Source organism: Pantoea sp. GABEPS69, from assembly GCF_045780835.1.
GTDB lineage: Bacteria > Pseudomonadota > Gammaproteobacteria > Enterobacterales > Enterobacteriaceae > Pantoea > Pantoea septica.
In genome coordinates this window covers 678,447-793,789 of sequence record NZ_CP118618.1, presented here as the reverse complement: position 1 = coordinate 793,789, position 115,343 = coordinate 678,447, and the positions used below count along the sequence as shown (strand labels likewise).

The 115,343-nt window shown below is 61.6% G+C and carries 80 protein-coding genes and 1 other RNA gene (2 of these 81 cut by a window edge); 29 read left to right on the top strand and 52 right to left on the bottom strand.

The genetic code is table 11. The features are described from left to right. Both relA and rlmD read right to left on the bottom strand, forming a co-directional pair. On the bottom strand, positions 1-2,215 hold the 5' portion of the coding sequence (gene relA, locus PVE98_RS03700) for a GTP diphosphokinase (protein WP_033752126.1). The gene continues 17 nt to the left of window position 1, outside the view; 2,215 of the gene's 2,232 nt are visible here — the first part of the coding sequence; it begins with the start codon at positions 2,213-2,215; its stop codon lies off the left edge, out of view. Between the two features lie 33 nt (positions 2,216-2,248). After that, positions 2,249-3,562 (bottom strand): 23S rRNA (uracil(1939)-C(5))-methyltransferase RlmD, encoded by a 1,314-nt coding sequence (rlmD, locus tag PVE98_RS03695; RefSeq protein ID WP_033752128.1) that lies wholly within the window; start codon positions 3,560-3,562, stop codon positions 2,249-2,251. A gap of 78 nt (positions 3,563-3,640) precedes the next feature. On the opposite strand from rlmD, the gene barA reads away from it, so the two are divergent. Both barA and PVE98_RS03685 read left to right on the top strand, forming a co-directional pair. Beyond that, a complete protein-coding gene (barA, locus tag PVE98_RS03690; protein WP_033752129.1) occupies positions 3,641-6,370 on the top strand; it encodes a two-component sensor histidine kinase BarA in 2,730 nt (909 codons plus the stop codon). Then, positions 6,360-6,527, top strand: coding sequence for a type II toxin-antitoxin system CcdA family antitoxin (locus PVE98_RS03685; protein ID WP_127908393.1), 168 nt, complete (start codon positions 6,360-6,362; stop codon positions 6,525-6,527). The genes barA and PVE98_RS03685 overlap by 11 nt, the downstream gene beginning before the upstream one ends. Here the strand turns inward: PVE98_RS03685 and lplT are convergent. From lplT to PVE98_RS03645, 8 genes are all read right to left on the bottom strand, one after another. Next, positions 6,524-7,726: a lysophospholipid transporter LplT gene (lplT, locus tag PVE98_RS03680; protein WP_096073736.1), complete on the bottom strand. Its 1,203-nt coding sequence runs from the start codon at positions 7,724-7,726 to the stop codon at positions 6,524-6,526. The two genes, PVE98_RS03685 and lplT, sit on opposite strands and share 4 nt — an antisense overlap. Next, positions 7,723-9,873 carry a bifunctional acyl-ACP--phospholipid O-acyltransferase/long-chain-fatty-acid--ACP ligase gene (aas, locus tag PVE98_RS03675; protein ID WP_333621359.1) on the bottom strand — a complete coding sequence of 717 codons (2,151 nt, stop codon included), beginning with the start codon at positions 9,871-9,873 and terminating at the stop codon, positions 7,723-7,725. The genes lplT and aas overlap by 4 nt, the downstream gene beginning before the upstream one ends. A gap of 77 nt (positions 9,874-9,950) precedes the next feature. Continuing rightward, entirely contained in the window at positions 9,951-11,339 is a 1,389-nt protein-coding gene (locus PVE98_RS03670) for an efflux transporter outer membrane subunit (protein WP_096073738.1), read from the bottom strand. Positions 11,340-11,342: 3 nt separating this feature from the next. After that, positions 11,343-14,444 (bottom strand): efflux RND transporter permease subunit, encoded by a 3,102-nt coding sequence (locus tag PVE98_RS03665; RefSeq protein ID WP_096073739.1) that lies wholly within the window; start codon positions 14,442-14,444, stop codon positions 11,343-11,345. Then, on the bottom strand, positions 14,441-17,644 hold the full coding sequence (locus PVE98_RS03660) for an efflux RND transporter permease subunit (RefSeq protein WP_333620478.1): 3,204 nt from the start codon (positions 17,642-17,644) through the stop codon (positions 14,441-14,443). Before PVE98_RS03660 ends, PVE98_RS03665 begins: the two co-directional genes overlap by 4 nt. Further along, positions 17,641-18,870: an MdtA/MuxA family multidrug efflux RND transporter periplasmic adaptor subunit gene (locus PVE98_RS03655; RefSeq protein WP_096073741.1), complete on the bottom strand. Its 1,230-nt coding sequence runs from the start codon at positions 18,868-18,870 to the stop codon at positions 17,641-17,643. The genes PVE98_RS03660 and PVE98_RS03655 overlap by 4 nt, the downstream gene beginning before the upstream one ends. Positions 18,871-19,322: 452 nt before the next feature. Beyond that, a complete protein-coding gene (locus PVE98_RS03650; RefSeq protein ID WP_033752143.1) occupies positions 19,323-21,050 on the bottom strand; it encodes a penicillin-binding transpeptidase domain-containing protein in 1,728 nt (575 codons plus the stop codon). Between the two features lie 273 nt (positions 21,051-21,323). Then, complete coding sequence (locus PVE98_RS03645) at positions 21,324-23,597, bottom strand: molybdopterin guanine dinucleotide-containing S/N-oxide reductase (protein WP_096073742.1); 2,274 nt, start codon at positions 23,595-23,597, stop codon at positions 21,324-21,326. A 178-nt stretch (positions 23,598-23,775) separates the two neighbouring features. Here PVE98_RS03645 and galR point away from each other — a divergent pair, with 178 nt between their 5' ends. After that, entirely contained in the window at positions 23,776-24,777 is a 1,002-nt protein-coding gene (galR, locus tag PVE98_RS03640) for an HTH-type transcriptional regulator GalR (protein ID WP_033752146.1), read from the top strand. On the opposite strand, the gene PVE98_RS03635 is transcribed toward galR, so the two are convergent. After that, positions 24,774-25,226: a GNAT family N-acetyltransferase gene (locus tag PVE98_RS03635; protein WP_096073743.1), complete on the bottom strand. Its 453-nt coding sequence runs from the start codon at positions 25,224-25,226 to the stop codon at positions 24,774-24,776. The two genes, galR and PVE98_RS03635, sit on opposite strands and share 4 nt — an antisense overlap. Before the next feature lie 10 nt (positions 25,227-25,236). Beyond that, positions 25,237-26,493: a diaminopimelate decarboxylase gene (gene lysA / locus PVE98_RS03630; protein ID WP_096073744.1), complete on the bottom strand. Its 1,257-nt coding sequence runs from the start codon at positions 26,491-26,493 to the stop codon at positions 25,237-25,239. Between the two features lie 98 nt (positions 26,494-26,591). Between lysA and PVE98_RS03625 the strand changes: the two genes are divergently transcribed. After that, positions 26,592-27,512 carry a LysR family transcriptional regulator gene (locus tag PVE98_RS03625; RefSeq protein WP_033752541.1) on the top strand — a complete coding sequence of 307 codons (921 nt, stop codon included), beginning with the start codon at positions 26,592-26,594 and terminating at the stop codon, positions 27,510-27,512. Here PVE98_RS03625 and PVE98_RS03620 read toward each other — a convergent pair. Continuing rightward, positions 27,509-28,672: an MFS transporter gene (locus PVE98_RS03620; RefSeq protein ID WP_033752155.1), complete on the bottom strand. Its 1,164-nt coding sequence runs from the start codon at positions 28,670-28,672 to the stop codon at positions 27,509-27,511. The two genes, PVE98_RS03625 and PVE98_RS03620, sit on opposite strands and share 4 nt — an antisense overlap. 355 nt (positions 28,673-29,027) lie before the next feature. On the opposite strand from PVE98_RS03620, the gene PVE98_RS03615 reads away from it, so the two are divergent. Next, positions 29,028-29,654 carry a hypothetical protein gene (locus PVE98_RS03615; protein ID WP_096073745.1) on the top strand — a complete coding sequence of 209 codons (627 nt, stop codon included), beginning with the start codon at positions 29,028-29,030 and terminating at the stop codon, positions 29,652-29,654. A 429-nt stretch (positions 29,655-30,083) separates the two neighbouring features. Here PVE98_RS03615 and lysS read toward each other — a convergent pair whose 3' ends face one another. Beyond that, the gene (gene lysS / locus PVE98_RS03610; RefSeq protein WP_096073746.1) at positions 30,084-31,604 is read right to left on the bottom strand and encodes a lysine--tRNA ligase; all 1,521 of its coding nucleotides are present in this window, start codon (positions 31,602-31,604) and stop codon (positions 30,084-30,086) included. A gap of 9 nt (positions 31,605-31,613) precedes the next feature. Continuing rightward, a protein-coding gene (gene prfB, locus PVE98_RS03605; RefSeq protein WP_096073747.1) for a peptide chain release factor 2 occupies positions 31,614-32,712 on the bottom strand; the annotation gives its coding sequence in 2 pieces (ribosomal slippage) (positions 31,614-32,636 and positions 32,638-32,712; 1,098 coding nt in all). 271 nt (positions 32,713-32,983) lie between these two features. On the opposite strand from prfB, the gene PVE98_RS03600 reads away from it, so the two are divergent. Continuing rightward, entirely contained in the window at positions 32,984-33,922 is a 939-nt protein-coding gene (locus PVE98_RS03600) for an Rpn family recombination-promoting nuclease/putative transposase (protein WP_096073748.1), read from the top strand. A gap of 5 nt (positions 33,923-33,927) precedes the next feature. On the opposite strand, the gene recJ is transcribed toward PVE98_RS03600, so the two are convergent. Genes recJ through xerD form a run of 3 tightly spaced genes read right to left on the bottom strand, consistent with a single transcriptional unit; the run spans position 33,928 to position 37,326 of the window. Further along, a complete protein-coding gene (recJ, locus tag PVE98_RS03595; RefSeq protein WP_096073938.1) occupies positions 33,928-35,661 on the bottom strand; it encodes a single-stranded-DNA-specific exonuclease RecJ in 1,734 nt (577 codons plus the stop codon). A gap of 6 nt (positions 35,662-35,667) precedes the next feature. Continuing rightward, entirely contained in the window at positions 35,668-36,378 is a 711-nt protein-coding gene (gene dsbC, locus PVE98_RS03590) for a bifunctional protein-disulfide isomerase/oxidoreductase DsbC (RefSeq protein ID WP_033752164.1), read from the bottom strand. A gap of 21 nt (positions 36,379-36,399) precedes the next feature. Beyond that, positions 36,400-37,326, bottom strand: coding sequence for a site-specific tyrosine recombinase XerD (xerD, locus tag PVE98_RS03585; RefSeq protein WP_161801252.1), 927 nt, complete (start codon positions 37,324-37,326; stop codon positions 36,400-36,402). Between the two features lie 68 nt (positions 37,327-37,394). On the opposite strand from xerD, the gene fldB reads away from it, so the two are divergent. Then, positions 37,395-37,913 (top strand): flavodoxin FldB, encoded by a 519-nt coding sequence (fldB, locus tag PVE98_RS03580; RefSeq protein WP_096073749.1) that lies wholly within the window; start codon positions 37,395-37,397, stop codon positions 37,911-37,913. Positions 37,914-37,921: 8 nt separating this feature from the next. Here fldB and PVE98_RS03575 read toward each other — a convergent pair whose 3' ends face one another. Together PVE98_RS03575 and sdhE are read right to left on the bottom strand one after the other, a co-directional pair. Then, positions 37,922-38,335 (bottom strand): protein YgfX, encoded by a 414-nt coding sequence (locus PVE98_RS03575; RefSeq protein WP_096073750.1) that lies wholly within the window; start codon positions 38,333-38,335, stop codon positions 37,922-37,924. Beyond that, complete coding sequence (sdhE, locus tag PVE98_RS03570; protein ID WP_033752174.1) at positions 38,310-38,576, bottom strand: FAD assembly factor SdhE; 267 nt, start codon at positions 38,574-38,576, stop codon at positions 38,310-38,312. The genes PVE98_RS03575 and sdhE overlap by 26 nt, the downstream gene beginning before the upstream one ends. Before the next feature lie 217 nt (positions 38,577-38,793). Between sdhE and ygfZ the strand changes: the two genes are divergently transcribed. Beyond that, positions 38,794-39,777 carry a tRNA-modifying protein YgfZ gene (gene ygfZ, locus PVE98_RS03565; protein ID WP_033752176.1) on the top strand — a complete coding sequence of 328 codons (984 nt, stop codon included), beginning with the start codon at positions 38,794-38,796 and terminating at the stop codon, positions 39,775-39,777. Positions 39,778-39,825: 48 nt separating this feature from the next. Here the strand turns inward: ygfZ and PVE98_RS03560 are convergent, their stop codons facing one another. After that, positions 39,826-40,476: a hemolysin III family protein gene (locus tag PVE98_RS03560; protein WP_369826193.1), complete on the bottom strand. Its 651-nt coding sequence runs from the start codon at positions 40,474-40,476 to the stop codon at positions 39,826-39,828. A gap of 177 nt (positions 40,477-40,653) precedes the next feature. On the opposite strand from PVE98_RS03560, the gene PVE98_RS03555 reads away from it, so the two are divergent. Both PVE98_RS03555 and PVE98_RS03550 read left to right on the top strand, forming a co-directional pair. Next, positions 40,654-41,373 carry a MurR/RpiR family transcriptional regulator gene (locus tag PVE98_RS03555; protein WP_096073751.1) on the top strand — a complete coding sequence of 240 codons (720 nt, stop codon included), beginning with the start codon at positions 40,654-40,656 and terminating at the stop codon, positions 41,371-41,373. 113 nt (positions 41,374-41,486) lie between these two features. Then, positions 41,487-42,926, top strand: a complete 1,440-nt coding sequence (locus PVE98_RS03550; RefSeq protein ID WP_313619142.1) for a 6-phospho-beta-glucosidase — start codon at positions 41,487-41,489, stop codon at positions 42,924-42,926. Positions 42,927-42,965: 39 nt separating this feature from the next. Here PVE98_RS03550 and PVE98_RS03545 read toward each other — a convergent pair whose 3' ends face one another. The 8 genes from PVE98_RS03545 to PVE98_RS03510 all read right to left on the bottom strand — a co-directional run bounded on the left by PVE98_RS03545 (position 42,966) and on the right by PVE98_RS03510 (position 53,021). Beyond that, positions 42,966-43,718, bottom strand: coding sequence for an SDR family oxidoreductase (locus PVE98_RS03545; protein ID WP_096073753.1), 753 nt, complete (start codon positions 43,716-43,718; stop codon positions 42,966-42,968). 58 nt (positions 43,719-43,776) lie between these two features. Further along, positions 43,777-46,650, bottom strand: coding sequence for an aminomethyl-transferring glycine dehydrogenase (gcvP, locus tag PVE98_RS03540; RefSeq protein WP_033752184.1), 2,874 nt, complete (start codon positions 46,648-46,650; stop codon positions 43,777-43,779). Positions 46,651-46,732: 82 nt separating this feature from the next. Further along, positions 46,733-47,119 carry a glycine cleavage system protein GcvH gene (gene gcvH, locus PVE98_RS03535; protein WP_096073754.1) on the bottom strand — a complete coding sequence of 129 codons (387 nt, stop codon included), beginning with the start codon at positions 47,117-47,119 and terminating at the stop codon, positions 46,733-46,735. A 22-nt stretch (positions 47,120-47,141) separates the two neighbouring features. Further along, on the bottom strand, positions 47,142-48,236 hold the full coding sequence (gcvT, locus tag PVE98_RS03530; protein ID WP_033752190.1) for a glycine cleavage system aminomethyltransferase GcvT: 1,095 nt from the start codon (positions 48,234-48,236) through the stop codon (positions 47,142-47,144). A 442-nt stretch (positions 48,237-48,678) separates the two neighbouring features. Further along, positions 48,679-49,881 (bottom strand): FAD-dependent 2-octaprenylphenol hydroxylase, encoded by a 1,203-nt coding sequence (gene ubiI / locus PVE98_RS03525; RefSeq protein WP_096073755.1) that lies wholly within the window; start codon positions 49,879-49,881, stop codon positions 48,679-48,681. Between the two features lie 13 nt (positions 49,882-49,894). Beyond that, on the bottom strand, positions 49,895-51,073 hold the full coding sequence (ubiH, locus tag PVE98_RS03520; RefSeq protein WP_033752195.1) for a 2-octaprenyl-6-methoxyphenyl hydroxylase: 1,179 nt from the start codon (positions 51,071-51,073) through the stop codon (positions 49,895-49,897). After that, the gene (gene pepP / locus PVE98_RS03515; protein WP_313619144.1) at positions 51,070-52,392 is read right to left on the bottom strand and encodes a Xaa-Pro aminopeptidase; all 1,323 of its coding nucleotides are present in this window, start codon (positions 52,390-52,392) and stop codon (positions 51,070-51,072) included. Before pepP ends, ubiH begins: the two co-directional genes overlap by 4 nt. Positions 52,393-52,442: 50 nt before the next feature. After that, on the bottom strand, positions 52,443-53,021 hold the full coding sequence (locus PVE98_RS03510) for a YecA family protein (RefSeq protein WP_033752199.1): 579 nt from the start codon (positions 53,019-53,021) through the stop codon (positions 52,443-52,445). Positions 53,022-53,191: 170 nt separating this feature from the next. Here PVE98_RS03510 and zapA point away from each other — a divergent pair, with 170 nt between their 5' ends. From zapA to PVE98_RS03495, 3 genes are all read left to right on the top strand, one after another. Next, a complete protein-coding gene (gene zapA, locus PVE98_RS03505) occupies positions 53,192-53,521 on the top strand; it encodes a cell division protein ZapA (protein WP_033752202.1) in 330 nt (109 codons plus the stop codon). Positions 53,522-53,560: 39 nt separating this feature from the next. Beyond that, a non-coding RNA gene (gene ssrS / locus PVE98_RS03500) (6S RNA) lies at positions 53,561-53,744 on the top strand. A 76-nt stretch (positions 53,745-53,820) separates the two neighbouring features. After that, positions 53,821-54,414 (top strand): 5-formyltetrahydrofolate cyclo-ligase, encoded by a 594-nt coding sequence (locus PVE98_RS03495; RefSeq protein ID WP_096073757.1) that lies wholly within the window; start codon positions 53,821-53,823, stop codon positions 54,412-54,414. Positions 54,415-54,489: 75 nt separating this feature from the next. On the opposite strand, the gene serA is transcribed toward PVE98_RS03495, so the two are convergent. Together serA and rpiA are read right to left on the bottom strand one after the other, a co-directional pair. Beyond that, positions 54,490-55,728, bottom strand: coding sequence for a phosphoglycerate dehydrogenase (gene serA, locus PVE98_RS03490; RefSeq protein WP_033752208.1), 1,239 nt, complete (start codon positions 55,726-55,728; stop codon positions 54,490-54,492). A gap of 280 nt (positions 55,729-56,008) precedes the next feature. Continuing rightward, positions 56,009-56,668, bottom strand: coding sequence for a ribose-5-phosphate isomerase RpiA (gene rpiA / locus PVE98_RS03485; protein WP_033752210.1), 660 nt, complete (start codon positions 56,666-56,668; stop codon positions 56,009-56,011). A gap of 207 nt (positions 56,669-56,875) precedes the next feature. Here rpiA and PVE98_RS03480 point away from each other — a divergent pair, with 207 nt between their 5' ends. Beyond that, positions 56,876-57,781, top strand: coding sequence for a LysR family transcriptional regulator ArgP (locus PVE98_RS03480; RefSeq protein WP_033752211.1), 906 nt, complete (start codon positions 56,876-56,878; stop codon positions 57,779-57,781). Between the two features lie 99 nt (positions 57,782-57,880). Here the strand turns inward: PVE98_RS03480 and PVE98_RS03475 are convergent, their stop codons facing one another. The 7 genes from PVE98_RS03475 to tkt all read right to left on the bottom strand — a co-directional run bounded on the left by PVE98_RS03475 (position 57,881) and on the right by tkt (position 66,309). After that, on the bottom strand, positions 57,881-58,621 hold the full coding sequence (locus PVE98_RS03475) for an oxidative stress defense protein (RefSeq protein ID WP_033752213.1): 741 nt from the start codon (positions 58,619-58,621) through the stop codon (positions 57,881-57,883). 142 nt (positions 58,622-58,763) lie between these two features. After that, positions 58,764-59,387, bottom strand: a complete 624-nt coding sequence (argO, locus tag PVE98_RS03470) for an arginine exporter ArgO (protein ID WP_033752216.1) — start codon at positions 59,385-59,387, stop codon at positions 58,764-58,766. Positions 59,388-59,513: 126 nt separating this feature from the next. After that, positions 59,514-60,386 carry a small-conductance mechanosensitive channel MscS gene (gene mscS, locus PVE98_RS03465; protein WP_048785549.1) on the bottom strand — a complete coding sequence of 291 codons (873 nt, stop codon included), beginning with the start codon at positions 60,384-60,386 and terminating at the stop codon, positions 59,514-59,516. A gap of 209 nt (positions 60,387-60,595) precedes the next feature. Further along, on the bottom strand, positions 60,596-61,675 hold the full coding sequence (gene fbaA / locus PVE98_RS03460) for a class II fructose-bisphosphate aldolase (RefSeq protein ID WP_048785547.1): 1,080 nt from the start codon (positions 61,673-61,675) through the stop codon (positions 60,596-60,598). Between the two features lie 104 nt (positions 61,676-61,779). Then, a complete protein-coding gene (pgk, locus tag PVE98_RS03455) occupies positions 61,780-62,943 on the bottom strand; it encodes a phosphoglycerate kinase (protein ID WP_033752224.1) in 1,164 nt (387 codons plus the stop codon). A 51-nt stretch (positions 62,944-62,994) separates the two neighbouring features. Next, entirely contained in the window at positions 62,995-64,014 is a 1,020-nt protein-coding gene (gene epd, locus PVE98_RS03450) for an erythrose-4-phosphate dehydrogenase (RefSeq protein WP_033752227.1), read from the bottom strand. 297 nt (positions 64,015-64,311) lie between these two features. Further along, a complete protein-coding gene (tkt, locus tag PVE98_RS03445; RefSeq protein WP_102990978.1) occupies positions 64,312-66,309 on the bottom strand; it encodes a transketolase in 1,998 nt (665 codons plus the stop codon). 273 nt (positions 66,310-66,582) lie between these two features. On the opposite strand from tkt, the gene PVE98_RS03440 reads away from it, so the two are divergent. Next, positions 66,583-67,341: a M48 family metallopeptidase gene (locus tag PVE98_RS03440; RefSeq protein ID WP_033752232.1), complete on the top strand. Its 759-nt coding sequence runs from the start codon at positions 66,583-66,585 to the stop codon at positions 67,339-67,341. Between the two features lie 37 nt (positions 67,342-67,378). Here PVE98_RS03440 and PVE98_RS03435 read toward each other — a convergent pair whose 3' ends face one another. The 8 genes from PVE98_RS03435 to speA form a co-directional block, all read right to left on the bottom strand. Continuing rightward, positions 67,379-67,786 (bottom strand): YidB family protein, encoded by a 408-nt coding sequence (locus PVE98_RS03435; RefSeq protein ID WP_033752234.1) that lies wholly within the window; start codon positions 67,784-67,786, stop codon positions 67,379-67,381. A gap of 54 nt (positions 67,787-67,840) precedes the next feature. Next, on the bottom strand, positions 67,841-68,764 hold the full coding sequence (gene speB / locus PVE98_RS03430) for an agmatinase (RefSeq protein ID WP_048785539.1): 924 nt from the start codon (positions 68,762-68,764) through the stop codon (positions 67,841-67,843). Positions 68,765-68,947: 183 nt separating this feature from the next. After that, complete coding sequence (locus tag PVE98_RS03425; RefSeq protein ID WP_407568544.1) at positions 68,948-70,168, bottom strand: HlyD family type I secretion periplasmic adaptor subunit; 1,221 nt, start codon at positions 70,166-70,168, stop codon at positions 68,948-68,950. Next, on the bottom strand, positions 70,165-72,345 hold the full coding sequence (locus PVE98_RS03420) for a type I secretion system permease/ATPase (protein ID WP_096073759.1): 2,181 nt from the start codon (positions 72,343-72,345) through the stop codon (positions 70,165-70,167). Before PVE98_RS03420 ends, PVE98_RS03425 begins: the two co-directional genes overlap by 4 nt. Further along, a complete protein-coding gene (locus tag PVE98_RS03415) occupies positions 72,342-73,682 on the bottom strand; it encodes a TolC family outer membrane protein (RefSeq protein WP_227741497.1) in 1,341 nt (446 codons plus the stop codon). Before PVE98_RS03415 ends, PVE98_RS03420 begins: the two co-directional genes overlap by 4 nt. A 190-nt stretch (positions 73,683-73,872) precedes the next feature. Further along, on the bottom strand, positions 73,873-91,740 hold the full coding sequence (locus PVE98_RS03410) for an Ig-like domain-containing protein (RefSeq protein WP_407568543.1): 17,868 nt from the start codon (positions 91,738-91,740) through the stop codon (positions 73,873-73,875). 236 nt (positions 91,741-91,976) lie between these two features. Then, positions 91,977-92,789 carry an EAL domain-containing protein gene (locus PVE98_RS03405; protein WP_227741498.1) on the bottom strand — a complete coding sequence of 271 codons (813 nt, stop codon included), beginning with the start codon at positions 92,787-92,789 and terminating at the stop codon, positions 91,977-91,979. Between the two features lie 669 nt (positions 92,790-93,458). Next, the gene (gene speA / locus PVE98_RS03400) at positions 93,459-95,435 is read right to left on the bottom strand and encodes a biosynthetic arginine decarboxylase (protein ID WP_072010440.1); all 1,977 of its coding nucleotides are present in this window, start codon (positions 95,433-95,435) and stop codon (positions 93,459-93,461) included. A 713-nt stretch (positions 95,436-96,148) separates the two neighbouring features. On the opposite strand from speA, the gene metK reads away from it, so the two are divergent. From metK to ruvX, 8 genes are all read left to right on the top strand, one after another. After that, positions 96,149-97,300, top strand: coding sequence for a methionine adenosyltransferase (gene metK / locus PVE98_RS03395; RefSeq protein ID WP_033752247.1), 1,152 nt, complete (start codon positions 96,149-96,151; stop codon positions 97,298-97,300). A gap of 433 nt (positions 97,301-97,733) precedes the next feature. Continuing rightward, on the top strand, positions 97,734-99,131 hold the full coding sequence (locus tag PVE98_RS03390) for a sugar porter family MFS transporter (protein WP_033752553.1): 1,398 nt from the start codon (positions 97,734-97,736) through the stop codon (positions 99,129-99,131). A 251-nt stretch (positions 99,132-99,382) separates the two neighbouring features. Next, positions 99,383-99,895 carry a SprT family zinc-dependent metalloprotease gene (locus PVE98_RS03385; RefSeq protein WP_033752556.1) on the top strand — a complete coding sequence of 171 codons (513 nt, stop codon included), beginning with the start codon at positions 99,383-99,385 and terminating at the stop codon, positions 99,893-99,895. A 77-nt stretch (positions 99,896-99,972) separates the two neighbouring features. Further along, positions 99,973-100,680, top strand: a complete 708-nt coding sequence (gene endA / locus PVE98_RS03380; RefSeq protein ID WP_048780887.1) for a deoxyribonuclease I — start codon at positions 99,973-99,975, stop codon at positions 100,678-100,680. A 73-nt stretch (positions 100,681-100,753) separates the two neighbouring features. Further along, a complete protein-coding gene (gene rsmE, locus PVE98_RS03375) occupies positions 100,754-101,485 on the top strand; it encodes a 16S rRNA (uracil(1498)-N(3))-methyltransferase (RefSeq protein WP_033752252.1) in 732 nt (243 codons plus the stop codon). Positions 101,486-101,601: 116 nt separating this feature from the next. Next, positions 101,602-102,546 carry a glutathione synthase gene (gene gshB, locus PVE98_RS03370; RefSeq protein WP_033752255.1) on the top strand — a complete coding sequence of 315 codons (945 nt, stop codon included), beginning with the start codon at positions 101,602-101,604 and terminating at the stop codon, positions 102,544-102,546. Between the two features lie 81 nt (positions 102,547-102,627). Then, complete coding sequence (locus tag PVE98_RS03365; RefSeq protein ID WP_033752258.1) at positions 102,628-103,191, top strand: YqgE/AlgH family protein; 564 nt, start codon at positions 102,628-102,630, stop codon at positions 103,189-103,191. After that, entirely contained in the window at positions 103,191-103,607 is a 417-nt protein-coding gene (ruvX, locus tag PVE98_RS03360) for a Holliday junction resolvase RuvX (protein WP_033752261.1), read from the top strand. Before PVE98_RS03365 ends, ruvX begins: the two co-directional genes overlap by 1 nt. Here ruvX and PVE98_RS03355 read toward each other — a convergent pair. After that, positions 103,576-104,628 carry a type IV pilus twitching motility protein PilT gene (locus tag PVE98_RS03355; RefSeq protein WP_407568542.1) on the bottom strand — a complete coding sequence of 351 codons (1,053 nt, stop codon included), beginning with the start codon at positions 104,626-104,628 and terminating at the stop codon, positions 103,576-103,578. The two genes, ruvX and PVE98_RS03355, sit on opposite strands and share 32 nt — an antisense overlap. Before the next feature lie 16 nt (positions 104,629-104,644). On the opposite strand from PVE98_RS03355, the gene PVE98_RS03350 reads away from it, so the two are divergent. Genes PVE98_RS03350 through hemW form a run of 4 tightly spaced genes read left to right on the top strand, consistent with a single transcriptional unit; the run spans position 104,645 to position 107,662 of the window. Then, entirely contained in the window at positions 104,645-105,352 is a 708-nt protein-coding gene (locus tag PVE98_RS03350; RefSeq protein WP_096073765.1) for a YggS family pyridoxal phosphate-dependent enzyme, read from the top strand. A gap of 12 nt (positions 105,353-105,364) precedes the next feature. Next, positions 105,365-105,919, top strand: coding sequence for a YggT family protein (locus PVE98_RS03345; RefSeq protein WP_033752264.1), 555 nt, complete (start codon positions 105,365-105,367; stop codon positions 105,917-105,919). 17 nt (positions 105,920-105,936) lie between these two features. Then, entirely contained in the window at positions 105,937-106,530 is a 594-nt protein-coding gene (locus PVE98_RS03340; protein WP_096073766.1) for an XTP/dITP diphosphatase, read from the top strand. After that, positions 106,523-107,662 carry a radical SAM family heme chaperone HemW gene (gene hemW, locus PVE98_RS03335; RefSeq protein ID WP_096073767.1) on the top strand — a complete coding sequence of 380 codons (1,140 nt, stop codon included), beginning with the start codon at positions 106,523-106,525 and terminating at the stop codon, positions 107,660-107,662. The genes PVE98_RS03340 and hemW overlap by 8 nt, the downstream gene beginning before the upstream one ends. A gap of 37 nt (positions 107,663-107,699) precedes the next feature. On the opposite strand, the gene PVE98_RS03330 is transcribed toward hemW, so the two are convergent. The 5 genes from PVE98_RS03330 to PVE98_RS03310 form a co-directional block, all read right to left on the bottom strand. Continuing rightward, positions 107,700-108,770, bottom strand: a complete 1,071-nt coding sequence (locus PVE98_RS03330) for an ABC transporter ATP-binding protein (RefSeq protein WP_096073768.1) — start codon at positions 108,768-108,770, stop codon at positions 107,700-107,702. Further along, positions 108,763-110,532, bottom strand: a complete 1,770-nt coding sequence (locus PVE98_RS03325) for an iron ABC transporter permease (RefSeq protein ID WP_033752272.1) — start codon at positions 110,530-110,532, stop codon at positions 108,763-108,765. The genes PVE98_RS03330 and PVE98_RS03325 overlap by 8 nt, the downstream gene beginning before the upstream one ends. Positions 110,533-110,603: 71 nt before the next feature. Further along, the gene (locus tag PVE98_RS03320; RefSeq protein WP_048780879.1) at positions 110,604-111,692 is read right to left on the bottom strand and encodes an ABC transporter substrate-binding protein; all 1,089 of its coding nucleotides are present in this window, start codon (positions 111,690-111,692) and stop codon (positions 110,604-110,606) included. A gap of 179 nt (positions 111,693-111,871) precedes the next feature. Continuing rightward, positions 111,872-112,570: a response regulator gene (locus PVE98_RS03315; RefSeq protein WP_096073769.1), complete on the bottom strand. Its 699-nt coding sequence runs from the start codon at positions 112,568-112,570 to the stop codon at positions 111,872-111,874. Beyond that, entirely contained in the window at positions 112,557-114,215 is a 1,659-nt protein-coding gene (locus tag PVE98_RS03310; RefSeq protein WP_096073770.1) for a sensor histidine kinase, read from the bottom strand. The genes PVE98_RS03315 and PVE98_RS03310 overlap by 14 nt, the downstream gene beginning before the upstream one ends. A gap of 406 nt (positions 114,216-114,621) precedes the next feature. On the opposite strand from PVE98_RS03310, the gene cspA reads away from it, so the two are divergent. Both cspA and PVE98_RS03300 read left to right on the top strand, forming a co-directional pair. Then, entirely contained in the window at positions 114,622-114,834 is a 213-nt protein-coding gene (gene cspA / locus PVE98_RS03305) for an RNA chaperone/antiterminator CspA (protein ID WP_023479762.1), read from the top strand. A 259-nt stretch (positions 114,835-115,093) separates the two neighbouring features. Beyond that, on the top strand, positions 115,094-115,343 hold the 5' portion of the coding sequence (locus tag PVE98_RS03300; protein ID WP_033752289.1) for a cold-shock protein. The gene runs 227 nt beyond the window's last position; only the first 250 of its 477 coding nucleotides appear in the window; the start codon lies at positions 115,094-115,096; its stop codon lies off the right edge, out of view.

Below are 115,343 nucleotides of genomic sequence, written 5' to 3'. Positions count from 1 at the left end.
CGTCAATGATATCAGGCACCTGATTCAGCCGCGACAGCACGCGGCCCAGCACCTGCTGATTGTAGATTTCAATATCCATATCGATGGTCGCCAGCTGTTTTTTGGTGTCGCTGCGGCTGGAGACGCCCAGCACGTTGACCTTCTCGTTGGCGAGAATGGTGGTGATGTCGCGCAGCAGACCGCTGCGATCGTTGGCGGTAACGCGCACTACCAGCGAATAGCCGCTGGAGTAGCTTTCGCCCCACACCGCGTCGACGATGCGTTCCGGCGCGTGAGCGGTCAGCTCGGCCAGCTGGTCGCAGTCGGCGCGGTGGATAGAGATGCCGCGGCCCTGAGTGATAAATCCGACAATATCGTCGCCCGGAATCGGCTGACAGCAGCGCGCGATATGGTGCATCAGGTTGCCGACCCCTTCCACCACCACGCGGCCGCTCTCTTTGCGCGACGGCGGCGAGTAGCTTTTCTGCGTCAGCTGGCGCAGCGCCTCGCGATCTTCCTCCTCCGCGCTCGGCTTGTTGAGCTTCGCCTGCAGGAAATTGACCATCTGATTGAGGCGAATATCACCGCCGCCGATCGCCGCCAGCAGCTCATCGAGCGAGGTAACGTTATAGCGCGGCAGCAGCAGCTTCTCCGCTTCGCGCAGGCTGATATCGAGCTGATTAAGCTCGTTGTCGAGGATCTGACGGCCCGCGGCGATGTTTTTGTCGCGGTCCTGCTTGCGGAACCAGTTATGGATCTTGGCGCGTCCGCGGCTGGTGGTGATATAGCCGAGGTTGGGGTTCAGCCAGTCGCGGCTCGGGTTCGGCTGTTTCTGAGTGATCACTTCAACCTGATCGCCCATCTGCAGCTGATAGGTAAAGGGCACGATGCGGCCGCCGATCTTGGCGCCGATGCAGCGGTGACCGATATCGCTGTGAATGTGATAGGCGAAGTCGAGCGGCGTCGATCCGGCGGGCAGATCCACCACATCGCCTTTGGGGGTAAAGACATAAACGCGATCGTCGAACACCTGACTGCGCACCTCTTCCAGCATCTCGCCGGAGTCGGCCATCTCTTCCTGCCAGGCGATCAGCTTGCGCAGCCAGGCGATACGCCCTTCGTGTCCGGAGGCGCCGCGCGCGCTGCCGGTGCTCGGCCCCTCTTTATATTTCCAGTGCGCGGCGACGCCCAGCTCGGCGTCTTCGTGCATCTGCCGGGTGCGGATCTGAATTTCCACGGTTTTGCCTTTCGGCCCGAGCACCACGGTATGAATCGACTGATAGCCGTTCGGTTTGGGGTTGGCGACATAGTCGTCGAACTCCGCCGGCAGATGACGATAGAGGGTATGCACGATGCCGAGCGCGCCGTAGCAGTCTTGCAGACGTTCGGCGACGATGCGCACCGCACGCACGTCGAAAAGCTCGTCGAACGCCAGCGACTTCTTCTGCATCTTGCGCCAGATGCTGTAGATATGTTTCGGACGACCGTAAACCTCGGCGCGCACGCCCTCTTTCACCATCTCTTTGCGCAGGGAATCGACGAAGTTCTCGATATACTGCTCGCGATCGATACGGCGCTCATGCAGCAGTTTGGCGATGCGTTTGTATTCATCGGGATGCAGGTAGCGGAAGCAGTAATCCTCCAGCTCCCATTTCAGCTGGCCGATGCCGAGCCGGTTGGCGAGCGGCGCATAGATATTGGTGCTCTCTTTGGCTGCCAGCACGCGCTCATCTTCCGGCGCGTCTTTCATCTCGCGCAGGTTCATGATGCGTTCCGCCAGCTTGATCACCACGCAGCGGAAATCTTCCACCATCGCCAGCAGCATGCGGCGCACGTTGTCCACCTGCTCGGACGCCATGGAGTCGTTGTGGATCGCTTTCAGCTGGCGAATGGCGTCCATATCGCGCACGCCGTGCACCAGCGTGACGATGCCGTTGCCGAAGGTTTCGCCCAGCTCCTCTTCGCTCACCACTTCCGCATTCGCCAGCGGGAAGATTAGCGCGGCGCAGGAGCTTTCGATATCCATGCTGAGCATCGACAGGATCTCAACCATCTCGATGCCGCGCCACAGCAGCAGCGACTGATCGGGGTGCCCCTGCGTCTGGGCTTCGCAATAGCGCCAGGTCTCGGCGATACGTTCACATGATTGCGGGTTGGCAATGCCAAGACTGGCGATCCACTGATCGAGAGCGAACTCTCCTGCCGTATTTAAATGCGCACTTCTGACCGCAACCATATCCTCTCCTGCCACAGCAGCATCAATTGCCGCTTATGTTTTGCTGAACAGCACCATGGATTCGAGATGACGGGTATGAGGGAACATATCCAGCATCGCGACCCTTTCCAGATGGTAGCCCGCCGACAGCAATGTCTGGCTGTCGCGAGCAAGCGTTGTGGGATTACACGAAACATAGACCACGCGCTCTGGCGCAAGTTTAACCACATGCGCCATCACGCCCGCGGCCCCGGCGCGCGCCGGATCGAGCAATACCTTGTTAAATCCCTGCGCCGCCCACGGCTGGCGCGCAACATCTTCCTCCAGGTTGTGCTGGAAAAAGCGGACATTTTTAAGATTATTCAGTTGCGCATTATACGCTGCCTGCCGCACTAATGCTGCAACGCCCTCCACACCCACAGCATTTTGTACGAATTTTCCTACAGGGATCGTAAAGTTTCCCATGCCGCAAAAGAGATCGAGAACGCGGTCTTCCGGCCGCAGATCGAGCCAGGCGATCGCCTGCGCCACCATCTGCTGATTGACCGCGTCGTTGACCTGAATAAAGTCTTGCGGACTAAAGGTCAACCGCACCTCGCCCGAATGGTAAAAAGGTTCCTCGCCGCGCACCTGCTCGAGCCGCTCGCCGTTGTCGAGAAACAGCATCAGCCTCTGCTCATGCGAAAAACGTTCCAGTTTTTCGCGATCGTCGGCGTGCAGCGCGTCGAGATGGCGCAATACCATCAGCGGCCCGTTGTCCGCCAGCACCAGCTCGAGGTGCCCCAGCCGGCTGGCCGCCTTCAGCGCGCTGAGGCAGTCGCGCAACGGCAGCAGCAGCGCTTCAAGTTCGGGCGCCAGAATGGGGCAGACGCGAATGGCCACCAGATCGTTGCTCGCCTCCTGGCGAAACCCCATCTGCAGCTCGCGGGTTTTCGGCTGCCACTGCAGGCCGAGGCGCGCGCGACGACGGTAGCCCCAGGCGGGCCCGGCAAGGATCTCGTCCACCGCGACGGCGCGCTGCGCCGCCTGGCCCAGCATGCGCGACAGCGCCGCCGCTTTGCTGCGCTGCTGCAGCGGCTCGGCGGCGTGCTGCTGCTGACAGCCGCCGCAGCGGGTAAAGTGCGGGCAGCGCGGCGTCACGCGCTCCGGGCTGAGGCTGAGCAGCCGCGTCGCTTTGCCGCGCGCATACTGACGTTTCTCCTCCACCAGCGTCACCTCCGCCTGCTCGCCGGGCAGCGCGCCGCTGATAAACAGGGTCTTGCCCTGATGCCGCGCCACGCCCTGGCCAAAGGGATCGAGCTCGTCCACGGTGACGGTGATGCGTTGCTTAGTCGTCACGCGCTGTTTTGCGGAGTAAAATTGCGCCATAGTGTTCTACATTCTCAATAAAATTCAGCGTGCGCGCGTTGTCGCGCACAGGGATAACAGGCTAAGCCAGCGACTATTATGACGAAATACAGCCTGCGGGCGCGAATGATGATTTTAATCCTGGCGCCGACGTTAATGATCGGGCTGCTGCTCAGCTCGTTTTTCGTGGTGCATCGCTACAACGAACTGCAGCGGCAGGTAGTGGACGCGGGCGCCAGCATCATCGAGCCGCTGGCGATCTCCAGCGAATACAGTATGAGCTGGCACGACCGCGACGCGCTGCGCGCGCTGGTCAGCCTGCTGCACCGCCGTCACTCCGATATTGTCCGCGCCATTTCCGTGTTCGACAACAATAACCGTCTCTACGTCACCTCGAATAACAATCAGAACCTGAGCCTGTTGCAGAAAGAGGATATCCACGCGCTGCCGGACGACGTCTCGATGGAGCGCCACGGCACGCTGCTGATCCTGCGCACGCCGATAACCTCTGAGCACTATGCGGTAGACGAACAGCCGAGCGAAGAGGCGAAACCGGCGGGCAATCCGCTCGGCTACGTGGCGATCGAGCTCGATCTCCAGTCGGTGCGTTTGCAGCAGTATAAAGAAGTGTTTGTCGCCACCCTGATGCTGCTGTTTTGTCTCTGCCTCGCCATGCTGTTCGCCTATCGCCTGATGCGCGACGTTACCGGTCCGATTCGCAATATGGTTACCACCGTCGACCGCATTCGTCGCGGTCAGCTCGACAGCCGCGTCGAGGGTTATATGCTGGGGGAGCTCAGCATTCTGAAAAACGGCATCAACGCCATGGCGATGTCGCTCACCGCCTACCATGAAGAGATGCAGCACAATATCGATCAGGCGACCTGGGATCTGCGGGAAACGCTGGAGCAGCTGGAAATTCAGAACGTCGAGCTGGACCTGGCGAAAAAGCGCGCCCAGGAAGCGGCGCGCATCAAGTCGGAGTTTCTCGCCAATATGTCTCACGAGCTGCGCACCCCGCTCAACGGCGTGATCGGCTTTACCCGTCAGATGCTGAAAACCGCCCTTGGCACCACCCAGCGCGACTACATGCACACCATTGAGCGCTCAGCCAATAATTTACTCAGCATTATCAATGACGTGCTCGACTTCTCCAAGCTGGAGGCGGGCAAGCTGGTGCTGGAGTCGATCCCTTTCCCGCTGCGCGCCACCCTGGATGAAACCATCGTGCTGCTGGCGCCGTCGGCGCACGAAAAAGGGCTGGAGCTGACGGTGCTGTGCGACAGCAGCGTGCCGGATAACGTTATCGGCGATCCGCTGCGCCTGCAGCAGATTCTGATCAATCTGCTGGGTAACGCCATTAAGTTTACCGAGCGCGGCACTATCGATCTGCGCGTCGAACAGCGCGCCGTCAGCGCCACGCGCGTCGAGCTGGAGATTCAGGTGCACGACTCCGGCATCGGCATTTCCGAGCAGCAGCAAACCCAGCTGTTTCAGGCGTTTCGCCAGGCGGACGCCAGTATTTCCCGCCGCCACGGCGGCACCGGGCTGGGGCTGGTGATCACCCAGAAGCTGGTCAGCGAGATGGGCGGCGAGATCGCCTTCCACAGCCGCGTCAACGAAGGCTCGACCTTCTGGGTGCGGATACAGCTCGATCTCAATCCCAACGCGCCGACGCTGCCGCGCGCGCTCGACGCCCTGTCGCGCTCGCGCATGGCCTATGTCGAAGCGCATGCCGCCTCGGCCGACGCGGCGCTGAAGATGCTGCGCGTTACGCCGCTGCAGGTCGAGCACAGCGAAACGCTGTCGGGCCTGCGTGAGCCGCACTATCCGCTGCTGCTGGTCGGGCTGCCGATCGACATCACGCAGCAGGAGCTGCTGGACGACGCCTTTATCGACGCCCTGCTCAACCGCGCCGACTGCGTGCTGCTGGCACTGCCGAGCGCCATGATGCTGCTGGCGGATCGGCTCAAGGTGCGCGGCATTCACGGCTGCATCACCAAACCGGTCTCCACCACGCGTCTGCTGCCGCTGCTGGCCGATCTGCATACCCGCCAGCGCAGCGAACTGCCCAACGGCGCGCGTCTGCCGCTGCGGGTCATGGCGGTGGACGATAATCCCGCCAACCTCAAGCTGATCGGCGCGCTGCTGGAGGAGCAGGTGCAGCATATTCTGTTATGCAACAACGCCGAGCAGGCGATCGCCGCAGCACGCGCGCAGCCGCTGGATATCATCCTGATGGATATCCAGATGCCGGAGATCGACGGCATTCGCGCCAGCGAAATTATTCGCAGCCTGCCGCTGCACGCCAGTACGCCGATTGTGGCGGTCACCGCGCACGCCATCGACGGCGAGCGCGAACATCTGATTAAAGCCGGGATGAACGACTATCTGGCGAAGCCGATCGACGAAACCCGGCTCAGCCAGCTGCTGGCGCGCTACAGTCCGGCGCTGCCTGCTGTGCTGCCGCCGGTGCCTGCCGTTTCGCCGTCGCTCGACTGGGAGCTGGCGCTGCGCCAGGCGGCGAACAAGCCCGATCTGGCGCGTGATATGCTGACAATGCTGCTCGACTTTCTACCTGAGGTGCATGAAAAACTCGACGCCTTTATGGCGGCGAAAGATGTGCAGGGACTGCGCGAGATCATTCATAAGCTGCACGGCAGCGCCAGCTACAGCGGCGTGCCGCGCATGAAGCAACTCTGTCGTCAGCTGGAGAAGAACCTGCGCCAGATCGGCGATATCGACGACCTGGAGCCAGAGCTGCTGGAGCTGCAGGACGAAATGGAAAACGTGGCGCGCGAGGCGCGGAGGTTGTTGGGTGAAAGCTAAAGAGAACAAAAAAGAGCGCGGCGGCCGGCAACGCAGAGAGCCTTCTGTCGCCGCATCGCCACAGCCGTGGCGACAGGTTAACGCGGCGGCGCTGGCCGAACTCAACCGAATAACGCAAGCGCACGGTTTACTCTCGGACCAGCACCTGCAGTTTTAACGCGCGGCGGCTTTCGGCCGCCACAGCCACAGCGCCGCAATCGCCAGCGCAAACAGCGCGCCGAAGCCGACGCCGGTCGCGACCGCAGGCGCGCCCGCTTTCACCGCCAGCGTATAGAGCCCCAGCATCACCAGCATGGCGATATTCTCGCCGAAGTTCTGCACCGCGATCGCATTGCCCGCGCCGACGCTCGCCTTGCCGCGCGCCTGCAGCACCGCGTTAAGCGGCACCACGAAAAAGCCGCCCAGCGCGCCGATCACCATCAGCAGCAGGTATGCGTTCACCAGCGAATGCTGCAGCGAGAAGATCGCCACCATTACGCCGATCAGCACGCCGGCGGGCATGCAGCGGCGCACCGTCTCCAGCGTCACCAGCTTCGCCGCAGCGCCGGCCCCGACCACGATGCCGATCGCCACCATGGCGTTGAGCGTCGTCGGCGTGGCGTTGTCGCTGATGCCGAGCGCCACCGGCACCCAGAGCACCAGCAGGAAGCGCAGCGTCACGCCCGCGCCCCAGAACAGGCTGGTGCCGAGAATGGAAAAGCGCGTCTCCGCGTTATGCCACAGCGTTGAACAGGCATGGAAAAAGCGGCGCAGCATCGCGCCAAGGTGCCAGCTCTGTCCCGGCCGCGCCGCGGCAAGCGCAGGAATAAACAGGTTTGCCGCCACCGCCACCGCGTACGTGGCCGCGCAGAGCGCCAGCGCCGCCGGCAGGCTCCAGTCGGCGAGCGCGCCGCCCGATACCGATCCGAGCAGGATCGCGGCGATGGTAGAACTCTCCATCATGCCGTTGGCCTTCACCAGCTTCTCGCCGGAGGTCAGCTCGGTAAGAATGCCGTACTTGGCAGGCGAATAAGCGGCCGCGCCGATGCCCACCAGCGTATAACCCACGAAAGGATTAAAGCCGAAGCAGATCAGCAGCGCCCCCAGCAGCTTCAGGCTGTTGGCGAACATCATGACGCGGCCTTTGGCGAAGCTGTCCGCCATCTGACCGACAAAGGGTGCCAGCAGAATATAGGCGGCGACGAACAACATCTGCATCACCGGCTGGCTCCAGTCGGGATAGAGCTGACTTTTCAGCAGCGCCAGCGTGGCGAAAAGCAGCGCATTATCGCCAAAGGCGGAGAAGAACTGCGCGCCCATCACCGCCAGCATGCCGCGCGACCTCAGCGACATCGCCTGCGTGTTTAGCCTGCTCATGCCTGCTCCTCATCCGCCAGTTTTTTCAGGCTGACATAGTCCGGTTTGCCGCTGCCCAGCATCGGCAGCTGTTTCATCACGCGAATGTCGCGCGGCACGGCGAGCTCCGGCGCGCCCAGTTCGCGCGCCGCCTTTTGCAGCCCGTCGCGCTTCAGCCCGGCGTCGGTGGTAAAGAGCACCAGCGCTTCGCCGCGGTTGCCGTCGGCGCGCAGCGACGCCGCGTGCTGTTTCTCCGGCGACGCCTTCAGGGCGATCTGCTCGACGCTCTCCAGCGATACCATCTCGCCGGCGATCTTGGCGAAGCGTTTGGCGCGCCCCTGAATCTGACAGAAACCGCCTTCGTCAAAGGAGACGATGTCGCCGGTATCGTACCAGCCCGCCTCCATCTGCCCTTCGCCGTTGTCGGCAGCGGGCGCTTCCAGCACGCCGGGATTCTCGACGCGCAGATAGCCGTTCATGATATTCGGCCCGCGCAGCTGCAGCCGTCCGCCCTGCTCGATGCCCTCTACCGACATCAGCCGCGAATCCATGCCCGGCAGGATGCGGCCGACGGTGTGCGTTTTTGCCGCCATCGGCACGTTGATCGCCACCACCGGCGCGCATTCGGTTACGCCGTAGCCTTCCAGAATGCGGATACCGTACTTCTCCATATAGATCTGGCGCGTCGCTTCCTGCAGCTTCTCCGCGCCCGCCACCACGTAGCGCAGGCGGGCGAAATCGTAAGGCGCGGCAAAGCGCGCGTAGTTGCCGAGAAAGGTCGAGGTGCCGAACAGCACGGTGCAGTTGCGGTCGTAGACCAGCTCCGGCACGATGCGATAGTGCAGCGGGCTGGGGTAGAGAAACACCTGCGCGCCGGTCATCAGCGGCGTGAACAGGCCCACCGTCAGGCCGAAGGCGTGGAACAGCGGCAGCGCCGACATAAATTTATCGCGCGGGGTGAAATCCGCCACGGTGCGGATCTGCTCCACGTTCGCCAGCAAGCTTTTATGCGAATGCACCACCCCTTTGGGGTTGCCTTCCGAGCCGGAGGTGAAGAGCACTATCGCCGCCTCTTCCGGCTGGCGCGCCACCTGCGCACGACGCGGCAGCAGCAGATGCGCGAGGATCCAGAGCTTGTCCTGCGTCGTCACGGTGTCGCGCAGATCCTCCAGATAGATCCACTCGACCTCGGTCAGCCCCTGCGGCAGATGCCAGAGGTTGCCCTTCTCCAGAAACTGGCGCGAGGTGAAGAGAGTTTTCACCTGCGACGCGGTGAGCGCCGCGCGCATGCCGTTGACGCCGGCGGTGTAGTTGAGCATCGCCGGCACGCGCCCGCGCATCGACGCACCGAGGATCGCCGCCGCGGTCACCGTCGCATTCGGCAGCAGCAGGCCGACGATCTCGCCCGGCTGGCTGTAGCGCTCAAGAATGCGTCCGACGCCGAGCGCCTTTTTCAGCAGGCCGGTATAGCTGTCGGGCTGCATATTGACGTCTTCGATACAGGGCTTGAAGGCGCCGTAGCGGGTGCGGGCGTTGAGGAAAGCGTCATAGAGCGTTTCGCGCGGGCGCACCGCCATGCGCGCTTCCATCATAATATGGTGCAGGTGCTCGCCGGCGAGCTGGCGTCGGTCGCGCGCGCGCTTCGCCTCCGGCATCGGAATGCGCGTGGCGGGCAGGATGGTCAGGGTGATACGCGGAAAAAGGCGGCGTTTAAAGACGCCCGCCAGGCGGCCGAAAGGGGTGTACTCCGCGCCTTCGATGCGCATCGGCACCACGTTGGCCTGCGATTTGGCGGCGACGAACCCCGCGCCGCTGTAGATTTTCATCAGCGAGCCGGTCACGGTAATGCGCCCTTCCGGGAAAATCACCACCGGACGGCCGCTGTCGATCAGCCGCACCAGCTGCTTGATCGACATCGGCCGGGTTGGATCGAGCGGAACGAAATCGATCAGCGGCTTCACCAGCCGCATATACCACCGATCGCTGACGGCGGAGTAAACCGCGAAAACCGGTCTGATCGGCAGGAACAGCGCCAGCAGCACGCCGTCGAGAAAAGAGATATGATTCGGCGCGATCAGCACTTTTCCCTGATGCAGCGCGGCGGCGTCGCCGCGCAGTTCCACCCGCCACAGCAGGCGGCAGACCAGACGTAAAAATGTAAACAACATGCCAGCTCCATAGCATCGCTAAAAAGGTTCCTAACGATGCAGGATCTGACGTCGTTCGACAAGCGTAAAGGCGCGATTTAGGGCGCGCTCTGCCAGCCGCCGCCGAGCGCGGCGATCAGCGCCACGCTGGCAACCCACTGCGTGCTTTGCAGCGTCAGCAGGCTCTGCTGCGCGCTCAGGCTGCTGGTTTCGGTAGTGGCGACGTCGAGATAGTCGATCATACCCGCCTCATACTGGTTGCGCGTGACGCGTGCCGACTCGCGCGCGGCATCGGTGGCGCGCTGCTGCGCCGCGAGCTCGCTGGTCAGGGTGTTCAGCTCCACCAGATCGTCCTCGACCTCCTGCATCGCCGTCAGCACCGCCAGGCGATAGCTGGCGACGCTGGCGTCCCAGGCGGCGCGCGCCTGATCCACCTTCGCCGAGGTAGCGCCGAAGTCGAGCAGCGTGCCGCTCAGATCGGGGCCGAGCGACCAGACGCGATAGGGCAGCGAGAAAAGATTATGCAGCGCCGAGGCGCTGGTGCCGCCGCTGGCGCTCAGCGTCAGATCGGGATAGTAGCCGGCAATCGCCACGCCGACGGCGGCGTTGGCGGCGGCGACGTTGCGTTCGGCGTAAGCGATATCGGGACGGCGCTGCAGCAGCTGCGACGGCAGCGCCTGCGGTAGCGGCGGCAGCGTCGCGGTCAGCTGCGCCGCCGGCAGGCTGAAGTCGGCCGGCGCTTTGCCGATCAGCAGCGCGATAGCGTGCTCCATCTGGGCCCGCTGCCACTGCTGGTCGAGCGCCGAGGCGCGCGCGCTCTCCAGCTGCATCTGCGCCTGCGCCAGGGTGGCGCGCGACTCACTGCCCGCCTGGTATTTATTCTCAATGACTTTCAGGTAGCGATCGTAGGCCGCCACGCTTTGCTGATAGCGCGCGATCTTCTCATCCATAATACGCAGCTGGAAATAGTCCTGCGCCAGCTCCGACTGGGCGCTGAGCGTCACGTTCGCCAGCTCGGCGGCGCTCGCCTGGGCGCTGGCGGCATTCTCTTCGCGGGTGCGGCGCAGCTTGCCCCACAGATCCACCTCCCAGCTGGCGCTTAGCTGCGCCGAGTTGCTGTTGGTGACGCTGCGCGCGCCGCTGTTGGTGGAACGGGTGCCGCTGCGCGTTCCACTGGCGTCATAGCCGAGCGTGGGAAAGAGCGCGGCGCGCGACTGAGCGGCCAGCGCCTGCGCTTCGCGGTACTGCGCGGCGTAGCTGGCGACGTTCTGGTTAGAGATGCTCACCTGCCGCAGCAGGCCGCTCAGGGTATCGTCGTGATAGACCGTCCACCATTCGCCTTTGCTTTGATCGTCCTGCGGCGTGGCGCGCTGCCAGCCTTTGGCTTCTTTATAGTGCAGCGGCACGCTGGCGCTGGGGCGTTGATAGTCGGGGCCGACGGCGCAGCCGCCGAGCAGCAGCAGTAAAGCGAGAGAAAGCGTTTTCATCAATCAGGATTCCGCATGGCGCAAACGGCGCCACTGACGTTGGGTGGCGCGACTCAGACGGTCGAACCAGAGATAGACCACCGGCGTGGTAAACAGGGTCAGCAGCTGGCTCAGCGCCAGGCCGCCGGCAATGGCGATGCCGAGCGGGCTGCGCAGATCGGCATCGCCGCCACTGCCGAGCGCCAGCGGCAGCGCGCCGAAAAACGCCGCCAGCGTGGTCATCATGATGGGGCGAAAGCGCATCAGGCACGCCTGCACAATCGCCTGCTGCGGCGTCAGGCCGAGACGGCGCTCGGCGTCGAGCGCAAAGTCGATCATCATAATGGCGTTCTTCTTGACGATGCCGATCAGCAGGATGATGCCGATCAGCGCAATCACCGTGAGCTGGGTGTTGGTGAGCAGCAGCAGCAGCAGCGCGCCGACGCCCGCCGACGGCAGCGTCGAGAGAATGGTCAGCGGATGCACGTAGCTCTCGTAGAGCACGCCCAGCACGATATAGACCGCCGCCAGCGCCGCCAGGATCAGCCAGGGCATGGTGGCCGTCAGCTGGCCGAAGGCGGCGGCGGTGCCGGCGAAACCGGCCTGGATGCTGGAGGGCAGACCGAGCTTCGCCATCGCTTGCTTGATCAGCGCCTGCGCCTGCTCCAGCGAGACGCCGTCGTTGAGGTTAAAGGCGACGGTGCTGGTGGCCGACTGTCCCTGATGCGCCACCGACAGCGGCGCGTTGCCGCTGGTCAGCGTAGCGAAGGCGGAGAGCGGCACCCGATCGCCGCTGTCGTTAACCACATAGAGCTGCTGCAAAATCGCCGGATCGCGCGTGTAGCTGCTGTTAAGCGACATCACAACGTGATACTGATTCAGCGTGTGATAGAGCGTGGCGACCTGGCGCTGGCTGAAGGCGTTGTTGAGCATGGTGTCGAGCATCTGCACGTTGACGCCGAGGCGCGTGGCGCGGTCGCGATCGATATTAATCACCACCTCTTGGCCGCCGGTTTGCGAGTCGGAGTCGACGCTGTTGAGCTGCGGGATCGCCGCCAGCGCCGCCTGCACCTTCGGCGTCCAGCTGCGCAGCAGATCGAGGTCGTCCGCCTGCAGGCTGTACTGATAGCTGGCGTTGGCGCTGCGTCCGCCGATATGCAGATCCTGCGCCGCCATCAGAAACATCTGCGCGCCGGCGATATGGCTGGTTTTCATGCTCAGTCGGTTGGCCACTTCGGTAGCGGTGACGTCGCGCTGGTCGAGATCCTTCAGCCGCACAAAGAAATTGGCGCTGTTGCGCGAGCCGAACATGCCGCTGCCCATCGAGGACATGACGCTCTCTACCGCCGGATCGGCCTGAATGATTTTGGTGAACATCAGCATTTTCGGCTTCATCGCCTGAAACGAAATATTCTGATCGGCGCGCAGCGCGCCCATCAGCAGGCCGGTATCCTGATTGGGAAAGAAGCCCTTCTGCACCACGCTATAAAGAAACAGATTGAGCAGCACGGTCAGCAGCAGGCTGAACATCGTCAACTTCTGATGGCGCATCACCCAGTTCAGCCCGCGCGCATAGGCGGCCAGCAGCGCGTTGAGATGGTTCTCGATAAACTGATAGACCGGGTGCGGCCTTTTCGTGACGCGCGGCTTGCGCTTCAGCAGCCGCGAGCAGAGCATCGGCGTCAGGCTGAGCGAGACGAACATCGAGATCAGCAGCGACACCGTGAGGGTAACGGCGAATTCGCGGAACAGGCGGCCCACGATGCTGCCCATCAGCAGAATAGGGATAAAGACGGCGATCAGCGACACCGTCATCGACAGCACGGTAAAGCTCACCTCGCGCGCGCCGCGCACCGCCGCGCGCACCGGCCCTAAGCCCTCTTCGATATGGCGCGTAATGTTCTCCAGCACCACGATGGCGTCATCCACCACAAAGCCGGTGGAGATGATCAGCGCCATCAGCGACAGGTTGTCGAGGCTGTAGCCCAGCAGATACATCACCGCGCAGGTGCCAATTAGCGACACCGGCAGCGCCAGCGCCGGGATCACCACCGCCTGCAGGTTGCGCAGGAAGATAAACACCACGGCGATCACCAGCAGCACCGCGATCAGCAGCGTCTCTTCGGTGTCGTAGAGCGAGGCGCGCACCCCGGGCGAACGATCGATGACCACGTTGAGCTGCGTATCGGCGGGCAGATCTTTCTCCAGCGCCGGCAGCTGCGCCTTAATCGCGTCGATAGTGTCAAGCATATTGGCGCCCGCCTGGCGCTTAATGCCGATCATCACCGACGGCGCGGCGTTAAGGAAGCCGGCCTGATACTGATCCTCCACCGAGTCGTAGACGGTGGCGACGTCGTGCAGCCGCACCGCCTTGCCGTCCTGATAAGCGATGATAAGATCGCGGTACTGCGCCGCCTTGTCGAGCTGGCCGTTGCTGTCCACCACCCACGACTGGCTACTGCCCTGCAGCATCCCTTTCGGCAAATTGGTGGTGCTGTTGGCGACGGCGCTGCGCACCGTATCGAGCGCGATGCCGTAGTGCGTCAGCTTCTGCGGCTGCAGGTCGATACGCACCGCAGGCAGCGCGCTGCCCATCAGCGAGACTTCGCCTACCCCCTTCACCTGCCCCATCGCCTGCTCGATCTTGCTCTCGGCCAGATCGTAGAGTTCGCCGGGGGTGCGCGTCTCCGAGGTGAGCGCCAGCATCACGATCGGCGCGTCGGAGGGGTTAGCCTTGCGGTAGGTCGGCAGCGACGCCATGCTGCTCGGCAACAGGCTGCGCGAGGCGTTGATCGCCGCCTGCACGTCGCGGGCCGCGCCGTTGATATCGCGGTCCAGCTCAAACTGCAAAATAATGCTGGCGGATCCCTGCGAGCTGCTGGAGGTCATTTCGGTGATGCCGGCGATCTGCCCGAGCGCGCGCTCCAGCGGCGTCGCCACCGTCGCCGCCATGGTTTCCGGACTGGCGCCGGCGAGGCTGGCGCTCACCATAATGGTAGGGAAATCGACCTGCGGCAGCGGCGCGACCGGCAGCAGCCGGTAGCCAAGCGCGCCGAGCAGCAGGATCGCCAGCGTCAGCAGCAGCGTGGCGACCGGCCGGAAGATAAACAGCCGCGTCAGGTTCATGACGCGCCTCGCGACCGCTGCTGGCGGCGTGTCACCCAGGCGTTGCCGCGCTGCGCGACGGCGTCAAACCAGAGATAGATCACCGGCGTGGAGAAGAGCGTTAATACCTGGCTGACGATCAGCCCGCCGACGATCACCAGCCCCAGCGGCTGGCGCAGTTCCGCGCCGGAGCCCGACGCCAGCATCAGCGGCAGCGCGCCGAGCAGCGCCGCCATGGTGGTCATCAGAATCGGTCGGAAGCGCAGCAGGCAGGCCTGATGGATCGCCTCGCGCGGGCTGAGGTGCTGCTTGTTCTCCGCCTCCAGCGCAAAGTCGATCATCATAATGGCGTTCTTTTTCACGATGCCGATCAGCAGGATCACGCCGATTAGCGCAATCAGGCTGAACTCGCTGCCCGCCAGCAGCAGCGTCAGCAGCGCGCCGACCGCCGCCGAGGGCAGCGTGGAGAGAATGGTCACCGGATGGATAAAGCTCTCGTAGAGAATGCCCAGCACCACGTACATGGTGAGCAGCGCGGCGAGGATCAGCCACAGGGTATTGCCGGTCGCGCTCTGGAAGGCGGCGGTTTCGCCCTGGTAGCGCAGCGTAATGCTCGACGGCATTGCCAGCTGCTGCTGCACCTTGGCGATCGCCTTCTGTCCATCCTCCAGCGAGTAGCCGCTATTCAGGTTAAAGGAGATCGTCACCGCCGGGAACTGATTCAGCCGCATATGCATCAGCGAACCGGCACGTTGGTGGATGGTGGCGACAGCGGTCAGCTTTACCATGCCCGCGGTCGTGCTGGTGGCGGACGTCGAACTGGTCGTCGAGGTCGAGCTGGCGCTGGTCGAGGTTGAGGTCGAGCTGCCCGACGTCGCGCTGCTGCTGCTGGTCGCGGGCTGCAGATAGATATCCTCAAACGAGGCGGGCGACTGCTGATACTGCGGCGCCACCTCCAGCACCACGCGATACTGGTTCGACTGGGTGAAGATGGTCGAGACCAGACGCTGGCCGAAGGCGTTATAGAGCGCGGTATCGACGTCCGAGGCGGTAATGCCGTAGCGCGCCGCTTTATCGCGGTTCAGCTCGACCCAGGCTACGCGCCCCTGATCCTGCAGGTTGCTGACCACGCCGTTGAATTCCGGCCGCTTCTGCAGCGCCGCCACCAGCTGCGGCGACCAGCTGACCAGATTTTCGCTGTCGGCATCGTCGAGGGTGAACTGATACTGGCTCGGCGTCACCTGATCGTTAACCGTCAGATCCTGCGCCGGCTGCATATAGAGCTGAATGCCCGCCACCTGGGTCGCCGCCTGCTGCAGCTGTTTAATCACCACGTCGGCCTTGTCGTCGCGCTGGTCGAACGGCTTCAGGTTAATCTGCAGACGTCCACTGTTGAGGCTGGTGTTGCTGCCGTCGATGCCGATGGTGGAAGAGACGCTCTCCACCGCCGGGTTGGCCAGCACCACCTTCGCCAGCGCCTGCTGACGCTTCGCCATCTCGCTAAAAGAGACATCCTGCGACGCCAGCGTGATACCCTGGATCAGCCCGGTGTCCTGGGTCGGGAAGAAGCCTTTCGGCACCGCCATATAGAGCAGCGCGGTGAGCGCGAAGGTGGCCAGCGCCACCAGCAGCGTCAGCTTCTGGTGATTGAGCACCCCCGTCAGCAGCCGGTCATAGCCGCGGATTAGCTTGTCGAACAGCTCGCCGCCCTTGCGCGCAAAGCGCGACTGCCGCTCCGGTGGGATATGGCGCAGCAGATAAGCGCACAGCATCGGCGTTAAGGTCAGCGACACCAGCATCGACACCAGAATCGACACCGCCAGGGTAATGGCGAATTCGCGAAACAGCCGCCCAACGACATCGCCCATAAACAGCAGCGGGATCAGCACCGCAATCAGCGAGAAGGTCAACGAGATAATGGTAAAGCCGATCTGCTGCGAGCCCTTCAGCGCCGCCTGCATCGGCGTTTCGCCCTCCTCCAGCCGCCGCGAGATATTCTCCACCACCACGATGGCGTCGTCGATCACGAAGCCGGTGGCGATGGTCAGCGCCATCAGCGACAGGTTATTGAGGCTGAAGCCCGCCAGATACATCACGCCGAAGGTGCCCACCAGCGACAGCGGCACCGCCACGCTGGGGATGAGCGTCGCCGCCACGTTGCGCAGGAACAGAAAGGTGACCATTACCACCAGCGCAATGGAGAGCAACAGCTCGAACTGCACGTCGCTGATGGAGGCGCGGATGGTCTGGGTGCGATCGGAAAGTATCGTTATCTTTACCCCGTCCGGCAGCGCGGCCTGCAGGGTCGGCAGCGCCGCCTTGATGTTGTCCACCACCTGAATCACGTTGGCGCCCGGCTGGCGCTGCACGCTGATGACAATCGCCGGGCTGTTGTTGGCCCAGGCGGACTGGAAGCTGTTCTCCGGCCCCTGCTCGATATGGGCGATATCCTTCAGGCGCAGCGCCGCGCCGTTCTGATAGGTGAGGATCAGGTTGCCGTACTCCTCGGCGGTGCGCAGCTGGTCGTTGGCGTCGATGGTCACCGAGTGATATTTGCCGTCGAAGCCGCCCTTGGAGCCGTTGACGTTGCTGTTGCCGATCAGCGTGTTGACATCTTCCAGCGTCAGATGATGAGCGGCGAGCGCCGTCGGGTTCATCTGCACGCGAATCGCTGGCTGATGGCCGCCCGCCAGCGTCACCATGCCGACGCCGGAGATCTGCGACAGCTTCAGCGCCACGCGGGTATTCACCAGATCCTGCACCTGGGTCAGCGGCAGGGTGTCTGAACTGGCCGCCAGGGTGATCACCGCGCTGTCCGCCGGGTTGACCTTTTTATAGGTCGGCGGGTTGGGCAGATCGGTCGGCAGCAGGTTGTTAGCGGCGTTGATCGCCGCCTGCACTTCCTGCTCCGCTACGTCGAGCGAGAGATCGAGGCCGAACTTCAGGGTAATAATGGAGGAGCCGCTGGAGCTGGTGGAGGTCATCTGGCTCAGCCCCGCCATCTGCCCCAGCTGGCGCTCCAGCGGCGAGGTCACCGACGACGCCATCACGTCAGGGCTGGCGCCGGGATAGAGGGTGGTGACCTGGATAGTGGGATAGTCCACCTGCGGCAGCGCCGAGGTCGACAGGAATTTATAGGCAAAAATGCCGGCGACCAGCACGCCCACCATCAGCAGGATGGTGGCGACCGGGCGTTGGATAAACAGGCGTGACGGGTTCATTTTGCCTCGGCGGTTACGGTCGGTTGCGTCTCATCCGCCAGCTGCACTTTGCTGCCGTTGGTCAGGCGATCGATCCCTTCGGTAACCAGCCGATCGCCGGGCTCGACGCCTTTGAGGATCGCCTGCCTGTCGTCGCCGAACGCCGGACCGGCGGAGACTGCCTTGCGCGTCACGCTGTTGTCTTTATTGATCACAAAGACGAAGCTGCCGTCGCTGCTCAGCTGCAGCGCCTGCGACGGGATCACCGTCGCCCCTTTCAGGATGCTGGTCTGCAAACGCAGATTGACGAACTGGTTGGCGTAGAGCGCCTCGTCCTCGTTGGCGAAAGTCGCCTTCAGCGCCACGGTGCCGGTGCTGGTGTCGATCTGGTTGCTGATGAACTTCACTTCGCCCTGCGCCAGCGCGCGGCTGTTGTCCTGGTCGAACGCGGTGACCGGCAGCGTCTGGCCGCTGTGCAGCGCCTTGATCAGCTCGGGGATATTGCTCTGCGGCACGCTAAAGGTCGCGGCGGCGGGCTGCATCTGGGTAATGGTCACCAGCCCGGTGGTGCTGGAACTCTGCACCATATTGCCCGGATCCACCAGCCGCAGCCCGACGCGGCCGCTGACCGGCGCGGTAATGCGCGCATACTCAATGCTCAGCTTCGCGCTAGCGATCTGCGCCTGGTCGGCGGCCACCGCGCCGCGATACTGCCCGACGGTGGCGGTCTGGGTGTCGAGATCCTGACGCGCCAGCGAATCCTGCGCGTAGAGTTTGCGGTAGCGCGCCAGCGTCAGCTCGGCGCTTTTCAGCAGCGCCTGGTTTTCGCTCAGCTCCGCCTGGTACTGATTCAGCGTCGCCTGAAAGCCGCGCGGATCGATCTGCGCCAGCAGCTGGCCCGCCTCGACCTTCTGCCCTTCGGTGAAGTAGACCTTCTCCAGCTGGCCGTCGACGCGGCTGGTGACGGTAACGCTGGCGTTAGGGATCACCGTGCCGAGCGCGTTGAGGTAAACCGGCACGTCGGCGGTGGTCGCCACGCCGCTGTGCACCAGCGTCGCGCCGCCGCCCATCATCGCCATGCCCGTTGGCCCACCGCGTCCGCCGTGACGACCGCCGGGCGGCATCGCGCCCTCTCCTTTGCCGGCCGGCAGCATCCGCCAGACAACGCCGGCAATAATCACCATCAGGATGAACAGCAGCAGCCATTTAAGCCAGCGGGAACGGAAGGTGCGGGACGCATTAGTCATGGTTAACAGTCTTGCCAGAAGTAGAAAGAAAAAATCCCCTCCTTTTCAGGGGATTATTGCGTTTATCAATCATCACGCCGCGTATTATCCGCGAAGCCCCGTCTGTTTTTCCATCGGCAAACCGTAAGGGTTGCGTTAAGAATGGTCAGACTTTCCAGCCGACGCTCAGCGCGTCATGCAGCGTCATTTGCTGACGTGAGTGAGTAAAACGTAAGTGGTTAATAACAGGCAAAAAAAAACCCACGCATCCGCGTGGGTTGGTGCAATAAACAGGGTGGATTATCCTTGCGGATGCCGCTGCCTGGAGCAGCGCGTTTTCGCACCTATCAATACCTCTGGGACTGCTATCCTCGCACTCTGCGGCGGGACAAAACAGCGCGAAAACGCAACGGAATTCGGGGAAATGAAACCAGGTATGAATAAGTTCCATACCCGGTTACATACTGATTTTACTAAGATTTATCTGAAGGCTTATTATAGATAGCGTCCGGCGCGATATTCATATGCTTCAGCACCGGCCCCATAATATTGCCGAAGATCGGCGCGGCAACCGAGCCGCCGAAGTGATCGCCGGCGGTAGGATGGTTGATCATCACCACCAGCGCCACCTCTGGATGGCTGGCGGGCGCCACGCCGGCGGTGTAGTTGATATAGCCGCCGTCATATTTGCCGCTGTCGCCCATCTTCTCCGCTGTACCGGTTTTGGTCGCCAGCCGGTAGCCCGGCACCGCCGCTTTGATACCGGTGCCGCCAGGCAGCACGTCGCTCTCCAGCATATGCACCACCTCCTTCACCGTTTCCGGATTCGCCACCTGCTTGCCGAGCACCGGCGGCGTCACGCGGGTAATCGACAGCGGACGGTAAACGCCGAACGCGCCCAGCGTGGCATATTCACGTGCAATCTGCAGCGGCGTCACGCGCAGGCCATAGCCGAAGGAGAAGGTGGCGCGCTCGATATCGGCCCAGCGCTGACGGTGCGCCGGGAAGTAGCCGACGCTCTCGCCGGTCAGTCCCAGACCCGTCGGTTTGCCCAGGCCGAACGCCTGGTAGGTGTTGACCAGCGCCTCGGCGGGCATCGCCAGCGCGATATGGGAGACGCCGATGTCGCTCGATTTTTGCAAAATACCGGTCATGGTCAGGCGCGGCCAGTGGCCGACGTCGCGGATCAGGTGGCCGTTTACCCGATAGGGCGTGGTGTCGATCACTGAATCGGGGCGCACCAGATGGCGCTCCAGCCCTTCCATCACCACCAGCGGTTTCACCGTCGAACCCGGCTCGTAGCTGTCGTTGATCGCCGCGTTGCGCATCTGCGCCGGAGTGGCGCCGTCATAGTTGTTCGGGTTAAACGACGGATAAGAGGCCATGCCGAGAATTTCACCGGTATCGATCTTCACCAGCACCGCCGCGCCCGAATCCGCCTTGTTGAGCAGCACGCCGTCGCGCAGCTTGCTGTAGAGCGTGTACTGATCGAACTTGTCGATGCTGAGCTGCACCGTTGGCGGCTGCGTCGGCGGCGTATAGCTCAGCATGGAGATAATGTGGCCCGCGGCGTCCTGGCGATAAACCTCTTTGCCCGGCACGCCCTGCAGAATCTTGTCGTAGCCTTTTTCCAGCCCGTTCAGACCGCTATTGTCTGCGCCAACGATGCCGATCAGCGGCGCCGCCGCTTCGCTCATCGGGTAAAAGCGGCTATCGTCATAGACTTCGCTGATGCCTTTCAAATGCAGCTCGGCGATATCTTTGGCGATGCCAAGCTCGATCTTCCGCCCCAGATAGAGAAAGCGGCGTTTCGGATTGGCGGTGATCTGCGCGGCGATCTGCTCGGGCCGCATATTCAGCGCCGACGCCAGGTAGGCCCACTTGGCGCTAAGGAAGTCGGGATTCGCCTCCAGCACGCGCATGGGATCGGCGATAACGTCGCGCGACGGCACCGAGAGCGCCAGCGCTTCGCCGTTGCGATCCAGCAGGGTGCCGCGGTTGGTCGGCAGCGTAACGGTGCGCAGCGAGCGCTGATCCGCCTCATGCTCCAGCATCGGCTGATTCAGAAACTGCAGATCGGCGATGCGCGCCATCAGTATCACCATGCAGGTCAGCACGCCAAGGCAAATCAGGCGAAAACGAAACGGGTTAAACGGGGCTTTGATCTGGTCTTTTCCCAGTAGTTTTTTTATCCGGGGCATAGCAATCCGCTGCAAAGAAAAGTAAAAAAATATCCACGCGAGCAGTTATAAAGAAAGCGCTACGCCGTTAACAGGAAAACTGTGTATCAGTTCGTAATCGGCGCGCCAGGCAAAAAAAAACCTGCGCATCTGCGCAGGTCGGTGTAATCAAGAAAATCTATTGATGTTCACCCATCAATACCTCTGGGACCCTGACTGTAACAAGGCCGCGAGACGGGCTGCCATCACTCAAACGCAACAGTGTCCGGCAAAATGTAACCAGCCATGTGTTTGTTAAGCGATTTTGCAAACCGCATGTTTTTTGATGTCCACCAGGCAGCTCATGGCGTTGGGGCCCTGCGTCAGCGACGAGGTGCCGATATCCAGCGTCAGAACGTTGGGGTTGCCCGCACGGTCAAACGGCTGCCACTCCGCGCCGAAGCCAGGATCGAACCAGGCGCCGGTGGCAACGATAACCACGCCCGGCGTCAACCCGTCGGTCAGACACACGCCCGCCAGCATCGCGCCGCGCGCGTTACGCACCTCAACAACCTCGCCGTCGGCAATGTCGCGCGCCGCTGCGTCCTGCGGATGCAGATAGAGCGTTTCATGGCCGGCGGTTTTGTTGCCCTGCACCGTCGGCGTGGCGTCAAACTGGCTGTGCAGCCGATCTGACGGCTGGATAGAGATCATATGCAGCGGGAACTGCTCGCTCAGCGCCGCCCCCAGCCACTCCTGAGGTTCGCGCCACTCCGGATGACCGGCGAAATCGGCCAGATCATAGTCGGCGATGGTCTGACTAAAGAGTTCGATCTTGCCGCTGGCGGTTTTGATCGGGTGACGCACAGGATCGGCGCGGAAATCCTCCATAAAGATGTAGGGCTTGCCGCCTTCCGGGATCTCAACGAAGCCGCGCGACCAGAACTCGGCGAACTCCGGAAAGTCGATGCCTTTGCGCGCATGCGCCGTCGCGCACTGCTGATAAAGGTGTTCGATCCACTGACGTTCGTCGCGCCCTTCGGTGAACTGCTGGCGATAGCCGAGGCGTTCGGCCAGATCGGCGAAAATATCGAAGTCGTTGCGCGCCTGATGCTGCGGCTTAATCGCCTGATGCATCGCCAGCACAAAACGGTCGCGCGAGGAGCCGCCGATATCGTTGCGCTCCAGCGTGGTGGTGGCGGGCAGGACGATATCCGCCATCTGCGCCGCCGGCGTCCAGACGATATCCTGTACCACCACGGTGTCCGGCTTCTGCCAGCCTTCGACCAGCCGGTTAAGCTGCTGATGATGGTGGAAAGGATTACCACCCGCCCAGTGCACCAGATGAATGTCGGGATAGGTCAGCGTCTCGCCCTGGAACGCGTAAGGCTGGCCGGGATTGAGCAGCATATCGCTAATGCGCGCCACCGGAATCGACAAGCCGGAAGGATTGGGGCCGGTCGCCATCAGCGGCGCCGGGCCGTCCTGACGCGGGTTGCCGACGCTGTTCATCGAACCGTGGCCGAACGAGAAGCCCGCGCCCGGCAGGCCGGGCTGGCCGAGCATCGACGAAAGCGCGATCATCATCCAGTAAGGCTGTTCGCCGCGATGGGCGCGCTGCACCGAGTAGGAGCAGGTAATAAAGCTGCGCTTGCCAATCAGCTGTTCGGCCAAGCGTACGATGCGCTCCGGCGGGATGCCGGTGATGCGGCTCGCCCAGCCGGCGGTTTTGGCGACGCCGTCGCTTTCGCCCAGCAGGTAGGCGCGCAGCTGCGGCCAGCCGGTGCAGTGGCTGGCGAGAAACGCCTCGTCCACCGCGTTGCGCTGGGCGATCTCGTAGCCGAGCGCCAGCATCAGCGCCACGTCGGTATTAGGGCGAATCGGGATCCAGTCGGCGTTAACGAAATCAGGGCAGTCGTCGCGCATCGGGCTGATATTAATCACCGGCGTGCCTTTGGCCGCCAGCTGCTCCAGCGCCGGCTTCAGACTGTGCTGGCCTGCGCCGCCCGACGCCACCTGGGCGTTTTTCAGCGCCAGCCCGCCGAAGGCGACGAAGATCTCCGCATGCTCCACCACCTGCGGCCAGTCGGTGACGCGACCGGTCAGCGGCATATAGGTGCCGATCACATAGGGCAAGAAGAACTGCGCCGCGCCCCAGCTGTAGTTGCCCTGCTGATCGACGCCGCCACCGCCCTGAAAATAGAAGCGGCGCACCAGGGTGCGCGCATGGTTGACGCGGCCCGCAGACGACCAGCCGTAAGACCCGTTGAAAATGCCGGAGGCGCCGTAACGTTCGCGGACGCGGCGGTTTTCGTCCGCCACCAGATCCAGCGCGGTCTCCCAGTCGACGGCGACGAAATCTTCACGGCCGCGCAGCGTGCGGTCGCTGTTTTCGCGCGATTTCAGCCAGGAGCGGCGCACCATCGGCTGCCGAATACGTTTATCGGAATAGACCAGCTCGGGAATGGTGTTCAGCATCGGCGACGGATCGGCGTCGGCGAAGAACGGCTCGCAGCCGATCAGACGATCGTTTTCAGTCACGGCGCTGAACGCGCCCCAGTGCGCCAGATGTGGCACTCGCTTTTTCATGGTTTCTTTTACGGCAGGTAAGGGAAAAATGCAGGATACCACGCGACCCCGCGCCGGGTTAAGCCTGGAGTTTTCCCCCTTTTTGCGACGGCGCAGACATTCTGTTGGCTTGATACAGGCCGCCTTTTCCGTAACACTGCTGCCATGTGTAAACGTTTTCCCTAAAACAGGTCGAGGCATGGCTACGATTAAGGATGTTGCCAGACTGGCGGGTGTTTCCGTCGCGACGGTGTCCCGTGTGATTAATAATTCGCCTAAAGCCAGCGAAAGCTCGCGTCAGGCCGTCAGCCAGGCGATGGAGGAGCTGCAGTATCATCCTAACGCCAACGCGCGCGCCCTGGCGCAGCAGTCGACCGAAACCTTAGGCCTGGTGGTCGGCGACGTATCGGATCCTTTTTTCGGCGCAATGGTTAAGGCGGTTGATGAGATCGCCGGACAGACCGGCAACTTTTTGCTGATTGGTAACGGTTACCACAATGAGCAAAAAGAGCGGCAGGCGATTGAGCAGCTGATGCGCCACCGCTGCGCCGCGCTGGTGGTGCATGCGAAGAAAATCCCCGACGCCGAACTGGAGCTGCTGATGAAGCAGATGCCGGGCATGGTGCTGCTGAACCGGCTGCTGAAAGGGTTTGAACAGCGCTGTATCGCGCTTGACGATCGCTACGGCGCCTGGCTGGCGACGCGCCATCTTATTCAGCAGGGACATCAGAATATCGCCTTTATCTGCTCGACCCACCCGATTTCCGACTCCGAAGATCGCCTGCAGGGTTACTACGATGCGCTGAAAGAGCACGGCCTGCCCGCCAACGATCGGCTGGTGACCTTTGGCGAACCGGATGAAGTGGGCGGCGAGCAGGCGATGACCGAGCTGCTGGGACGCGGCCGCAGCTTTACCGCCGTGGCCTGCTATAACGATTCGATGGCCGCTGGCGCGCTGGCGGTGCTGAGCGATAACGGCGTGCGCGTGCCGGAAGAGATGTCGCTGATCGGCTTCGATGACGTGCTGGTGTCACGCTATGTGCGCCCGCGCCTGACCACGGTGCGCTATCCTATCGTCACCATGGCGCAGCAGGCGGCGGAGCTGGCGTTAGCCCTGGCCCATGCGCAGCCGCTGCCGGAGGTGACCAATATGTTTAGCCCGACGCTGGTACGGCGCCATTCGGTGAGCGGGCCAGGTTAAAGCTCGCGCCGATAGAGCCTGACCTTTTTATCGGGATAGTCCAGCGCCTCGCCCGCCGGCGTCCAGCCGCAGCGTTCGTAATAGCCGCCGAAGATCGACCAGAGCCACAGGCTGCGGTGGCCGCGCTGCCGCGCATAGTCAATCACATGCTGCTGCAGCGCCGCGCTCAGGCCGGTGCCGCGCGCGCTTTCATCGACGTAGAGCGCGGCGAGCCAGGGAAAGAGATCCTGGCGGCTAATCAGATCGCAACGCCAGAAGCCCACCGTGCCCACTGCCCTGCCCGCGTCGTCGATCGCGACGAAAGTGACGGGAAACGCCGCCCCATGCAGCGAGCTCTCCACCACGCTGGCCATAAAGTCGCGCCCGTTCTCCGCGTCAAAGGCGCGCCACAGCCAGTCGGTCACCTGTTCGGCGAACTGCGGCGCGTCGCGCAAAGAGAGGATGTTCATCGCGCGTGCCTTAGCCCAGCTCAAGCGCCAGCAGTTCCTGAATGGTTTGCGCCCGGCGGATTTCACGCGGTTCGCCCTGCTCGAACAGCACTTCCGGGATCAGCGGACGGCTGTTGTAGTTAGAGGACATTGAGGCGCCGTAAGCGCCGGTATCGTGAAATACCAGATAGTCGCCCACCTGCGCCGCCGGCAGCGCGCGCGTTTCTACCTTGCCGCCTTCCTGCTGGGTAAAGACGTCACCCGACTCGCACAGCGGCCCGGCAACCACGGTATCGATGCTCTTTTGCTCGTCGATAGCGCGACCGTCGCCCGGCAGCAGCGAAATATGGTGATAGCTGCCGTACATCGACGGACGCATCAGATCGCTGAAGCCCGCATCCACCAGCACAAAGTGGCGGCTGCCCATCGCTTTCACCGCACGCACCTGCGACACCAGCACGCCCGCTTCAGCAACCAGGAAACGGCCCGGCTCAATCTCCAGCTTGACTGCGTGGCCGAGGTGAGCGGCGATACGCTGACGCGCCGCGTCCCACAAACCGAAATAGTGCGCGGTGTCGATCGCCTCTTCGCCGAAGCGGTAAGGAATAGAGAGCCCGCCGCCCGCCGAAATCGCCTCAAGGTCGTGGCCGAGCGCGATCACCTGCTCCACCATCGCGTCGCACACCTGCTGCAGGTGGCCGTAATCGACGCCGGAGCCGATATGCATATGCAGTCCAGTCAGGCGCAGCCCGTAGGTTTTAATCGCCGCCAGTGCCTGCGGCAGTTCACTGTGCCAGATGCCGTGCTTGCTGTTTTCGCCGCCGGTATTGGTTTTCTGGCTGTGGCCGTGGCCGAAACCGGGGTTGATGCGCAGCCATACCGCGTGGCCCGGTGAAACCTGGCCCAGCTGGTGCAGCATATCCACCGAGCCGGCGTTCACCGGCACCTTGAGTTCGGCAATGCGCGCCAGCGTCGGCCGGTCGAATACGTCGGCGGTAAACACGATATCCTCGCCGCCCGGCTGAAAGCCCGCCGCCAGCGCGCGTTCGATTTCGCCAAGCGACACGGAGTCGACTTTGACGCCCGCCGCGCGCATCAGACGCAAAATATGAATGTTTGAGCAGGCTTTCTGCGCAAAGCGCACCACGTCGAAGGCGCGCAGCTGTTCGATACGCTGCTGAATAATCTGGGCGTCATAGGCCCAGAACGGGCCATTATACTGCTGCGCCAGCGGCAGCAGCTGCGCGGCGTTAAGCGCGGTGGTGTGGTCGGTTAAGGCGCGTGGCATAAGCATTCTCCTGTGAGTTGCTCCTATTAGGCCAGACGCGTGCCATGCTGAAAAATATCTGTTTTAATAGCTTCTATGCAAAATGGATATGGCAGCATATGGCGAAAATCAACTGGCGGCATATAGAGATTTTTCATGCGGTGATGACCAGCGGCAATCTGACGCAGGCCGCCGCGCTGTTGAACACCTCGCAGCCTACCGTTAGCCGCGAACTGGCGCGGCTGGAAAAGCAGCTCGGCCTGCGGCTCTTCGCGCGCGTGCGCGGTCGGCTGCAGCCCACGGTGCAGGGTCTGCGGCTGTTCGAAGAGGTGCAGCGCTCATGGTACGGGCTGGATCGCATTATGGAAGCCGCCGACGGGCTGCGTCAGTTCCGTCAGGGCGAGCTGTCGGTCGCCTGCCTGCCGGTCTTTTCGCAGTCGCTGCTGCCGCCGCTGGTGCAGCCCTTTATGCAGCGCTATCCCGACGTCAGCCTGAATATTATTCCGCAGGAGTCGCCGCTGCTGGAGGAGTGGCTGTCGGCGCAGCGCTACGATCTCGGCCTGACCGAAACCCAGCATGCGCCCGCCGGCACGGAGCGGCTGCCGCTGCTGACCTGCGACGAGGTCTGCGTACTGCCGCAGGATCATCCGCTTTGCGCGCGCGCGGTGCTGACGCCGCAGGATTTCGCCGGAGAGAACTACGTCAGCCTGTCGCGTGCCGACAGCTATCGTCAGCTGCTGGATACGCTGTTTCATGAGCAGGGCGTAGAGCGCAGGCTGGCGCTGGAGACGCACAGCGCGGCGTCGGTGTGCGCCATGGTGCGCGCAGGCGTGGGCATTTCAGTGGTGAATCCGCTGACGGCGCTCGATTATGCCGACAGCGGCGTGGTTATGCGCCGCTTCAGCGTCGCAGTGCCCTTTACCGTGAGCCTGGTGCGGCCGCTGCACCGCCCCGCGTCGGCGCTGGTGGCGGCCTTTATCGACCACCTGCAAGCGCAGGTGGCCGATTTTCCTCAGCGCATCGCCGAACGGCTGGCTTAAGCGCGCACTGCGGCGGCGTTGCCGCCCGATTTACGGAAGGTGATCAGGCAGATAATCAGGCCAATAGCGGCCAGCGCGGCGGCGGCCACCGGTACGGCGGTCAGGCCGTAGCCTCGGCCGATCACCGCGCCGCCGACCCATGCGCCCAGCGCGTTGCCGACGTTAAAGGCAGAGATATTCAGCGTCGAGACCAGATTCGGCGCCTCTTTGCCGTGGCGCACCACGTTGATCTGCAGGCCCGGCACGGTGGCGAACGTCGCCATCGCCCACAGGAACAGCGTCACCTCCGCCAGCCACAGCGCATGGCTGGTCCAGCTAAACAGCAGCGAGAAGATGGCGATCAGCGAGAAGCTTAAAATCAGGCTGAAGGAGACCTTCCAGTCCGCCAGCTTGCCGCCGAGAATATTGCCGACGGTCAGACCGGCGCCGATCAGGAACAGCGTCCAGCTGACGCCGCGCGCGCTGATGCCGGTCACCTGCAGCAGCAGCGGCGCGATATAGCTGAACAGCGCGAACATCGCCGCGGCGAAGAACACCGTCATCAGCAGCGAAAGCCACAGTTTGCCGTTGGCCAGCGCGCTGATTTCGCTCGCCAGATGCACCGGCTTCTCTTCTTTATTGGTGGGCAGGCTGACGATCAGCGCGATAAAGGCGAGTACGCCGATAATGGCGACGCCCCAGAAGGTGGCGCGCCAGCCGAACAGCTGACCAAACCAGGTGCCGAGCGGTACGCCGAGCACGTTCGCCAGCGTCAGGCCGGTGAACATCAGCGCCACCGCCGACGCCTGACGGCCCGGCGCCACCAGGCTCGACGCTACCACCGCGCCGATGCCAAAGAAGGCGCCGTGACAGAGCGCGGTAATCACGCGGGCCATCATTAGCAGGTTGTAGGTGTAGGCGAGCGCGCAGAGCACATTACCGATAATAAAGATGATCATCAGCAGGATAAGTGTCTTTTTACGCGGCAGCTTTGCGGTTAACAGCGCCATAATCGGCGCGCCGATGGCGACGCCCAGCGCATAACCGCTAATCAGCCAGCCCGCTGACGGGATCGAGACCTGCAGATCGCCCGCCACGTCGGGCAGCAGGCCCATAATGACGAACTCGGTGGTTCCAATCGCAAACGCACTCAGCGCCAGCGCCAGTAAAGCAACAGGCATAACACACTCTCCCAATCGATATGCAGGTGAACGCCGCAGCGGACGCCGGGCGCGGACGGTTATAAAAATTTGAACTTCGTCACGGTGAGTATTAAATCATAGCCATCAGCTTGCATACACCCTGCGTGCGGCAAGGATCTTTTGCCGCAGACGCAATAATGGCGCGCCGTACGCGTGATGGAATCTTAACAATCTTCTCCCTTTTTACGCGCTACGCTTGATGGTAAGCGCCAGCCGCGTGGCGCGAAGGCGCGCTTTGCTTGTGGATTCAATCAGGTAAAGGAATAGCGCGCGCTGCCGATACCCCAGTTGCCCTATCCGGTAATGTGAAGCCATTCTTATGCGGGGAGAGACTATGCAGCGGCTAATCGCCCTGACGGCGCTCTGTCTCAGCGGCTGCTCCGTCGGCCACTACGAGTACAGCAGCGAAGCGCAAAAGCGCGTCGATATGACCTATACCGGCATTCCCACCGCGCTCGGTCTGGGGACGCTGGGCACGACGATTCCGCTGACGGCGGAGTACAGCCTGACCGCCGCGCACGTCGCCAAATTTTCGCTCTATCGCGTTAAAGCCTGGCATCCAGAATGCGATATCGCCGTGGTGTACCACAAGAATGCCGAAGCGAATTTGCCGCCGCGTTTTCGCAACAGCCGCATCGGCGACAAGGTGAATCTTTACGGCTATAGCTTTATTAGCGCGATGCCGGTCAGCTCCAGCGGCGAGAATCTGATTAATACTTCGCTGGCGAACAGCTGGAATAAGGCGCAGTGCGTGGTGGTGGCGGCCAGTGCGGGCGTGGTGAAAGGCATGTCGGGCGGCGCGGTCTATAACGCGTCGGACGATACCCTGGCGGGCGTGATTGTCGGCTACAGCAGCCGCATTGATGATAACCAGAGTGGGAAGACGCTCTATCGCGATGTGGCGCTTTATGTGCCCTATGCGCGCTTCGAGGCGTGGCTGAATGGCGTGGTGAAGTCCTGACCGCCTGCTCAGAAGCCATGGCACGGTGAGTAGCGTCCGAAGAGCAAAGCGTCCCGCGACAGGGATGTCGCGGGCCGAGCGCGCTGGGATGCCTTGAGCGACTTTGCGATCGGACGCTACTCGCCGTGCTAGCGCAAAGCCCAAAGAAAAAGGCCGGAATATCCGGCCTTAGTGGCTGTTAACTTGATGCTGACGCGGCTGGCAGGGCCAGATCGCAAAGACGCAAAAAGCGGCATCCCTGCCAGCTCGGCCCGCACAATTACGCACCTCATCCCTGAGGTGCGCCCGTAAACGGGCCAACGCGCCGCGTTGTTCAAAAACGCTCCCTGCGTTTTTGTCCCTGTCGTGGGACGCTTTGCTCCTCTGGCCCTGCCAGCCGCGTTTCAGGCTTAGGCGTTGCTGAAAAACCTGTTAGAAGCTGGTTATTAATTACTTCGCGGTCGGACGCAGCGCCGGGAACAGGATCACGTCGCGGATGGTATGGCTGTTGGTGAACAGCATGACCATGCGGTCGATGCCGATGCCCAGACCCGCTGTCGGCGGCAGACCGTGCTCCAGCGCCGTCACGTAATCTTCGTCGTAGAACATCGCTTCGTCGTCGCCTGCGTCTTTGGCGTTGACCTGCTGCTGGAAACGCTCCGCCTGATCTTCCGCGTCGTTCAGCTCGGAGAAGCCGTTGCCGATTTCGCGGCCGCCGATAAAGAACTCAAAGCGATCGGTGATTTCCGGGTTCTCGTCGTTGCGGCGCGCCAGCGGCGACACCTCCGCCGGGTACTCGGTGATAAAGGTCGGCTGAATCAGATGCGCTTCCGCCGTCTCTTCGAAAATCTCCGTTACTACGCGGCCCAGACCCCAGCTCTTCTCGACCTTGATGCCGATAGACTGCGCAATCGCCACCGCTTTATCGAAATCATCCAGATCTGCCAGATCGGTTTCCGGGCGGTACTTTTTGATCGCTTCGCGCATGGTCAGCTGCTCAAACGGCTTGCCGAAATCGAACTCCTGATCGCCGTAAGGCACCTTCGTGGTGCCGAGAACCTGCTGCGCCAGGGTACGGAACAGGCTTTCGGTAAGCTCGATCAGGTCTTTATAGTCCGCGTAGGCCATATAGAGTTCCATCATGGTGAACTCAGGGTTATGGCGCGGCGAGATGCCTTCGTTGCGGAAGTTGCGGTTGATTTCGAATACGCGATCGAACCCGCCGACCACCAGACGCTTCAGATAGAGCTCCGGCGCGATACGCAGGTACATATCGATATCGAGCGCGTTGTGATGGGTGATAAAAGGACGCGCAGAGGCGCCGCCCGGGATCACCTGCATCATCGGCGTTTCGACTTCCATAAAGTCGCGGCCGACCATGAACTGGCGGATACCTGCCATGATCTGCGAGCGAATTTTAAAGGTGTTGCGCGACTCGTCGTTGGCGATAAGGTCCAGATAGCGCTGACGGTAGCGGGTTTCCTGATCGGCCAGGCCGTGGAATTTGTCCGGCAGCGGACGCAGCGCTTTGGTCAGCAGGCGCAGTTCGTGACAGTGGATCGACAGCTCGCCAGTTTTGGTTTTGAACAGCTTGCCGCGCGCGCCGAGGATATCGCCGAGATCCCACTTTTTGAACTGCTCGTTATAAATGCCTTCCGCCAGATCGTCGCGCGCCACGTAAAGCTGAATGCGGCCGCCCACGTCCTGCAGCGTCACGAACGACGCCTTGCCCATAATGCGGCGGGTCATCATACGACCAGCGACGCTGACCTCAACGCCTAAATCTTCCAGCTCTTCGTTGCTCTTCTCGTCATACTGCGCGTGCAGCGCGTCCGAGGTGGTGTCCCGGCGGAAATCGTTAGGAAACGCCACGCCGTTTTCACGCAGCGCGCTGAGTTTTTCGCGACGCGTTTTCAGTTCGTTATTTAACTCAAGGGCGGCATCAGCGCTCTGCGGTTGTTGTTCAGACATGTCGGTTCCTTATAGCCCTGCTTTTAAACTTGCTTCGATAAAACGGTCGAGATCGCCATCCAGCACCGCCTGGGTGTTGCGGGTTTCAACGCCGGTGCGCAGATCTTTGATGCGGGAGTCGTCCAGCACATAGGAGCGGATCTGGCTGCCCCAGCCGATGTCGGACTTGTTGTCTTCCAGCGCCTGCTTCTCAGCATTTTTCTTTTGCATCTCAAGCTCGTACAGCTTCGCCTTCATCTGTTTCATCGCCTGATCTTTGTTTTTATGCTGAGAACGGTCGTTCTGACACTGCGTCACCGTGCCGGTGGGAATATGGGTGATACGCACCGCCGATTCCGTACGGTTAACGTGCTGACCGCCCGCGCCCGACGCGCGGTAGACGTCAATGCGCAGATCCGCCGGGTTGATGTCGATATCGATATCGTCATCCACTTCCGGATAGATAAACGCAGAGCTGAATGAGGTGTGGCGACGGCCGCCGGAGTCAAACGGACTCTTACGTACCAGGCGATGCACGCCGGTTTCGGTACGCAGCCAGCCAAAGGCGTAGTCGCCTGAGACGCGAATCGTTACGGACTTGATGCCCGCCACTTCGCCTTCTGACTCTTCAATGATTTCGGTTTTAAAGCCTTTGGATTCGGCCCAGCGCAGATACATACGCATCAGCATGCTGGCCCAGTCCTGCGCTTCGGTGCCGCCGGAACCGGCCTGCAGATCGATATAGCAGTCGGCGCTGTCATATTCGCCAGAGAACATGCGGCGGAATTCCAGCTCGCCCAGTTTGCTTTCCAGCGTATCGAGCTCAGCGACCGCTTCGTCGAATGTCTCTTCGTCTTCAGCTTCTACTGCCAGCTCAAGCAGACCCTGCACATCTTCCAGGCCCTGCGACATCTGATCCAGGGTTTGCACGATCGCTTCCAGCGACGAGCGCTCTTTGCCCAGCGCCTGTGCGCGTTCAGGCTCGTTCCAGACGTCTGGCTGCTCCAGTTCGGCGTTTACTTCTTCGAGGCGTTCTTTCTTGGCATCGTAGTCAAAGATACCCCCTAAGAACGGCGCTGCGCTCGGTGAGGTCCTGGATGCGGTTTTTAACCGGATTAATTTCAAACATGGCTTCGGGTCTTTTCGCTGAATGTCGGGATGGAAACCCCGCAGTCTAACTGAAATAGCCGTGAGATTGTAGGGTTTCAGTCGTGCGTCGGCAGCGGCGGCAGCCGGCGAAATGTGCGGCGCGGCGCGTGCTTTTATGGGATGGACAGGCACAGCGCAGTCCGCGCTGTGCAGTGCGCCGCACGGATGACGTTTACTCTCTCTCCCGGCCGCCGCTGCTGAAAGGATGGTGCTAGCCTGGGCGCTACAGCAGCGAAAACAAAGGGACGATGATGACAGCAAAAAAAAGCGCCACGCCGCACGACGCAGTATTCAAAACCTTTCTTACCCATGCGCATACCGCGCGCGACTTTTTAGCGCTGCACTTGCCCGACTGGCTGCTGCGCATCTGCGATCTCTCGACCCTGCGCCTGACCTCCGGCAGTTTTATCGAAGAGGATCTGCGCGCTTACTACAGCGATATCCTCTACTCGCTGCAAACCATAGGAAAAAAGGGCTATGTCTACGTCATCATCGAACATCAAAGCTCGCCGGACCGCTTGATGGCATTCCGCCTGATGCGTTACGCCGTCGCGGTGATGCAGCGCCATCTGGATGCGGGCCATCGTCATCTGCCGCTGGTGATCCCGCTGCTCTTCTATCACGGCAAACAACGTCCCTGGCCTTTCAGCATGCGCTGGACCGCGCTTTTCAGCGAGCCGGAACTGGCCGCGCGCCTCTATGGCGGCCCCTTTCCGCTGGTCGACGTTACCGTTATCGCCGACAGCGAGATTGCGCGTCATCGCAGTATGGCGGCGCTGACGCTGCTGCAGAAACATATTCGCCAGCGTGATCTCACCGAGTTGTTTGAGCAGCTGATGACGCTTATGCTGCAAGATTCAGTGAGCCGCAAACAGCGGCTGGCGCTGATTAACTATATGATTCAGGCGGGCGAAGCGCCGCAGGCGAAAAGCTTTATTGAGCAGCTGGCGCGGCGCGTGCCGCAGCAAAAGGAGGAACTGATGACGATTGCAGAACAGCTTAAGCAAATGGGACGCGAGCAGGGCCTTAGCGAAGGCCGTCACGAAGGCCTTGCCAAGGGCCGCAATGAAGGCCAGCGCGAGGCGACGCTGGCGATTGCGCGCAATATGCTGGCCAGAGGAATCGACCTGACGCTGGTGCAGGAAGTGACCGGGCTGTCGGCGGCGGATCTGCAGCAGATCCGTCACTGAGAGCGTTAACTCAGCGGCCAGAGGTGATCGATAATCAGCTGCACCGAGCGATTGCCGCGGTATTCGTTGATATCGAGCTTAAAGGCCAGCTCGACCTGACGCACGCTGTTGTCGGGCCACAGGGTGGTATCGACGTTAAAGGCGATGCCGTCGATCAGCGGGCCGCCGCCGAGCGGCTCCAGCATCACTTTCAGATGCCGCTCGCCCACCAGCCGCTGCTGCAGCAGCTTGAACCTGCCGTCGAAAGCGGGCTCGGGAAACGCCTGTCCCCAGGGGCCCGCTTCGCGCAGCAGTTCGGCGGTCTGCAAACTGAACTCGCCCGGCTGCAGCGCGCCGTCTGACCAGATAACGCTCTGCAGTGACTCTTCGCTCAGCCACTCGCCCAGCAGGTCGGCGAAGCGCTGGCGAAACGCCTCAAACTGCGTCTCTTCCAGCGACAGGCCCGCCGCCATGGCGTGCCCGCCGAACTTTAGCATCATGCCGGGATAGAGCGTATCGAGCCGCTCCAGCGCGTCGCGCAGGTGCAGACCGGGAATCGACCGTCCAGAGCCTTTTAGCGTGCCGTCGCCCGCAGGCGCGAACGCGATAACCGGACGATAAAAGCGCTCTTTCAGCCGTGAGGCGAGAATGCCCACCACGCCCTGATGCCATTCGGGATGGTAGAAAGCCAGCCCCAGCGGCAAATCGGTCTGCTTACGCTCCAGCTCCATGCAGAGCGCCAGCGCCTCGCTCTGCATGCCCTGCTCAATCTCTTTGCGCGTCTGATTGAGCGCATCGAGTTCGTTGGCCAGCATTCGCGCCTGGGTAATGTCGTCGGTAAGCAGCAGCGCGACGCCGACCGACATATCGTCGAGCCGCCCTGCCGCATTCAGGCGCGGACCAAGGGCGAAACCGAGATCGCTCGCCACCAGCTGGCGCGCGTCGCGATTGGCGATCTCCAGCAGCGCGCGAATGCCGGGACGGCATTTTCCGGCGCGAATGCGGCTCAGCCCCTGCCACACCAGGATGCGGTTATTGACGTCGAGCGGCACCACGTCAGCGACGGTGCCGAGCGCCACCAGATCCAGCAGCTCCGCCAGATTCGGCTCCGCGCGCGTGGCGCCGAACCAGCCCAGCTTACGCAGATGCGCGCGCAGCGCCATCATCAGGTAGAAGGCGACGCCGACGCCCGCCAGCGCGCGCGACGGGAATTCGCAGTCGCGCAGGTTGGGGTTCACTATCGCTTCCGCCTCAGGCAGGGTGTCGCCAGGCAAATGGTGATCGGTGACCAGCACCGGAATGCCGTGCTGATGGGCGCAGGCGACGCCGCTATGGGACGAGATGCCGTTATCCACCGTCAGGATCAGCTGCGCGCCGCGCGCGCGCGCCTGCTCCACCACTTCCGGACTCAGGCCGTAGCCGTCGTCGAAGCGGTTAGGCACCAGATACTGCACGTTGTGGCCGCCCATGCTGCGCAGCGCCAGCACCGTTAGCGCGGTGCTGGTGGCGCCGTCGGCGTCGAAATCGCCCACCACCATAATGCGGCGTCCGTCGAGCAGCGCCTGATGCAGCAGCTCGACCGCCGCATCCAGCCCGTTGAGCGAGGAGAACGGCAGCAGATGCTTCGCGCCGCGCTCCAGCTCAGCCGCGCTGCGCACGCCGCGCTGCAGATAGAGACGTTTAAGTAGCGGCGGAAGATCTGCCGGGAGCTGGTCCTCGACGCCGATCTCGCGCCGCCGCAGTTCTACTGATTTAATCACTGCCAATTAGCCACCGCGCTTCTGCTGATCCAACACCTGCTTCAGCTCCTGCGGCCCCTGATAGCCCGGGATCATCATACCGGAGTCGGTCAGGATGGCCGGCGTGCCCTGGATGCCGTAAAGAATGCCCAGCTTGTAGTGCTGGTCGAGATCGATCTTGCAGCTGTCTGGCGCGCTCATCTGCGGCGCGTTGCCCTTCATCGCTTCGTCGAACGCTTTGTTGCGATCGGCGGCGCACCAGATCGCCTTCATGGCGTTTTCCACCTGGCCGTGCAGCCCTTCACGCGGGAAGGCGAGATAGCGCACCGTGATGCCCAGCGCGTTGTAGTCGGCCATCTGCTCATGCAGCTTGCGGCAGTAGCCGCAGGTGATGTCGGTGAAAACGGTAATGACGTGCTGCTCTTTCGCCGCTTTATAGACGATCATCTGCGGCGCCAGCGCCTCGACCTTTTTGTCGAGCAGCTGATTGGTGACGTTGACCGGCTGCGCGCCGCTAACATCGTAGAGCGGGCCCTGAATCATATGCTTGCCGTCTTCGGTAACGTAAATCACGCCGCTTTCCGTCAGCACGGTTTTAAATCCCGGCAGCGGCGACGGCACGATTTCCGTCTGCTTCAGTCCCAGCTTTTTCAGCGACTGCAGGATCGCGCCGTCATCGGCCTGAGCTACGCTGCTGAAGGCGCCAGCCAACAGGGCCAGCAGGAGAAATTTCTTCATCTTCTTTCCTTAATGTCCGCGTCAGGCGCGCGGATGATGCTGTTGATGCAACTGACGCAGCCGCTCGGTCGCGACGTGCGTATAAATTTGCGTGGTAGAGAGATCGCTGTGTCCCAGCAACATCTGTACGACACGCAGGTCGGCGCCGTGGTTCAACAAATGGGTGGCGAAGGCGTGCCGCAGCACGTGCGGCGACAGTTTTTCGCTGTCGATGCCCGCCAGCACGGCGTAGTGCTTGATGCGATGCCAGAAGGTCTGGCGCGTCATCTGCTGCGCGCGGCTGCTGGGAAACAGCACGTCCAGCGTCTGCCCGTTGAGCAGCCAGGGGCGGCCGTGCTCAAGGTAGTGCTCCAGCCAGTAAACGGCCTCTTCGCCCAGCGGCACCAGACGCTCTTTATTGCCTTTGCCGATAACGCGCACCACGCCCTGGCGCAGGCTGACGTCGCTCAGGGTCAGGCCGACCAGTTCAGAGACGCGCAGCCCGGTGGCATAAAGCAGCTCCAGCATCGCCTTGTCGCGCAGCTCCAGCGGAATATCGGTGCTGGGCGCCTGCAGCAGTCGTTCCACCTGCGCTTCGCTGAGATCTTTCGGCAGCCGCTGCGGCAGCTTCGGCGCGGCCAGCAGCGTGCTGGGATCGTCGCTGCGCAGCTTCTCGCGGTAGAGATACTGAAAAATGCGGCGCATGGCGCTGAGCAGCCGTGCCGAACTGCTGGCTTTATAGCCGCCTTCCAGCCGTTCGGCGAGAAACTGCTGCAAATCCTCGGCCTGCAGCGTCAGCAGCGTCAGCCCGCGATGCGTCAGCCAGTCGGTCAGGGTTTTTAAGTCCTGACGATACGAGGACAAGGTATTTTGCGCCAGATTGCGTTCAATCCAGAGCGCATCCAGAAACTGTTCTGTCAGGTCGCTGTCTTGCACGGTATCCCCGCCTTGAGGTGAAATCGTGCTCATTATGCCTGAATCCGCCCTGCTTCTGATACAATTGCGCCAAAGTCAGTCTTAATCCGAGCATTATCTGCATGAAAATTGGTCTTTTTTACGGCTCAAGCACCTGTTATACCGAAATGGCCGCAGAGAAAATCCGCGACTTTATCGGCGCTGAGCTGGTCACGCTACACAACGTGAAAGATGACGATCCGCTGCTGATGGAGCAGTACGACCTGCTGATTTTAGGCATCCCTACCTGGGATTTCGGCGAGCTGCAGGAGGACTGGGAAGCGATCTGGCCGCAGCTGTCGACGCTCAACCTGCGCGGAAAAATCGTCGCGCTCTACGGCATGGGCGACCAGCTTGGCTATGGCGAATGGTTTCTCGACGCGCTGGGCATGCTGCATGAGCTGCTGCAGCCGATGGGCGTGAAGTTCGTCGGCTACTGGCCGCTGGAAGGTTATGAATTTACCAGCCCGCGTCCGCTTAGCGCCGACGGCATGCAGTTCGTCGGCCTGGCGCTGGACGACGTGAATCAGTTCGACGTCACCGACGAGCGTATCGAGCAGTGGTGCGAGCAGATCCTGACCGAGACCGCCGCGCTGCTGTAGCGCCCGGGCTACTGCCCCTCGGCGCGGCTGAGCAAACGGGCGCGCAGCTGACGCCATCGCGCGTGCGGCATCATATCCTGCATTAGCCACAGCCTGCGCGTCTCTCCTTTCTCGCTACGCAATATCAGCAGCGCCGCGCCCGGCAGCCAGCGGATCGGTCCGCTGATGCGCCAGCGCGCACCCTGCCAGCGCCAGCTGTCGTCGCTTTTATGCTGCAGCATGCCGCGCCGCTGCGTCAGCCGGCGCTGCTGCTGTCGGTATTCATGCAGCATCAGCAGCAAAAGCGGGATTTTAACCAGCCAGAACGCGGCGGGCAGCGGCGCGCTCGCCACGATTAGCAGCGCGCCAGACGCCAGCGCGCCGTGCAGCAGGCGCGCCTGGCGCGACGGTTGCAGCTTACATTGCCACGGGACCGCGTTCACGGTTGCGTTGCTGGATCAGCTGGACAATGCGCTTCAGCTCCGGGTCGGCCGGTTCGCCGTGATTCATCATCCAGTTGAAGAGATCGGGATCGTCCGCCTTGAGCAGTGCGACAAACGCCGTTTTGTCGCTGTCGCTGAGGCTGTCATATTCATATTTGAAGAAAGGCATAATAGCGACATCCAGCTCCAGCATGCCGCGGCGGCAGGCCCAGTGAATGCGCGACTTGTCATGAATATCCATGTGTGTGATTTCCGCATTTCAGACAGGCGGCTAGTGTAACCTGGTTTTCTTACGCCTGCAGGCGCCCGTTGCGGGGCTGTGCGACGCGCCGCACGCGTCGGCCTGCCGTTGCCGCGCCGACTCGCGATTTGTGCGCCCGATTCCGTAAACCTGTTGCAAAGCCAGTGCGCTCTTTTAACATTGAGTTCAGGATTCACCTTTTTAATCAGGACAGCCAATGCCTATTTTCAGCTTACCCCCGCGCCAGCCCGTGGCCGCCTCTCGCCTGCCGTTAACCCTGATGTCGCTGGACGGCTGGGCGCTGGTATCGGTGCAGGGCGCCGACAGCACCTCTTATCTGCAAGGCCAGCTCACGCTGGACGTCGCCGCGCTGGGCGCGGATCAGCATCGCCCGGCGGCGCACTGCGACGCGAAAGGCAAGATGTGGAGCAATCTGCGCCTGTTCCATCGCGGCGAAGGTTACGCCTATCTGGTGCGCCGCGAACTGCGCGACACGCAGCTGACGGAACTGAAAAAATATGCGGTGTTTTCGAAAGTGACGCTGGCGCCGGACGACGACGCGGTGCTACTCGGCGTGGCGGGGTTCCAGGCGCGCGCGGCGCTGACCAGCCTGTTCGACGCCCTGCCGGACGGCGACCATCCGGTGGTACAGCAGGCGGAGAGCACGCTGCTGTGGTTCCCGACGCCCGCGGAGCGTTTCCTGATCGTGACCACGCGCGAGCAGGCGCAGGCGCTGCAGCAGAAGCTGGCCGACGACGCGCAGCTAAATGACAGCGCGCAGTGGCTGGCGCTCGATATCGAAGCGGGCATCCCGGTAATCGAGCCGGCCACCGCCGCGCAGCTGATTCCGCAGGCCGCTAACCTGCAGGCGCTTGACGCCATCAGCTTTAAAAAAGGCTGCTATACCGGCCAGGAGATGGTGGCGCGCGCCAAATTCCGCGGCGCTAACAAGCGCGCCCTTTACTGGCTTGCCGGTCAGGCGAGCCGGGTACCTGCGGCGAACGATTCGCTGGAGCTGCAGATGGGCGAGCGCTGGCGCCGCACCGGCACGGTGCTGGCCGCCGTTCAGCTCGACGATGGCGAAGTGTGGGTGCAGGTCGTGATGAACAACGACCTGGAAGCGGATAGCGTACTGCGCGTTGAGGGCGACGAAGGCGGACGGCTGCTGATCAAGCCGCTGCCCTATTCGCTGGAAGAGTAATCTCTGGCCGCGCCCGGATCCCGTCGTCAGGGAGCCGGGCGCGCCAGGTTACGTCACGTAAAAGTAGATGGCGCAGAAGTGACAGGCGCTGCCGCCCAGCACAAAGGCGTGCCAGATAGCGTGGTTATAGGGGATACGCCGCGCCACGTAGAAAATGACGCCGAGCGAATAGATGATGCCGCCGGCCGCCAGCAGCCAGACGCCGCCCGGCGAGAGCGTCAGCGCCAGCTGATAGATCACCACCAGCGACAGCCAGCCCATACAGAGATAGGTCACCAGCGACAGCGCCTTGAAGCGGTGCGCAATAGTGAGCTTAAAGATGATGCCCGCCAGCGCCAGTCCCCAGATCACCACCATCAGCCCATGCGCCAGCGGCGACTTCAGACCTACCAGCAGAAAAGGCGTGTAGGTGCCGGCGATCAGTAGATAGATGGCGCAGTGGTCGAGTTTTTTCAGCCAGCGTTTGGCGCGCTGGTGGGGAATAGCGTGATAGAGCGTAGAGGCGAGAAACAGCAGTATCATGCTGCCGCCATAGAGGCTGTAGCTGGTGATAGCGATAGCGTTAGCGCCCGCTTCGGTCGCCTGCGCCAGCAGCAGCACCAGACCGACAATGCCGAACAGGCAGCCGAGACCGTGGCTGATGCTGTTAGCGATCTCCTCAGCGAGCGAGTAGCCCTCAAGGGCCAGGCGATTTTTCATGATGGCACGTTCCTCAACGTCGTGATGAGTGCGGATTTTCTGACCTCCAGCATAGCCAGGAATATTTTGAGAGTACACGTGTACGCTAAAATTAATCTGTGAATGCGTGTTACCGCCTGCGGAGCGCGCAAATCTGCTACACTGCGCGCAGTTTCGTTTTTATGAGCGCGCCCGCAGATGTTCTCTCATCACGATCTTGCCAGCCTGAATGACCTCGAGATGCAGGTTTATCACGACATCATTAAACACCCGGAAAGCGTCAGCTATATGACCATCCGCGAACTGGCGGAACGGGCGGGCGTCTCGACCACCACCGTGCTGCGTTTCTGCCGCAAGATGCAGTGCGACGGCTGGTCGGAATTTCGCATTCGTTTCCGGCTGGCGCAGCAGCAGGCGCAGCCCGCGCAGGCGAACGTCGGCGTCAGCGAAATGCTGAGCTTTTTTAAAAGTATTAATAACGATGAATTCAGCGAGCTTATTTCCCGCGCCACGCAGATGATTAATCGCGCCGAACAGCTTTTCTTTATTGGCGCCGGCACCTCGGGCAGCCTGGCGAAATATGGCGCGCGCTTTTTTTCTAACGTCGGAAAATTCAGCCACTATATCGACGATCCCTATTATCCCGTCAGCGGCAACGTGGATGAAAATACGCTGGCGATATTGCTCTCCGTCTCTGGCGAGACGCCAGAAATATTACGCCTTGCCAGCCAGTTCAGCCTGCGGCGCTGCCAGATCATGGCGATAACCCATTCAGAGAGCAGCTCGCTGGCGAAAATGAGCGATTTTACTCTGGCCTATCATGTGCCGGTAATCCGTCTGAGCGACAATTCCGACATCACGACGCAGGTGCCGGTTATGTATATTCTCGAGGCCATCGGCCGCCTGCTGAATAAATAAAACAGGCTGTTTTACCGGCGTAACATATTACTCTGGCGCGCCGGTGTTATAGCGTGACTTCCTTTTTTGCTTTGCTACACTCGCGGCAAGATCTATTTCGCTGAGAGGGACGTATGCATAACGAATCAGGCTTTCCGCAACACTTTTTATGGGGCGGCGCGGTGGCGGCGCATCAGGTCGAAGGCGGCTGGGATCAGGGCGGCAAAGGCGTCAGCATCGCCGACGTGCTGACCGGCGGCTCTCACGGCGTCAGCCGCGTCATCACCGACGGCGTGCAGCCGGGCAACCACTATCCCAACCATCAGGGCGTGGAGTTCTACTCGCGCTACAAAGAGGACGTCGCGCTGTTTGCCGAGATGGGCTTTAAGTGTTTTCGTACCTCTATCGCCTGGACGCGCATCTTCCCTGAGGGCGACGAGCAGGAGCCGAACGAGGCGGGCCTGCAGTTTTACGACGATCTGTTCGACGAACTGCTGAAGTATGGCATTGAGCCGGTTATCACCCTCTCCCACTTTGAGATGCCTTACCATCTGGTGAAACAGTACGGCGGCTGGCGCAGCCGCAAAGTGGTGGATTTCTTCGTGCGCTTTAGCGACGTGGTGATGCGCCGCTATCAGCACAAAGTGAAGTACTGGATGACCTTTAACGAGATCAATAACCAGCGCAACTGGCAATATCCGCTGTTTGGCTACTGCTGCTCCGGCGTGGTGTTCACCGAACACGAGAAGCCGGAAGAGGTAATGTATCAGGTGATGCATCACCAGTTTGTCGCCAGCGCCAAAGTGGTCAGCCTCGGCCACGCCATCAATCCCGATTTCCAGATCGGCTGCATGATCGCCATGGTGCCGATTTACCCCTACTCCTGCCATCCTGACGACGTGATGCTGGCGCAGGAAGCGATGCATCAGCGCTATGTCTTCAGCGACGTGCAGATGCGCGGAATCTATCCGGCCTATACCCTGAAAGAGTGGACGCGCAAAGGCTATCAGATTGAAATGGAAGCGGAGGACGCCGAGACGCTGCGCAACGGCTGCGCCGATTACGTCGGCTTTAGCTACTACATGAGCAACGCGGTAAAACATGACGCCAGCGGCGTTGACGATCCTATTACCGGCTTTGACGGCGTGGTAAAAAACCCGCACGTCGGCGCGTCTGACTGGGGCTGGCAGATCGACCCAACGGGGCTGCGCTATGCGCTGAACGCGCTTTATGAGCGTTACCAGAAGCCGCTGTTTATTGTCGAAAACGGCTTTGGCGCCATCGACAAACCGAATGAGAACGGCGTGATTGAGGATGACTACCGCATCGACTACCTGCGCGCGCATATCGCCGAGATGAAAAAAGCGGTGGCGCACGACGGCGTCGAGCTGATGGGCTATACGCCGTGGGGCTGCATCGACTGCGTCTCGTTTACCACCGGTCAGTACGACAAGCGTTACGGCTTTATCCACGTCAATAAAAACGACGACGGCAGCGGCGACTTCGCCCGCTCGCGCAAGAAGAGCTTCGGCTGGTATCAGCAGGTTATCGCCAGCAACGGCGAAACGCTCTGATCCTCGCAGGGCCGCGCCGCAACGGGCGCGGCCTCGCGGTCAGCGGCCGCCGGCGGCGTCGATAAAGGTGCCGGTAATATAGGAGGCCGCCTCGCTCGCCAGCCAGGCAATCGCTTCAGCAATCTCTTCCGCTTCTCCGCCGCGCCCCATCGGGATGACGCCCGCTGTGGCCGCCACGCGATCGACGCGTCCCGGCTCGCCGCCGTCCGCATGCATTTCGGTATAGATAAATCCGGGCCGGACGCTGTTGACGCGAATGCCCTGCGCCGCGACCTCCAGCGATAATCCTTTCGTCAGCGAATCCATCGCCCCTTTCGACGCTGCATAGTCGACATATTCTCCCGGCGCGCCAAGACGCGACGCGGCGGAAGAGACGTTGATAATCGAACCGCCCAGGCCGCCGTGCTGCGTGCCCATGCGTTTCACCGCTTCGCGGCAGCAGAGAAAGGCGCCGGTGACGTTGGTGGCGAAGACGCGCTGCAGGCGCTCGGCGCTGAGATCCTCTACCCGACACTGCGTAAAGAGGATGCCCGCGTTGTTGACCAGCACGCCGAGCGGCATCGCCTCCTCGTCCAGCCGCTGAAACAGCGCCATAATCTGCGCCTCCTCGGCGATATCCGCCTGCACGGCAAAGGCTTCGCCGCCCTGCTCGCGGATCTGCGCCACCACCTGCTGCGCCTCGTCTGCGCGCTTCAGATAGTTAACCGCCACGCGGTAGCCCTGCTGCGCCAGCTTTAGCGCCGTCGCGCGGCCAATTCCCCGGCTTGCGCCGGTCACCAGAGCCAGTCTCATATTTTCTCCATAAAAAAGGGCCGGATAAGCGGCCCTTGATAACAGCGTTGCGCGGTGTTTACTGATAATCGCTCATCGGCACGCAGGAACAGAACAGGTTGCGATCGCCGAATACGTCGTCGAGGCGCTTCACCGTCGGCCAGTACTTATTGTCGCTGCCCGCCGGGAAGACCGCCAGCTCCCGGCTGTAGGGATGGCTCCACTCGCCGACGATTTCGACCTGGGTATGCGGCGCGTTCACCAGCGGGTTATCCTCCGCCGGCCATTCGCCGTCGGCCACGCGATCGATCTCCATGCGGATAGAGAGCATCGCGTCGATAAAGCGATCCAGCTCGATTTTGCTCTCAGACTCGGTCGGCTCCACCATCAGGGTGCCGGCGACCGGGAAAGACATGGTCGGCGCGTGGAAGCCGTAGTCGATGAGTCGTTTAGCGATATCCAGCTCGCTGATGCCGGTCTGCTCTTTCAGCGGGCGAATGTCGAGAATACATTCGTGCGCCACGCGACCGTCGCGGCCGGCATAGAGGATCGGATAAGCCGACTGCAGACGACTGGCGATATAGTTGGCGTTGAGAATCGCGACCTGACTGGCGCGCTTCAGCCCCTCCGCGCCCATCATGCGGATATACATCCAGCTAATCGGCAGAATAGAGGCGCTGCCGAACGGCGCCGCCGATACCGCGCCCTGCTGCGTCAGCATCTCCTCAATCTGCACCACGCTGTGGCCCGGCACAAACGGCGCCAGGTGCGCTTTCACGCCGATCGGGCCCATGCCCGGACCGCCGCCGCCGTGCGGGATGCAGAAGGTTTTGTGCAAATTGAGGTGCGACACGTCCGCGCCGATGTAGCCCGGCGTGGTAATGCCCACCTGCGCGTTCATATTGGCGCCGTCGAGATAGACCTGGCCGCCGTGCTGATGCACGATCTGGCACACTTCGCGGATGGTCTCTTCATAAACGCCGTGCGTCGAAGGATAGGTCACCATAATGCAGGAGAGCTGCTCGCCCGCCTGCGCCGCTTTTTCGCGCAGGTCGCCGAGGTCGATATTGCCCTGCTTGTCGCAGGCCACCACCACCACTTCCATGCCCGCCATCTGCGCCGAAGCGGGGTTAGTGCCGTGCGCGGAGCTGGGGATCAGGCAAAGGTTGCGCGCGCCTTCGTTACGGCTTTCGTGATAGCGACGGATCGCCAGCAGCCCGGCGTATTCGCCCTGCGCGCCGGAGTTCGGCTGCATGCAAAGCGCGTCGTAACCGGTGAGCTGCACCAGCCACTGCGACAGCTGGCCAATCATCTGCAGATAGCCCGTAGCCTGCTCAGCCGGACAGAACGGATGCAGCTCGGCGAACTCCGGCCAGGTGATCGGGATCATCTCCGCGGCGGCGTTCAGCTTCATGGTGCAGGAGCCGAGCGGGATCATCGCCTGGTTCAGCGCCAGATCCTTTTTCTCCAGGCTATGCATGTAGCGCATCATCTCGGTTTCGCTGTGATGGCGATTAAAGACCGGATGGGTCAGGATGGCGCTCTGACGCTGCAGCGCGGCGGGAATCGCCTGGCTGTCGGCCGCGACGGCGGCGTCCAGCTTATCGATATCCTGGCCGTGCTCGTCGCCCAGCAGAATGGCGAACAGCGCCTGCACATCTTCGCGACGCGTGGTTTCGTCCAGCGTAATGCCGACCGCGTGATGGATATCGCTGCGCAGGTTGACGCCGAAGCTTTGCGCGCGGTTGAGCACCGCGCCTTTATCTTCCACCTCGACCGTCAGGGTGTCGAACCAGCTGCTGTGGCGCAGCTTCAGCCCGCCGTTTTGCAGCCCGGCCGCCAGAATAGTCGTCAGACGATGGATGCGGGAGGCGATACGCTTCAGCCCTTTCGGACCGTGATAAACCGCGTAGAGTCCGGCAATATTGGCAAGCAGCACCTGCGAGGTGCAGATGTTGGAGTTCGCTTTTTCACGGCGGATATGCTGCTCGCGCGTCTGCATCGCCATACGCAGCGCGGTGTTACCGGCGGCGTCGCGCGAGACGCCGATAATGCGGCCCGGCATTGAGCGCTTATGCTCGTCGCGGCTGGCGAAAAAGGCGGCGTGCGGACCGCCGTAGCCCATCGGCACGCCGAAGCGCTGCGCCGATCCAAACACGATATCCGCACCCTGCTTGCCGGGCGCTTCCAGCATCACCAGCGCCATAAAGTCTGCGGCGACGCTGACCACGATTTTGCGGCTTTTCAGCTCGGCGATCAGCGCGCTGTAGTCGTGCGCTTCGCCGGTGGTGCCGACCTGCTGCAGCAGCACGCCGAACAGCGCGTCGTGATCCAGCGCTTTCTCGGCGCGGTCGATAATCAGCTCGAAGCCGAAGGTTTCGGCGCGGGTGCGCACCACATCCAGCGTTTGCGGATGGATATCGTCCGCAATAAAGAATTTACCGGCGTTTTTAAGCTTGCTGACGCGCTTCGCCATCGCCATCGCTTCCGCCGCCGCCGTGGCTTCGTCCAGCAGCGAGGCGGAGGCGACGTCCAGACCGGTCAGATCGAGCGTCACCTGCTGAAAGTTAAGCAGCGCCTCCAGGCGGCCCTGCGATACTTCCGGCTGATAGGGGGTATAGGCGGTGTACCAGCCCGGATTTTCCAGCATATTGCGCAGGATCACCGGCGGCGTGATCACCGCGCTGTAGCCCATGCCGATCCAGGATTTGTAACGCTGATTCTGACCGGCGATCGCCTTGAGCTCGGCCAGCGCCTGCTGCTCGGTCGCCGCATCGCCGACGGCGGGCGGGCCAGGCAGCTGGATGTCCGCCGGCACAATGGCGCCGATCAGCGCGTCCAGCGAGCTGGCGCCGATCGCCTCCAGCATCAAAGCCTGTTGTTCCGGCGAGGGACCGATATGGCGTTCAATAAAGGCGCCGTTGTGTTCGAGCTGGCTCAAAGTCTGGGTCATTTGCAGTCAATCCTGAATCGGGCTGGAGTACAGAGAAAGCAAGGAATAAAAAGCGGCCAGCGAGGTCTGGCCGCCCTGTTGCTTATTCGTCGATGGAGGCTTTATAGGCGTCCGCGTCCAGCAGCGAATCGAGCTCGGATTCGTCGCTGGGTTTGATTCTGAACAGCCAACCGGCTGCGTAGGGCTCGCTGTTGACCAGCTCCGGCGCGTCGCCCAGCGCGTCATTGACGGCGACGATCTCGCCGCTGACGGGCGCGTAGATATCGGACGCGGCTTTGACCGATTCCGCGACGGCGCATTCGTCGCCGGCTGAGTAGCTGTTGCCGACATCCGGCAGATCGACAAAGACCATGTCGCCTAACAGCTCCTGAGCGTGTTCGGTAATGCCGACGGTAAAGGTGCCGTCCGCTTCCTTACGCACCCACTCATGGCTGTCACGGTATTTCAATTCGTTTGGCACATTGCTCATCGCCCTTTCTCCTGAAAATAGATTACTGAACCGGCTTGCCGCCGCGTACAAAAACAGGTTTGGTTACTTTTACCGGCATTTCGCGCTGGCGGATCTCGACGATAGCGCTTTCGCCAATGCCTGCCGGCACGCGCGCCAGCGCAATGCTGTAGCCGAGCGTCGGCGAGAAGGAGCCGCTGGTGATCACGCCCTGCTGCGGCTGGCCCTGCGCGTCTGTAAAGCGCACCGGCTGCCCGCCGCGCAGCACCCCTTTCTCTGTCATGATCAGGCCAACCAGCTTGTCGGTGCCTCTTTCACGCTGCATCTCCAGCGCTTCGCGCCCGATAAAATCGCGATCGGTCGGCTCCCAGCAGATGGTCCAGCCCATATTGGCCGCCAGCGGCGAAACGCCTTCGTCCATCTCCTGGCCGTAGAGGTTCATGCCCGCTTCCAGACGCAGCGTGTCGCGCGCGCCCAGTCCAGCCGGCTTGACGCCCGCTTCAAGCAGACGCTGCCAGAAATCCGCCGCGGCGGCGGCTGGCAGCGCGATTTCATAGCCCGCTTCGCCGGTGTAGCCGGTGGTGGCGATAAACAGGTCGCCGGACTGCACGCCGAAAAAGGGTTTCATCCCGGCGACCGCGTCGCGCTGCTCCGCGCTGAACAGCGTCTGCGCCTTCTGCTGCGCCTGCGGCCCCTGTACGGCGATAAGCGCCAGGTCGTCACGCTCGGTCAGCGCCACGCCATAGGCCTGAGCATGTTTGCCGATCCACGCCAGATCCTTTTCGCGCGTGGCCGAGTTGACCACCAGACGGAAAAAGTCGTCGGTCATAAAGTAAACAATCAAATCGTCAATGACGCCACCGGAGGCGTTCAGCATGCCGGTGTAGAGCGCTTTGCCGGGCTGCGTCAGGCGAGCAACATCGTTCGCCAGCAGATGCCGCAGAAAATCGCGCGTCTGCGCGCCGTGCAGATCGACGATAGTCATATGCGACACGTCGAACATTCCGGCGTCCTGACGCACGGCATGGTGTTCGTCAATTTGCGAACCGTAGTGCAGCGGCATCATCCAGCCGTGGAAGTCGACCATGCGGGCGCCGCAGGCCTGATGCTGTTCAAACAAAGGGGTTTGCTGAGTCATAACCATCCTGTCGCGAAGCGGGTAAGTTTCGGGCGGGCGTCAGCCTGCTTATCGCCCGGCGCAAACGTTCTCTTTTCCCTGACGTTATCATTGAAAAGACGATTTAACCATAAGCTGTACAGGGTCGAATTGAAGCATGTCTCTTGAGCGGCGCGCAAAGATGACAGCATAATTAACTGCGTTTTTGTGATTTACCACGCAGGAAAGAGGCGTATCGCCGTTATGCGCAGCAAGATAATCAGCGATGGCGCGCAAAATGTTAACAACGCACTCGGCAGATATCGCCATGTAATAAATAAAACTAATGCGAACAAGGGGGTAAAATTAGAATAAATCAAACGAGGCTCGCTAAAGGTGCAGTCCCGCTCGTTTTTGGTGCAGGGCGATCAAAAGGCGTAAAAAAAGCCAGCGCAAGGCTGGCTCAACGAAAGCAATGTGCGGCTTAGCGCAGCCAGGCAGGCATATCGTTTAGCCCCATCGCCTGACGCAGCATCGTGGGTTTAACGCCGGGCAGCGTATCCGCCAGCTTTAGTCCCAGATCGCGCAGCAGCTTTTTCGCCGGATGGCTGCCGGCGAACAGCTCGCGAAAGCCCTGCATGCCCGCCAGCATCAGCGCCGCGCTGTGTTTGCGGCTGCGCTCGTAGCGACGCAGATAGAGATGCTGACCGATATCCTTGCCCTGCTGGTGCAGGCGTCGGATTTCGCCAATCAGCTCTGCGGCGTCCATAAAGCCGAGATTCACGCCCTGCCCCGCCAGCGGATGAATGGTATGCGCGGCGTCGCCCACCAGCGCCAGACGATGCGCCGCGAAATTGCGGGCGTAGCGCGCCATCAGCGGGAAGGTTTTACGCTCGCTCGCCAGTTCGCAGAGACCGAGGCGCATGTCGAACGCCACCGCCAGCTGCTGATTGAACAGCGCCTGCGGCATGCTCTCCAGCCGGCTCGCTTCCTGCGGCGAGAGCGACCAGACGATAGAGCTCAGGTGCGGATCCTGCATCGGCAGGAACGCCAGAATGCCGTCGCCGTGGAAAACCTGGCGCGCCACCGCGTTATGCGGCTGCTCGGTGCGGATATTCGCCACCAGCGCATGGTGATCGTAATCCCAGAAGGTTAAAGGAATATCGGCTTTGTTGCGCAGCCAGGAGTTGGCGCCGTCCGCGGCGATCAGCAGGCGCGCGGTCAGCATGGTGCCGTCCTGCAGAGTCACAAAGGCTTCATTTTCGCCGAACGCCACCTGCTGCAGCTGCGAAGGCGCGATAAGGGTCACGTCGCTGCAGCGGCTGGCGCGCTGCCAGAGCGCGCTGTGAATTGCCGGGTTTTCGACAATGTGTCCCAGATGGGTCAGTCCCTGCTGTTCGTCATCGAAGTTAATGGCGCCGAAACTGTCGCGATCCCACACCTCCATGCCGTGATAAGCGCTGGCGCGCTGCGCCAGAATATCGGACCAGACGTCCAGCTTCTGCAGCAGCCGCTCGCTGGCGGCGTTGATTGCCGATACGCGAATCGACGGCGCAGCGCCGGCGTCGAACTGCGGCTCCGCCGTTTTTTCCAGCACGGCGACGCGCAGCCCGCTGCCCTGCAAACCGCAGGCGACCGCCAGTCCTACCATGCCGCCGCCGGCGATAACCACATCAAAACTTTGCATCGGTGCCCCTTAGTTAACGCTTAACCCAGCCAAGCGTGCGCTCGGCCAGTTGATTACGCAGCCACGGCAGATGATCCATCGCCATCAGCCCCAGATTTCGTCCCGCCACCAGCGGCGCATAGCGATTGGCGAACAGCCGCACCAGCCCGTCGGTGATGCCGATCGTCGTCGCGCGATCGGGCTGACGACGCTGCTGATAGCGATGCAGGACGGCGTAGCTGCCCACATCCTGTTGCTGACGATGCGCGGCCGCCAGGGTCTCCGCCAGCGACATCACGTCGCGCAGCCCGAGGTTGAAGCCCTGTCCGGCGATCGGATGCAGCGTCTGCGCCGCATTGCCCACCAGCGCCAGCCGGTGCGACGTCTGCTGCCCGGCGCTTTGCAGCGCCAGCGGATAGCTCTCGCGCTGACCCGTATGGGTAAAACGCCCCAACCGCCAGCCGAACGCGCGCTGCAGCTGCGCCAGAAATTCGTCGTCGCTCCAGCGTGCTATTTTTTCTCGCGCCGAGAGCGGATGGCACCACACTAGCGACAGGCGATTGTCCGACATCGGCAGCAGCGCCAGCGGGCCGTGCTCGGTGAAGCGCTCAAAGGCGCGTCCCTGATGCGGTAACTGAGTCGAAACATTGGCGATCACCGCCAGCTGCTGATAATCCTCGCGCTGCCACTGAATGCCGAACGAGGCGGCGAGCGGCGAGCGCGAGCCGTCTGCGGCCACCAGCAGCGCCCCTTCCAGCTGTTCGCCGCTCTCCAGCGTCACCTGCACGCTCTCCTGATGGCGCTGCGCGTTGATGACGCGCGCCGGACAGCGTAGCGTCACGCCCGGCGCGCTTTTCAGGCGCTCAAACAGCCGCTGCCCCACGTCGAAAAGCTCGACGACGTAGCCGAGCGCCGGAATCTGATAGGTTCCGGCATCCAGCGTGACGAAGCCGGCATGGCCGCGATCGGAGACGTGGATGTCGGTAATGGGCGTGGCGTATTTCTCGATGCTGCGCCAGAGATCGATATCGAGCAACTGTTGACGCGTGCCGGCGGCCAGCGCGATGGCGCGGCCGTCATACCCTGGGTGAGCGCGGCTGTCAGGCGCGCTGTTCTCAATCAGCGTCACCGGCAGTTGCCCTTGCGTGAGGTGGGAAATAGCCAGCGCCAGGGTCGCGCCGGTCATGCCGCCTCCGGCGATAATTACCGTCATGCCTGACGCGCCGCTGCCATCAGCGCCTCGATTGCGTCCGCGTCCTTGACCACGCTGTCGGTCAGGTTCTCGTTGCCGGTTTCGGTGATCAGAATGTCATCTTCGATGCGAATGCCGATGCCGCGATATTCCGCAGGCACGTCGGCATCCGGCGCGATATAGAGCCCCGGCTCAACGGTCAGCACCATGCCCGGTTCCAGAATACGGTCGCGCGAAGGAGTGCCGTAGTGGCCGACGTCATGCACGTCGAGGCCGAGCCAGTGGCTCAGCCCATGCATAAAGAACTGCCGGTGCGCCTCTTCGGCGATCAGCGTCTCTACTTCACCCTGCAGAATGCCCAGCTCTACCAGTCCGCTGACCATAATGCGCACCACCTCTTCGTTGACGTCGCGAATGCTGACGCCGGGACCGAAGAGCGCCAGCGCTTTGTAAAGCGAGGCGAGCACGATGTCGTAAATGGCGCGCTGCGGCGCAGTGAATTTGCCGTTGACCGGGAAGGTGCGGGTGATATCGCCGGCGTAGCCGTGAAGTTCGCAGCCCGCGTCAATCAGCACCAGATCGCCGTCGCGCAGCTCGCTCTCATTTTCGGTGTAGTGCAGGATACAGCCATTTTCGCCCGAGCCGACGATGGTGTTATAGGAGGGAAAGCGCGCGCCGTGGCGGTTGAAGACGTAGTGGATTTCGCCCTCCAGATGGTATTCGAACAGGCCGGGACGGCAGGCTTCCATGGCGCGGGTATGCGCCAGCGCGCTGATTTGCCCGGCGCGGCGCAGGATGGCGATCTCTTCCTCGTCCTTAAACAGGCGCATTTCATGCACCCAGGGACGCCAGTCGGTGAGCGTCGCCGGCGCGCTGAAATTCTGGCGAAAACCGCGGCGCAGCTTATCCAGCGCCGCGAACACCAGCGCATCCGCTTCCGCGTATTCGCCCTGCGCGTGATAAACCACGTCAAGCCCGTTCAGCAGCAGGTGCAGCTGCTGGCCGATATCATCCCAGGGCAGCGCGCGATCGACGCCTAACTTTTCAGGCGCGGCATCCTGTCCCAGCCGACGGCCGAACCAGATCTCCGCGGTGAGATCCCGCACGCGATTGAACAGCACACTGTGGTTGTGCGTTTCGTCGCTTTTGATCAGCACCAGCAGCGCCTGCGGCTCGTTGAAACCGGTGAAATAGAGGAAGTCGCTGTTTTGCCGGAACGGATATTCGCTGTCGTTGCTGCGGGTCACTTCCGGCGCAGCAAAGATCAAGGCGGCGCTGCCGGGAGCCATTTTCGCCAGCAGCGCCTGACGACGCTGCTGGAAAGTATCCAGAGAAATCATGTTTGCACTCCCTGTAGAAACGGGCGCGTTCGCGCCCTGAGATATCTGGCTTAGTGTAGCGTCGGTTTTTTCACTTCGGGGGCGGTAGGCTGCGGACGGGTGAAGGTGTCGTGGCACAGCAGCGCCGCCACGCGCACATATTCAATCACCTCTTCCAGCGACTGCTCCAGCTCTTCCTGGTCCTCATCTTCATCATAGCCAAGCTGAGCGATGGTGCGCAGATCGTCAATCGCCTCGCCGGTTTCACCGGTCACTTTCTCTAGTTTCGGCTGCGTGACGCCCAGGCCGAGCAAGAAGTGGTTCACCCAGCCCGCCAGCGCGTCGGCGCGGTCGAAGACGCTGATGTCTTCGTCGTCCGGCAGCATCAGCTGAAACAGGTAGCCCTCTTCTTCCAGCGTGCTGGCGGTGCTGTCGCGCAGCGCCTGAAGCGGTGACGCAAGGCTCTGCGAGAAGGCCATGCCTTCGTTGGTGAGATCGTGCACCAGCGTTTTCCAGCTGGCGTCCTGATTGCCGCCGCACAGAATGCCGCTGAGCAGGCCATGCATTTCAGCTGGCGTCATCCCCACGCCTTGTTGAGAGAGCGCTGAAGCCAGCGCGTTGTAATCGGGGGTTACGTTCTGTAAAGACATAAGGATTCGTCGTCGTTGGCAGAATAAGTTCGTGTTATGCTACCACTAGCTGCCTCAAGGTTTCCAGAAAAGGGGTTGTAAGTTATTTCGCGGGTCTATATAGTTGCCCGCCTCCCAAGGCATTGAGCCCAAGGGGAGCTGCGGGCGAAGTAATCAGTCAGGAAGGTGGCATGTCTGCACAACCAGTAGATATACAAATTTTTGGTCGTTCATTGAGAGTGAATTGTCCGCCTGAACAGCAAGATGCGCTGAATGCGGCTGCCGATGACCTCAATCAACGGTTGCAAGATTTAAAAGTTCGCACTAGAGTCACAAATACCGAGCAACTGGTGTTCATCGCCGCGTTAAACATTTGCCATGAACTGGCGCAAGAGAAAATGAAAACGCGCGATTATGCTGCTAATATGGAACAGCGTATCCGTATCCTGCAGCAGACGATTGAACAGGCTCTTGTTGAGCAAGGTCGCATAACCGACCGCCAGGGTGCGAAGTTCGAATAATACTTTATGGTTGCTGCGCAGCGGCAACGGTAAAGTCCATTTTCTCTGAGATGTTTGCAAGCGGGCCAGTCCCCTGAGCCGATATTTCATACCAACAGAGTGTGGCGCTCTGTAACCTGTGAGCATGCTCGGTTCGTCCGAGAAGCCTGATGGTTGCGACGGCACATTCACCTTGAACCAAGGGTTCAAGGGTTACAGCCTGCGGCGGCATCTCGGAGATCTCCTTCTGTTCTGCATCTGTCTTTCCCCGTTATGAATGATATAGTTGCTTAATCAGCGACTATATCAACGGGGTTCTCGTGTCTCAGCCCTCTCTGCTCGATCGCCACCATATCCGCCAGCACGTACGCCACCTGCGCCGCGCCCTGACGCCTGAGCAGCAGGAACAAGCCGCCGCTCTGATGGCGGAACACGCCGTTAACTTCGCCCCTCTCGCCAACGCCAGCCATATCGCGCTTTTTTTATCGGTAGATGGCGAACTCAACACCCGTCCGCTTATCGCTAAGCTGTGGCAGCAGAAAAAGCAGGTTTATCTGCCGGTGCTGCACCCTTTCTCCGCTGGCCAGCTACTGTTTCTGCGCTATACGCCGGAAACCACGCTGACGCCGAATAAACTGCGTATTCCCGAACCGCCGCTCGATATCCGCCAGCTGATTACCCTGGATCGGCTGGATGTGATGATGGTGCCGCTGGTGGCCTTTGACAGCAGCGGGCAGCGACTCGGCATGGGCGGCGGCTTTTACGACCGCACCCTGCAGAACTGGCGTCGGCACGGTTTTTTACCGGTGGGCGTGGCGCATGACTGCCAGCAGGTGGAGCGGTTACCCGCGGAGGAGTGGGATGTGCCGCTGCCCGCCGTCTTAACGCCGTCGCGCCTGTGGCAGTGGGAATAGCAGGCGTGAGCCAGAGGCGGAAACAGACGGGCCGTCTGTGAAAAAGGCAGACGGCCCGGTTTCAGTAAAGCGGAATCAGTAGAGCAGACGGGCGCGAATGGTGCCCGGAATCGCCTTCATCAGCTGCAGCGCTTTGTCCGCCAGATCCTGCGGCGCATCGATATCGATAACCACATAACCCATCATCGGCGAGGTTTGCAGGAACTGCGCAGCGATGTTGATGCCCTGCTCAGCGAAGATCTGGTTGATGGCCGTCAGCACGCCCGGACGGTTTTCATGAATGTGCAGCAGACGGCTGGCGCTGGCGCCGTGCATCGGCAGGGACACTTCCGGGAAGTTGACCGCCGAGAGCGTTGAGCCGTTATCGGAATATTTAGCCAGCTTGCCTGCCACTTCGATACCGATATTCTCCTGCGCCTCCTGGGTGGATCCGCCGATGTGCGGCGTCAGGATCACGTTATCGAACTCGCACAGCGGCGAATTGAAGGGTTCGCTGTTAGTCGCCGGCTCAAGCGGGAAGACGTCGATCGCGGCGCCCGCCAGGTGTTTGCTCCCCAGCGCGTCGCACAGCGCCGGAATATCGACCACGGTGCCGCGCGAAGCGTTGATCAGCAACGCGCCCTTCTTCATCTGCGCCAGCTCCTGCGCGCCGATCATATCCTGCGTCGAGGGGGTTTCCGGCACGTGCAGGCTCACCACGTCGCTCATATTCAGCAGGTCAGCGAGATGACGCACCTGCGTGGCGTTGCCGAGCGGCAGTTTGTTTTCGATATCGTAGAAATAAACATGCATGCCCAGGCTTTCCGCCAGTACGCCAAGCTGCATGCCGATATGGCCATAGCCGACGATGCCGAGCTTTTTGCCGCGCGCCTCAAACGAGCCGACGGCGTTTTTGTTCCAGATGCCGCGATGCGCTTTGGCATTCGCTTCGGGAATGCCGCGCAGCATCAGCAGCATTTCGCCGATAACCAGTTCGGCGACCGAGCGGGTATTAGAGAACGGCGCGTTGAACACTGGAATGCCGCGCGTCGCCGCCGCGTTAAGATCGACCTGGTTGGTGCCGATGCAGAAACAGCCTACGGCGACCAGTTTTTCCGCCGCGGCGAAAATCTCTTCCGTCAGTTGGGTGCGGGAGCGGATGCCGATGAAGTGCGCATCCCGAATGGAGGCTTTCAGCGCTTCGTCATCCAGCGCGCCTTTATGGAATTCGATGTTGGTGTAACCCGCCGCGCGCAGATTTTCCAGCGCGCTCTGGTGAACGCCTTCCACCAGCAGGAACTTAATCTTGTCTTTTTCCAGTGATACCTTTGCCATTTCCCCGACCCTATTGTGATTTCAACAATGGCCGCCATAAGCGCGCCTTCTGTCAAAATATCAAAATTTACGCCTGCGGCAATACAACCGATTGCCTTGCGCCCAGCATGGGCAAGCCTGAGGCCAGCACATTGCCGCACAAAATCGGGAGCTGAACGACGAACAAAGAACGAACCTGCTGTGGATGACGGTTATGTGACATAAGTCACCGAATTTAGGCAGCGAAAGAAAAGATGTTTTGCGCAGGGAAATAACCGGCGCGTTTAGCGCGCCGGACAGATCATTTTTCGATGGTTTTTACGCCGTCCGCCGTGCCGATCAGGGCGATATCGGCGCCGCGCGTAGCAAACAGGCCGACGGTGACTACGCCGGGCAGCGCGTTGATGCTTTTTTCCAGCGCGACGGGATCGAGGATCGTCAGGTTATGCACGTCGAGAATAATATTGCCGTTATCGGTAACGACATGCTGGCGATACTCCGGCAGGCCGCCGAGCTTAACCAGCTCGCGGGCGACGAAGGCGCGCGCCATCGGGATCACCTCGACCGGCAGCGGGAAATGTCCCAGCACGTCCACCTCTTTCGAGGCGTCGGCGATACAGATGAACTTGCGCGCGACGGCCGCCACGATCTTCTCGCGCGTCAGGGCCGCGCCGCCGCCTTTGATCATCTGCATCTGCGGGTTGATCTCATCCGCGCCGTCGACGTAGATCGCGAGATCGTCGATCTCGTTGAGATCGAAGACCGGAATCCCGAGCGCCTTCAGCTTGAGCGTCGACGCTTCCGAGCTGGAGACCGCGCCTTCAATCTGATGTTTCATGGTGGCGAGCGCGTCGATAAAGTGCGCGGCGGTGGAGCCGGTGCCGACGCCGACCACACTACCCGGCTGCACATATTTCAGTGCGGCCCAGCCTACGGCTTTTTTCAGTTCATCCTGGGTCATGATATGTTTAAAACCTGTGCGACAACGAAGTGCGCGTAGTATAAAGCAACGCCCGCCGAATGTGCGCGGCTGTTTCCGCTGGCGTGATCGCTTTGGAAGCCAGCCCGCAAAAAAGGCGACGCGCGGCGCAGGGAAAGCGCCTTCGACGCGCGCCAGATGAATATTTTGTGGCATAGTATCGTCCACCCTGAAGGAGAGAGAACAACAATGAAACGCCCCGATTATCGAACGCTTCAGGCGCTGGATGCAGTGATTCGCGAACGCGGCTTTGAGCGCGCCGCACAGAAATTATGCATTACGCAGTCGGCCGTATCGCAGCGTATCAAGCAGCTGGAGAACCTGTTCGGCCAGCCGCTGCTGGTGCGCACCGTGCCGCCGCGCCCCACCGAACAGGGACAGAAGCTGCTGGCGCTGCTGCATCAGGTAGAGCTGCTGGAAGAGGAGTGGCTGAGCGACGAGAACGGCGGCACCACGCCGCTGCTGCTGTCGCTGGCGGTTAACGCCGACAGTCTGGCGACCTGGCTACTGCCTGCGCTGAAAGATGTGCTGGCGGACTCGCCAGTGCGCCTTAATTTGCAGGTCGAAGATGAAACCCGCACCCAGGAACGGCTGCGCCGCGGCGAAGTGGTGGGCGCGGTCAGTATTCAGCCGCAGCCGCTGCCGAGCTGCCTGGTCGATCAGCTTGGCGCGCTCGACTATCTGTTCGTCGCCTCGCCGGAGTTCGCCGCGCGCTACTTTCCCAACGGCGTCACCCGCTCGGCGCTGCTCAAGGCGCCAGCGGTCGCTTTCGACCATCTCGACGATATGCATCAGGCCTTTTTACAGCAGAATTTCGATCTGTCGCCCGGCAGCGTGCCCTGCCATATCGTTAACTCCTCGGAAGCCTTTGTGCAGCTGGCGCGTCAGGGGTCGACCTGCTGTATGATCCCGCATCTGCAGATTGAGCGCGAGCTGGCGGGCGGCGAACTGCTCGATTTAACGCCGGGCCTGTGTCAGCGCCGCATGCTCTACTGGCACCGCTTTGCGCCGGAGAGCCGCCTGATGCGCCGCGTCACCGACGCGCTGATCTCCCACGGCCATCGCGTGCTGCGCCAGGATGATTTAGCGGCCTGAGCAAGCGCGCCTTAAGCAAGGAGCGCACGCTACCCGCGTTTGATTTATTTGTTATCTGACGTATGTCCAAAAAAAGGGGCGCTTAGCGCCCCTTTTCCATTACTGCTGCGTGCCTGCCGCATTCGGCTTGATATCGAAGACCACATCCACCTGATCGTCGAAGTGAATGCTCTGCTGCTCGTAGGTCTGCTGCGCGGAGGTATCCGCAGCCGGCGCGGCGGCCTTATACATGCGCGCCATCGGCATCGGCTGATAGTTGGCCACGTGGTAGCGAATGCTGTAAACCGGGCCAAGCTTCGCGTTAAAGCCTTCCGCCAGCGCTGCGGCCTGCTGCGTCGCGTTATCAATCGCCGCCTTGCGCGCCTGCGCCTTATAGCTGTCGGGATTGGTGACGCCCAGCTCGACCGAGCGGATCTCGTTCAGGCCGCTTTTCAGCGCGCCGTCCAGCAGTTCGTTCAGCTTATCCAGCTGACGCAGCGTCACCTGCACCTGACGCACCGCGCGGTAGCCTTTCAGCACCGACTTGCCCTCTTTGGTATAGTCATATTCCGGCTGCGTGCTGAGGTTAGCGGCATCGATATCTTTCTTCTCGATGCCGTTTTTCTGCAGGAAATCAAAATATTGCGCGACGCGGTCGTCGGCCTGCTTTTTCGCGTCCGCAGCGTCTTTAGAGGAGACGTTGACCACGATAGAGAGCGTGGCGATATCCGGACGCGCATCGACGGTCGCCTGACCAGAGGTCACGACATGCGGGCCGTTCGGCAGTTCGTCGGCTAATGCGCTTAACGGCAGCGCCAAAGCGCCTGTCATGGCGACCAGCGCCAGTGCTTTCAGTTTCACGAAAGTCCTCCTTGGAATCTCTGTTTTGCTGCGGCATCAAAGGCCAGAGCCTGAACGGAATAGTATGCACTGCTAAGAGCGTGTTATACCGCAAAAGTTCGCGTTTTGCTTATCCTGTTCTGCCGCTTTAGGACAATTCAAATCAGAAATTCGCTATTCCCTGCAGCGCCAGCTGGCTGGCGATAATCCACATCACCGCGCCGACCAGCAGATTGATCGCACGCTGCGCTCTGGCGGTACGCAAGCGAGGCGAGAGCCAGGCCGCCATCAGCGCCAGCCCAAAGAACCAGAACACCGACGCGCTAACGGTGCCCAGCGCGAACCAGCGGCGCGCTTCCTGCGTCGGCAGTTGTCCGCCCAGGCTGCCCAGCACCACGAAAGTATCGATATAGACGTGGGGATTAAGCCAGGTGACCGCCAGCATGGTGGCGATAATGCGCCAGCGGCTCTGCTTAAGCTCGCTGTCGCTGGCCAGATCGACATCGCCGCTAAAGGCGCGACGCAGCGCATTCCAGCCATACCACAGCAGAAAAGCCACCCCGGCCCAGGTGATGAGCATCAACAGCAGCGGCGACTGATGCAGCAAGGCGCTGCCGCCGAAGATGCCACCGCAGATCAGCGCGATATCGCTCAGCGTGCAGAGCGACGCCGTCATTAAATGGTACTGGCGTTTAACGCCCTGATTCATCACAAACGCGTTCTGCGGCCCCAGCGGCAGAATCAGCGAAGCGCCAAGAGCAAGCCCCTGTAAATACATTGATAACACGGCATTTTCCTTACATCAGCGAGATGCAAAGGAGTATAAAGAGGCGGGGTTATTAGCGGAAATTGAAAGATTTAATCTGCTATTAGGTAGATTAATAAGGACGGCGCAGGCGCCGTCCTGAGAGGGTTATTCTGCTTTCGCTTCCGCGTCAGGCTGGCTGACGCGATGCAGATGCACGTCCATTTGCGGATAAGGAATGCCGATGCCCTTCGCGTCCAGCGCGCGCTTGAAGTTCTTCAGCAGATCCCAGTAGACGTTCTGCAGATCGCCGCTGTTGCTCCAGCAGCGCACCACGAAGTTGAGCGACGAGGCGGCCAGCTCGTTGAGGCCGATCTGCACGCCCATATCCTGCAGCACGCGCGGATCGCTTTTAACCACCTCTTCCAGCAGCGCAATTACCTCATCCACATCCGCGTCGTAGGCGACGCCGATAATGAACTCGTTGCGACGCACCGGTTCGCGTGAAAAGTTGACGATGTTGCCGGCAATAATTTTACCGTTCGGCACCACGACGATTTTACCGTCGGCGCTCTTCAGCGTGGTGGAAAAGATCTGCACGTTGAGCACCGTGCCCATCACCCCGCCGAGATCGACGAACTCGCCCGCGCGGAAAGGACGGAAGGTCACCAGCAGCACGCCCGCCGCCAGGTTAGAGAGCGAGCCCTGCAGCGCCAGACCGACCGCCAGACCGGCGGCGCCCAGCACGGCGATAACCGACGCGGTCTGCACGCCGATGCGCCCCAGGGCGGCGATGAGGGTGAAGGCGATAACGCCGTAGCGCACCAGCGCCGACAGAAAGTCCGCCACCGTTTTGTCGATATGACGCGCTACCAGCACCCGGTTGATGCCTCTTGAGATAATGCGCGCCACAATCATCCCCAGGATAAGGATAACCACAGCCGCTACGATATTGACCGCATAGCTGAGAATGAGCGCCTGATTGCGCACCAGCCAGCCGCCGGCGTTATGAATGCCGTCTACGACGTTTAAGTCTTCCATTTGAGAGCCCTGTTGTTGAATTCCCTGCCGGGAAGATCAAATCACAGCCAGAAAATTCCGGCAAACCAGCTATCAAGGGTAAACAACATTCGGCGGATATGCCAAATCTGCGTTGAATTTGTTGCAAATTTAGGCGAAAAAGCCCAGCAGCGGCATAAAAAAAGGCCAGATCCGAAGATCTGGCCTGCGCTATTAACCCGCGAGGCGGATTACAGACGATCGATAGCGTTCAGCTCTTTGAAAGCCTGCTCAAGGCGCACGACCATTGAGGCCTGCGCCGCACGCAGCCAGACGCGCGGATCGTAGTATTTCTTGTTCGGGCTGTCCGGACCCTGTGGGTTGCCGAGCTGCGCCTGCAGGTACTCTTCGTTCTTTTTGTAGTACTGCAGAATACCGTCCCAGGTTGCCCACTGGGTGTCGGTATCGATGTTCATTTTGATCACGCCGTAGCTGATCGACTCTTCGATTTCCGCTGCGGAAGAACCGGAACCGCCGTGGAAAACGAAGTCCAGCGCGTTGTGCGGCAGGCCATGTTTTTCACAAACGTATTTCTGCGAGTCGCGCAGAATGGTCGGGGTCAGCTTAACGTTGCCCGGCTTGTAGACGCCGTGCACATTGCCGAAAGAGGCGGCGATAGTGAAGCGCTTGCTGATTTTGCTCAGCTCGGTGTAGGCGTAGTCTACGTCTTCCGGCTGGCTGTAGAGGGCAGAAGCGTCAACGTGGCTGTTGTCCACGCCATCTTCTTCACCGCCGGTCACGCCCAGCTCGATTTCCAGCGTCATGCCCATTTTGTCCATGCGCGCCAGGTACTTGCTGCAAATCTCGATGTTCTCTTCCAGCGACTCTTCAGAGAGGTCGATCATGTGAGAAGAGAACAGCGGTTTGCCAGTTTTCTGGAAGTGCGCTTCGCCTGCGTCCAGCAGACCGTCGATCCACGGCAGCAGTTTCTTCGCGCAGTGGTCGGTGTGCAGGATAACCGGCACGCCATACTGTTCAGCCATCAGGTGAACGTGGTGCGCGCCTGCGATGGCGCCGAAAATCGCCGCGCCCTGCGGCTTGTCGGTTTTGAAACCTTTACCAGCGATAAACGCGGCGCCGCCGTTAGAGAACTGGACGATAACCGGCGCTTTTACTTTCGCAGCGGCTTCCAGTACGGCGTTGATTGAGTCGGTGCCGACGCAGTTTACCGCTGGCAGCGCGAATTTGTTCTCTTTCGCTACCTGGAAGATCTTCTGAACGTCATCACCAGTGACAACGCCGGGTTTAACGAAATCAAAAATTTTAGACATGATTGTGTCCTGTTTCGTGACCGACTATCCCCTGTGGGGACAGCGCTTTAAACGCCCAACGGGGCAAGTCTTCAGGCGACGCGCCAGGCGTCGCCCCCAAAGGATTACTGCTTAGCACGCTCTTCCAGCATGGCGACCGCAGGCAGTTTTTTGCCTTCGACGAATTCCAGGAACGCGCCGCCGCCGGTAGAGATGTAAGAGATTTTGTCTTCAATGCCGAACAGGTCGATAGCCGCCAGGGTATCGCCGCCGCCTGCAACAGAGAAGGCTTCGCTGTCGGCAATGGCGTTCGCCACGATCTCGGTGCCCTTACGGAAATTCGGGAACTCGAACACGCCGACCGGACCGTTCCACAGAATGGTTTTGGCTTCTTTCAACACTTTCGCCATCGCCTGCGCGGTTTCGTCGCCGAAGTCCATAATCTCTTCGTTATCCGCGACTTCGGAAACCTTTTTCACCGTTGCCGGCGCAGTTTCAGAGAATTCCGTGCCGACGCGTGAGTCGGTCGGAACCGGAATGCCGTACTGGTCGCGCAGACCTTTGGCCGCTTCGACGAAGTCCGGCTCGTAGAGCGATTTGCCGACGTTGTTGTCGATAGCGACGAAGGTGTTGGCGATGCCGCCGCCGACGATAACGGTGTCAGCGATTTTCACCAGCGACTGCAGCACGTCGAATTTGGTCGATACTTTTGAGCCGCCGACCACCGCTACCAGCGGACGCTCCGGGTTGCTCATCACTTTGCCCAGCGCTTCCAGCTCGGCTGACAGCAGAGGGCCTGCGCAGGCGATCGGCGCGAATTTGCCGACGCCATGCGTCGAGGCCTGCGCGCGGTGCGCGGTGCCGAAAGCGTCCATCACGAAGACGTCGCACAGCGCGGCGTATTTTTTAGACAGCGCTTCGTCGTCTTTCTTCTCGCCTTTGTTAAAGCGAACGTTTTCCAGCACCACCAGCTCGCCCGCGCCGACTTCCACGCCGTCGAGATAATCTTTCGCCAGGGTAACGTTGGTACCGTTCAGTTTTTCTTTCAGATAGTTAACAACAGGCAGCAGGGAGAATTCTTCGTTGTATTCACCTTCGGTCGGGCGACCCAGGTGAGAGGTGACCATCACTTTTGCGCCCTGTTTCAACGCCGATTCGATGGTAGGCAGAGAAGCACGGATACGTGCGTCTGACGTCACTTTCCCTTCTTTTACTGGTACGTTGAGATCGGCACGGATCAGAACGCGCTTACCAGCCAGATCCAAATCGGACATCTTAATTACAGACATGGTGAACCCTCTCGTTGATTCTCATAAGTTTTGCCAGGCGCAAACCGCGCCTTACCTGAAACCGCTTGCGGCCATCGCTAAAGTCGTGTCGAGCATTCGGTTAGCAAAGCCCCATTCGTTGTCGCACCAGACCAGGGTCTTGATCAGGTGCTGACCGCTGACCCGCGTTTGCGTGCCGTCCACAATGGCACTGTGCGGATCGTGGTTAAAATCTACTGAGACTAACGGTAATTCCGTATAGTCAACTATACCACGAAATGCCCCTTCTGACGCGTTTTGCAGCAGCGCGTTGACCTCGCACGCCCTTACCGCCTCGCGTACGGAGACGCTGAGATCGATGGCCGTCACGTTGATAGTAGGCACACGCACCGCAATCGCTTCGAAGCGATCGGCGAATTTCGGAAAAATACGGGTAATCCCGGCGGCCAGTTTAGTGTCGACCGGAATAATCGACTGACTGGCGGCGCGCGTGCGGCGCAGGTCGCTGTGATAGGCGTCAATGACCTGCTGATCGTGCATCGCCGAGTGGATAGTGGTCACGGTGCCCGACTCGATGCCGAAGGCGTCGTCCAGCAGCTTGATCACCGGGATAATGCAGTTGGTGGTGCAGGAGGCGTTGGAGACGATGCGGTCAGTTTGTTTAAGAGCCTGTTCGTTCACGCCGAACACCACGGTGGCGTCGAGATCGCTGCCGCCCGGATGGGAGAAAAGCACCTTCTTCGCGCCCGCCTGCAGATGCGCCTCGCCGTCCGCCCGGCTGCCGTAGACGCCGGTGCACTCCAGCACCACGTCGACGTTAAGCTCGCGCCACGGCAGCGCGTCAATAGCGGCGTGATGCAGAATGCGGATGGTATCGTCGCCGACCCACAGCAGATCGCGTTCCTGACGCACGTCGAAGGCAAAGCGGCCATGGCTGGTGTCGTACTTCAGCAGATGCGCCATGCCGGCCGCCTCAGCCAGTTCGTTAATCGCCACCACGGTAATTTCGGCGCGACGCCCGGTCTCATAGAGGGCGCGCAGTACGTTGCGCCCAATGCGGCCAAAGCCATTTATCGCCACCCGAATGGTCATCTTTTCTGCCACTTCCTGCTAATAAACGTGCCGATAGCCTGAGCGTTTCACGCGGGTTTGTACAGGAGATTTTCGCGCGCTCCGCGCCGAAATCGCTGCTAAAAACCGGCCAACTGAAACGGTTCAGCTACAATAAAGCATGGAAGGAATAACGGGAATGACTGCGATCAAATGCGCCGCTGATTATTGGATCCACGTCACATTTTTGCCAATGTGCATGCTATTACTTGAAGAATAATTCAGCCGGCCATAAAAAAGGGACGCCTGTTGGCGTCCCTCTCTCTTCAGGCTAAGGGCTTATGATGCCAGCACCGCTTTCGCCTGTGCTACAACGTTGTCAACGGTGAAACCAAACACCTCGAACAGCTTCTCGGCCGGTGCAGATTCGCCGAAGGTGGTCATGCCGACCACCGCGCCGTGCAGGCCGGTGTAGCGCTGCCAGTAGTCGGCGATGCCCGCTTCAATAGCGACGCGCGCGCCGATCGCTTTCGGCAGCACCGCTTCGCGGTAGGCAGCATCCTGCTTGTCGAAGGCATCGGTAGAAGGCATGGAAACCACGCGCGCTTTGACGCCTTCGCTGCTCAGCTTGTCCCAGGCCGCGACCGCCAGCTCGACTTCAGAACCGGTGGCGATCAGGATCAGCTCCGGCTGACCGTCGCAATCTTTCAGGATGTAGCCACCGCGCGCGATGTTAGCCAGCTGCTCAGGCGTACGCTCCTGCTGCGCCAGGTTCTGGCGAGAGAAGATCAGCGCGCTTGGGCCATCTTTGCGCTCGATAGCGTATTTCCACGCCACCGCGGACTCAACCTGGTCGCACGGGCGCCAGGTGCTCATGTTCGGCGTGGTGCGCAGGCTGGCCAGCTGCTCGACCGGCTGGTGCGTCGGGCCATCTTCGCCCAGACCGATGGAGTCGTGGGTATAGACCATGATCTGACGGATCTTCATCAGCGCCGCCATACGCGCCGCGTTGCGCGCATACTCCACGAACATCAGGAAGGTCGCGGTGTAAGGCAGGAAGCCGCCGTGCAGCGCGATGCCGTTGGCGATAGCGGTCATGCCGAACTCGCGCACGCCGTAGTGAATATAGTTGCCCGCCAGGTCAACGTTGATCGGCTTAGAGCCGGACCACATAGTCAGGTTGCTCGGCGCCAGGTCGGCGGAGCCGCCCAGATATTCCGGCAGCAGCTTGCCGAATGCTTCGATAGCGTTCTGCGAGGCTTTACGGCTGGCGATTTTCGCCGGATTCGCCTGCAGCTGCTCGATGAACTTCTGCGACTCTTCCTGCCAGTTAGCCGGCAGCTCGTTGCTGACGCGACGTTTGAACTCGGCAGCCAGCTCCGGGAACGCCTGCGCGTAGGCGGCGAATTTCTCGTTCCACTGCGCCTCTTTCGCCTGGCCGGCTTCTTTCGCGTCCCACTCGGCGTAGATCTCCGACGGGATCACGAACGGCGCGTGCGCCCAGCCCAGCTGCTTGCGGGTCAGCGCCACTTCGTCGTCGCCCAGCGGCGCGCCGTGCGAGTCATGGGTGCCAGCTTTGTTCGGCGACCCGAAGCCGATAACGGTTTTGCACATCAGCAGCGAAGGCTTGTCGCTCACCGCTTTCGCTTCGTCGATCGCCTTCGCGATAGCGTCCGCGTCGTGGCCGTCTACGCCGCGCACTACGTGCCAGCCGTAGGCTTCAAAGCGCTTCGCGGTGTCGTCGGTGAACCAGCCGTCGATATGGCCGTCGATAGAGATGCCGTTGTCGTCATAGAAGGCGACCAGTTTGCCCAGCTTCAGGGTGCCGGCCAGCGAGCAGACCTCGTGCGAGATGCCTTCCATCATGCAGCCGTCGCCCATAAACACGTAGGTGTTGTGATCGACGATGTCGTGGCCCGGACGGTTGAACTGCGCCGCCAGCGTGCGCTCGGCGATGGCGAAGCCGACCGCGTTGGCGATGCCCTGGCCCAGCGGGCCGGTGGTGGTTTCCACGCCTGGGGTGTAGCCGTATTCCGGGTGACCTGGAGTTTTTGAATGCAGCTGGCGGAAGTTCTGCAGCTCGCTCATTGGCAGATCGTAGCCGGTGAGGTGCAGCAGGCTGTAAATCAGCATCGAGCCGTGGCCGTTGGAGAGCACGAAGCGGTCGCGATCGGCCCACAGCGGGTTGGTCGGGTTATGGTTCAGGTAGCCGCGCCACAGCACCTCGGCAATATCTGCCATACCCATCGGGGCCCCCGGATGTCCCGATTTGGCTTTCTGTACTGCGTCCATACTTAACGCGCGAATGGCGTTGGCAAGCTCTTTACGAGAGGGCATTTTCTACTCCAGGTCGGATTAATGATTCGCCTATTTAACTCATTGTTATTAATGATTTATCGGGCAAAACAAGGAAAAAGTCGCTCATCAATGTACATGAAAATCGGGGCAAAAGTACATGCCGCGCCGTGCTAAATGTCGCCGCTCCGTCTGGCATTTACGGCAATGTCTGCTAGCGAAGTGGCCGACGACAGGCTATAACCCACTCTTTACCGTATCTGACCCTTTTTCAGATACCTGCTTTTCTGACCTTGTTACCCACAGGATGTACGCATGACGATCAAGACAGGCATCATGGCAATCAGCCTCGCGGCGCTGCTCAGCGGCTGCCAAGGCATGGACAATAACGCGCTGCTGCAGTCGGGCGCGCAGGCCTTTCAGGCCTACACCCTTAACGATGCGCAGGTGAAGCAGCTCAGCGATCAATCCTGCGCGCAGATGGATAAAGAGAACCAGCTCGCGCCCGCCGACAGCACCTACCAGCAGCGCCTGAACAAAATCGCCGCCGCGCTGGGCGACAACATCAACGGCACGCCGGCCAACTACCGCGTCTACGTCACCAAAGACGTTAACGCCTGGGCGATGGCTAACGGCTGCATCCGCGTCTACAGCGGCCTGATGGATATGATGGACGACAACGAGGTCGAAGGCGTGCTGGGGCATGAGATGGGCCACGTCGCGCTGGGTCACACGCGCAAGGCGATGCAGGTCGCCTTCGGCACCACGGCGGCGCGCACCGCGGCCGCATCCGTAGGCGGCGTGATCGGCTCGCTGTCGCAGTCGCAGCTGGGCGATCTGGGCGAAAAGTTGGTCAACGCGCAGTTCTCGCAAACCCAGGAGTCGCAGGCGGATGACTACTCCTACGATCTACTGAAGAAACGCGGTATCGATCCGATGGGGCTGGCGACCAGCTTTGAGAAGCTGGCGAAAATGCAGCAGGGCCAGCAGAGCAGCCTGTTTGATTCGCATCCCGATTCCGCGGCGCGCGCGCAGCATATTCGCGAACGCATCGCGGCGGACGCCGGGAAATAAGCGGGCGCGCGCCGTTCTGCGGCGGCGCGCGTTACAACTATCGCTTGAAAAGCTGATCGACCATCGATCCCAGATCGAGCTGCTTGTCGTGCAGGGTTTGATCGTCCATCTGGCCCTGCGGCGACATGCGGTCAACCAGATGCGGCAACAGCTCCGCCAGTTTGCCGGAGGCGCCGTTTACGTCGGTGCCCAGCTTCTGCGCCAGCGACTGCATTGCCTCTTCGCCGAACGCCGACTGCAGCTGCCCGCCGCTGACCGACTGGTTGCTGCCGGTGCCGATCCACGAGCTTAAAATTTCGCCCAGGCCGCCCTGCTGGAACTTCTGCAGCAGCACCTGCACCCCGCCCTGCTCCTGCACCCAGTTCCAGACCGCTTCCAGTTCGCCTAAGGTATTGCGTCCGTTGCCGTTGCCTAAGGCGCCGACTAATTCATCAAGTAAGCCCATCATGCTCTCCGTTACGGTTACAGCCGGGCGCGCGAGTGCGCCCGGATTGAAGGGTTATTCGCCTTTGTTCGCCGCCTGCACGTGCAGCATATCGAGCGCCAGCGTGGCGGCGGCCAGCGAGGTGAGATCGGCGTGGTCGTAGCCTGGCGCCACTTCCACCAGATCCATGCCGACAATGTTCAGGCCCTGCAGGCCGCGCACCAGTTTGGTCGCCTTGTCGGTAGTCAGGCCGCCGATTACCGGCGTGCCGGTGCCGGGCGCGTGCGCCGGATCCAGACAGTCGATGTCGAAGGTCAGGTACACCGGCATATCGCCAACGGTGCGCTTCACTTCCGCCAGGATATCGTCGACGCTGCGATCGTTGACCTGCGCCGCGTCCAGCACGTTAAAGCCGAGGCTCTTATCGAACTCGGTGCGGATGCCGATCTGCACCGAGTGTTGCGGATCGATCAGCCCCTCTTGCGGCGCGGTAAAGAACATGGTGCCGTGATCGAACGTCGGGCCGTTGGAGTAAGTATCGGTATGGGCGTCGAAATGCACCAGCGCCAGCTTGCCGAAATGCTTCGCATGGGCGCGCAGCAGCGGCAGCGTAACGTAGTGATCGCCGCCGAAGGTCAGCATGCGCTTGCCGTTCGCCAGCAGTTTTTCCGCGTGCGCCTGTAATTTGTCAGAGAGATCCTGCGAATCGCCGAAGGCGTAAACCAGATCGCCGCAGTCCACCACGTTGAGACGCTGACGCAGATCGAACTGCCACGGCCAGCGGCACCCTTCCCAGGCGAGGTTGGTGGAGATCTGACGGATCGCGCCCGGTCCCAGACGGCTGCCCGGACGGCCAGAGGTCGCGGCGTCGAAAGGTACGCCGGTGATGACCCACTCGGCGTCGCTGTCGTAAGGCTGGAAGTTGACCGGAAAACGCATGAAGCCGAAGGCGTTTGAAACCAGCGAATTGTCGTACTGATTGCCCAGGGTGTTATACATAAATCATCCTCGCTGCCGCATGGCATTAAGTTACAGGTGAAGGCCAGATAAAAAAAATCCCCTCCGCGTCGTTAAGCCCGACGAGGAAGGGATGTTTGCGTTGCCGCAGTTTACGCAATTATTGCGGAGTTCGGCGCGCGCTGCAATGCGCGACGCGCCGGAAACGCGTTTGTTGAGATCGCATTAACGTTCTCGCAGCGCCTCTTTGGCGCGGTTAAACGGCTTGACCAGATAGTCCATCACCGTTTTCTCGCCGGTCTTGATATCGACCGTAGAGACCATGCCGGGACTGATGGCGAAGCGGCGTCCCGCTTTGTTCTGCACGTAGTCGGTATCGGTGCGGATAAAGACGCGATAGTAGTAGATCTCCGGCTTCACCTCATCCTGAATGGTATCGGGCGAGATGCTCTCCACCACGCCGTGCAGCCCGCCGTAGATCGCGTAGTCGTAGGCGGAGATCTTCACCAGCGCCTTCTGACCCGGATGGATAAAGGCGATATCGCGCGGCGAGAGGCGCGCCTCAATCAGCAGGCGGTCATCCATCGGCACAATATTCATCAGCTCGCCGTTGGGCGGGATTACCCCGCCGACGGTGGTGACCTTGATATTTTTCACGATGCCGCGCATCGGCGAACGCAGGGTCAGGCGGCTGACGGTATCTTCGCATCCCTTCACGGTTTGCGCCAGGCTGTCCGCTTCCGCCGACGCCTTCGCCAGATCCTCGCGCGCCTGCACGTAATACTGCGAGCGCATATCGGTAAGCTTCAGCTCCAGATCGGACTTGTCGCGCTGCAGCCGCAGCACCTCGACGCTGCTGGCGGCGCCGCTTTTCGCCAGCCGCTGGGTAATGCCCAGCTCGCGGTTGGCCAGCCCGAGGGACTGCTGGATCTGCGCCGTCGCATCTTTTAACTGCGCGCGTCGGGTGGTATAGAGCCGGGTTTCCGAGGCGATAAGATCGGGAAAGGCCTTCAGCTCGTCGGGAAAGCGCAAAGGCTGATCGTTCACCTCGGCGTAGAGCCGCGCGCTGGCCGCCAGCGCGGCCCGGTAGCGCGCCGCGCTTTCGCCGACGCTGGAGACGGATCGCGTCGGATCGAGCTTCGCCACGATCTGCCCCGCCTCGACCCGATCCCCTTCATGCACGTTAAGTTCGGCGAGGATCCCGCCTTCCAGCGAGCTCAGCACCTGATCGCGCGAGCTGGGGATCACTTTGCCGGTGCCGGTCGACACCTCGTCCAGCACGCCGAACCATGCCCAGATCAGACCCGCCATCAGCAGGAAAAAACTGATAACGATCAGGCGCACCGAGCCGCTGTAGTAGGCTTCCGAGCGCAGATCGCCGTTAAGATCGTCTGAGGTCTCCGCTTCGGGCGCCACCAGCCGCAGTTTGGTCGATAGCTCGCTCATGCCTGATCCTCCGGACGATTGAGCGCCGGCCGCGCAGGCGGCAGCGCGCTCTCTTTCGGGCTGTCCATCACCAGCTGCCCCTCTTTTAATACCAGCACGCGATCTACCAGCGCAAGAATGGCGGCGCGGTGTGTCGCCACCACCAGCGTGCGGCCGTTGAGCCACTGACCGAGCCGTTCGATAAACTCTTTTTCGGTGTGATCGTCCAGCGAGGCGGTCGGCTCGTCCAGCAGCACGATATTGGGATCGCGCAGCAGCATGCGCGCCAGCAGCACCGACTGCCGCTGTCCGCCGGACAGCCCGACGCCGCCCTCCATCACCGGATGATCGAGACCGAGCGGCAGCCGGCGAATAAAGTCCGCGCCGCCGCTCACCGTCAGCGCGGCGAAGATCGCCTCGTCGCTGGCGTGCGCCGCGCCCATCGTCAGGTTTTCGCGCAGCGTGCCGTGGAACAGCCGCGCGTTCTGCGTCATCAGGCCGACGTTGCGGCGCACGTCGGCGAGATCGATATGCGGCAGGCTCAGATTGTCGAGCCGCAGTTCGCCGCCCACCAGATCCATGCCGCCGATCATCGCCTGCAGCAGCGTCGATTTGCCCGATCCGTTGCGCCCCAGCACGGCGACGCGTTCGCCCGGCTTGATAGTCAGGCTTTTAATACGCAGCGCGATAGTGGCGGAGTCGCTGTAGTAGCGAAACATCGCCTCGCTGAACTGGTAGTGGCCGAACAGCACCGGGCAGTGAATGCGGGTTTCATCTTTGCTGTTCTCGACCGGCAGCGCCATCAGTGCGTCGAGGCTGGTTTTCGCCGCCTTGACCTGCTGCCAGCGCGCCAGCACGCCGCACAGGGTGCCCATCGGCGCGATCATGCGCGACGAGAGCAGCGACGCCGCGACGATAGCGCCGGTGGTGATGTCGCCGTTGATCACCATCGGCGCGCCGATCACGATCACGCTGGCATAAACCAGCCCCTGCACCGTTACGCCCCAGCTGATCAGCGAGTGCATCACTTTGCGCATCTCCACGCCGGACTGCGCGGTGATGCGGATATAGCTGTTCCACTGCTGCAGAAAGCGATCCTCCGCCTGCATCAGCTTGATATCCTCCAGCCCCTGCACGCTCTCTACCAGCACCGCATTGCGCAGGGTCGACTCTTTCAGCGACTGGTGCGCCAGCCTCGCCAGCGTTTTCTGCTTCAGCACGCCGGGCAGGATCATCAGGATCACCGCCACCGGCGCGATCCACGCCAGCTGCGGCGCGATAATCGCCATTACCAGCATAAACAGCAGGAAAAACGGCATATCGACGATCGAGCTGACGGTGGTCGAGGTCACCATTTCGCGGATCGCCTCCAGCTCGCGCAGCTGAGAGATAAAGGTGCCGGTGGATCGCGGAATCGCACTGTTGCGCAGCCGCAGCGCATGGCCGAACACCCGATCGGAGACGCGCATATCAGCGCGCTTGCCGAGCAGATCGGTCACGTGATCGCGCCCGACGCGCAGAATATAGGTAAAGATCACCGAGATAATTACCCCGCCGTAGAGCACGTAGAGCGTAGGGTAAGACTGCGCCGGGATCACCCGGTCATAGACCTGCATCGAGAAGATGATGCCCACCAGCGCCAGCAGGTTGATCAGGAAGGATCCCAGCATTACGTAGCCGTAGGGACGCAGATCGCGCAGCACCAGGCGCCGCAGCCAGTCGGGCTTAATGGTCTTCAGATAGCGGTCGACGCGGCTGTCTTTGGCGGCGGTGAGCGGGCGAAAAGCGGCGGCGAAGCGGATGTCGGGCAACAGCGTGCCGAGCGCCAGCGGCGTCGGCTGTTCGTCGCCGCTGAAGTGCACCCGCACCTCATCTTCGCCGTCGAAGCTGACGATGACCCCGACCTGGCCGTCCGCCAGCTCCACCGCCAGCGGCAGCCGCCAGTGGTTAATCTCCCACTTATTATCCTGGTAAAGCTGCAGCGACATGCCCGCCTGGCGCGCCAGATGGCGCAACGCCTTGTCGCGCGTCTGTTTGCCCTGCCACTCGCTGGCGGCGAGGATCATGCCCGGCGAACAGGGCAGACGATAGTGCGCGGCGATCAGGATAATGGCTGTCGCCCAGCCCTGGAGCGGCACCCCGCCTTCGGCTCCCTCGGGCTTGCCGGCGGGCGAATCTGGAAGCTGCATTTGCGTCATGGCTGGATCTCCACGGACTGGATCCGCTGATTATTCAGGGCGAACGCCGACCGCATATGGCCGGTGCTGTAAAGGCAGTCGAGCTGCAGCGCGCGCAACTGGCTGATGGTTTGCTGCAGCGTAAAGCGCGTCTGGAACACCTCCTGCTCGGCGTTGAGCACGTCGAGCAGCGGGCGGGTGCCGAGCTGCAGATATTGATCCTGATAAAGCTCCTGGGTTTTCTCCCCCAGCCGCTGCTGCCGCGCCTGAATCGCCAGGCTGAGCGCCAGGCTTTGCGACTGGCTTTGCGATTCGTTTAGCTGCTGGCGCGCCTTCAGCCGCGCCGAATTGACCGCCGCGTTGGCCGCGGTCAACGCGTTGGCGGCGGCGTTGCGGCTGGCGGTCATGCCGCCGCCCTGATAGAGCGGCATCTCGACTTTGACCCAGGCGGAATATTGCGTGCGATCCAGCGTCTCGCTGCTGGCGTAGTGATTGTTGAGGTAGTGCGTCACCTGCGGCTCCAGCGAAATAGTGGGCAGCATCTGCGCGTTGGCGTTGTCCAGCTTCGCCTGCGCCTCATTGGCCTGCGCCCAGGCGGCCAGCACCGCCGGAATGGTGCGGTCGTCGCTTTTCGCGGCGTCACAGGAACGCGCCAGGCTGGCGGGAAAATCGTCGCTGACCTTTTTCACCAGCGGCCAGCCGAGATAGGTCGCCAGCGTGGCGCGCCAGCGGTCGAGGTTGGCCTGATACTGCGTCAGCACGGTGCGCGCCCCTTCGATACGCGCGTCGGTTTGCGTGGCGTCGGAGAGCGAGGCGGCGCCTTCATTGTTGCGCTGACGCGCGAGATCGCCGATTTTCATCAGCGCCGATAGCTGCTCCTGGGCGATCTTCACCAGCTGCTGATAGCCCTGCACCTGCACCAGCGCCGCGGCCGTGTCGTGCGCGACGGTGTCGATGCTCACCAGCACGTTGGCCTGCTGCTGGGCGACGCCCGCCTCGGCGGAGCGCACCGAGCTGCTGACCTTGCCGAAGTCATAGAGCATCTGAGAGACCGACAGCACGAACGAGGGGCTGTAGCCCTTCTCGCTGTAGCTGTTGCTGTAACCGTTATTCATGCCGCCGCTGATCTGCGGATAGTATTTGGCTTTCGCCACGTCCACCTGATCCGCCTGCTCGAGCAGTCTGCCTACCGCTTCGGCGATATCGGGATGCCACTGGATCGCCCGCTGCACCGCCTGATTGATGGTCAGGGAGTCGGGCACGCGCGCCAGCGCCGGCTCGGCGCTTTCGCCGGTTAATGAAGGGAGATCCTGCTGTTGCGCCAGGCCGGTGGCGGTGATCTGGCTGGCCGACTGCATCAGGTCGCTGCTGGCCGCCAGAGAGGAGGAAGTTGTAAAAAAAGCGATGCCAGCACAGAGAACGCTGAGCTTAAAAGAACGGCGATATGTTGCGCTTGATTGCATCCGATCCATCGTTTTCCACTCGTCAGTTAGAGAAAGGGGCGCATCCCTGCGCCCGATAATGCTTCCCTGCCAGACATCACGGCGATCAGACCGTGTGATTCTGGTGCGGCTGTTGCAGTAGCTCCTCCAGTGAAACGTTAACCCCTTCCAACGTGACCAGCTGCGTACTGCTGTAGGCGGTACCGGTGCCGTCGCGGTCGATCGACAGAACGGTATTGCCATCGGCGGTATGATCTACCTTCACGAAGTCGTTGACGTTGCTGGTCGCGTCGTTCCAGCCGACGAGCAGACTGCTGATATCGATCTTGTCGCCGCTGGCGACAGAGAAATCGGTCCAGGTGTCATGCCCGTTGCCGCCGACGGCATCCGCGCTGTTGAGCAGGTGATACACCAGGGTATCGGCGCCCGCTCCGGCAGTGATGGTGTCGTCGTAGGCGCTGCTGGTCAGCGCGTCCGCCCCTGCGGTTCCGGTAATAAGCGGATGCAGGTCAATGGTGAAGCTGTTGGTGGTAATGGTGCCGTCGGCTGCCGCCAGGCTATAGCTGAACACCTCTTTATGCGCGATATCCTGCACGTTAACCGCTGAGTTCAGGGTGTAGGTGTAGTGACCGTCGGCAGAGATGCTCAGGGTGCCGTAGTCGCCCGCCACCAGCGTGATGCCCGTGCTGCTGACGGCGGTGGTCAGACCCGCCTCGTTGGTGATGCTCAGCGCGCCGGTGTGGACCGCACTGCTGTCGCCGTAGATGCTGCCGCTCGCCGCGGTGCCGTCATCGACGTGCGCTTCGGCAAACAGGCTGTTTACCGAGAAGAGCGCCGCCGCTGGGCCGTTGTGCAGGTTCACGGTCAGGGTGGCTGAGGTCACCGCGCCGCCGGCGTCGCGCACCGAGTAGGTGAACACATCCGTGGCTGGCACCGTATCGACATCCAGACCCGCTTTCAGCGCATAGGTGTAGTTACCTCTGGCGTCGATGGTCAGGGTGCCGTAGGTGGTGTTGATCACCGTATTACCGGTCGCTGAGATGGCGCTGCTGCCTACCGTGGTCACCTGCGTGCCTGCCGGAATCGTGCCGGCCACCGAGCTGGTGTCGTTCGCCAGCAGGTTGCCCGTTACGGTCGCCGCCACCGTCACCGCCAGGGTGGTGATATCTGACGTCGTGGTAACGGTGGTGGCAGGCAGGACGCTTGCGCCAGTACTGGTACCCAGCAGCACCGCGTAGTTGCCGGTGCCAAGGTTGCTATAGGTGACGTTACCGCCCGTCTGCGTCCCGATCGTCAGGAAGGTCGAGATGTAGTTGGCATTGCTCGATTTCACCACCCATGTGCCATTCGCCTGCTGCTGATAGAGGTAGAGCGTATAGGTCGAGGTCAGCGCCACCAGGCTGGTGGCCGAGGCGTGCAGCGTCACCGTACGGGTGTCGCCTGCGCCGACGCTGAACTGATAGGCGCCCGCACTCTGCAATACGCCGAGCGATAGTGTGCTGCCCAGGTTAGCGCTCAACAACGCCACGCCGCTGGTGCTGGTATTGGCGTTGGTGATGGTGCCGGTCTGGGTGGCGTAATCCACTTCGGTGGTGTCATTGGCCGCCACCACGCGGATAGCGCCCAGCACCGTTGCGGCGGGCGATACGTTGCCCGCGCGGTCGGCCTGAGTGACTGACAGCGAGGCGCCAGTGGTCTGGGCGGTGGTCAGCGTCAGCGAGAAGCTGCCGTTGGCCGCCACGGTGCCGCTGCCGATGGCGTTGCCGCCCGCGTCGCGTACCGTCACCGTCGCGCCCGCTTCCCCGCTACCGGTTAACGTGGTGCCCGCCGAATTAATCGCCAGTCCAGTGACCGCCGTCGGCGCCACGCTGTCGATGGTGACGTTCGCGGTCGTGGTGCCGCTGACGTTGCCTGCCGGATCCGTCACCGTCACGCTGAGCGGATGGACGCCCTGCGTCAGGGTAGAAGTGGTGAAGCTCCAGGCGCCACTGTTGCCTGCGATCGCCGTGCCCAACAGCGTCGTACCGTCAAAGATACTCACCGTTGCGCCCGCTTCCGCCGTGCCGCTCAGCACCGGCGTGGTGTCGCGCGTCGCCCCGCCGCTCGGTACCGTGACGGTCGGCGTCACCGAGTCATTGGTGATCACCAGCGTACTGGCCGCCGGCGCCGTGGTATCGATGGTCAGGGTGGCGTTAACGCCCGGACTGACGTTGCCTGCCGCATCGGTCGCGGTAACGGTCAGCGTGTGCGGACCGCTGGCCAGCGTCGGGCTAATCAGGCTCCACTGCCCGTTGCTGCCCACCGTGGCGGTGCCCAACAGCGTGGCGCCCTCATAGACGCTAATCCGCGCGCCGACTTCGCCGCTGCCGCTCAGCAGCGGAGTGTTGTCGTTGGTAACGCCGCCGTTAGGAATAGTCACCGGCGTGCTGCCATTGTTGTTGCTCACCGTCAGCGCCGTGACCGCCGCTGGGGCCGTGGTATCGACAATCACTGTGGCCGCCGTCGAACCGCTGACGTTGCCCGCCAGATCGGTCACCGTCACGCTCAACGGATGGGTGCCCTGCGTCAGCGCGCTGGTGGTGAAGCTCCACGCGCCGCTGGCGCCCGCCGTTGCTGTGCCCAGCAGCGTGCCGCCGTCGAAAATGCTGACGCGGCTGCCCGCTTCCGCCGTGCCGTTCAGAGTCGGCGTGTTGTCGTTAGTCGACCCGCCGTTCGCCACCACCGTGCCGGTGATGTCGTTGACGACCTGCAGCGTCGAGGCAGTTGGCGCCACCGTATCCACGGTAACGGAAACCGTGGCGGAGGCGGCGCTGGTGTTGCCTAACGCGTCGCGCACCGTCACGCTCAGCGGATGCACACCGTTGCTCAGCGCGCCGGTGGTGAAGCTCCACGCGCCGTTGGCGCCCGCCGTGGTTGAACCGAGCGCCGTGGTGCCGTCAAAGATCACCACGATAGCACCCGCTTCCGCCGTGCCGCTCAGCGTTGGCGTATTGTCGTCAGTGACAGCGCCGTTCGTCAGGTTGCCCTGAATAGTTCCGACGTTATCGCTCACCGTCAGATCGGTGACCGCTGCTGGCGCCGTGGTATCCACGGTCAGCGTCAGCGTGGTCGGCGAGCTGGTGTTGCCGACCGCATCGGTGGCGGTGACGCTCAGGGTATGAACTCCGTCCGCCAGCGTCGGCGTGACGAAGCTCCACTGACCGTTACTGCCCGCCGTTACGCTGCCCAGCACCGTGGTACCGTCGGTAATGGTGATGCGGCTGCCCGCCTCGGCGCTACCGGTGAGCGCCGGCGTGCTGTCGTTGGTGCTGCCGTTGCTGGCGATCGGCACCGGCGTGGTGCCGTTATTGTTGCTTGCCGTCAGGGTAACAGCCGCTGGCGGCGTGGTGTCCACCACAATGCTGGCCGTGGTGGAGCCGCTAACGTTGCCTGCCGGATCCGTCACCGTCACGCGCAGCGCATGCGCGCCTTCGGCGAGGAGGCTCGAGGTAAAGCTCCACGCGCCGCCTGTACCGACGGTCACGGTGCCCAGCGCCGTCGCGCCGTCATACACCGTGACGGTGCTGCCCGCTTCCGCCGTACCGCTCAGCACCGGCGTGTTGTCGTTGGTCGATCCGCCGTTCGGCACCGTCACGTTGGCGGCGTCGTTGGTGACCACCAGCGTCGATGCGGCTGGCGCGACGGTATCCACCGTCAGGGTAAACGGCGTCGCGGCGCTGGTGTTGCCAGCCGCGTTGGTCACCGTTACGTTGAGAGTATGCGCGCCGTTGCTCAGCGCGCCGGTGGTGAAGCTCCATGCGCCATTGGCGCCCGCCGTCACCGTGCCGAGCAGCGTAGCGCCGTCGTACACGGCCACGATATTGCCTGCGCCGGTGGTGCCGCTGAGGGTCGGCGTGTTGTCGTCGGTGACCGCGCCGTTCACCAGGTTGCCCTGCGTCGCCCCGACGTTATCGTTAACCGTCAGGTCGGCGACCGGCGCTGGCGCGGCGGTGGCGACCGTCAGCGTCAGCAGCGCGGCTTCGCTGGTGTTGCCTGCCGCATCGGTGGCGGTCACGCTCAGGGTATGCGGGCCGTCGGCCAGCGTCGGCGTGATAAAGCTCCACTGACCGTTGCTGCCCGCCGTAACGCTGCCCAGCACCGTGTTACCGTCGGAGATAAAGATGCGGCTGCCCGCCTCCGCCGTCCCCGTCAGCACTGGCGTGCTGTCGTTAGTGGTGCCGTTACTGGCGATCGGCGTCGCCGTCGCGCCGTTGTTGTTGCTGGCGGTCAGGGTTACCGGCGCTGGCGGCGCGGTGTCGACCACTACCGTCGCGGTGCCGGACGGCACGCTGACGTTGCCCGCCGCGTCGGTGACGCGAGCGCTCAGCGTATGGGTGCCCTGTGCCAGCGCGCGGGAGACGAAGCGCCAGCTGCCGCCAGCGTCAGCCGTAACGGATCCGAGCGCCGTGGCGCCGTCATAGATAGTCACCAGGCTGCCCGCCTCGGCAGTGCCGCTGACCACCGGCGTGTCGTCATTGGTGAAGCCGCCGTTCGGTATCGCCGTATTGGTGGCGTCGTTGGTGATCGTCAGATTCGCGGCCGTCGCTGGCGCGATGGTATCCACGGTGAAGGCGATAGCGGCGGAGCGATCGCTCAGGTTGCCCGCCGCATCCGTTACCGTCACGCTCAGCGCATGCGGACCGTTGGTCAGCAGCGGCGAGACGAAGCTCCATGCGCCGCCTGCTCCCGCTGTAGTCGAGCCGATGACGGTGTCGCCGTCATAGACGGTGACCAGCGCGCCAGCTTCGGTGGTGCCGCTCAGCTGCGGCGTGTTGTCGTTGGTGGCGGTGCCGTTGGCGATCTCCACCGCCGTGGTGCCGTTGTTGTTGGTCAGCAGCAGATCGGTGGCGGTGGTCGGCACCGTGGTATCGACGGTAATGGCGATCGGGCCAGCCGACGCGCCAGGGTTTCCTGTGGCATCTACCGTGGTAATGGTGAAGCTGTGCGCCCCCTCCGCCAGTGCCGCTGGCGTAAAGGTCCATACGCCGCCAGCGCCGACGGTGACGCTGCCCAGCGTGGTTCCGCCGTCAGCGATGGTAATCACGTCGCCGGCGGTCGCCTGACCGCTCAATACCGGCGTGGTGTCGCTGGTAGAGGCGCCGTTGGCCAGATTAACCAGCGTGCTGCCGCTGTCGTCGGTAAGCTGCAGCGTACTGGAAGTCGGCGGCAGACCATTCTCAATGGTGATAGCGAATGGCGTGCTCGCCGCGCCGACGTTGCCTGCTACATCGGTCTGCGTAACGGTAAAGCTGTGCGGACCGTTGCTCAGCGCGCCGGTGGTAAAGCTCCATGCGCCACCGGCGCCCGCCGTTACCGATCCCAGCAGCGTGTCGCCGTCATAGACGCTGACGACGCTGCCCGCCTCCGCCGTGCCGCTCAGCGTCGGCGTGTTGTCGTCGGTGACCGCGCCGTTAGCCAGCGGGCCGTTGGTGGCGCCCGCATCGTCGCTCACCGCCAGATCGGCGATGGCCGCAGGCGGCGTGAGATCGACGTTAATGGTGTAGGGCTGCGCCTCGGTGCTGACGTTGCCTGCCGCGTCGGTGACCGATACGGTAAAGGTATACTGCCCGTCGGTCAGCGTGCCGGTCTCGAAGCGCCAGACGCCGCTCTGGTTCACCGTAGCGGTGCCGAGCAGCGTGTCACCCTCATAGATATTGACCGTAGCGCCCGCCTCGGCGGTGCCGCGCAGCACCGGCGTATCGTCGTTGGTATAGCCGTCGTTGGCGATCAACACCGGCGTCGCGCCGTTGGTATCATAGATATCAAAGGTCGCCACCGGCTGCGGCGGCGTGGTATCCACGGTCAGGGTGATGGAGGAGGTGGAGCTGATATTGCCCGCCGCATCAGTTACCGTGACGTTCAGCGTATGCGCAGCGTCGGAGAGCGCTGGCGCTGGCGTAATGCTCCATGCCCCGCTGCCGTCCGCCGTTGCCGAGCCGACCGCCGTGGTGCCGTCGTAAACGGTAACCAGCGTGCCCGCCTCTGCCGTACCGCTGATGGCTGGCGTGCTGTCATTGGTGATGCCGCCGTCGGCAATACTCGTGCCGCCGTCGTTGCGCACCGTCAGCGCGCCTGCCGGTTCCGGCGGCGTCACGTCGACCACAAAGGTAAAGGCTTCAGAACGCGCGCTGACGTTGCCGATCTCGTCGGTCACCGTGGTGCTCAGCGCATGGCTGCCGTCCGCCAGCGCAGGCGAGGTAAAGGTCCATGCGCCCTGGTCGTCTGCAGTGACCGATCCGATCACCACGTCGCCGTCATAAAGGGTGACCAGGCTGTTGGCCTCTGCCGTTCCCGTCAGCACCGGCGTGTTGTCGCTGGTGGCGGCGTTCGGCGTCAGCACCACCGTTTCCGGGCCGTTGTCGCTGCTGACCGTCAGCGCAGACGCGTCCGGCGCCAGGGTGTCAACGGTAAACCCGATCGCCGCTGAAGGCGCGCTGGTGTTGCCCGCCGCATCGGTGAGGGTCACCGTCAGGCTGTGCGCGGCGTCGCTCAGCGTCGGCAGCGAGAAGCTCCACAGGCCGTTGGCGCCGACCGTGGTAGTGCCGAGCGCAAGGGCGCCGTCATAAACGGTGACGATGCTGCCCGCTTCGCCGCTGCCGCTCATCAGCGGCGTGCTGTCGCTGGTAATGCCGCCGTCGACGATCGCCGTTGCCGCCCCGTTATCGCTGGTGAGGGCGATATCCGCCGCCGTTGCCGGCGCGGTGGCGTCGATAACCACGCTGATAGCGGCGGCGGCGCCGACATTGCCTGCCGCATCGACAGGCGTCACGGTAAAGGTATAGGTGCCGTCGCTAAGCGCAGCCGGGGTATAGCTCCAGCTGCCGTCGGCGTTGACCGCTACGCTGTCCAGCAGCGTGGTGCCATTATAGATGGCGACCGTGCCGCCCGCCTCAGAGAGGCCGCTCAGCACCGGCGTGTTGTCATCGGTCAGGCCGCCGTCCGGAATAGCCGTTGGCGTTGCGCCGCTGTCGTTGCTCAGCGCCAGGCTGGTTACGGCCGCAGGCGGCTGGGTATCGACGTTCAGCGCGATGGCGCTGCTGGCCGGGCTGACGTTGCCGGCCGCATCTGTTACCACGGCGCTCAGGCTATGCGCGCCGTCGTTGAGCGTCGGCGCGGTAAAGCTCCAGCTACCGTCGTCATTCACGGTGGCGCTGCCGAGTACCGCCGTGCCGTCCAGCACGGTAACGATGCTGCCTGCTTCGGCGCTGCCGCTCAGCACCGGCGTGTTGTCGTTGCTCAGGCCGCCGTCTGGGATGGTCGCGCCGGTAAGATCGTTGGTGAGCGTCAGCCCGGTAACGGCCTCAGGCGCGGCGGTATCGATGGTAAAGCCAACAGGCGGAGTCGTGCCGCTGCTGTTGCCCGCCGCGTCGGTAACGCTCACGCTCAGGCTGTGCGGCCCGCTCGCCAGCGTCGGCGTGGTAAAGCTCCAGCTGCCCTCCGGTCCTACGGAGACGGAGCCGATCGCCTGGTCGCCGTCATAAACGGTGACGACACTGCCCGCCTCGGCCGTGCCGGTTAGCTCCGGCGTGGCGTCGTTGGTGGTGCTGCCGTCCACAATCGGCACCAGCGTCAGGCCGTTGTTGTTGTTAACCAGCACGTTGTCGGCCAGCGCAGGAACAGTGGTATCCACGCTGAAGCCCAGGGCTTCCGACGCAGGTCCGACGTTGCCCGCCGCATCGGTCACTACGGTGGTGTAGCTGTGCGCGCCTTCGCCCAGCGCTGGCGACGTAAAGCTCCAGCTGCCGTCAGCGCCGACGGTGGCCGTGCCTAGCACGACCGTACCGTCAGAGACAGTGACCGTGCCGCCCGGCTCCGCCGTCCCGCTCAGCACCGGCGTTGCGTCGTTGGTCGCGCCGCCTGCCGCAATGACGACGCCGCTGGCATCGTTGGTCAGCAGCAGTGCGGTCGCTGCCGCAGGCGCGGCGGTGTCGACGGTAAAGCCGATCGCCTCAGACGGCGCGCTGCTGTTGCCGGTGGCGTTCGTCACCACCACGCTCAGGCTGTGCGCGCCTTCGCTCAGGGTCGGCGCGGTGAAGCTCCAGCTGCCGTCGCCGCCGACCGTGGCCGTGCCCAGCACCGTGGTGCCGTCGGAAACGGTAACCGTGCTGCCCGCCTCAGCGGTGCCGCTCAGTACCGGCGTGGTGTCATTGGTCTGGCCGCCCGCTGCAATGGTCGTGCCGCTGGCGTCGTTAGTGAGCGCCAGATCCGTCGCCGCCGCAGGCGGTGTCAGATCGACGGTGAAGAGATAGGCCGCCGACGCTGGCCCGGTATTGCCGGCGGCATCGGTGACGGTGGCGGTCAGGCTGTGATCGCCCGCCGCCAGCGCCGGGGAGGTAAAGCTCCAGTTGCCGACCGCATCCACCGCCACGGAACCCAGTTCGGTCGCGCCGTCAAAAATGGTGACGACCCCGCCTGGCTCCGCCGTGCCGCTCAGCACCGGCGTCGTGTCATTGGTCGCGCCGTTTGCCGGGATCGTCGCCCCGCTCTGATCGTCAACCAGCATCAGGCCGAGCGCGGCCGCCGGCGGCAGCGTGTCTACCGTGAAGTTCAGCGGCGTGGTTGGCGCGCTGACGTTGCCCACCGAATCGGTCACGGTGGCGCTCAGGCTGTGCGAACCGTCGTCAAGCTGCGGCGAAGTGAAGCTCCAGCTGCCGTCATCAGCGGCGGTGACCGAGCCGAGCACCTGGTCGCCGTCAGAGACGGTGATCAGGCTGCCCGCTTCGGCGGTGCCGCTTAACACCGGCGCGTCGCTGTTGGTCAGGCCGTCTGCGGCGATAGCCGTGCCGCCTTCATCAGTGAGCAGCAGGTCGGCTGCTACGGCTGGCGGCGTGGTATCAACGGTGATGGCGACCGCTTCCGATGCCGGACCGGCGTTGCCCGCCGCGTCGGTCACCACGGCCGTCAGGCTATGATCCCCTTCGCTCAGGGCTGGCGCGGTAAAGCTCCAGCTGCCGTCACTGCCTACCGTCGCGGAGCCAAGCACCGTGTCACCGTCGTAAACGGTGACAAAGCCGCCCGCTTCGGCGGTGCCGTTCAATACCGGCGTCGGATCGTTGGTGACGGTGCCGGTGATTGGTACAGGGGCGCCGCTCTGATCGCTGCTGAGCAGCAGATCGCCTGCTGCGGTCGGCGCAACCGTATCGACGCTCACCAGCACTGGCGTTGTGGCGCTGCTGCTGTTGCCCGCCGCGTCGGTAACCACCGCGCTCAGGCTATGGTCGCCCTCGCCCAGCGTCGGCGTAGTGAAGCTCCAGTTGCCGTCATTGCCCACCGTTACGCTGCCCAGCGGCGTGTCGCCGTCGGAAACGGTAACGATGCTGCCCGGCTCGGCGCTGCCGCTCATGACCGGCGTGGCGTTATTAATCAGGCTACCGGACGCGATCGGCGCGCCGTCATTGCTCAGCACTACATCCGCCGGCAAGGATGGCGGTAATGTGTCGACGGTGATGGCGACAGGTGCAGAGGCGGGACTCGCGTTACCCGCCGCATCGGTGACCACCGCGGTGAGGCTGTGATCGCCATCGGACAGGGTCGGCGTGGTGAAACTCCAGCTGCCGTCGGTGCCTGCCGTGGTTGTGCCCAGCACCTGGACGCCGTCGGAAACCGTCACGATGCTGCCCGGTTCAGCGCTGCCGCTCAGCGTCGGCGTAGTGTTGCTGGTCGGCGCATCCGTGCCTACCGGGTCACCGTTGGCGTCGGTCAGCGCGATGTCTGCCGCCGCAGTCGGCGCAACGGTATCGATGGTCAGCGTCAGCGGCGTAGACTCAATCAGGTTGCCGGTCGCGTCGGTATAGCTGGCGATGAAGGTGTAGGTGCCATCCGCCAGCGCCGCAGGCGTGAAGTTCCACTGCCCGTTGGCGTCGGCGGTGACGCTGCCCAGCGCGTCACCGTTGCTGAAGAGGGTCACCAGCGCGCCTGCCGTGGCCAGGCCGCTAAGGATCGGCGTGGTGTCTTGCGTGCTGGCGCCGTTGGCCAGCGGCAGCAGCGGACTGCCGCTGTCGTCAATCGCCTCCAGCGAGACGGTGGCCGGCGGCAGACCCGCCTGAATGTTCAGGTTAAAGGCTGGCGTCGCCAGACTGACGTTGCCCGCCGCGTCGGTGACGCTCACCGTCATGCTGTGGTTGCCGTTGCTCAGCGCGATGGTGGTGACGCTCCAGTTGCCGCTGCCGTCAGCGACGGCGCTGCCCAGCAGCACGTCCCCTTCGTAAACGTTGACCAGCGCCCCCGCTTCCGCCTGGCCGCTCAGCGTCGGGGTGTTGTCATCGGTGGTGTCGCCGGAAGCCAACGGCCCCTGACTGCCGCCAACGTCGTCAGTCACTACCAGATTGCTGGCGGCGGCTGGCGGTGTGGTATCGACGGTAAAGCTCAGCGGCGCGGAAGCCGGGCCGACGTTGCCAGCGATATCGGTAACGGTGGTGGTCAGGCTGTGCGGCCCTTCCGCCAGCGCCGGCGTAGCAAAGCGCCAGTTGCCGTTATTATCGACCGTGGCGGTGCCCAGCAGGTTGCCGTTGTCGGAAACAGAGATGGTGCTGCCCGGCTCGCCCGTGCCGCTCAGTACCGGCGAGACGTCGCGTGTAGCGCTGCCGTCGCCGATCGGCGTGCTGGTGCTGCCGTTGTCGCCGGTAAGCTGCAGGTTATCGGCCGCGCTCGGCGCAAGGGTATCGACGGTGATATTCAGCGGACCGGCGTTGGTGGTCGCGCCGTCAGGCCTGACGATGGTGGCATAGAAAGCGTGCAGGCCGTTCGACAGCGAAAAGAGCCGGAAAGACCACTGGCCGCTGCCGTCAGCCGTGGTGCTGCCTATCAGCGTCTGGCCGTCGTAGAGCGTAACCACGCTGTTCGGATCGGCGAGGCCGCTCAGCACCGGACTGTCGTTATTGGTCGTGGCGCCGTCGATCAGCGGCGCGACGGTAGAGCCGGTTTCATTGACCGCCTCCAGCGGCGTGCTCGCTGGCGGCAGCGTGCCGTCAACGGTGAGCGCGAAGGCATCAGACGCCGGGCCGACGTTGCCTGCTGGATCGGTGAGAGTGGTCGTCAGGCTGTGCGCGCCGCTGCTCAGGGTCGGCGTGGTGAAGCTCCAGCTGCCGTCAGTGTCGACGGTGGTGTAACCCAGCACGACCTGGCCGTCATAAATCGTCACCAGCGCGTTTGGTTCGCCCTGACCGCTCAGGGTCGGGGTGCGATCGTCCGTGGTGTCGCCCGAGGCGAGCTGGCCTGTGGCATCCCCATAGTTGTCGGTGACCACCAGGTTGCTCACCGCCGCAGGCGCGACGGTATCTACGTTAAAGGCCAGCGGCGCGGAGGCCGAGCCGCTGTTGCCCGCTAAATCGGTTACCGTGGCGGTCAGGCTGTGTCCGCCCTCGCCCAGCGCCGGACTGATAAAGCTCCAGCTGCCGTCGGCGTTGACCGTCGCGCTGCCCAGCACCTGCTCGCCGTCGGTGACGGTAACGATGCTGCCCGGTTCAGCGCTGCCGCTCAGGGTTGGCGTGGTGCTGCTGGTGAAGCCGCCTGCCCCTATCGGCTGTAGCGTGCCGCCGCGGCTATCGCTCAACACCAGATCGACGATCGCCGCCGGCGGCGTGCTGTCGACGTCAAAGGTGATCGGCGCGGAGGCGTTGCTGACGTTGCCCGCCGCATCGGTCACGGTGGCGCTCAGGCTGTGAGCGCCCTCGCTCAGCGCAGGCGTGGTAAAGCTCCAGCTGCCGTCTGGACCAACGGCGGCGCTACCGAGTACGTTGCCGCCGTCGGAAACGGTGACAATGCTGCCCGCCTCCGCCGTGCCGCTCAGCACAGGCGTCGTATCATTGGTCGCGCCCGTGGTGACCGGCACCAGCGCGCCGCTGGCGTCGCTGCTCAGCTGCAGCCCGCTGACCGCATCCGGCACGACGCTGTCGATGGTGATATTCAGGACGGGCGAAGGCGTCACGCTGCCGTCCGCGTTGGCGGTGTCGGCGCGGAAGGCGTAGCTGCCCTCCTCCAGCGTCGCTGGCGTGAAGCTCCACTGACCGGCCGCATCGGCGGTGACGCTGCCGATGACCGCGTCGCCGTTATAGAGCGTCACCAGCGCGCCCGCGGTGGTCAGGCCGCTCAGCACCGGCGTGGTGTCGCGCGTGGTGGCGCCGTCAGCCAGCTCTACAAGGGTGCTGCCGCTGTCGTCGGTCACCACCAGCGAGGCGGTGGCTGGCGGCACGCCAGCGTCAACGGTGAGATCGAACGGTGCCGTCGGCGCGCTGACGTTGCCGACCGCATCGGTGACGGTGACGGTCAGGCTGTGCAGGCCGTCGCTCAGTGCCGGTGTGGTGAAGCTCCAGTTGCCGCTGGCATCTGCCGTCGCGGTGCCGAGCAGCGTGTCGCCGTCATAGACGCTGACGATGCCGTTGGCCTCCGCCGTGCCGCTCAGGGTCGGCGTGCTGTCATCGGTGGTGTCGCCCGAGGCGAGATCGCCCTGCGAGGCGCCCACGTCGTCGGTTACCACCAGGCCGGTGGCCGCCTCTGGCGCAGTGGCGTCAACGGTAAAGGTGAGCGGCGCCGAAGCCGGGCCGGTGTTGCCTGCCGCATCGGTCACGGTAGTGGTCAGGCTGTGGCTGCCGTCATTCAGAGCAGGCGAGGTAAAGCTCCAGCGGCCATCCTGCGCGACCGTGGCGCTACCGAGCACCGCGTCGCCGTCAGAAATAGTCACGATGCTGCCCGGTTCGGCGCTGCCGCTCAGCACAGGCGTAGCGTCGCTGGTGGTGTCGCCTGCCGCGACCGGCACGGAGACGCCGCTGCTGTCGCTGCTGAGCGCCAGATCGGTTGCGGCGACCGGCGCCTGCGTATCCAGAGTAAAGGTTGCTGGCGCAGTCGGCGCGCTGGCGTTGCCTGCCGCATCGGTCACCACTGCCGTCAGGCTGTGGCTGCCGTCGGCGAGAACCGGCGAGGTGAAGCTCCAGCTGCCGTCCTGAGCGGCCGTGACGCTGCCCAGCACCGTGCCGCCGTCAGAGACGGTGACGATGCTGCCCGCCTCTGCCGTGCCGCTCAGTACTGGCGCGTTGTTGTTCGTGAGACCGCCGATGGGATCGCCGTTCTCATCCGCCAGCGCAATGTCGGTAGCGGTTGCTGGCGCCGCGGTGTCGATGGCGATCGTCAGCGTGGCGGAGTCGGTGATATTGCCCGCGGCGTCGGTGACGCTGGCGCGGAAAGCGTAGTCGCCGTCCGGCAGCGCCTGCGGCGTAAAGCTCCACAGGCCATTAGCGTCGGCGGTAACGCTGCCGATAGCCGTATCGCCGTTGTAAAGCGTGACCAGCAGTCCGGCGGCGGTCTGGCCGCTCAGCGTCGGCGTCGCGTCGCGGGTGCTGGCGCCGTCAGCGAGATCCACTGGCGCGCCGCTGCTGTCGTCAGCGACCGCCAGCGTCAGGGTCACAGGCGGCTGGCTGGCCGCCACGGTCAGGTCGAAAGGCGTCGTCGGCGCGCTGACGTTGCCGGCTGCATCGGTCACGGTTAGCGTCAGGCTGTGCAGGCCGTCGGCCAGTTCCGGCGTGGTAAAGCTCCAGCTGCCGCTGCCGTCGGCATTGGCCGTTCCCAACAGGGTGTCGCCGTCGTAGACGCTGACGACGCTATTGGCTTCCGCCGTGCCGCTCAGGGTCGGCGTGCTGTCGTCGGTGGTGTCGCCGGACGCCAGCGCGCCCTGACGATCGCCGACGTCATCCGTCACGGTGACGCCTGACGCTGTCAGCGGCGCGGAGGTATCGAGAGTAAAGGTCAGCGGCGTAGAAGCTGCGCTAACGTTGCCCGCCGCATCGGTCACGGTGGCGGTCAGGCTGTGGCCGCCTTCGGCGAGCGTCGGCGTGGTAAAGCTCCAGCTGCCGTCCTGGGCGACGGTGGTCGTGCCCAGCACATTGTCGCCATCGGAAACGGTGACGATACTGCCCGGCTCCGCCGTGCCGCTCAGCACCGGCGTAGGGCTATTGGTGATGCCGTCGCCTGTTACCGGCACGCCGTTAGCGTCGGTCAGGGCGGCGTCCGTGACCGTCGCAGGCGCGACGGTATCGATGGTGACGGTCAGCACCGGCGAGGACGTCACGCTGCCGTCCGCGTTGGCGGTGTCGGCGCGGAAGGCGTAGCTGCCATCGTCCAGCGCCGCTGGCGTAAAGCTCCACTGGCCCGCCGCATCGGCGGTGACGCTGCCGATGACCGCGTCGCCGTTATAGAGCGTCACCAGCGCGCCCGCGGTGGTCAGGCCGCTCAGCACCGGCGTAGTGTCGCGCGTGCTGTCGCCGTCGGCCAGCGCCACAAGGGTGCTGCCGCTGTCGTCGGTTACCTCCAGCGAGGCGGTGGCTGGCGGCACGCCGGCGTCAACGGTGAGATCGAACGGTGTCGTCGGCGCGCTGACGTTGCCTGCCGCATCGGTGACGGTGACGGTCAGGCTGTGCAGGCCGTCGCTCAGTGCCGGCGTGGTGAAGCTCCAGCTGCCGTTAACGTCAGCCGTGGCGGTGCCAAGCAGCGTATCGCCGTCATAGACGCTGACGATGCCGTTGGCCTCCGCCGTGCCGCTCAGGGTCGGCGTGCTGTCGTCGGTGGTGTCGCCCGAGGCGAGATCGCCCTGCGAGGCGCCCACGTCGTCGGTTACCACCAGGCCGGTGGCCGCCTCCGGGGCGAGTGTATCAACGGTAAAGGAGAGCGGCGCCGAAGCCGGGCCGGTGTTGCCTGCCGCATCGGTCACGGTAGTGGTCAGGCTGTGGCTGCCGTCATCCAGAGCAGGCGAGGTAAAGCTCCAGCGGCCATCCTGCGCGACCGTGGCGCTACCGAGCACCGCGTCGCCGTCAGAAATGGTCACGATGCTGCCCGGTTCGGCGCTGCCGCTCAATACCGGGGAGGCGTCGCCCGTGGCAGAGCCTGCGGCGACCGGCACGGAGACGCCGCTGCTGTCGCTGCTGAGCGCCAGATCGGCCGCGGCGATCGGCGCCTGCGTGTCCAGGGTAAAGTTTGCCGGCGCGCTCGGCGCGCTGGCGTTGCCCGCCGCATCGGTCACCACCGCCGTCAGGCTGTGGCTGCCGTCGGCAAGCGCTGGCGAGGTGAAGCTCCAGCTGCCATCCTGGCCGACCGTAACGCTGCCCAGCGGCGTGCCGCCGTCAGAGACGGTAACGATGCTGCCCGGCTCCGCCGTGCCGCTCAGCACCGGCGCGTTATTGTTGGTGAGGCCGTCGATCGGATCGCCGCTGGCGTCCGCCAGCGTAACGTCCGCCGCCGCTGTCGGCGCGACAGTGTCGATAGTAATCGCCTGGGTGGCGGAATAGATGATGTTGCCTGCGGCGTCGGTGACGGCAGCGCGAAAATCGTAGGTGCCGTCCGCCAGCGCGGCGGGCGTAAAGCTCCACTGGCCGTTGATGTCGGCAGTGACGCTGCCGATTACGGTATCGCCGCTATAGAGCGTCACCAGCGCGTTGGCGAAGGTCGCGCCGCTCAGCACCGGCGTGGTGTCGCGGGTGCTGGCGCCGTCGGCCAGATCCACCGGCGCGCTGCCGCTGTCGTCGGTGATCACCAGCGTGCTGGCCGCTGGCGGTTCGCCTGCGGCCACGGTGAAATCGAACGGCGCGGTCGGCGCGCTAACGTTGCCTGCCGCATCGGTCAGCGTCAGCGTCAGGCTGTGCGCGCCGTTGCTCAGCGTCGGCGTGGTAAAGCTCCAGTTGCCGTCGGTGCCGACCGTCAGGCTGCCGATGGCGACGCCGTTATCGTAAATCGTCAGCAGCGAATCGGGCTCCGCCTGTCCGCTCAGAACAGGGGTCGCGTCGTCGGTGGTGGCGCCTGACGTCAGCGGACCCGTGCTGTCGCCGACGTCGTCAGTGACCACCAGACCGCTGACCGCTTCCGGCGCCTGCGTATCGACGGTAAAGTTCAGCGGCGCGGAAGCCGCGCTCACGTTGCCCGCCGCATCCGTTACCGTTGCTGTCAGGCTATGGCTGCCGTCCGTCAGTACCGGCGTAGTAAAGCTCCAGCTGCCATCTCCGCCTGCAGTAACGGTGCCCAGCAGCGTGTCGCCGTCTCGCACGGTGACTGTGCTGCCCGGTTCCGCGCTGCCGCTCAGCGTCAGGGCATTATCGTTTGTCGCGCTGCCGGCGGCCACCGCTGCGCCGTTGTCGTTAGTCAGCTGCAGATCGGCTGGCGTGGTTGGCGCCAGCGTGTCGATAGTGATGGTCAGCACCGGCGACGGGGTAATGCTGCCGTCCGCATTGGTGGTGTCGGCGCGGAAGGCGTAGGTGCCATCCACCAGCGCGGCGGGAGTAAAATTCCACTGACCGCTGGCGTCGGCGGTGACGCTGCCGATGATCGTGTCGCCGTTGTAGAGCGTTACCAGCGCGCCTGCGGTGGTCAGGCCGCTCAGGGTCGGCGTGCTGTCTGCGGTCGAAGCGCCATTGGAAAGCGGCACCAGCGTACTGCCGCTGTCGTCGGTGATCTCCAGCGAGCTGGTCGCTGGCGGCAGATCCGCCGCGACGTTAACTACAATCGCCGCCGTCGGCGCGCTGACGTTGCCTGCCGCATCGGTGACGGTTGCCGTCAGGCTATGGCTGCCGTTGCTCAGGGCGGGCGTGGTAAAGCTCCAGAGGCCATCGGCGCCGACCGTGACCGTGCCGAGTAAGGTATCGCCGTCATATACGCTGACGGTAGTGCCCGCTTCTGCCTGGCCGCTCAACGCTGGCGTATTGTCGTCGGTCGAGCTGCCGGAAGCGAGCGGCCCCTGGCTGTCGCCGACGTTATCGGTCAGCTGCAGGTTGCTGGCGGCATTCGGTGCCAGGGTATCAACGGTGAAGGTCAAGGTGGTCGCCGGGCTAACGTTGCCTGCCGCATCGGCGGCGGTAATGCTCAGAGTATGGCTGCCTTCGCCCAGCGTAGAGGTAGTGAAAGACCAGCGCCCATCGCTGCCGACGATAACCGTGCCCAGCACGGTGCCGTTATCGGAAATGGTGACGGTGCTGCCCGCTTCGGCGGTTCCCTGCAGCGTCGGCGTTGTGTCGCTGGTCGCGCCGTTTGCGGCGACAGGCGTCAGGATCGCGCCATTATCGCTGCTGGCGCTCACGTCGGTTAGCGCTGGCGCAAGGGTATCGACGGTAAAGTTCAGCGGATCGGTGGCGCTGCTGGTGTTGCCTGCAGCGTCGGTGACCGTCACCGTCAGGCTGTGCTGGCCATCCGCCAGCGCCGGTGAAGTAAAGCTCCAGCTGCCGTCTGCATTGACGGTCGCGGTTCCCAGCAGCGTGCCGTTGTCGTAAACGCTGACGGTCGCGCCCGCTTCAGCGGTTCCGCTTAAGACCGGGGTATTGTCATCGGTAATGCCGCCTGCGGCAATCGGGCCCTGAATGGCGCCGACGCTGTCGTTAATCACTACATTGGTCGCCGCGCCGGGCGCGGTGGTATCACCGCCGCCTGTGCCGCCACCATTGTCGCCGCCGCCTGTGCCGCCGCCGGTATTGCCACCGCCTGTGCCGCCGCCAGGGTTATCTCCGCCGCCGGTGCCGCCTGCATCGCCGCCGCCACCACCACCACCACCACCACCACCACCGTTAGTAGCAAACAGCGCGCCGATACCCGCCAGCGCCGCGCCGCCGATACCAAAGGCGGCGATAGTGTTGTCGCTGGTCAGGTTATCCGCCAGCAGCCCTTCGGTGCTGTCGATCGAGACGTACTGGAAACCCTGCTCACCGGGATTCTCTACCCACCAGAGCGCGCCCTTATCATCCTGCAGCACCAGGTCGCTTTCACCTGCCGGGCCATAAAAATTATGAATAACAACCGTTTCGCCAGATTTCGTGGTTACAACAAGATCATTGCCGTTGCGTGCGAAAGATTTAATGTCAGATCGATTGAGATTGAGTTTAATCACACTTGGAGTGGACAAATTGACGCTGCTGCCACTCAGCTGCGAGGCGATAGTCCCGCCTTTAGGCGTTACTGAGATATTATTCATGTTATGTATATCCCACTGAGGTTATTGAATTCATAAAAATGCCCGGCACCCAGAGATGCCGGTTTATCCGTGAATAACGCTGTGTGCTATTCACTCCCCTCTTTGTCGATCCCATCCGCTTGACGAAATCGCACTGAGCCGTGTTGAGTCTTTATCCTGGTGAGGGAATCACTTTTATTTTTCTAATAACCACAATGGGCTAGCCGGTTGCCGTAATAACGGAAACCGGCGGCATATCATAAAAAATTAGGGCGGCTGACGATGGCGGCCTGTTGTTTTTTTAACGCTCTGGATGGTGAGGCTGTTGCTGTTTGCTCAATAAAATCCGCTAAATAGCGCGCTTTCCAGTGATGGCCCTGCATACCGACAATCGGTTTGCGCGCGAGCAGCTGGAGATGCCGTTCTGTCTCTACGCCCTGAACGATAACGCCATTGCAGAAATCGTTTACATGATTAAGCAGCGTATCGAAGGCATAGCCATTGCCATATTTCCAGAAGAAGTCTCTGCTGGTTTTGACATATTCAAACAGGCCGCTGGTTAGCATTGATAAGGTTGATCCGCCCGCCGCGAAATCATCCAGCCATAATAACGCTGGGGTAATACCCGCCAGCTTTTGCAGCAGCAGGCGGTCGGCGGCGCGATAGCGCTCGGTAAAAAAGGCGGAAACTTCCAGGCGCAAGAAGGGTAGCCGATCGAGCTTTTGCTGCGTCGCGTCGTTATTTAAAACGCCGCGAATAATATCGCCGTCGACATTAAGGCTGATGATATCCCTGAAACCGCCTTTATAAAGCGCCTCGAGCTGTTCCAGCTGGAGCTGAAAAAGCTGCCATTTTTCCGCCTCAAGCAGGCAGTCGAACAGGCGGTGTCCGCTGTCAGCATCCGCCAGTACATTCATTTCGCGGTCCGGCGTGAAGCGCGTTAACAGCTCCCACGCCGTCACCTCTCCGGACAGAGCGTGAACAGGGTCAAGCAGAAAAGTGTAATGCTGACGAAGATTTAGTTGGCGACCCATTCTGCTGCTACCCGATCTACCCGATAAGTCAGCCACCTGAAAACAGCAACGGAAATGTCAGGAAAATTCATATGAACGTTAAGAAAACACAGAAGATTCTTAACACCTTAACCTGATGCTAACGTACAACTTACATTTTGAAAAATAGATTTAAGCCAAACCCGGTGGAAAATTCAATAGCCAAAACCAATCAATTACGGTGATTGAAAAGGATTTTCAGAAATAAAAAATCATAAAACATGCTATAAATTAATTGCTGTGGCGGGCTTGACGAATTTAAAATATTCTACTCATTTGATTTTATTACTAAATAATTTTAATTCGCCATAACAAACATCACATTATCTGATAAGTTTTACTTGAAACCAAAATCGCACAGGTTTCCAAAAGGTGCCAAATAAAAACGCCATTTATAAATTCAGCTTTAGGCATAATGTTTAAATTTTATAATATATAAGCCTAAAAAACAGAGGCTATACACGCTGTAAATTTAACAATCGCGCCCGACCGAATAGAGGCCAACGCTAACGCCTCGTTTTTCCTAAAAAATTCAGCGGTAAACAAAACACCTTTTTAGGACACGGCTTTTACGAAGCTTAATCAGGCGTGAAACGGTGATAACGCTCACAAAACAGGTAAAAAGGGGAATTTCAGGCGGGAGAAGAGAATACCGGGCCCCTGACGAGGCCCGGCATGAAGCGTTACTTACTCATCTTCAAGATAGGTGTAGCCGTACAGGCCGCTTTCAAACTCTTCCAGGAACTGCGCGCGCAGCTCGTCGTCGAGATCGGTCTCTTTGACCTGATTACGGAACAGCGTCATCAGCTCGTCGGGATTCAGCTGTACGTACTCCAGCATATCCGCAACGGTATCGCCCTCGTCCGACAGCTCGACCTCGACTTCGCCGCCCGCGCGCGCGTAGACGTTGACCGCCTCGGTATCGCCGAACAGGTTATGCATATTGCCGAGGATCTCCTGATAGGCGCCGACCATAAAGAAGCCGAGCATCGGCGGATTCTCTGGATCGTATTCCGGCATCGGCATGGTGGCAGCGATGCCGTCGCCGTCGACGTAGTGATCGATGGTGCCGTCGGAATCGCAGGTGATGTCCAGCAGCACCGCGCGACGCTCCGGCTTTTTATGCAGCCCTTCCAGCGGCAGTACCGGGAACAGCTGATCGATGCCCCAGGCATCCGGCATCGACTGGAACAGCGAGAAGTTGACGTACATCTTGTCCGCCATACGCTCCTGCAGCTCGTCGATAATTGGACGATGCGCGCGGTTGCTCGGGTCGAGATGCTGCTGAATATAGTGGCAGATGCTCAGGTAAAGCTGCTCCGCCCAGGCGCGCTGCGTCAGATCGTAGGTACCGGAGGCGTAGCCGGTGTGGATATCGTGCAGATCCATCTGGCTGTCGTGCAGCCACTCGCGCAGCGAACGGCGCACGTCAGGTTCGTGCATCTCCTGCCAGGTTTCCCACATGCTGAGGATCGGGCGCGGCGCATCTTCTTCCGGCGCCTGCGGCGTAATGAACTCGTTACGCTCCACGCCGATAATGTTGGAAACCAGCACGGTATGGTGCGCGGTCACGGCGCGGCCCGACTCGGTGATTACCGTCGGGTGATCCAGCCCGTGCTCTTCGCAGGCATCGCCGATCGCCCAGATAACGTTGTTGGCATACTCGTTAAGACCATAGTTGACCGAGCAGTCGGACTGCGAGCGGGTACCTTCATAGTCGACGCCCAGACCGCCGCCGACGTCGAAGCATTTGATGTTGACGCCCAGCTTCGCCAGTTCGACATAGAAACGCGCCGACTCGCGCACGCCGGTAGCGATGTCGCGAATATTGGCCATCTGCGAACCGAGGTGGAAGTGCAGCAGCTGCAGGCTGTCGAGACGGCCCGCGTTGCGCATAATCTCCACCAGCTGCAGCACCTGCGACGCCGAGAGGCCGAACTTCGATTTTTCGCCGCCGCTCGACTGCCATTTGCCGGAGCCCTGCGACGCCAGACGCGCGCGGATGCCGAGGCGCGGCACCACGTTCAGACGCTCGGCCTCTTCCAGCACCAGGCGCACTTCCGTCATCTTCTCGATGACCAGATAGACTTTGTGGCCGAGCTTTTCGCCAATCAGCGCCAGACGAATATATTCGCGATCTTTGTAGCCGTTGCAGACGATCACCGTGCGGGTTTTGCCGGCGTGGGCCAGCACCGCCATTAGCTCCGCTTTGGAGCCCGCTTCCAGCCCCAGCGGTTCGCCGGAGTTGACCAGCGATTCGATCACGCGCTTATGCTGGTTGACCTTAATCGGGTAGACCAGGAAGTAGTCGCCGCGATAGCCGTAGGATTCGCGCGCGCGCTTGAACGCCGCGTTAATCGAGCGCAGACGATGCTGCAGGATTTGCGGAAAGCAGAACAGCGCAGGCAGACGCTGGCCCTGGGCCTCGCGCTCTTTCACCAGATTCGCCAGATCGACGCGCAGCGTCGGCTCGTCCGGGTTCGGACAGACGCTGACGTGACCGAGTTCGTTAACGTCGTAGTAGTTATTGCCCCACCAGGCAACGTTATAGGTACGCAGCATTTTGCTGGCATCCTGGTCGTTCATTGCAACCTCCTGCATTGAGCGGAGCACACCCTGTTCGCCGGCTGACGAACCCTTAATAGTCTTCATGTCGCCAGACATCACGAACCTCGAATTCTGTTGGAATGTGAAAAAAGCACAAAACTAAGTGTAAAACACCCTGGCCCGTTACGTGTAAATGGACCCCGAATGCATCACGACGTTCACTGACGTGCAATCGCCAGTAGCGTAAATAAGGAAAAACAGGTTAACCGGCGCGCGTGTCGGGAGAATGACCGCAACAGGCGATTCGTCGGAAAAGAGGAGAAAAGACAGGAAAGGAGTACGCCAGCGCGCCCGTTGAGCGCAGAGAACCGCAAGAGAGGAGAGCGTGGTTCATTACTTCTGTCACCTCCACACATGTTTTGGCATGTGGAAATAATCTGGGCGAACGTCAGAGAGGCTCTGACAGTGGCTTACGCGCAGCGGCGTCATCCTTATGGCTGCAGGCAGCAGCGGCGTTTTATACCGCCTGACGGGCGAAATTGCAAAGCGTTTCGCTGGTTTGCCGCCGTTCCGCGTCACGATTTTTTGCCAGCGGCTACTTTTCCGAAAAATGCGGAAACAGAAAAAGGGCTGGCATTTCGTTCACCCCTTAACCTAAAATAGCCGTCCAGATGGTTTTCCATCTAAACTGGTTAACATCCAGGCGTTTTACGTCTGACATACTGACACTTCTAAAACTGCTCGCGGCTTTGCCTGAAGGGGCGTCAAGTAAGTTCATCTCACTTACGCTATGCAGTCGAATTCAAACCATTTGTAAGGTAAAGAACAGAATGGCTAAACACCTTTTTACGTCCGAGTCCGTATCAGAAGGACATCCTGATAAAATCGCCGACCAGATTTCTGACGCCGTGCTGGACGCCATCCTCGAGCAGGATCCCAAAGCGCGCGTGGCCTGCGAAACCTACGTTAAAACCGGTATGGTGCTGGTCGGCGGTGAAATCACCACCAGCGCATGGGTCGATATCGAAGAGATTACCCGCAATACCGTACGTGAAATCGGTTATGTCCATTCCGATATGGGCTTTGATGCCAACTCCTGTGCCGTTCTGAGCGCCATCGGCAAGCAGTCGCCCGACATTAACCAGGGCGTTGACCGCACCGATCCGCTGGAGCAAGGCGCGGGCGACCAGGGCCTGATGTTCGGCTACGCCACCAACGAAACCGACGTGCTGATGCCGGCACCGGTGACCTATGCGCACCGTCTGGTGCAGCGCCAGTCTGAAGTACGTAAAAACGGCGCGCTGCCGTGGCTGCGTCCGGACGCGAAAAGCCAGATCACTTTCCAGTACGACGGCGGCAAAATCGTCGGTATCGACGCGGTGGTGCTCTCTACCCAGCACTCTGAAGATATCGACCAGGCAACCCTGCGCGAAGCGGTGATGGAAGAGATCATCAAGCCGGTGCTGCCGACCGAGTGGATCAACGCCAGCACCAAGTACCACATTAACCCGACCGGTCGCTTCGTTATCGGCGGCCCGATGGGCGACTGCGGCCTGACCGGCCGTAAAATCATCGTCGATACCTACGGCGGCATGGCGCGTCACGGCGGCGGCGCTTTCTCCGGCAAGGATCCATCGAAGGTTGACCGCTCTGCGGCCTACGCGGCGCGCTACGTGGCGAAAAACATCGTTGCCGCCGGCCTGGCCGACCGCTGCGAGATTCAGGTCTCTTACGCTATCGGCGTAGCGGAGCCGACCTCCATCATGGTGGAAACCTTCGGCACCGAGAAGATCTCAACCGAACAGCTGACGCTGCTGGTGCGCGAGTTCTTTGACCTGCGTCCTTACGGCCTGATTCAGATGCTGGACCTGCTGCAGCCGATCTATAAAGAGACCGCCGCTTACGGTCACTTCGGTCGCGAACACTTCCCGTGGGAAAAAACCGACAAAGCTGCTCAGCTGCGCGACGCTGCTGGCCTGTAAGGTTTCTCTCTCAAGGCTCTCCCCTGTCGCAGGGGAGAGCCTTGTTTTTTGGCCTCTTTTTTCTCCGCTTTCCGCCCCATTCAGCACATTTCCTTTTCTCTACTACACTTTTCACACTCGTCAAGCCTCGGCGTGTTACCGATTACAAATTGAAACGCTTTATTAATCTGTTATTTAGGATTTAACCTGCGTGGTTATTCGGCTGAAAATGCGTTATTTTCAGCGTCCTCTGATAGCCGATAATTGACGCCATGTCGGAAACTTAACAAGTGCTATACCTTACTGGTTAGTTAACCTTTTTGGGCTGAATATGCTGAATTTCAGGGTTTCAGCGTGTGTAAGCGATTACATTAGCGTGATCGTCCTCACTTTTTACCCGAGAAAGGTTTTTTAACATTAGATAACAACAATGATGGATAAACTCGGAGGCAACATGCCTGGCAACACTCACAAAAGCAGAACCTCAAACAAGGCAATGACCTTGTTTGTCTGCTTTCTTGCAGCTCTCGCAGGGCTGTTATTTGGACTGGATATCGGTGTTATCGCAGGTGCGCTGCCGTTTATCGCCAAAGACTTTAACGTTACCGCACACCAGCAGGAGTGGATCGTTAGCTCCATGATGTTTGGCGCAGCGGTCGGCGCGGTCGGCTCCGGCTGGATGTCGTCGCGTCTCGGTCGTAAAAAGAGCCTGATGGCCGGCGCCATTCTGTTCGTTATCGGTTCGCTCTGGTCCGCCATGGCGCCGAATCCGGAAATGCTGATCGTCGCACGCGTCGTGCTGGGTCTCGCCGTCGGCGTTGCCTCTTACACCGCGCCTCTTTACCTGTCGGAAATCGCGCCGGAAAAAATTCGCGGCTCGATGATTTCGCTCTATCAGCTGATGATTACCATCGGTATTCTCGGCGCCTACCTCTCCGACACCGCCTTCAGCGCGTCCGGCGACTGGCGCTGGATGCTAGGCATCATCACTATTCCGGCGGTGCTGCTGCTGGTGGGCGTCTTCTTCCTGCCCAACAGTCCGCGCTGGCTGGCGGCCAGAGGCGATTTCCGCGACGCCCAGCGCGTGCTGGATCGTCTGCGCGACACCAGCGAGCAGGCGAAACGCGAGCTGGAAGAGATCCGCGAGAGCCTGAAGATCAAGCAGTCAGGCTGGCAGCTGTTCCAGAGCAACAGCAACTTCCGCCGCGCGGTGTTCCTCGGCGTGCTGCTGCAGGTGATGCAGCAGTTCACCGGTATGAACGTCATCATGTACTACGCGCCGAAGATTTTTGAAATCGCCGGCTTCACCAATACCACCGAGCAGATGTGGGGCACCGTTATCGTTGGCCTGGTCAACGTACTGGCGACCTTTATCGCTATCGGTCTGGTGGACCGCTGGGGCCGTAAACCGACGCTGATCCTGGGCTTCCTGGTGATGGCGGCGGGTATGGGCGTGCTGGGCACCATGCTGCATATGGGCATCCATTCGCAGGGCGCGCAGTACTTTGCTATCGCCATGCTGCTGATGTTTATCGTCGGCTTCGCCATGAGCGCCGGCCCGCTGATTTGGGTGCTGTGTTCGGAAATCCAGCCGCTGAAAGGCCGCGACTTCGGTATTACCGTTTCGACCGCGACCAACTGGATCGCCAACATGATTGTCGGCGCGACCTTCCTGACCATGCTGAATACGCTGGGCAACGCGAACACCTTCTGGGTCTATGCGCTGCTGAACGTCTTCTTCATTGTGCTGACGTTGATGCTGATTCCGGAAACCAAAAACGTTTCGCTGGAGCACATCGAGCGCAACCTGATGTCCGGCAAGAAACTGCGCGATATCGGTTCAAACAACTAAGTTACTCAGGCGGGCCAAAAGGCCCGCCTGAAGCGGTTAGCAATGTGCGGACACGGGTGACAAGGCCCGATCGCAAAGACGCAAAAGCGCCATCCATGGCGGCTCGGCCCGCGCAGTCCCTTGCGCGGGACGCTTTGCTCTTCGGTCCTTGTCACCCGTGTTTTGAGTTTGTTAGCCGTCTGAAGGCGGGCCTTATGGCCCGCCTTTTTTATTTGATTGAGTTCTTCGCCCGCGCCGCCTATGCTTCCGGCATGAAAACGCCCCGACTTCCCATCGCTCTCCAGCAGGCCGTTATGCGCTCGCTGCGCCATTTTTTACAGCTTGCCAGCGACAGGCTGGAGCGCCCGTTTGCCGAACCGGCGCTGGTCTATCAGCAGCGCGGCACGGCGGCAGGCACCGCCTGGCTGGAAAAGTGGGAAATTCGCCTCAATCCGGTGCTGCTGCTGGAAAACCAGCAGGCGTTCGTCGATGAAGTGGTGCCGCACGAGCTGGCGCATCTGCTGGTATGGAAAGTCTTTGGCCGCGTGCCGCCCCACGGCAAAGAGTGGAAGTGGATGATGCAGGAGGTGCTTGGCGTGCCCGCGCGTCGCACCCATCAGTTCGAAATCGCCTCGGTGCGCGCCGCCACCTTCCCCTACCGCTGCGGATGCCAGCAGCATCACCTCACGGTACGCCGCCACAACCGCGTGCTGCGCGGCGAAAGCGAATACCGCTGCGTGCGCTGCAAAAGCCTGCTAAAACCGGGCGACTATTCGCCAGCCTGAGGCTATTCCCATTCCGCTCGCGACGTCATTCTGCTACCCTGCCGCACTTTTTTACCGACTGAGAATAATTCCGCAACATGTCTCGCAAAATTATCTGCGCCGTCGCGCTGCTGCTCTCCCCTTTCGCTGCCCAGGCGATCGCACTGAACAACTACCATCAGAATAACTTTCAGCAGGCGAAAACCTTCGCTGCGGCGATCAACGCCGACGCGCCCGGCTCCTTCTACTGCGGTTGTAAAATCAGCTGGCAGGGTAAAAAAGGCATACCCGATCTCAACAGCTGCGGCTATCAGGTGCGTAAAAACGCCAACCGCGCCGGTCGTATCGAGTGGGAACATGTTATGCCCGCCTGGGAGTTTGGCCACCAGCGCCAGTGCTGGCAGAACGGCGGCCGCAAAAACTGCAGCAAAGACGCCGACTATCGCCGCATCGAAAGCGATCTGCATAATCTGCAGCCCGCCGTCGGCGAGGTCAACGGCGACCGGGGCAACTTCGCCTACAGCCAGTGGAACGGCGGCGAACAGCAGTATGGCCAGTGCGCCATGAAGGTGGACTTCAAGAACAAGCAGGCCGAGCCGCCCGCCCGCGCTCGCGGCGCCATTGCGCGCACCTACTTCTATATGCGCGACCAGTATCACTTGCGTCTGTCGCGCCAGCAGACTCAGCTTTTCACCGTCTGGGACAAGCTCTATCCGGTCTCCAGCTGGGAGTGCGAACGCGACCAGCGCATCGCGCGCGTGCAGGGTAATCACAATCCTTATGTGCAGCAGGCTTGCCAGCGTTAAAATCACTGCCCTACACTAACGTCTTCTCGATATTGCCGCGCCGGGTGCGCGGCGCTCAGCTTTCAGGGCCTGTATGCGCATACCTCGCATTTATCATTCCGAACCTTTAACCAGCGGCAGCGAGATCGCGCTGGACGAAGACGCCTCTAACCACGTTGGACGCGTTCTGCGCATGACCAGCGGCCAGCGTCTGGAACTCTTTGATGGCACTAATCTGACTTTTGCGGCAGAGATCACTCTTGTCGATAAAAAGCGTGTAAAAGTAAGAGTCCTTGAAGGCCAGCCCGACGATCGTGAGTCTCCCCTGTTTCTGCATCTCGGCCAGGTGATGTCGCGCGGCGAAAAGATGGAGTTCACTATCCAGAAATCGATTGAGCTGGGCGTGAGCGTGATTACTCCACTTTTTTCCGAACGCTGCGGCGTAAAGCTGGATGCCGAACGGCTGGCGAAAAAACGCCAGCAGTGGCAAAAAATCGCTATCGCCGCCTGCGAACAGTGCGGACGCAATCGCGTGCCGGAAATCCGCCCGGCGATGACGCTGGAGGCCTGGTGCGCCGAGGCCGACGACGGCCTGAAACTTAACCTGCATCCGCGCGCGCAGCAGAGCATCAACACGCTGCCGCAGCCGGTCGAGCGGGTTCGCCTGCTGATCGGCCCGGAAGGCGGGCTAAGCGCCGAGGAGATAGCCATGACCGGCGAGCGCGGTTTTACCGATATTTTGCTCGGCCCGCGCGTTTTACGCACGGAAACCACCGCGCTGACCGCGATTACGGCACTCCAGGTGAGGTTTGGCGATCTCGGCTAGGGAATAATCAGGGTTTATATTAAGACGCGCGCAGCACTTACTGGCGTCCTGACTGGTCAGCCTGCGCTGACCGCACAGAACGAGGCGGAAAAGACCGCCTCTCTGAGGAGAGAATAATGATTAAACTTGGCATCGTTATGGACCCCATCGCGTCCATTAACATTAAAAAAGACACCAGCTTCGCCATGTTGCTGGAAGCACAGCGCCGCGGTTACGAAATTCACTATATGGAGATGGCCGATCTCTCGCTGCGCGGCGGCGTCTCTTACGCCCGCACCCGCCTGCTGAGCGTCGATCAGAACTATGATAAATGGTATGAGTTCGGCAGCGAGCAGGAGATCAAGCTGGCCGATCTCAACGTGGTCCTGATGCGTAAGGATCCGCCGTTCGATACCGAGTTTATCTACGCTACCTATATTCTGGAGCGCGCCGAAGAGCAAGGCACGCTGATCGTCAACAAGCCGCAGAGCCTGCGCGACTGTAACGAGAAGCTCTACACCGCCTGGTTCTCGGAGTTCACGCCGGATACGCTGGTGACGCGCAGCAAAGAGAAACTGCGCGCCTTCTGGCAGGAGCACGGCGACATTATCATGAAGCCGCTGGACGGCATGGGCGGCGCATCGATTTTTCGCGTCAAGCAGGATGACCCGAACTTCGGCGTGATCACCGAGACGCTGACCAACCACGGCCAGTTCTTCTGCATGGCGCAGAACTATCTGCCGGCCATTAAAGAAGGCGACAAGCGCGTGCTGGTAGTGGACGGCGAGCCGGTGCCTTACTGCCTGGCGCGCATCCCGCAGGGCGGCGAAACGCGCGGCAACCTGGCGGCAGGCGGCCGCGGCGAAGCGCGCCCGCTGAGCGAAAGCGACTGGGAAATTGCCCGCCGCGTTGGCCCGACGCTGAAAGCAAAAGGATTGATTTTTGTCGGCCTGGATATCATTGGTGATAAACTCACTGAAGTGAACGTCACCAGCCCGACCTGCGTGCGTGAAATCGAAGCCGCATTCCCGATCTCCATCACCGGTATGTTGATGGACGCTATCGAGAAGCGTCTGGGCTGAGCATGACCCTGGAGCCAGGCTCCGTGATCAACCCAAACCGGCGCATACCCGCGCCGGCTATTTTTGGTACATCGAGTGAGAATGAATTTACAGCATCATTTTTTGATTGCCATGCCTTCCCTACAGGATCCCTTTTTCAAACGCTCCGTGGTCTATATCTGCGAGCACAATGAAGAAGGCGCGATGGGTTTGATTATCAACAAGCCGATGGAAAATCTGACGGTCGAAGGCATTTTAAAGAAGCTGAAAATCACGTCAGGCGAGCGCGATCCCGCGATTCGTCTGGACAAACCGGTATTCAGCGGCGGCCCGCTGGCTGAGGATCGCGGCTTTATTCTTCACTCCGCGCAGCGCATCTTCTCTTCCAGCATCCGCATTTCCGACACCACGGTGATCACCACCTCGCGCGACGTGCTGGAATCGCTCGGCACCGCTTCGCAGCCGGAGCATGTGCTGGTGGCGCTGGGCTACTGCGCCTGGGAGAAAGATCAGCTGGAAAACGAGCTGATGGAGAACGCCTGGCTCACCACGCCCGCCAACAGCAATATTCTGTTCCAGACGCCGATCGCCGATCGCTGGCGCGAAGCGGCGCGCAGCATCGGCATCGATATTCACAGCATCGCCAGCGATGCGGGACACGCCTGATGACGACGCAAACGCTGCTGGGTTTCGACTTCGGCACCAAAAGCATCGGCGTCGCGGTCGGCCAGCAGCTGACCGGCAGCGCCCGTCCGCTCGCCGCGCTGAAAGCGCAGGACGGCACGCCGGACTGGCTGCAGATCGAGCGCCTGCTGAAAGAGTGGCAGCCTGATTTCGTGGTGGTCGGCCTGCCGCTGAATATGGACGGCACCGAGCAGCCCTTGACCGCGCGCGCGCGCAAGTTCGCCAACCGTCTGCACGGCCGCTTCGGCGTGCGCGTCGAGCTGCAGGACGAGCGCCTCAGCACGGTAGAAGCGCGTGCCGGCCTGTTTGAGCGCGGCGGCTATCGCGCGCTGAATAAAGGCTCGGTGGACTCGCAGTCGGCGGCGATTATTCTGCAGGACTGGTTCGAAACCCATTAAGGCCCGCCTCGCTCTCGCCTGATTCAGGAGCGACCAGCCCTTCCCGCTGCCGCGCCAGCAGGCTCTGCTCGAAGGTTTGCATGCCGGCCTGCGCGCCGGTTTGCAGCAGCGCGCCGATCTGATGCATCTTGCCGTCGCGGATCAGGTTGGCGATAGCGGGCGTGGCGATCAATACCTCAAACAGCCCGACGCGTCCGCCGTCGCGCGCCGCCATCAGCTTCTGCGCCAGTACCGCTTTCAGACTGCCTGCCAGCTGGGCGCGCACCAGGTTTTTCTCCTCCGCCGGAAAGACATCCACCAGGCGATCGATGGCCTGCGCCGCGCCGCGCGTATGCAGCGTAGCGAGCACCAGATGGCCGGTTTCGGCGGCGGTGAGCGCCTGACGGATAGTGTCGCCGTCGCGCAGTTCGCCCAGCAAGATAACGTCGGGATCTTCACGCAGCGCGGCGCGCAGCCCGAGGCTGAACGAGGCGCAGTGCGCGCCGATTTCGCGCTGCTGGATCAGCGACTGCCGGCTCTGATGAATAAACTCAATGGGATCTTCCAGCGTAATAATGTGCTTCGCCTGCTGGCGGTTAATGGCGTCGACCATGGCGGCAAGCGTGGTCGATTTGCCGCTGCCGGTCGCGCCGGTCACTAATATCAGCCCGTCCTCCAGCTGCAGCCAGCGCGACGCCGCCGGCGGCAGGCGCAGGCTCTCCAGCCTCGGACAGCGGGTTGCCAGCGTCCGCAGCGCCAGCGACAGCCCCTGCCGCTGGCGAAACAGGCTGGCGCGCAGCCGCTGACCGTCGGCCAGCGAGAAAGCGCAGTCGGTTTGCCCCTGCGCCGCCAGCTCTTCGCGCTGTCGCGGATCGAGATAGCGCCCGACAGCCTGCTCCAGCCAGTCGGCCGTGAGCGGCGCGAGATCGGGGAGCGGCTCCAGCCTGCCGTGGCGCCGCCAGCGCGGCGAATCTCCGCTGCACAGGTGCAGATCGGCGGCATTATGCTTTACACTAAGCGCCACCATTTCTTCCAACTCCATAGATAGCCTCCTGACGATGACCTCAATCCAGCACAACCTACAGCAACTGCGTCAGCGGATCCGCGCTGCCGCAACGCAATGCGGGCGCGATCCAGAAGAAGTTACGCTGCTTGCCGTCAGTAAAACCAAACCTGCGAGCGCGGTCGAAGAAGCCATCGCAGCCGGCCAGCTCGCCTTCGGCGAAAATTACGTGCAGGAAGGGGTTGAAAAGATTGAGGCGCTGGCCGCACATCCACAGGTGGAGTGGCACTTCATCGGCCCGCTGCAGTCGAACAAAAGCCGCCTGGTAGCGGAGCATTTCGCCTGGTGCCATACGGTGGATCGCCTGAAGATCGCCCAGCGCCTGAACGATCAGCGTCCCGACGCGCTGCCGCCGCTGAATGTGTTGATTCAGGTAAATATCAGTGACGAAAACAGCAAATCTGGCATCATGCTGGAGGATTTGCCCGAACTGGCGCAGCAGGTTGCCGCGCTGCCGCGGCTGCAGCTGCGCGGCCTGATGGCGATCCCGGCGCCAGAGAGCGACTACGCGCGCCAGCTGGCGGTGTGTCAGCGGATGGCCGACGCCTTCCGTCAGCTGAAGCAGCGCTATCCCGACGTCGACACGCTTTCTCTGGGAATGAGCGACGACATGGAAGCGGCTATTGCCGCAGGCAGCACCATGGTGCGCATCGGCACCGCGATTTTCGGCGCGCGGGATTATGCGCGCAACCCACAACAATAATTGAGGAACCTCATGTTAACACTGACGTTTTTAGTCAAAACGCTGATCGATCTGTATGTGATGGTGCTGCTGCTGCGCATCTGGATGCAGTGGTCGCGCTGCGACTTTTATAATCCGCTGTCGCAGTTCGTGGTGAAGATCACCCAGCCGATCATTAAGCCGCTGCGCCGCATTATTCCGGCTATTGGTCCGATCGATACCGCCTCGCTGCTGCTGGCATTTGTGCTGACGACGCTGAAATACCCGATTTTGCTGCTGATCCAGGTCGGCGCCTTCTCGGTCGATCCGGCCAATCTGCTGGTCGGCCTGCTGTCGCTGGTGAAATCCGCCGGTTATCTGGTGTTCTGGGTGATCATCATTCGCTCGCTGATGAGCTGGATCAGCCAGGGACGCGGCCCGCTGGACTATGTGCTGGTGCAGCTGACTGAACCGCTGATGTCGCCGATTCGCCGCATTCTGCCTGCGATGGGCGGCATCGACTTCTCGGCGATGATTGTGATCCTGGTGCTCTACGCCCTGAACTTCCTCGGCATGGACCTGTTTCCGGGCCTCTGGTTTCTGCTGTAAATATGACTGGAACTGCTATGCAAAAAGTTGTGCTCGCCACCGGCAATCCCGGCAAGGTACGTGAACTGGCGGATCTCCTCTCCGCCTTTGGCCTGGATATCGTGGCGCAAACCGATCTGGGCGTGGAGTCGGCGGAAGAGACCGGCCTGACCTTTATTGAAAACGCCATTCTGAAAGCGCGTCACGCCGCGCAGATCACCGGCCTGCCCGCCATCGCCGACGATTCGGGCCTGGCGGTGGATGCGCTGGGCGGCGCGCCCGGCATCTATTCGGCGCGCTACGCCGGAGAGGCGGCCAGCGATCGGGAGAACCTTGAGAAACTGCTGAACGCGCTGGAAACGGTGCCGGACGGCGAACGTCAGGCGCAGTTCCACTGCGTGCTGGTCTATCTGCGCCATGCGGAAGATCCGACGCCGCTGGTGTTCCACGGCTGCTGGGCGGGCGAAATCACCCGCTCCGCCGCCGGCGAAGGCGGTTTCGGCTACGATCCGATTTTCTACGTGCCCGAACTGGGCAAAACCGCCGCCGAGCTAAGCAAAACGGAAAAAGGCGCGGTTTCTCATCGAGGCAAAGCATTGACGCTGCTGCTGGAAGCGATGCGCAATGCCTGATTTACCGCCGTTAAGCCTCTATATCCATATTCCGTGGTGCGTGCAAAAGTGCCCCTACTGCGACTTCAACTCCCATGCGTTAAAAGGCGAGGTGCCGCACGTCGAGTATGTGCAGCACCTGCTGCGCGATCTGGAAAACGACCTGCCGCTGACCCACGGGCGCGCCGTACGCACCATTTTTATCGGCGGCGGCACGCCGAGCCTGCTGAGCGGCGAGGCGATGCAGATGCTGATGGACGGCGTGCGCGCGCGGCTGCCGCTGGCGGCGGATGCGGAGATCACCATGGAAGCCAATCCCGGCACCGTAGAGGCTGACCGTTTCAGCGCCTATCAGCTGGCGGGCATTAACCGTATCTCTATCGGCGTGCAGAGCTTCGACCCGCAGAAGCTGGAGCGGCTGGGACGCATTCACGGCCCGGACGAGGCGAAGCGCGCCGCGCAACTGGCTGAGGGGCTGCATCTGCGCAGCTTTAACCTCGACCTGATGCACGGCCTGCCCGATCAGTCGCTGGAGGAGGCGCTGAGCGACCTGAAGCAGGCGATCGCGCTCAACCCGCCGCATCTCTCCTGGTATCAGCTAACCATCGAGCCGAATACGCTGTTCGGCTCGCGTCCGCCGACGCTGCCGGACGACGACGCGCTGTGGGATATTTTCGAGCAAGGGGATCGTCTGCTGACCGCCGCCGGCTATCAGCAGTATGAGACCTCCGCCTACGCGAAGCCGGGCTACCGCTGCGAGCACAACCTCAACTACTGGCGCTTCGGCGACTACCTCGGCATTGGCTGCGGCGCGCACGGCAAGCTGACCCAGCCTGACGGGCGCATCGTGCGTACCGTGAAGACGCGCCACCCGCGCGGCTTTATGCAGGGCCGCTATCAGGAGAAGCAGTATGAGGTCGACGACGCGGAGAAGCCGTTCGAGTACTTCATGAACCGTTTCCGCCTGCTGGAAGCGGCGCCGCGCGAGGAGTTTGCGCGCTATACCGGCCTGAGCGAGCAGACCATTCGCCCACAGATGGATGCGGCGATCGCAGCAGGCTACGTCGCGGAGAGCGCCACGCACTGGCAGGTAACCGAAAAAGGTAAGCTGTTTTTGAACTCGCTGCTGGAGCTGTTTTTGGCGGAGGAGTAAGGGGAAACAACGAGGGCGGCGCAGGCCGCCCTTACTGTTATGCCTTCGGGAAGATCCACAGATGGTTTTCCGGCAGCGCCAGATAGCAGTGCTGCGGGTCGCGCACCTCATGGCCGTAGGCGCGAATAGTGAAATCGTCGCCTGCGGTGCGGAACAGGTACTCCCAGCGATCGCCGAGATACATGCTGGTGACCAGCGGCAGTTCCAGCTGGTTCTCGCCCGGCCCTTCCACCAGCCTCACGCGCTCTACGCGGATCACCGCCGTGGCCTCCTGGCCCTGCTGCACACCTTCTCCCGCTCTGCCCCACAGGCTCCAGCCTTTGCCCTCGATACGCGCTTTACCGTCGCGCAGCTCGGCGATTTTTCCGTGCAGCCGGTTGTTGCTGCCCATGAACTCAGCGGTGAAAAGAGTTTTCGGCGAGCCGTACATCTCCTGCGGCGTGCCCTGCTGCTCGATCTTGCCGTTATTCAGCAGCAGGATGCGGTCGGAAATCGCCATCGCCTCGTTTTGGTCGTGCGTCACCATCAGCGCCGACAGCCCGAGCTTGATAATCAACTCACGCAGGAAGACGCGCGCCTCTTCGCGCAGTTTGGCGTCGAGGTTCGATAGCGGCTCATCCAGCAGGATCACCGGTGGGTTATAGACCAGCGCACGGCCGATGGCGACGCGCTGCTGCTGTCCGCCGGAAAGCTGGTGCGGATGGCGCTTGCCCAGATGGCCCAGCCCCAGCTGGTTGAGTACGTCCTGCACCCGCTGATTAATCTCCGCGGAAGCGATCTTACGCAGCTTTAACGGATAGGCCACGTTCTCAAACACCGTCTTATGCGGCCACAGCGCGTATGACTGAAACACCAGCCCGAGGTTGCGCTCTTCCGCCGGGATCTCACTGCGCGGCGTACCGGCATACACCTGGTTTTTGCCGATGATAATCTTGCCCTGCGTCGGCTTTTCCAGCCCGGCGACGGCGCGCAGCAGCGTGGTTTTGCCGCTGCCGGAGGGGCCAAGCAGCGACACCACTTCGCCGCGCTGTAAATTCATGGAGACCCCTTTCAGAACCGGGTTGTCGCCATAGGTTAAATGCAGATCTTCTACTGATAATTCAATCATGTAATTTAACTCCAAATCGCAGGGCGATACCCAGGCCTACCACCACCAGCAGGATGTTAATAAAGGAGAGCGCGGCGACGATATCGATCGCGCCCGCGGCCCACAGGGAAACCAGCATTGAGCCGATGGTTTCCGTACCGGGCGACAGCAGATAAACGCCGGTGGAGTATTCGCGTTCAAAAATCAGGAACATCAGCAGCCAGGAGCCGATCAGGCCGTAGCGTGAGAGCGGGATCGTCACGTGGCGCGTAATCTGCCCGCGCGTGGCGCCGGTGCTGCGCGCCGCCTCTTCCAGCTCGGGCCCTACCTGCAGCAGCGTCGAGGAGATCAGCCGCAGGCCATAGGCCATCCACACCACGGTGTAAGCCAGCCAGACGCTGAAGATGGTGCTGCGCAGCGAGCGCAGCCAGACGATGAGGTTATCGCGCAGCCACTGCGACCAGGCGAAATCGGAAAGCCAGCCCGATTTAAGCGAGTTGTCCAGCCACAGCGGCAGGAACAAAAACACCCAGAGAAACGCCAGGCCCGCCAGCAGCCCCGGCACGGCGCGCGGCACCAGCACACTGTAGTCGAGGAAGCGCGTGGTGTTGTCAGGCTTGCGGTGCATGGCGATGCCGATGAACAGGTAGCATCCCACCGCTAACGCGCCGCCGATCACGCCGATCGCCATGGAGTTGACGATGGCGCGCAGCAGATTTGGCTGCGCCCAGATAGTCTGAAAAGTTTTGATCGACAGCTCGTCCCACAGCGAGACGCCGACGCCCCAGTTAGAGATAAAGGCGCGCAGCACCACGCCCAGCAGCGGCACGCCAATGGTTACGGTCAACCAGAACGCCACTACCGCGCCCGCCACCCAGCGCCATTTCCCCAGCGGCAAGGCGCGCGCCTGGGAAGCTTTGCCCTTAACGGTCACGAAGCGGTTAGCGGTGCGCATCAGGCGACGCTGCAGCATCACCAGCGGAATGGTAATGCAGATCAGCACCACGGCCACCGCGGCCATCAGGTGATACGAAGGCGTGCCGAGCTTATTGGTCAGCTGGTAGAGATAGGTCGCCAGCACCATATTGCCTTCAGGATCGCCCAGCACCAGCATCAGGCCGAAGACTTCCAGTCCGAGAAAGAACAGCAGCACCACGGCATAGAGGATCGAGGGGCGCACCATCGGCAGGCTCACCGCCGTCATCACCTGCAGCGGCGAGGCGCCGGCGATGCGCGCCGCCTCCTCGACATCCGATCCCACGCTGCGCAGCGCCGAGGAGATATAGAGATAGGCATGGGGAACGTGCGTCAGCCCGGCAATCACCACGATGCTCGACATGTCGTAGATATTCCACGGCACAAAACCGAGCAGGGACTGCGCCCACAGCGAGAAGAAGCCGACCGGCCCGGCGGCCACCACATAGCCGAAACCCAGCACCATTGGCGAGACGAAGATCGGCACGAGGATCAGCGGCTCGATAATGCGTCTGCCCGGCAGGTCGGTACGCACCATCAGAAACGCCAGGATGCCGCCCAGCGGAATGGCGATGATCACCAGCCCAAAGGCGAGAATAAAGCCGCTTTTTAGCGCCTTGTAGAAGTCGGGGTCGGTGAAAATAAATTCAAATGACTCCAGGCTCCACTCTTTTGACGGCGCAAAAAAGGGGGCGGATAAAAAGCTCTGGATGACGATAAACGACAGCGGTACATAGATAACCAGCGCGGTTAACAGCACCACGACGCCGCGCGGCAGGCTTTGCCACTTTCTGCGCAATGCATTCATATTGAGACCCTGAATGGCGAAATCTGAGGAAAGAGAAGCGCGACGCAGCGGGCCGCGCTTCCGAACTGCCGTTATTTACCGGCGGCTGCGCGCCACTGTTTGATGTAATCCAGACGTTTTTTCGGCTGCAGGTACTCCAGCAGGCTTTCGTCTACCGGGATAGGCTTCAGCGCATTGCCTAACATTTTGGTCAGGCCGTCGATATCGTTTTTGCCTTCGATATCGTTACGCAGCGAGGGAATGTCGGCCTGATTCGCCAGAATGGTTTGCCCTTTTTCAGAGAGCACGTAATCGAGCCACAGCTTCGCCGCATGGCTGTTCTGCGCCTGCTGGCTGATAAAGGAGACGCGCGACAGCACCAGCGTGTAATCCTTCGGATAAGAGATGCCCAGCGAAGGATCGGTTTTGGCGCGGGCTTCGGCATAGGAGCCGAGAATATTGAAGCCGATCAGGTTTTCGCCGGAGGAGACCCGCTCCATCATGGTGCCGGTAGAGGACTGTACCGCTAATCCGCCCTTCGCCACTTCAGACAAGGTTTTGAAATATTGCGGATCGGCTTTGGAATCCTGCACCGACAGCATAAAGCCCAGCCCCGATTTTTCGATATCGTAGGTGGTGACTTTGCTCTTGAATTTGTCGGTCTGACTGGCGATCAGCTTCGCCAGCGCGGCGTGTGAATCGGGCACCTCGCCAGCCGGGATCAGCCGCTTGTTATAGATAATCACCACCGGCTCGTAGGTGGTACCGTACGCGCGGTTTTTCCACACCGCCCACTTCGGCAGCTGAGCGAGCTCGGGCGACTGATACTCCTGAGCATAGTCGGTCGCCAGCTTCAGGCCGGTATCCATGGAGGAGCTCCAGACCACGTCGCCGCTGGTGCCGCCGGAGGCCTGCTCGCTGATAAAACGATTGTACAGCTCGGTGCTGTTCATGTCGTTATATTCGACTTTGATGCCGGGATAGGTGGCCTCGAACCCCTTGATCAGCGGCCCTGCGGCTTTGGTGTCGGTGGTGGAATAGATCACCACTTTGCCTTCTTTGGTCGCGGCGTCGATAACGCCCTGATAGTCCGCCGGATAGCCCTGCGGCGGCGCGGAGAAGGCGGAACAGGAGATAAATACGGTAGCGGCAACCAGAGTAAGAGGATATTTGTTCGACATTATATTTAACCTTTTAGTTACACTTTAGGAACTAAGGGTCAACATAGCCGATCGGGTCCGCCAGACAAGAGGTGCCCAGGCGTTATCTTCGCGAAGTGTGATTATTGGCGTTTTTTCGGCAATTAACACCATTAAAACCACGTAGGCGACGCGTGCTCTTATTGCGCGCGATCACACTATTACAGGCCGCTAATTTTGCGATAGAGCCGCCGCGGATGGCCGATATTGCCATACTGCATTTCGACGCCGATAAAGCCGATCTCCACGCAATACTCCAGATAACGGCGGCCGGTGGTTTTACTGATCCCGACGTTCTCTACCACCTGCTCCACCGACCAGCTGCGGTCAGGCGCATCGCTGAAAAAGCGTTTAACTCGCGTCAGGGTCAGAGACTCGATGCCTTTAGTCGACGGCGCGGGCGGCGCGTCGCTGGCTGGCAGGTTGAACAGCTTGTCCAGCGCATGCTGGTCCACATTGGTCATCTGGCGCATCGTCTGCACCAGCAGCATAAAGCGCTCCAGCGAGGCGCGCAGGCGGTGAAAAAAGACCGGCTTGAGCAGATAGTCCAGCGCGCCGCTGCGCATCGCATGGCTACAGGTCTGCATGTCGCTCGCGGCGGTAATAAAGATCACGGAGCAGTCAAAACGCTTCAGCAGCGGGTCGTCGATCAGCGTGACGCCCTGCCCGTCCGGCAGATAATTGTCGAGCAGCACCAGCCGCGGCTGATGCTGCTCGATCAGCTGGCGCGCCTGTTCCAGCGTGGCCGCAATGCCCGCCACGCGCAGATGGAAATGCTGCTCGATAAACTCGCGGTGCAAAGCGGCGAGATGCGGCTCATCTTCCACAATCACTACCTTGAGCGGCTTAGCGTTGTTCATGAGAAATTCCTGTCGAAGCGGCGGACGGGAACGGGATAAAAATGGTGAAAATCGTTCCCTGCGGCGCATTGTCGTTGATTTCGATGCTGCCGCCCGCCTGATGAACGTATCCTGCCGCCAGATAGAGGCCGATGCCGTGCTCCGAGCCGAGCGGATCGTCGCCGCTGGAGGGCTTGCTGGTCACGCCCTGCTCGAACAGATGCGGTTTCAGCTGTTCGTCCACGCCGCAGCCCTGATCGGCCACTTCGATCAACAGCTCCTGATTGCGGTCGGAAATATAGAGCTCCACCGGCGGTGCAGGTTTTTTCACGTTGAGCGTAGCGTCTACGGCGTTATCCAGCACGTTGCCCACCACCGACATCAGCGCGGTTTCGCTAATGGTCGCGGGGATGCGCATGAGCTGGCAGGCGGGATCGAACTGTAGCTCGACCCCTTTTTCCCGCGCGCTGACATATTTCCCCAGCAGCAGTCCGCACAGCGCTGGCGAAGTAAAGCGCGCCGAGACGAAATCGAGCACCTGCTGCGCGCCGGCGGACTGCGCCTGAATATAGCGCATCGCATCGTCGTAGCGCTGCATCTGCAGCAGCCCCACCAGCGTGGCGGTCCAGTTGAGCTGTTCGTGGCGCATAATGCGCAGGTTATCCGCATAGCGCTTTACCTGGCTCAGCTGGCTGCTCAGGGTGTTGATGTCGTTTTTATCGCGGAAACTGCAGACCCAGCCGCCCGGCACGCCAGGTTCAAGATCGATAGCGACCCGGTTGACGATCACCTGACGCTGATTCAGGACGGTGATCTGATCGTGCTGGCGTCCGCTCTCTTGTCCGCCGCTCTGGCTGAGAAAAGCGGGATGGATCTGCATCACCTCATGCAGCGGCTTGCCCAGCAGTTCGCTCTCGCTGCGATCGAGCTCCAGCAGCTCTCTGGCGGCGCGATTGATTAAGATCAGCTGCTTTTCGGCGTTAACGGCGAACACCCCTTCATACATCGCCTCGAGCAGCGCTTTTTGCTGCAGCACCAGCAGCGCGATATCTTTCGGCTCCAGCCAGAACATCTGCTTCTTGAGGTTGCGGCTAAAAGCCCATGAAAATATAAACAGCAAAATCAGCAGCGCCAGGCCGTACAGGCTCGCCTGCCACAGCAGGCTGACGTTGATATTGGCGATATAGGAGGTGAGATAACCGACCGAGACGATGCCGATCACCTGATGGCGGGCATCAAAGATGGGGGCCTTGCTGCGCAGCGATACGCCGATGCCGCCCTTCCGCACCGAAATAATGGTTTTCCCCTGCAGCACCTCGGCGTTATCGCCGCCAATCAGCGGCAAGTTAAGGCGCTCGGGCGATTCAGAGTGGTAGAGATGCTGCTCGCGCGCGTCGCCGATCACGATATAGCTCGCGTCGCTTTGCTCGCGCAGCGGCTGGATCAGGCGGGCGATGGCCGCGATATCGCGGCTCGCCACCTTCTCCGCCAGGCCGGGCATCAGCGCAATTTCGCTCGCCTGCACGCGCGCGCGCTGCCCCAGATCGTGATGCAGCTGCCGGTCGATAAAATGAAACAGGATCGCGCCCTGCAGCGCTAGCAGCAGGCAGGAAAACAGCACCAGAGAGAGAAAGAGTTTTACCTGAAAAGGCAATCTGCGTTTCATACAACCCGTTATACAGGAGCGAGTGCGCGGCATCAGGCAAGACTATCATGCGCGCAGGCGGCCAGCGGCTGGCTAAGCCCAGAGTTGTGAACTGGCTACCATCTCAGCGAGACGGGTGACGTGTTGCATTAGCGGATAAGTCCGCAAAGCTTCTATCCATGCAGCCGTCCAGGTGTATAAGTGGTTAAAATAAATTAATATAAATGTTGCCAGACCTCATGCCCTGTGGCTTAATAGCGCCATCGGTTTGGAATACAGACCTTATGAAAGCAGTTTTAGTAAAGCAGTCCTCAGTTCAAGTGTTATCCAAAGATACCCTTCTTCGTGAGCTCCTCCTAAGCGCCCCATAAGTAATTCTCAGGCCATCATCGCCGCTTTAAGTGGCTCATAAATTAAGGAAATATCTATGTCTAACAAAATGACTGGTTTAGTAAAATGGTTCAACTCTGACAAAGGTTTCGGCTTCATCACTCCGGACGACGGCAGCAAAGATGTATTCGTACACTTCTCTGCAATCCAGAGCGACAGCTACAAAACCCTCGACGAAGGCCAGAAAGTCTCTTTCACCATCGAAAATGGTGCTAAAGGCCCTGCTGCCGGCAACGTCACCGCGCTGTAAGACGCGCCTGTTATCAGCGACGCTTACAATAGCGATGAAGGCGCAAGCCTGAGCGGCTAAGCTGCCGCTGATAATGAAAAAAACCCGCCCTGTGCGGGTTTTTTCATATCTGTTTCCCCTCGAGCGGCCCGCTCTCTTCTCGCACCCGTTAAATTTATCATCCACACTTACCCAAAGCCGTAGTCGGCACTGCTATTGTGCATTACACTGCGCGCTGCAAAAACTGAGTAGATTAACGATTAAACAGGCGGTAACGGCGATGAACGGAACGATCACAACCTGGTTTCAGGACAAGGGTTTTGGATTTATCAAAGATGAAAACGGCGACAACCGCTATTTTCATGTGATCAAGGTCGCCAACCCTGAGCTGATCAAAAAGAATGCGGCGGTGACCTTCGAACCCACCACCAACAGCAAGGGGCCGTCAGCTTATGCTGTGAAGGTGCTCCCGGAGAGCAAATATATCTTTATCGCTGGCGAGCGCATCAAGCTCACCGCAATCAAATCTT

What these genes read in the sequence shown, in the direction of transcription:
- rlmD (WP_033752128.1), bottom strand. Translation starts at nt 3,562, where the DNA reads ATGGCGCAATTTTACTCCGCAAAACAGCGCGTGACGACTAAGCAACGC.
- barA (WP_033752129.1), top strand. Translation starts at nt 3,641, where the DNA reads ATGACGAAATACAGCCTGCGGGCGCGAATGATGATTTTAATCCTGGCG.
- lplT (WP_096073736.1), bottom strand. Translation starts at nt 7,726, where the DNA reads ATGAGCAGGCTAAACACGCAGGCGATGTCGCTGAGGTCGCGCGGCATG.
- aas (WP_333621359.1), bottom strand. Translation starts at nt 9,873, where the DNA reads ATGTTGTTTACATTTTTACGTCTGGTCTGCCGCCTGCTGTGGCGGGTG.
- PVE98_RS03670 (WP_096073738.1), bottom strand. Translation starts at nt 11,339, where the DNA reads ATGAAAACGCTTTCTCTCGCTTTACTGCTGCTGCTCGGCGGCTGCGCC.
- PVE98_RS03665 (WP_096073739.1), bottom strand. Translation starts at nt 14,444, where the DNA reads ATGAACCTGACGCGGCTGTTTATCTTCCGGCCGGTCGCCACGCTGCTG.
- PVE98_RS03660 (WP_333620478.1), bottom strand. Translation starts at nt 17,644, where the DNA reads ATGAACCCGTCACGCCTGTTTATCCAACGCCCGGTCGCCACCATCCTG.
- PVE98_RS03655 (WP_096073741.1), bottom strand. Translation starts at nt 18,870, where the DNA reads ATGACTAATGCGTCCCGCACCTTCCGTTCCCGCTGGCTTAAATGGCTG.
- PVE98_RS03650 (WP_033752143.1), bottom strand. Translation starts at nt 21,050, where the DNA reads ATGCCCCGGATAAAAAAACTACTGGGAAAAGACCAGATCAAAGCCCCG.
- PVE98_RS03645 (WP_096073742.1), bottom strand. Translation starts at nt 23,597, where the DNA reads ATGAAAAAGCGAGTGCCACATCTGGCGCACTGGGGCGCGTTCAGCGCC.
- galR (WP_033752146.1), top strand. Translation starts at nt 23,776, where the DNA reads ATGGCTACGATTAAGGATGTTGCCAGACTGGCGGGTGTTTCCGTCGCG.
- PVE98_RS03635 (WP_096073743.1), bottom strand. Translation starts at nt 25,226, where the DNA reads ATGAACATCCTCTCTTTGCGCGACGCGCCGCAGTTCGCCGAACAGGTG.
- lysA (WP_096073744.1), bottom strand. Translation starts at nt 26,493, where the DNA reads ATGCCACGCGCCTTAACCGACCACACCACCGCGCTTAACGCCGCGCAG.
- PVE98_RS03625 (WP_033752541.1), top strand. Translation starts at nt 26,592, where the DNA reads ATGGCGAAAATCAACTGGCGGCATATAGAGATTTTTCATGCGGTGATG.
- PVE98_RS03620 (WP_033752155.1), bottom strand. Translation starts at nt 28,672, where the DNA reads ATGCCTGTTGCTTTACTGGCGCTGGCGCTGAGTGCGTTTGCGATTGGA.
- PVE98_RS03615 (WP_096073745.1), top strand. Translation starts at nt 29,028, where the DNA reads ATGCAGCGGCTAATCGCCCTGACGGCGCTCTGTCTCAGCGGCTGCTCC.
- lysS (WP_096073746.1), bottom strand. Translation starts at nt 31,604, where the DNA reads ATGTCTGAACAACAACCGCAGAGCGCTGATGCCGCCCTTGAGTTAAAT.
- PVE98_RS03600 (WP_096073748.1), top strand. Translation starts at nt 32,984, where the DNA reads ATGACAGCAAAAAAAAGCGCCACGCCGCACGACGCAGTATTCAAAACC.
- dsbC (WP_033752164.1), bottom strand. Translation starts at nt 36,378, where the DNA reads ATGAAGAAATTTCTCCTGCTGGCCCTGTTGGCTGGCGCCTTCAGCAGC.
- xerD (WP_161801252.1), bottom strand. Translation starts at nt 37,326, where the DNA reads ATGAGCACGATTTCACCTCAAGGCGGGGATACCGTGCAAGACAGCGAC.
- fldB (WP_096073749.1), top strand. Translation starts at nt 37,395, where the DNA reads ATGAAAATTGGTCTTTTTTACGGCTCAAGCACCTGTTATACCGAAATG.
- sdhE (WP_033752174.1), bottom strand. Translation starts at nt 38,576, where the DNA reads ATGGATATTCATGACAAGTCGCGCATTCACTGGGCCTGCCGCCGCGGC.
- ygfZ (WP_033752176.1), top strand. Translation starts at nt 38,794, where the DNA reads ATGCCTATTTTCAGCTTACCCCCGCGCCAGCCCGTGGCCGCCTCTCGC.
- PVE98_RS03560 (WP_369826193.1), bottom strand. Translation starts at nt 40,476, where the DNA reads ATGAAAAATCGCCTGGCCCTTGAGGGCTACTCGCTCGCTGAGGAGATC.
- PVE98_RS03555 (WP_096073751.1), top strand. Translation starts at nt 40,654, where the DNA reads ATGTTCTCTCATCACGATCTTGCCAGCCTGAATGACCTCGAGATGCAG.
- PVE98_RS03550 (WP_313619142.1), top strand. Translation starts at nt 41,487, where the DNA reads ATGCATAACGAATCAGGCTTTCCGCAACACTTTTTATGGGGCGGCGCG.
- PVE98_RS03545 (WP_096073753.1), bottom strand. Translation starts at nt 43,718, where the DNA reads ATGAGACTGGCTCTGGTGACCGGCGCAAGCCGGGGAATTGGCCGCGCG.
- gcvP (WP_033752184.1), bottom strand. Translation starts at nt 46,650, where the DNA reads ATGACCCAGACTTTGAGCCAGCTCGAACACAACGGCGCCTTTATTGAA.
- gcvH (WP_096073754.1), bottom strand. Translation starts at nt 47,119, where the DNA reads ATGAGCAATGTGCCAAACGAATTGAAATACCGTGACAGCCATGAGTGG.
- gcvT (WP_033752190.1), bottom strand. Translation starts at nt 48,236, where the DNA reads ATGACTCAGCAAACCCCTTTGTTTGAACAGCATCAGGCCTGCGGCGCC.
- ubiI (WP_096073755.1), bottom strand. Translation starts at nt 49,881, where the DNA reads ATGCAAAGTTTTGATGTGGTTATCGCCGGCGGCGGCATGGTAGGACTG.
- ubiH (WP_033752195.1), bottom strand. Translation starts at nt 51,073, where the DNA reads ATGACGGTAATTATCGCCGGAGGCGGCATGACCGGCGCGACCCTGGCG.
- pepP (WP_313619144.1), bottom strand. Translation starts at nt 52,392, where the DNA reads ATGATTTCTCTGGATACTTTCCAGCAGCGTCGTCAGGCGCTGCTGGCG.
- PVE98_RS03510 (WP_033752199.1), bottom strand. Translation starts at nt 53,021, where the DNA reads ATGTCTTTACAGAACGTAACCCCCGATTACAACGCGCTGGCTTCAGCG.
- zapA (WP_033752202.1), top strand. Translation starts at nt 53,192, where the DNA reads ATGTCTGCACAACCAGTAGATATACAAATTTTTGGTCGTTCATTGAGA.
- serA (WP_033752208.1), bottom strand. Translation starts at nt 55,728, where the DNA reads ATGGCAAAGGTATCACTGGAAAAAGACAAGATTAAGTTCCTGCTGGTG.
- rpiA (WP_033752210.1), bottom strand. Translation starts at nt 56,668, where the DNA reads ATGACCCAGGATGAACTGAAAAAAGCCGTAGGCTGGGCCGCACTGAAA.
- PVE98_RS03480 (WP_033752211.1), top strand. Translation starts at nt 56,876, where the DNA reads ATGAAACGCCCCGATTATCGAACGCTTCAGGCGCTGGATGCAGTGATT.
- mscS (WP_048785549.1), bottom strand. Translation starts at nt 60,386, where the DNA reads ATGGAAGACTTAAACGTCGTAGACGGCATTCATAACGCCGGCGGCTGG.
- fbaA (WP_048785547.1), bottom strand. Translation starts at nt 61,675, where the DNA reads ATGTCTAAAATTTTTGATTTCGTTAAACCCGGCGTTGTCACTGGTGAT.
- pgk (WP_033752224.1), bottom strand. Translation starts at nt 62,943, where the DNA reads ATGTCTGTAATTAAGATGTCCGATTTGGATCTGGCTGGTAAGCGCGTT.
- epd (WP_033752227.1), bottom strand. Translation starts at nt 64,014, where the DNA reads ATGACCATTCGGGTGGCGATAAATGGCTTTGGCCGCATTGGGCGCAAC.
- tkt (WP_102990978.1), bottom strand. Translation starts at nt 66,309, where the DNA reads ATGCCCTCTCGTAAAGAGCTTGCCAACGCCATTCGCGCGTTAAGTATG.
- PVE98_RS03440 (WP_033752232.1), top strand. Translation starts at nt 66,583, where the DNA reads ATGACGATCAAGACAGGCATCATGGCAATCAGCCTCGCGGCGCTGCTC.
- PVE98_RS03435 (WP_033752234.1), bottom strand. Translation starts at nt 67,786, where the DNA reads ATGGGCTTACTTGATGAATTAGTCGGCGCCTTAGGCAACGGCAACGGA.
- speB (WP_048785539.1), bottom strand. Translation starts at nt 68,764, where the DNA reads ATGTATAACACCCTGGGCAATCAGTACGACAATTCGCTGGTTTCAAAC.
- PVE98_RS03425 (WP_407568544.1), bottom strand. Translation starts at nt 70,168, where the DNA reads ATGAGCGAGCTATCGACCAAACTGCGGCTGGTGGCGCCCGAAGCGGAG.
- PVE98_RS03420 (WP_096073759.1), bottom strand. Translation starts at nt 72,345, where the DNA reads ATGACGCAAATGCAGCTTCCAGATTCGCCCGCCGGCAAGCCCGAGGGA.
- PVE98_RS03415 (WP_227741497.1), bottom strand. Translation starts at nt 73,682, where the DNA reads ATGCAGTCGGCCAGCCAGATCACCGCCACCGGCCTGGCGCAACAGCAG.
- PVE98_RS03410 (WP_407568543.1), bottom strand. Translation starts at nt 91,740, where the DNA reads ATGAATAATATCTCAGTAACGCCTAAAGGCGGGACTATCGCCTCGCAG.
- speA (WP_072010440.1), bottom strand. Translation starts at nt 95,435, where the DNA reads ATGTCTGGCGACATGAAGACTATTAAGGGTTCGTCAGCCGGCGAACAG.
- metK (WP_033752247.1), top strand. Translation starts at nt 96,149, where the DNA reads ATGGCTAAACACCTTTTTACGTCCGAGTCCGTATCAGAAGGACATCCT.
- PVE98_RS03390 (WP_033752553.1), top strand. Translation starts at nt 97,734, where the DNA reads ATGCCTGGCAACACTCACAAAAGCAGAACCTCAAACAAGGCAATGACC.
- PVE98_RS03385 (WP_033752556.1), top strand. Translation starts at nt 99,383, where the DNA reads ATGAAAACGCCCCGACTTCCCATCGCTCTCCAGCAGGCCGTTATGCGC.
- endA (WP_048780887.1), top strand. Translation starts at nt 99,973, where the DNA reads ATGTCTCGCAAAATTATCTGCGCCGTCGCGCTGCTGCTCTCCCCTTTC.
- rsmE (WP_033752252.1), top strand. Translation starts at nt 100,754, where the DNA reads ATGCGCATACCTCGCATTTATCATTCCGAACCTTTAACCAGCGGCAGC.
- gshB (WP_033752255.1), top strand. Translation starts at nt 101,602, where the DNA reads ATGATTAAACTTGGCATCGTTATGGACCCCATCGCGTCCATTAACATT.
- PVE98_RS03365 (WP_033752258.1), top strand. Translation starts at nt 102,628, where the DNA reads ATGAATTTACAGCATCATTTTTTGATTGCCATGCCTTCCCTACAGGAT.
- ruvX (WP_033752261.1), top strand. Translation starts at nt 103,191, where the DNA reads ATGACGACGCAAACGCTGCTGGGTTTCGACTTCGGCACCAAAAGCATC.
- PVE98_RS03355 (WP_407568542.1), bottom strand. Translation starts at nt 104,628, where the DNA reads ATGGAGTTGGAAGAAATGGTGGCGCTTAGTGTAAAGCATAATGCCGCC.
- PVE98_RS03350 (WP_096073765.1), top strand. Translation starts at nt 104,645, where the DNA reads ATGACCTCAATCCAGCACAACCTACAGCAACTGCGTCAGCGGATCCGC.
- PVE98_RS03345 (WP_033752264.1), top strand. Translation starts at nt 105,365, where the DNA reads ATGTTAACACTGACGTTTTTAGTCAAAACGCTGATCGATCTGTATGTG.
- PVE98_RS03340 (WP_096073766.1), top strand. Translation starts at nt 105,937, where the DNA reads ATGCAAAAAGTTGTGCTCGCCACCGGCAATCCCGGCAAGGTACGTGAA.
- hemW (WP_096073767.1), top strand. Translation starts at nt 106,523, where the DNA reads ATGCCTGATTTACCGCCGTTAAGCCTCTATATCCATATTCCGTGGTGC.
- PVE98_RS03330 (WP_096073768.1), bottom strand. Translation starts at nt 108,770, where the DNA reads ATGATTGAATTATCAGTAGAAGATCTGCATTTAACCTATGGCGACAAC.
- PVE98_RS03325 (WP_033752272.1), bottom strand. Translation starts at nt 110,532, where the DNA reads ATGAATGCATTGCGCAGAAAGTGGCAAAGCCTGCCGCGCGGCGTCGTG.
- PVE98_RS03320 (WP_048780879.1), bottom strand. Translation starts at nt 111,692, where the DNA reads ATGTCGAACAAATATCCTCTTACTCTGGTTGCCGCTACCGTATTTATC.
- PVE98_RS03315 (WP_096073769.1), bottom strand. Translation starts at nt 112,570, where the DNA reads ATGAACAACGCTAAGCCGCTCAAGGTAGTGATTGTGGAAGATGAGCCG.
- PVE98_RS03310 (WP_096073770.1), bottom strand. Translation starts at nt 114,215, where the DNA reads ATGAAACGCAGATTGCCTTTTCAGGTAAAACTCTTTCTCTCTCTGGTG.
- cspA (WP_023479762.1), top strand. Translation starts at nt 114,622, where the DNA reads ATGTCTAACAAAATGACTGGTTTAGTAAAATGGTTCAACTCTGACAAA.